Annotated in this window: 108 protein-coding genes and 1 other RNA gene (2 of these 109 only partly in view); 61 read left to right on the top strand and 48 right to left on the bottom strand. The window is 64.5% G+C overall.

Translation table 11 applies throughout. The annotated features are described in order from the left end of the window. The 3 genes in view from phoU to phoR are tightly spaced (each overlapping or abutting the next) and all read left to right on the top strand, a layout consistent with a single transcriptional unit that may run on beyond the window. Nucleotides 1–50, top strand: partial view of a phosphate signaling complex protein PhoU gene (gene phoU / locus ACYVHH_RS10870; protein ID WP_460565160.1) — the 3' end only. The gene continues 652 nt to the left of window position 1, outside the view; only the last 50 of its 702 coding nucleotides appear in the window; the start codon falls outside the window, past its left edge; it ends in the stop codon at nt 48–50. After that, the gene (gene phoB / locus ACYVHH_RS10865) at nt 47–778 is read left to right on the top strand and encodes a phosphate regulon transcriptional regulator PhoB (protein WP_460565159.1); all 732 of its coding nucleotides are present in this window, start codon (nt 47–49) and stop codon (nt 776–778) included. Before phoU ends, phoB begins: the two co-directional genes overlap by 4 nt. Continuing rightward, a complete protein-coding gene (phoR, locus tag ACYVHH_RS10860; protein WP_460565158.1) occupies nt 775–2088 on the top strand; it encodes a phosphate regulon sensor histidine kinase PhoR in 1314 nt (437 codons plus the stop codon). Before phoB ends, phoR begins: the two co-directional genes overlap by 4 nt. Nucleotides 2089–2117: 29 nt before the next feature. Here phoR and ACYVHH_RS10855 read toward each other — a convergent pair whose 3' ends face one another. The 4 genes from ACYVHH_RS10855 to trxA form a co-directional block, all read right to left on the bottom strand. Beyond that, the gene (locus ACYVHH_RS10855; protein ID WP_460565157.1) at nt 2118–3821 is read right to left on the bottom strand and encodes a hypothetical protein; all 1704 of its coding nucleotides are present in this window, start codon (nt 3819–3821) and stop codon (nt 2118–2120) included. Nucleotides 3822–3933: 112 nt separating this feature from the next. Further along, a complete protein-coding gene (locus tag ACYVHH_RS10850; RefSeq protein ID WP_460565156.1) occupies nt 3934–4188 on the bottom strand; it encodes a type B 50S ribosomal protein L31 in 255 nt (84 codons plus the stop codon). A 92-nt stretch (nt 4189–4280) separates the two neighbouring features. Continuing rightward, entirely contained in the window at nt 4281–5543 is a 1263-nt protein-coding gene (rho, locus tag ACYVHH_RS10845) for a transcription termination factor Rho (protein ID WP_460565155.1), read from the bottom strand. A 167-nt stretch (nt 5544–5710) separates the two neighbouring features. Then, nucleotides 5711–6043, bottom strand: a complete 333-nt coding sequence (gene trxA, locus ACYVHH_RS10840) for a thioredoxin TrxA (RefSeq protein ID WP_460565154.1) — start codon at nt 6041–6043, stop codon at nt 5711–5713. A 684-nt stretch (nt 6044–6727) separates the two neighbouring features. On the opposite strand from trxA, the gene ACYVHH_RS10835 reads away from it, so the two are divergent. From ACYVHH_RS10835 to ACYVHH_RS10820, 4 genes are all read left to right on the top strand, one after another. After that, the gene (locus tag ACYVHH_RS10835) at nt 6728–7246 is read left to right on the top strand and encodes a hypothetical protein (protein ID WP_460565153.1); all 519 of its coding nucleotides are present in this window, start codon (nt 6728–6730) and stop codon (nt 7244–7246) included. Between the two features lie 45 nt (nt 7247–7291). Next, a complete protein-coding gene (locus tag ACYVHH_RS10830) occupies nt 7292–8272 on the top strand; it encodes a competence protein CoiA family protein (RefSeq protein WP_460565152.1) in 981 nt (326 codons plus the stop codon). A 492-nt stretch (nt 8273–8764) separates the two neighbouring features. Continuing rightward, the gene (locus tag ACYVHH_RS10825; RefSeq protein WP_460565151.1) at nt 8765–9400 is read left to right on the top strand and encodes a recombinase family protein; all 636 of its coding nucleotides are present in this window, start codon (nt 8765–8767) and stop codon (nt 9398–9400) included. Nucleotides 9401–10158: 758 nt separating this feature from the next. Next, nucleotides 10159–10677, top strand: coding sequence for a hypothetical protein (locus ACYVHH_RS10820; protein WP_460565150.1), 519 nt, complete (start codon nt 10159–10161; stop codon nt 10675–10677). A gap of 189 nt (nt 10678–10866) precedes the next feature. Here ACYVHH_RS10820 and ACYVHH_RS10815 read toward each other — a convergent pair whose 3' ends face one another. The 3 genes from ACYVHH_RS10815 to ffs form a co-directional block, all read right to left on the bottom strand. Next, on the bottom strand, nt 10867–11253 hold the full coding sequence (locus ACYVHH_RS10815) for a BRO-N domain-containing protein (protein ID WP_460565149.1): 387 nt from the start codon (nt 11251–11253) through the stop codon (nt 10867–10869). 334 nt (nt 11254–11587) lie between these two features. Then, a complete protein-coding gene (locus ACYVHH_RS10810) occupies nt 11588–13312 on the bottom strand; it encodes a DUF6538 domain-containing protein (RefSeq protein ID WP_460565148.1) in 1725 nt (574 codons plus the stop codon). A 99-nt stretch (nt 13313–13411) separates the two neighbouring features. Further along, an RNA gene (ffs, locus tag ACYVHH_RS10805) (signal recognition particle sRNA small type) lies at nt 13412–13508 on the bottom strand. Between the two features lie 93 nt (nt 13509–13601). On the opposite strand from ffs, the gene dnaX reads away from it, so the two are divergent. From dnaX to ACYVHH_RS10785, 4 genes are all read left to right on the top strand, one after another. Next, complete coding sequence (dnaX, locus tag ACYVHH_RS10800) at nt 13602–15362, top strand: DNA polymerase III subunit gamma/tau (RefSeq protein ID WP_460565147.1); 1761 nt, start codon at nt 13602–13604, stop codon at nt 15360–15362. A 30-nt stretch (nt 15363–15392) separates the two neighbouring features. Next, nucleotides 15393–15725, top strand: a complete 333-nt coding sequence (locus tag ACYVHH_RS10795; RefSeq protein WP_460565146.1) for a YbaB/EbfC family nucleoid-associated protein — start codon at nt 15393–15395, stop codon at nt 15723–15725. A 13-nt stretch (nt 15726–15738) separates the two neighbouring features. After that, on the top strand, nt 15739–16332 hold the full coding sequence (gene recR, locus ACYVHH_RS10790) for a recombination mediator RecR (RefSeq protein WP_460565145.1): 594 nt from the start codon (nt 15739–15741) through the stop codon (nt 16330–16332). A gap of 192 nt (nt 16333–16524) precedes the next feature. After that, on the top strand, nt 16525–17502 hold the full coding sequence (locus ACYVHH_RS10785; RefSeq protein ID WP_460565144.1) for an ABC transporter substrate-binding protein: 978 nt from the start codon (nt 16525–16527) through the stop codon (nt 17500–17502). Nucleotides 17503–17523: 21 nt separating this feature from the next. On the opposite strand, the gene ACYVHH_RS10780 is transcribed toward ACYVHH_RS10785, so the two are convergent. Continuing rightward, nucleotides 17524–19077, bottom strand: coding sequence for a transglycosylase SLT domain-containing protein (locus tag ACYVHH_RS10780; RefSeq protein WP_460565143.1), 1554 nt, complete (start codon nt 19075–19077; stop codon nt 17524–17526). Nucleotides 19078–19195: 118 nt separating this feature from the next. Further along, on the bottom strand, nt 19196–19969 hold the full coding sequence (gene gloB / locus ACYVHH_RS10775) for a hydroxyacylglutathione hydrolase (protein WP_460565142.1): 774 nt from the start codon (nt 19967–19969) through the stop codon (nt 19196–19198). Nucleotides 19970–20043: 74 nt separating this feature from the next. Between gloB and xerD the strand changes: the two genes are divergently transcribed. Beyond that, nucleotides 20044–20952, top strand: a complete 909-nt coding sequence (xerD, locus tag ACYVHH_RS10770) for a site-specific tyrosine recombinase XerD (RefSeq protein ID WP_460565141.1) — start codon at nt 20044–20046, stop codon at nt 20950–20952. Between the two features lie 10 nt (nt 20953–20962). On the opposite strand, the gene ACYVHH_RS10765 is transcribed toward xerD, so the two are convergent. Further along, nucleotides 20963–21793, bottom strand: a complete 831-nt coding sequence (locus ACYVHH_RS10765; protein WP_460565140.1) for a ferritin-like domain-containing protein — start codon at nt 21791–21793, stop codon at nt 20963–20965. A gap of 15 nt (nt 21794–21808) precedes the next feature. On the opposite strand from ACYVHH_RS10765, the gene ACYVHH_RS10760 reads away from it, so the two are divergent. Together ACYVHH_RS10760 and hslO are read left to right on the top strand one after the other, a co-directional pair. Further along, nucleotides 21809–22354: a gamma carbonic anhydrase family protein gene (locus tag ACYVHH_RS10760; protein ID WP_460565139.1), complete on the top strand. Its 546-nt coding sequence runs from the start codon at nt 21809–21811 to the stop codon at nt 22352–22354. Beyond that, nucleotides 22347–23327 carry an Hsp33 family molecular chaperone HslO gene (gene hslO / locus ACYVHH_RS10755; RefSeq protein ID WP_460565138.1) on the top strand — a complete coding sequence of 327 codons (981 nt, stop codon included), beginning with the start codon at nt 22347–22349 and terminating at the stop codon, nt 23325–23327. Before ACYVHH_RS10760 ends, hslO begins: the two co-directional genes overlap by 8 nt. Before the next feature lie 50 nt (nt 23328–23377). Here hslO and ACYVHH_RS10750 read toward each other — a convergent pair whose 3' ends face one another. The 6 genes from ACYVHH_RS10750 to ACYVHH_RS10725 form a co-directional block, all read right to left on the bottom strand. After that, on the bottom strand, nt 23378–23656 hold the full coding sequence (locus ACYVHH_RS10750) for a hypothetical protein (RefSeq protein WP_460565137.1): 279 nt from the start codon (nt 23654–23656) through the stop codon (nt 23378–23380). A 155-nt stretch (nt 23657–23811) separates the two neighbouring features. Beyond that, nucleotides 23812–24096 (bottom strand): cell division protein FtsB, encoded by a 285-nt coding sequence (ftsB, locus tag ACYVHH_RS10745; RefSeq protein WP_460565279.1) that lies wholly within the window; start codon nt 24094–24096, stop codon nt 23812–23814. 23 nt (nt 24097–24119) lie between these two features. Continuing rightward, nucleotides 24120–25403, bottom strand: coding sequence for a phosphopyruvate hydratase (gene eno, locus ACYVHH_RS10740; protein WP_460565136.1), 1284 nt, complete (start codon nt 25401–25403; stop codon nt 24120–24122). Between the two features lie 37 nt (nt 25404–25440). After that, nucleotides 25441–25749: a DUF1330 domain-containing protein gene (locus ACYVHH_RS10735; protein WP_460565135.1), complete on the bottom strand. Its 309-nt coding sequence runs from the start codon at nt 25747–25749 to the stop codon at nt 25441–25443. Between the two features lie 16 nt (nt 25750–25765). Beyond that, nucleotides 25766–26626 (bottom strand): 3-deoxy-8-phosphooctulonate synthase, encoded by an 861-nt coding sequence (gene kdsA, locus ACYVHH_RS10730; protein WP_460565134.1) that lies wholly within the window; start codon nt 26624–26626, stop codon nt 25766–25768. A 4-nt stretch (nt 26627–26630) separates the two neighbouring features. After that, on the bottom strand, nt 26631–28283 hold the full coding sequence (locus tag ACYVHH_RS10725; protein WP_460565133.1) for a CTP synthase: 1653 nt from the start codon (nt 28281–28283) through the stop codon (nt 26631–26633). Nucleotides 28284–28442: 159 nt separating this feature from the next. Between ACYVHH_RS10725 and ACYVHH_RS10720 the strand changes: the two genes are divergently transcribed. The 3 genes from ACYVHH_RS10720 to ACYVHH_RS10710 all read left to right on the top strand — a co-directional run bounded on the left by ACYVHH_RS10720 (nt 28443) and on the right by ACYVHH_RS10710 (nt 32620). Further along, nucleotides 28443–30212, top strand: coding sequence for a monovalent cation:proton antiporter-2 (CPA2) family protein (locus ACYVHH_RS10720; RefSeq protein WP_460565132.1), 1770 nt, complete (start codon nt 28443–28445; stop codon nt 30210–30212). Nucleotides 30213–30252: 40 nt separating this feature from the next. Beyond that, nucleotides 30253–31467 carry a bifunctional phosphopantothenoylcysteine decarboxylase/phosphopantothenate--cysteine ligase CoaBC gene (gene coaBC / locus ACYVHH_RS10715; protein WP_460565131.1) on the top strand — a complete coding sequence of 405 codons (1215 nt, stop codon included), beginning with the start codon at nt 30253–30255 and terminating at the stop codon, nt 31465–31467. 121 nt (nt 31468–31588) lie between these two features. After that, nucleotides 31589–32620, top strand: coding sequence for an MBL fold metallo-hydrolase (locus ACYVHH_RS10710; protein ID WP_460565130.1), 1032 nt, complete (start codon nt 31589–31591; stop codon nt 32618–32620). Between the two features lie 4 nt (nt 32621–32624). Here the strand turns inward: ACYVHH_RS10710 and ACYVHH_RS10705 are convergent, their stop codons facing one another. From ACYVHH_RS10705 to ACYVHH_RS10650, 12 genes are all read right to left on the bottom strand, one after another. Then, the gene (locus ACYVHH_RS10705; protein ID WP_460565129.1) at nt 32625–33164 is read right to left on the bottom strand and encodes a MarR family winged helix-turn-helix transcriptional regulator; all 540 of its coding nucleotides are present in this window, start codon (nt 33162–33164) and stop codon (nt 32625–32627) included. 87 nt (nt 33165–33251) lie between these two features. Next, complete coding sequence (locus ACYVHH_RS10700) at nt 33252–34946, bottom strand: acyl-CoA dehydrogenase family protein (RefSeq protein WP_460565128.1); 1695 nt, start codon at nt 34944–34946, stop codon at nt 33252–33254. An 11-nt stretch (nt 34947–34957) separates the two neighbouring features. After that, complete coding sequence (locus ACYVHH_RS10695; RefSeq protein ID WP_460565127.1) at nt 34958–35692, bottom strand: ABC transporter ATP-binding protein; 735 nt, start codon at nt 35690–35692, stop codon at nt 34958–34960. Nucleotides 35693–35705: 13 nt separating this feature from the next. Next, entirely contained in the window at nt 35706–37478 is a 1773-nt protein-coding gene (locus ACYVHH_RS10690) for a branched-chain amino acid ABC transporter ATP-binding protein/permease (RefSeq protein ID WP_460565126.1), read from the bottom strand. An 83-nt stretch (nt 37479–37561) separates the two neighbouring features. Next, complete coding sequence (locus ACYVHH_RS10685; protein WP_460565125.1) at nt 37562–38602, bottom strand: branched-chain amino acid ABC transporter permease; 1041 nt, start codon at nt 38600–38602, stop codon at nt 37562–37564. A 102-nt stretch (nt 38603–38704) separates the two neighbouring features. After that, entirely contained in the window at nt 38705–39841 is a 1137-nt protein-coding gene (locus tag ACYVHH_RS10680; protein WP_460565124.1) for an ABC transporter substrate-binding protein, read from the bottom strand. Nucleotides 39842–39891: 50 nt separating this feature from the next. Continuing rightward, nucleotides 39892–40575, bottom strand: a complete 684-nt coding sequence (locus ACYVHH_RS10675) for a flavin reductase family protein (RefSeq protein WP_460565123.1) — start codon at nt 40573–40575, stop codon at nt 39892–39894. A 30-nt stretch (nt 40576–40605) separates the two neighbouring features. After that, nucleotides 40606–41025: an acyl-CoA thioesterase gene (locus ACYVHH_RS10670; RefSeq protein WP_460565122.1), complete on the bottom strand. Its 420-nt coding sequence runs from the start codon at nt 41023–41025 to the stop codon at nt 40606–40608. Between the two features lie 12 nt (nt 41026–41037). Further along, nucleotides 41038–41823, bottom strand: coding sequence for an SDR family NAD(P)-dependent oxidoreductase (locus tag ACYVHH_RS10665; protein ID WP_460565121.1), 786 nt, complete (start codon nt 41821–41823; stop codon nt 41038–41040). 12 nt (nt 41824–41835) lie between these two features. Then, nucleotides 41836–43080, bottom strand: a complete 1245-nt coding sequence (locus tag ACYVHH_RS10660; RefSeq protein ID WP_460565120.1) for a thiolase family protein — start codon at nt 43078–43080, stop codon at nt 41836–41838. A 15-nt stretch (nt 43081–43095) separates the two neighbouring features. Beyond that, nucleotides 43096–44967, bottom strand: coding sequence for a feruloyl-CoA synthase (locus ACYVHH_RS10655; protein WP_460565119.1), 1872 nt, complete (start codon nt 44965–44967; stop codon nt 43096–43098). Nucleotides 44968–45001: 34 nt separating this feature from the next. Continuing rightward, nucleotides 45002–45796, bottom strand: a complete 795-nt coding sequence (locus tag ACYVHH_RS10650; RefSeq protein WP_460565118.1) for a crotonase/enoyl-CoA hydratase family protein — start codon at nt 45794–45796, stop codon at nt 45002–45004. A gap of 217 nt (nt 45797–46013) precedes the next feature. On the opposite strand from ACYVHH_RS10650, the gene ACYVHH_RS10645 reads away from it, so the two are divergent. Genes ACYVHH_RS10645 through ACYVHH_RS10635 form a run of 3 tightly spaced genes read left to right on the top strand, consistent with a single transcriptional unit; the run spans nt 46014 to nt 48608 of the window. After that, on the top strand, nt 46014–46637 hold the full coding sequence (locus ACYVHH_RS10645; protein ID WP_460565117.1) for a TetR/AcrR family transcriptional regulator: 624 nt from the start codon (nt 46014–46016) through the stop codon (nt 46635–46637). Nucleotides 46638–46676: 39 nt separating this feature from the next. Next, nucleotides 46677–47546 (top strand): amidohydrolase family protein, encoded by an 870-nt coding sequence (locus ACYVHH_RS10640; RefSeq protein ID WP_460565116.1) that lies wholly within the window; start codon nt 46677–46679, stop codon nt 47544–47546. Nucleotides 47547–47594: 48 nt separating this feature from the next. Further along, nucleotides 47595–48608, top strand: a complete 1014-nt coding sequence (locus ACYVHH_RS10635) for a GGDEF domain-containing protein (protein WP_460565115.1) — start codon at nt 47595–47597, stop codon at nt 48606–48608. On the opposite strand, the gene ACYVHH_RS10630 is transcribed toward ACYVHH_RS10635, so the two are convergent. From ACYVHH_RS10630 to ACYVHH_RS10605, 6 genes are all read right to left on the bottom strand, one after another. Then, the gene (locus ACYVHH_RS10630; RefSeq protein ID WP_460565114.1) at nt 48586–49176 is read right to left on the bottom strand and encodes a hemerythrin domain-containing protein; all 591 of its coding nucleotides are present in this window, start codon (nt 49174–49176) and stop codon (nt 48586–48588) included. The two genes, ACYVHH_RS10635 and ACYVHH_RS10630, sit on opposite strands and share 23 nt — an antisense overlap. Next, on the bottom strand, nt 49173–49523 hold the full coding sequence (locus ACYVHH_RS10625) for a thioredoxin family protein (protein ID WP_460565113.1): 351 nt from the start codon (nt 49521–49523) through the stop codon (nt 49173–49175). The genes ACYVHH_RS10630 and ACYVHH_RS10625 overlap by 4 nt, the downstream gene beginning before the upstream one ends. Then, entirely contained in the window at nt 49513–50826 is a 1314-nt protein-coding gene (locus ACYVHH_RS10620; protein ID WP_460565112.1) for a c-type cytochrome, read from the bottom strand. Before ACYVHH_RS10620 ends, ACYVHH_RS10625 begins: the two co-directional genes overlap by 11 nt. Before the next feature lie 53 nt (nt 50827–50879). After that, a complete protein-coding gene (locus ACYVHH_RS10615) occupies nt 50880–51584 on the bottom strand; it encodes a c-type cytochrome (protein WP_460565111.1) in 705 nt (234 codons plus the stop codon). Between the two features lie 70 nt (nt 51585–51654). Further along, a complete protein-coding gene (locus ACYVHH_RS10610; RefSeq protein ID WP_460565110.1) occupies nt 51655–52443 on the bottom strand; it encodes an enoyl-CoA hydratase/isomerase family protein in 789 nt (262 codons plus the stop codon). Nucleotides 52444–52454: 11 nt separating this feature from the next. After that, complete coding sequence (locus ACYVHH_RS10605; RefSeq protein ID WP_460565109.1) at nt 52455–54650, bottom strand: cyclic nucleotide-binding domain-containing protein; 2196 nt, start codon at nt 54648–54650, stop codon at nt 52455–52457. Between the two features lie 369 nt (nt 54651–55019). Between ACYVHH_RS10605 and ACYVHH_RS10600 the strand changes: the two genes are divergently transcribed. Both ACYVHH_RS10600 and ACYVHH_RS10595 read left to right on the top strand, forming a co-directional pair. After that, on the top strand, nt 55020–57119 hold the full coding sequence (locus ACYVHH_RS10600) for a putative bifunctional diguanylate cyclase/phosphodiesterase (protein WP_460565108.1): 2100 nt from the start codon (nt 55020–55022) through the stop codon (nt 57117–57119). Nucleotides 57120–57148: 29 nt separating this feature from the next. Then, a complete protein-coding gene (locus ACYVHH_RS10595; RefSeq protein WP_460565107.1) occupies nt 57149–58435 on the top strand; it encodes an ABC transporter substrate-binding protein in 1287 nt (428 codons plus the stop codon). 50 nt (nt 58436–58485) lie between these two features. Here ACYVHH_RS10595 and ACYVHH_RS10590 read toward each other — a convergent pair whose 3' ends face one another. Further along, nucleotides 58486–59292, bottom strand: a complete 807-nt coding sequence (locus ACYVHH_RS10590; protein ID WP_460565106.1) for an IclR family transcriptional regulator — start codon at nt 59290–59292, stop codon at nt 58486–58488. Nucleotides 59293–59449: 157 nt separating this feature from the next. Between ACYVHH_RS10590 and ACYVHH_RS10585 the strand changes: the two genes are divergently transcribed. The 11 genes from ACYVHH_RS10585 (at nt 59450) to ACYVHH_RS10535 (ending at nt 70462) form a co-directional block, all read left to right on the top strand. Continuing rightward, nucleotides 59450–60406: an MBL fold metallo-hydrolase gene (locus tag ACYVHH_RS10585; protein ID WP_460565105.1), complete on the top strand. Its 957-nt coding sequence runs from the start codon at nt 59450–59452 to the stop codon at nt 60404–60406. 18 nt (nt 60407–60424) lie between these two features. After that, complete coding sequence (locus ACYVHH_RS10580; protein ID WP_460565104.1) at nt 60425–60967, top strand: VOC family protein; 543 nt, start codon at nt 60425–60427, stop codon at nt 60965–60967. A 33-nt stretch (nt 60968–61000) separates the two neighbouring features. Beyond that, entirely contained in the window at nt 61001–62605 is a 1605-nt protein-coding gene (locus ACYVHH_RS10575) for an FAD-dependent oxidoreductase (protein ID WP_460565103.1), read from the top strand. An 18-nt stretch (nt 62606–62623) separates the two neighbouring features. Beyond that, nucleotides 62624–62830, top strand: a complete 207-nt coding sequence (locus tag ACYVHH_RS10570; protein ID WP_460565102.1) for a DUF2783 domain-containing protein — start codon at nt 62624–62626, stop codon at nt 62828–62830. 11 nt (nt 62831–62841) lie between these two features. Further along, nucleotides 62842–64158 carry a fumarylacetoacetase gene (gene fahA, locus ACYVHH_RS10565; RefSeq protein WP_460565101.1) on the top strand — a complete coding sequence of 439 codons (1317 nt, stop codon included), beginning with the start codon at nt 62842–62844 and terminating at the stop codon, nt 64156–64158. 310 nt (nt 64159–64468) lie between these two features. Then, nucleotides 64469–65506: a TRAP transporter substrate-binding protein gene (locus ACYVHH_RS10560; RefSeq protein ID WP_460565100.1), complete on the top strand. Its 1038-nt coding sequence runs from the start codon at nt 64469–64471 to the stop codon at nt 65504–65506. A 15-nt stretch (nt 65507–65521) separates the two neighbouring features. Further along, on the top strand, nt 65522–66091 hold the full coding sequence (locus tag ACYVHH_RS10555) for a TRAP transporter small permease (protein WP_460565099.1): 570 nt from the start codon (nt 65522–65524) through the stop codon (nt 66089–66091). 1 nt (nt 66092) lies between these two features. Then, nucleotides 66093–67409, top strand: coding sequence for a TRAP transporter large permease (locus ACYVHH_RS10550; protein WP_460565098.1), 1317 nt, complete (start codon nt 66093–66095; stop codon nt 67407–67409). A gap of 137 nt (nt 67410–67546) precedes the next feature. Next, entirely contained in the window at nt 67547–68542 is a 996-nt protein-coding gene (locus tag ACYVHH_RS10545; protein WP_460565097.1) for a Bug family tripartite tricarboxylate transporter substrate binding protein, read from the top strand. Between the two features lie 21 nt (nt 68543–68563). Continuing rightward, entirely contained in the window at nt 68564–69484 is a 921-nt protein-coding gene (locus ACYVHH_RS10540) for an NAD(P)-dependent oxidoreductase (RefSeq protein WP_460565096.1), read from the top strand. A gap of 3 nt (nt 69485–69487) precedes the next feature. Beyond that, nucleotides 69488–70462 (top strand): AEC family transporter, encoded by a 975-nt coding sequence (locus tag ACYVHH_RS10535; protein ID WP_460565095.1) that lies wholly within the window; start codon nt 69488–69490, stop codon nt 70460–70462. Here ACYVHH_RS10535 and ACYVHH_RS10530 read toward each other — a convergent pair. Continuing rightward, the gene (locus ACYVHH_RS10530; RefSeq protein WP_460565094.1) at nt 70438–71391 is read right to left on the bottom strand and encodes a LysR substrate-binding domain-containing protein; all 954 of its coding nucleotides are present in this window, start codon (nt 71389–71391) and stop codon (nt 70438–70440) included. The genes ACYVHH_RS10535 and ACYVHH_RS10530 overlap by 25 nt on opposite strands. Before the next feature lie 132 nt (nt 71392–71523). Here ACYVHH_RS10530 and ACYVHH_RS10525 point away from each other — a divergent pair, with 132 nt between their 5' ends. From ACYVHH_RS10525 to ACYVHH_RS10485, 9 genes are all read left to right on the top strand, one after another. After that, nucleotides 71524–72213 (top strand): substrate-binding domain-containing protein, encoded by a 690-nt coding sequence (locus ACYVHH_RS10525; RefSeq protein ID WP_460565093.1) that lies wholly within the window; start codon nt 71524–71526, stop codon nt 72211–72213. A 31-nt stretch (nt 72214–72244) separates the two neighbouring features. Next, nucleotides 72245–73285 (top strand): amidohydrolase family protein, encoded by a 1041-nt coding sequence (locus tag ACYVHH_RS10520; RefSeq protein ID WP_460565092.1) that lies wholly within the window; start codon nt 72245–72247, stop codon nt 73283–73285. A gap of 128 nt (nt 73286–73413) precedes the next feature. After that, nucleotides 73414–74097 (top strand): 4-carboxy-4-hydroxy-2-oxoadipate aldolase/oxaloacetate decarboxylase, encoded by a 684-nt coding sequence (gene ligK / locus ACYVHH_RS10515; protein ID WP_460565091.1) that lies wholly within the window; start codon nt 73414–73416, stop codon nt 74095–74097. Between the two features lie 13 nt (nt 74098–74110). Further along, on the top strand, nt 74111–75043 hold the full coding sequence (locus ACYVHH_RS10510) for an amidohydrolase family protein (protein WP_460565090.1): 933 nt from the start codon (nt 74111–74113) through the stop codon (nt 75041–75043). A 3-nt stretch (nt 75044–75046) separates the two neighbouring features. Further along, nucleotides 75047–75490 (top strand): protocatechuate 4,5-dioxygenase subunit alpha, encoded by a 444-nt coding sequence (ligA, locus tag ACYVHH_RS10505; RefSeq protein WP_460565089.1) that lies wholly within the window; start codon nt 75047–75049, stop codon nt 75488–75490. A 4-nt stretch (nt 75491–75494) separates the two neighbouring features. Then, complete coding sequence (locus ACYVHH_RS10500) at nt 75495–76349, top strand: class III extradiol dioxygenase subunit beta (protein ID WP_460565087.1); 855 nt, start codon at nt 75495–75497, stop codon at nt 76347–76349. Between the two features lie 10 nt (nt 76350–76359). Continuing rightward, nucleotides 76360–77310, top strand: coding sequence for a Gfo/Idh/MocA family oxidoreductase (locus tag ACYVHH_RS10495; protein ID WP_460565086.1), 951 nt, complete (start codon nt 76360–76362; stop codon nt 77308–77310). 85 nt (nt 77311–77395) lie between these two features. Further along, complete coding sequence (locus tag ACYVHH_RS10490) at nt 77396–78400, top strand: aldo/keto reductase (protein ID WP_460565085.1); 1005 nt, start codon at nt 77396–77398, stop codon at nt 78398–78400. Between the two features lie 34 nt (nt 78401–78434). After that, entirely contained in the window at nt 78435–79049 is a 615-nt protein-coding gene (locus ACYVHH_RS10485) for a LysE family translocator (RefSeq protein WP_460565084.1), read from the top strand. 2 nt (nt 79050–79051) lie between these two features. Here the strand turns inward: ACYVHH_RS10485 and ACYVHH_RS10480 are convergent, their stop codons facing one another. Together ACYVHH_RS10480 and ACYVHH_RS10475 are read right to left on the bottom strand one after the other, a co-directional pair. Beyond that, entirely contained in the window at nt 79052–79417 is a 366-nt protein-coding gene (locus ACYVHH_RS10480; protein ID WP_460565083.1) for a group I truncated hemoglobin, read from the bottom strand. 36 nt (nt 79418–79453) lie between these two features. Continuing rightward, complete coding sequence (locus ACYVHH_RS10475; RefSeq protein WP_460565082.1) at nt 79454–79660, bottom strand: hypothetical protein; 207 nt, start codon at nt 79658–79660, stop codon at nt 79454–79456. 134 nt (nt 79661–79794) lie between these two features. Here ACYVHH_RS10475 and ACYVHH_RS10470 point away from each other — a divergent pair, with 134 nt between their 5' ends. Next, the gene (locus ACYVHH_RS10470; RefSeq protein WP_460565081.1) at nt 79795–82962 is read left to right on the top strand and encodes an AAA family ATPase; all 3168 of its coding nucleotides are present in this window, start codon (nt 79795–79797) and stop codon (nt 82960–82962) included. Here the strand turns inward: ACYVHH_RS10470 and ACYVHH_RS10465 are convergent. Genes ACYVHH_RS10465 through ACYVHH_RS10455 form a run of 3 tightly spaced genes read right to left on the bottom strand, consistent with a single transcriptional unit; the run spans nt 82952 to nt 85745 of the window. Then, nucleotides 82952–84205 (bottom strand): NAD(P)/FAD-dependent oxidoreductase, encoded by a 1254-nt coding sequence (locus ACYVHH_RS10465; protein ID WP_460565080.1) that lies wholly within the window; start codon nt 84203–84205, stop codon nt 82952–82954. The genes ACYVHH_RS10470 and ACYVHH_RS10465 overlap by 11 nt on opposite strands. A gap of 7 nt (nt 84206–84212) precedes the next feature. After that, on the bottom strand, nt 84213–84536 hold the full coding sequence (locus ACYVHH_RS10460) for a 2Fe-2S iron-sulfur cluster-binding protein (RefSeq protein WP_460565079.1): 324 nt from the start codon (nt 84534–84536) through the stop codon (nt 84213–84215). 27 nt (nt 84537–84563) lie between these two features. Next, nucleotides 84564–85745 (bottom strand): cytochrome P450, encoded by a 1182-nt coding sequence (locus ACYVHH_RS10455; protein ID WP_460565078.1) that lies wholly within the window; start codon nt 85743–85745, stop codon nt 84564–84566. A gap of 111 nt (nt 85746–85856) precedes the next feature. Between ACYVHH_RS10455 and ACYVHH_RS10450 the strand changes: the two genes are divergently transcribed. After that, entirely contained in the window at nt 85857–86780 is a 924-nt protein-coding gene (locus ACYVHH_RS10450) for a helix-turn-helix domain-containing protein (protein WP_460565077.1), read from the top strand. Here ACYVHH_RS10450 and ACYVHH_RS10445 read toward each other — a convergent pair. After that, the gene (locus tag ACYVHH_RS10445; RefSeq protein ID WP_460565076.1) at nt 86737–87675 is read right to left on the bottom strand and encodes a LysR family transcriptional regulator; all 939 of its coding nucleotides are present in this window, start codon (nt 87673–87675) and stop codon (nt 86737–86739) included. The two genes, ACYVHH_RS10450 and ACYVHH_RS10445, sit on opposite strands and share 44 nt — an antisense overlap. 87 nt (nt 87676–87762) lie before the next feature. Between ACYVHH_RS10445 and ACYVHH_RS10440 the strand changes: the two genes are divergently transcribed. The 3 genes from ACYVHH_RS10440 (at nt 87763) to ACYVHH_RS10430 (ending at nt 91223) form a co-directional block, all read left to right on the top strand. After that, nucleotides 87763–88140 (top strand): protocatechuate 4,5-dioxygenase subunit alpha, encoded by a 378-nt coding sequence (locus ACYVHH_RS10440; RefSeq protein WP_460565075.1) that lies wholly within the window; start codon nt 87763–87765, stop codon nt 88138–88140. A 17-nt stretch (nt 88141–88157) separates the two neighbouring features. Beyond that, the gene (locus ACYVHH_RS10435; RefSeq protein WP_460565074.1) at nt 88158–89009 is read left to right on the top strand and encodes a class III extradiol dioxygenase family protein; all 852 of its coding nucleotides are present in this window, start codon (nt 88158–88160) and stop codon (nt 89007–89009) included. Nucleotides 89010–89147: 138 nt separating this feature from the next. Further along, nucleotides 89148–91223: a putative bifunctional diguanylate cyclase/phosphodiesterase gene (locus tag ACYVHH_RS10430; protein ID WP_460565073.1), complete on the top strand. Its 2076-nt coding sequence runs from the start codon at nt 89148–89150 to the stop codon at nt 91221–91223. 62 nt (nt 91224–91285) lie between these two features. Here ACYVHH_RS10430 and rpoD read toward each other — a convergent pair whose 3' ends face one another. The 5 genes from rpoD to ACYVHH_RS10405 all read right to left on the bottom strand — a co-directional run bounded on the left by rpoD (nt 91286) and on the right by ACYVHH_RS10405 (nt 99298). Beyond that, nucleotides 91286–93508: an RNA polymerase sigma factor RpoD gene (gene rpoD, locus ACYVHH_RS10425; RefSeq protein ID WP_460565072.1), complete on the bottom strand. Its 2223-nt coding sequence runs from the start codon at nt 93506–93508 to the stop codon at nt 91286–91288. A gap of 284 nt (nt 93509–93792) precedes the next feature. After that, nucleotides 93793–95748: a DNA primase gene (gene dnaG / locus ACYVHH_RS10420; protein ID WP_460565071.1), complete on the bottom strand. Its 1956-nt coding sequence runs from the start codon at nt 95746–95748 to the stop codon at nt 93793–93795. Between the two features lie 18 nt (nt 95749–95766). Then, nucleotides 95767–97293: a GGDEF domain-containing protein gene (locus tag ACYVHH_RS10415; protein ID WP_460565070.1), complete on the bottom strand. Its 1527-nt coding sequence runs from the start codon at nt 97291–97293 to the stop codon at nt 95767–95769. 80 nt (nt 97294–97373) lie between these two features. Further along, nucleotides 97374–98132 carry a 3-hydroxyacyl-CoA dehydrogenase gene (locus ACYVHH_RS10410; RefSeq protein ID WP_460565069.1) on the bottom strand — a complete coding sequence of 253 codons (759 nt, stop codon included), beginning with the start codon at nt 98130–98132 and terminating at the stop codon, nt 97374–97376. A gap of 113 nt (nt 98133–98245) precedes the next feature. Further along, nucleotides 98246–99298, bottom strand: a complete 1053-nt coding sequence (locus tag ACYVHH_RS10405) for an extracellular solute-binding protein (RefSeq protein WP_460565278.1) — start codon at nt 99296–99298, stop codon at nt 98246–98248. A gap of 98 nt (nt 99299–99396) precedes the next feature. On the opposite strand from ACYVHH_RS10405, the gene ACYVHH_RS10400 reads away from it, so the two are divergent. Beyond that, nucleotides 99397–100350, top strand: coding sequence for a patatin-like phospholipase family protein (locus tag ACYVHH_RS10400; RefSeq protein WP_460565068.1), 954 nt, complete (start codon nt 99397–99399; stop codon nt 100348–100350). 106 nt (nt 100351–100456) lie between these two features. Here ACYVHH_RS10400 and ACYVHH_RS10395 read toward each other — a convergent pair whose 3' ends face one another. Next, entirely contained in the window at nt 100457–100999 is a 543-nt protein-coding gene (locus ACYVHH_RS10395) for a phasin family protein (protein ID WP_460565067.1), read from the bottom strand. A 182-nt stretch (nt 101000–101181) separates the two neighbouring features. Between ACYVHH_RS10395 and ACYVHH_RS10390 the strand changes: the two genes are divergently transcribed. The 13 genes from ACYVHH_RS10390 to ACYVHH_RS10330 all read left to right on the top strand — a co-directional run. Next, on the top strand, nt 101182–102153 hold the full coding sequence (locus ACYVHH_RS10390) for a histone deacetylase family protein (protein WP_460565066.1): 972 nt from the start codon (nt 101182–101184) through the stop codon (nt 102151–102153). Continuing rightward, entirely contained in the window at nt 102150–102587 is a 438-nt protein-coding gene (locus ACYVHH_RS10385) for an acyl-CoA thioesterase (protein WP_460565065.1), read from the top strand. The genes ACYVHH_RS10390 and ACYVHH_RS10385 overlap by 4 nt, the downstream gene beginning before the upstream one ends. A gap of 77 nt (nt 102588–102664) precedes the next feature. After that, complete coding sequence (locus tag ACYVHH_RS10380; RefSeq protein ID WP_460565064.1) at nt 102665–103399, top strand: nitroreductase; 735 nt, start codon at nt 102665–102667, stop codon at nt 103397–103399. Nucleotides 103400–103423: 24 nt separating this feature from the next. Further along, entirely contained in the window at nt 103424–103771 is a 348-nt protein-coding gene (locus ACYVHH_RS10375; RefSeq protein WP_460565063.1) for an FKBP-type peptidyl-prolyl cis-trans isomerase, read from the top strand. A 3-nt stretch (nt 103772–103774) separates the two neighbouring features. Next, nucleotides 103775–104770, top strand: a complete 996-nt coding sequence (locus tag ACYVHH_RS10370) for a 2-hydroxyacid dehydrogenase (protein WP_460565062.1) — start codon at nt 103775–103777, stop codon at nt 104768–104770. Between the two features lie 7 nt (nt 104771–104777). Next, nucleotides 104778–106157 carry a DNA recombination protein RmuC gene (locus tag ACYVHH_RS10365; protein ID WP_460565061.1) on the top strand — a complete coding sequence of 460 codons (1380 nt, stop codon included), beginning with the start codon at nt 104778–104780 and terminating at the stop codon, nt 106155–106157. Between the two features lie 46 nt (nt 106158–106203). Then, nucleotides 106204–108519 (top strand): hydrogen gas-evolving membrane-bound hydrogenase subunit E, encoded by a 2316-nt coding sequence (gene mbhE / locus ACYVHH_RS10360; protein WP_460565060.1) that lies wholly within the window; start codon nt 106204–106206, stop codon nt 108517–108519. Then, a complete protein-coding gene (locus ACYVHH_RS10355) occupies nt 108516–109001 on the top strand; it encodes an MnhB domain-containing protein (RefSeq protein ID WP_460565059.1) in 486 nt (161 codons plus the stop codon). The genes mbhE and ACYVHH_RS10355 overlap by 4 nt, the downstream gene beginning before the upstream one ends. Next, nucleotides 108998–109438, top strand: a complete 441-nt coding sequence (locus ACYVHH_RS10350; protein ID WP_460565058.1) for a sodium:proton antiporter — start codon at nt 108998–109000, stop codon at nt 109436–109438. Before ACYVHH_RS10355 ends, ACYVHH_RS10350 begins: the two co-directional genes overlap by 4 nt. Continuing rightward, the gene (locus tag ACYVHH_RS10345) at nt 109435–110889 is read left to right on the top strand and encodes a proton-conducting transporter transmembrane domain-containing protein (RefSeq protein WP_460565057.1); all 1455 of its coding nucleotides are present in this window, start codon (nt 109435–109437) and stop codon (nt 110887–110889) included. Before ACYVHH_RS10350 ends, ACYVHH_RS10345 begins: the two co-directional genes overlap by 4 nt. A gap of 10 nt (nt 110890–110899) precedes the next feature. After that, complete coding sequence (locus tag ACYVHH_RS10340; RefSeq protein ID WP_460565056.1) at nt 110900–111250, top strand: Na+/H+ antiporter subunit E; 351 nt, start codon at nt 110900–110902, stop codon at nt 111248–111250. Beyond that, nucleotides 111247–111513, top strand: coding sequence for a monovalent cation/H+ antiporter complex subunit F (locus ACYVHH_RS10335; RefSeq protein ID WP_460565055.1), 267 nt, complete (start codon nt 111247–111249; stop codon nt 111511–111513). Before ACYVHH_RS10340 ends, ACYVHH_RS10335 begins: the two co-directional genes overlap by 4 nt. Further along, on the top strand, nt 111510–111648 hold the 5' end (the start) of the coding sequence (locus tag ACYVHH_RS10330; protein WP_460565054.1) for a cation:proton antiporter. The gene runs 194 nt beyond the window's last position; 139 of the gene's 333 nt are visible here — the first part of the coding sequence; it begins with the start codon at nt 111510–111512; its stop codon lies beyond the right edge, outside the window. Before ACYVHH_RS10335 ends, ACYVHH_RS10330 begins: the two co-directional genes overlap by 4 nt.

The following is a 111648-nucleotide window of genomic DNA, read 5'->3' as shown; positions in this document are numbered from 1 at the left end:
CCGACATACGCCATGCCACTGCCCAACAAAGGGAGTCTGCCGTCAGATGAGAAAACTGCCTCGCGTCCTTGTGGTGGAGGACGAACCCGCCATCGCGGAACTGATTGCCGTCAACCTGCGCCACAACGGGTTTGCCCCCACCGTGGTGTTCGATGGCGCGTCGGCCCAGCGCGAGGTCGATGCCGTTCTCCCCGACGTCATCCTTCTGGACTGGATGCTGCCCGGCGAGAGCGGCGTGGCTCTGGCCAAACGCTGGCGCCAGCACGAGCGCATCAAGACGGTGCCCATCATCATGCTTACCGCGCGCACCGAGGAAAGCGACAAGGTGCAGGGGCTTGACGCGGGCGCCGACGACTACGTCACCAAGCCGTTCTCCACCCAGGAGTTGCTGGCCCGCATACGAGCTGTGCTGCGCCGCCGCGCCCCCGAGATCGTCAACGATTCCGTGCAGGTCGGCGAACTCATGCTGGACGCGGCCACCTACCGTGTCATGCATGCGGGTAACGAGCTGAAGGTCGGGCCCACCGAGTTCAAGCTGCTGCACTACCTGATGAAGCATCCCGAGCGCGTGCATACCCGCGGCTCCCTGCTGGACCGTATCTGGGGGGACCACGTGTTCATCGAGGAGCGCACGGTGGATGTGCACGTGAAGCGTTTGCGTGAGTCTCTGGGTGCCGCTGGCGCTATGATCGAGACCGTTCGCGGCGCTGGCTACCGCCTGACGGCCCAGCCCGCAGCCAACCGGCCCAAGACAGACCCTCACACCACCACTGCATGATTCGCCGCCCGCTGGAGTTGTTTGCGTTCACGCTGGTGGGCGGCGTGGTGGCAGCGAATGTCAGCGACGCGCAGTGGCCTGTGCTTGGCGGAGCGCTCGCCGGGGCCATGGTGTGGATGGTGCTGGAGAACGTGCGCACCGCCAGGGTGCTCTACTGGCTGCGGCTGGGGGAGTCCAACCGGGCGCCTAACGTCTCTGCCGTGTGGGCGGAAGTCGTTGAGCGCGCCCGCAAGGGCTTCAAGGCGCTGAACCGCAAGGCCCGCAAGAGCGAGGCAAGGCTCCAGGAGTTCCTGGCGGCGATACAGGCGTCCCCCAACGGCGTGGTGTTGCTCGACAAGAACGCGGCCATCGAGTGGTGCAACTTCACCGCTGGCCAGCACCTGGGCTTCGACTCCAAGCGTGACCTGCAACAGCAGATACGCAACCTGGTACGCGACCCTGAATTCATCCGCTACCTGAACGAGCGGGACTTCAGCAAACCCATCGAAATCGACGGACGTGACGCGCATCCCGGCCATCCGCAGCGCATTTCCATTCACATACACGTATATGGCAAGGGGCGCAAGCTCATGCTCACGCGCGACGTGACCGCACTGGAGCTGGCCGAGGCAATGCGCCGGGATTTCGTCGCCAACGTTTCGCACGAAATCCGCACACCCCTGACCGTGGTCAGCGGTTTCATCGAGACGCTGCAGCACCTGGAGCTGCCCGAGGAAGAGCGGCAGCGTTACCTCAGCCTGATGAACCAGCAGGCCCAGCGCATGCAGACGCTGGTGAGCGATCTGCTGACGCTTTCACGCCTGGAGGGCAGCCCGGTGCCTGGTTCGAGCGAATGGGTGAAGTCCACCGAGCTGCTCGACCAGGTGATCAGCGAAGCGAAGGCGCTGTCCGACGTGCTGACCGGCGGTCAGCACGATATCGAGGCGGAGCCTTGCCCGGTGTTCGAAATCGCTGGGGCGCGTACCGAGCTTCTCAGCGCGATGTCCAACCTGCTGAGCAACGCCGTGCGGTACACACCCGCTGGTGGGCGCATACGCGCAGGCTGGCGTTTGCTGGACGACGGATCCGCCGAATATTTCGTGGCGGATACGGGGCCGGGGATAGAGCCGGAGCACCTGCCGCGCCTGACCGAGCGTTTCTACCGGGTGGACCGCAGCCGCTCCCGGGAAACCGGGGGAACGGGCCTCGGGCTGGCGATCGTCAAGCACGTCGCGCAGCGGCATGGCGGTCAGATGCTGGTGCAAAGCACGGTGGGTGAAGGTTCCACCTTTTCGATCACGCTGCCGCCCAGCCGGGTTCTGGCCGATTGAGCAGCGCCCCGGGGGCATCCAGCCCAGCTCTACCTGAGGAAGAGCAGCAGGTGGTCGCGGTTCTCGCGCAGTCTGGGTACCTGGGTCAACAGCCGCCATTCGGCAAGGTCCAGAGTCTGGTCCAGGGTGGCATAGGCGCGAGGCTCCACCACCAGGGCCCGGCAGCTGCTGGCCACGCCCGGCCGTGCCTTCTGCAATGACAGTTGCCCGTGGTATCGCAACCCGGCGATCTGGGCATGGCTCAGTCCGTGGACCAGCACGCAGCTGTCTGCGGGCACCAGGGAGGCAATCCTGCGCGAGATCGGTTCCTGCCCCATGCCGTGGTTGAGCAGCGGTAGCCACAGGGTCATCAACAGCAGCCAGCACAGCGTGCTGCCTGCCGCGGACAGAACCAGACTTTTCCAGAGTGCAGGCTTGTGGCGGCCAATGCGCCAGACGAGCAGGCCAATCCACGCCAGCGTGGCCACGAAGGCAGGCAGCCATAGCGCCATGGAGAACGACGGCTCGAAGTTGGGTGCCAGTTTGGCCACGTTGGCGGCGGGTTTGGCGGGGGTGCCGGTCTGCATGGCGACCCAGATCACCCAGATGATGATGGCGCAACCCGTGAAAAAGAGCAGGGCGAACCAGTCGATGAGGGCTGTCACGCTGCGCCTGAGGGTGGGCAGCGCGAGTGCGGCAAGGCATGCCAAGCCCGGCAGGGCCATGAGCAGCGCGCGGTCGCTGGCGCCCATCAGCCAGGACGAAACCGCCCCGACCAGAACGAACCACAGCGGCAGCAGCACGTGGGGTGAGCCCAGCCGGCGGCGCCAGCCCCACACCGTCCAAAGCGCAAGCAAACCCGCAGGCCAGGTGAACCACAGGAGCAGGCGCCCGTAGCTGCGCCAAGGGTCGTAACTCAGCCAGGCGTCCAGCGTTGTCCAGTTGTCCAGGCGGCGGGGCAGGTCAAGTTCCCAGGCGAGCAGGGCGGCCACCAGGGTGCCCGTGGCACAGAATGCCCACACCCACCAGCGTTGCTGCTGCCCGGTCTGGGCGAGCTGACCGCTGGCGGCAGTCCAGACCAGCCAACCCCCTCCCAGGGCCAGGCCCAGCCAAGGTGCACCGCTCAGTGCCAGCCCCACCGTGCCCAGCCACCACACGAGCGCGCTGAAAACGTGCCAGCGAGCGTGTTCGCTGGCCAGGCGCGCGCAGGCGTACAGCAGCAGTGCGGTGAAAGCCAGCTGGGCGGTGTCGGGCGTGGATTCGTGCGATAGCCAGGCCAGCCCGAGGCTGGCGATCAATGCCAGAAGCGATCCGTCGGCCAGCGCGCGGGCGTAGTCCACCGGCCGCGCCTCACCGCCGAATGCAAAGCTCACCGGCTGCGCGGCAGGGAGCCGTGCCAGGTGGTACATGGCGTACCAGGTGCTGCTCAGCGCCAGGGCCAGCAGCAGGCCAAAAGGTATGCGGACAGCCACATCGGCTGGAATGAAGGGTAGGGCCTTGATGGCCAGCGCCCCCAGCCAGTACGGCAGCCAGGCGGTCACCTCGGCTGGCTGGCCCAATTGCTGCGGCTGCAGCCAGGGGCCGCCCTGCGCCATGTCCAGCATCACGCCAAAGGCTGAAAGGTCGGCGTTGCGCCAGGGCTGGCGGCCGAGCAGGCCGGGCAGCACATACGCCACGGCGAGCAATACCAGCACCAGCCTGGGCAGGCGGCGCGCGGCCAACTGGGTAACGATGGCGGGGGTGGGCAGATTCACGTGCTGGAACTATAGCGGTCTGTCAGCAAGGCTGAGCAGAACGGCGGACGATGGACAAAAAAAAGCAGCCGGCGAGGCTGCTTTTTGTCTGGCGCTATTGGCCGGCGGGCGATTACTTGGCGCCGCGAGCGTAGCGGTTGCGGAACTTCTCCACGCGGCCGCCCATGTTGTCCACGCTCTTTTGCGTGCCAGTGTAGAAGGGGTGGGACTCGCTGGAGGTATCCAGCTTGAACAGCGGCAGCTCACGGCCGTCGTCCAGCTTGATGGTTTCCTTGGTGTTGGCGCAGGAGCGCGTCACGAACTGGAAGCCGTTGGACAGGTCCACGAAGCACACTTCGCGGTAGTTGGGGTGAATGCCTTCTTTCATCGCTGTTTCCTTCTTTGGCACGGTAGCCGCGTCAGCCCATCTGGCGCACTTTCCGCAAAACGCAGCATTATAGCCGGGTAACTTGTGCCGAATCAACCGCCGCGGCGCATCAGGTCGAAGAACTCATGGTTGTTCTTCGTCTGCTTCATGCTCTTGAGCACCATTTCCATGGCCTCGATCTCGTCCATGTTGTACATGAACTGGCGCAGGATGCGGGTCTTCTGCAGGATTTCGGGGGCCAGCAGCAGTTCCTCGCGGCGGGTGCCGCTGCGGTTGAGCTGGATGGCGGGGAACACGCGCTTTTCGTACAGGCGGCGGTCCAGGTGCAATTCGCTGTTGCCGGTGCCTTTGAATTCTTCAAAGATCACTTCGTCCATGCGGCTGCCGGTGTCGATGAGAGCGGTGGCAATGATGGTGAGCGAGCCGCCTTCTTCCACATTGCGTGCGGCGCCGAAGAAGCGCTTGGGGCGCTGCAGCGCGTTGGCATCGACACCACCGGTCAGCACCTTGCCGGAGCTGGGCAGCACGTTGTTGTAGGCGCGCGCCAGGCGGGTGATGGAGTCCAGCAGGATCACCACGTCCTTCTTCAGTTCGACCAGGCGCTTGGCGCGTTCGATCACCATCTCGGCCACGTGCACGTGGCGGGCGGCGGGTTCGTCGAAGGTGGACGCAATCACGTCGCCCTTGACGGTGCGCTGCATCTCGGTCACTTCCTCGGGACGCTCGTCCACCAGCAGCACCATCAGCTCCACCTCGGGGTGGTTGGCAGAGATGGCGTGGCAAATGTTCTGCATCATCACCGTCTTGCCGCTCTTGGGCGGGGCGACGATCAGGGCGCGCTGACCCTTGCCGATCGGGGCGATGATGTCGATGACGCGGCCGGTGATGTTCTCTTCGCTCTTGATGTCGCGCTCAAGCTTCATCTGCTCCTTGGGGAACAGCGGCGTGAGGTTCTCGAACATGATCTTGTGCTTGTTCTGCTCCGGGGGCAGGCCGTTGATCTTGTCGAGCTTGTTGAGTGCGAAGTAGCGCTCGCCATCCTTGGGGATGCGCACCTCGCCCTCGATCATGTCGCCGGTGTGCAGGTTGAAGCGGCGGATCTGGCTGGGCGAGATGTAGATGTCGTCCGTGCTGGCGGTGAAGCTGGTGTCCATCGCACGCAGGAAGCCGAAGCCGTCCGGCAGCACTTCCAGCACGCCGTCGGCGAACACCTGTTCACCGGCCTTGGCCCGCTTCTTGATGATGGCAAACATCAGTTCCTGTTTGCGCATGCGGCCGGTGTTTTCGATCTCGAGGGCTTCGGCTTGCTTGAGCACTTCAGACACGTGAAGTGCCTTGAGTTCGTTCAGGTGCATGGAATCGCTCCGGTGAGGAGTCTGGTGGTGTCGGAGGGGGGAGGGGAGGTGCCGCGGCTGTGCTGGCGCGGACACATCAGTGAATGCCTGGGTGCCTGAAAGCACCCTGTTTCTGCATTATGACAGGAAATCCGCCCGAGCCTTGCACCCGGGCGGGATGGACGGCGTCAGGCCAGTTGCTGGTCGATGAAGGCGGTGAGCTGGGCCTTGCTCAGCGCGCCCACCTTGGTGGCGGCCAGCTGGCCGTCCTTGAACAGCATGAGCGTGGGGATGCCGCGGATGCCGTACTGGGCGGGTACGTTGCGGTTTTCGTCCACGTTCATCTTGGCGACCTGCAGCTTGCCGTTGTAGCTGGTGGCCACTTCGTCCAGGATGGGAGCGATCATGCGGCAGGGGCCACACCACTCGGCCCAGAAGTCCACCAGCACCGGCGCACTGGCTTTCACCACGTCGGTTTCGAAGGTTGCGTCGGTCACGTGTTTGATCAGCTCGTTGGCCATGGATGCGCCTCGGTGTTGTCGCAGCAGATGTAAAAAATAAGGTGACGAGCCTTGACCTTGGCGGTCAGCCCGTTGGTTCTTTAAAAATCAACGGGTTATAGCGGCTTATCGTTCGGTTGTGACACACGAAAGTGACACACTTACGGGCATTATAGGGCTGCAGTAGAACCCCTGCTGTGGGAGCATGTTTGCTGCAAAAGATTGGACGGGCATTGAATCAGGTACAACCGGAACTACCCGTTCCGTTCCCCGTGTGGTGGCGGTCAATTGATTCGAGTACCTCGACGCATTCTCAGGATAGGGGCGCGCGTATGGCGAACAGATGGGGTATCCCTAAGGCTGTCGAAGTGGCTGTGATGGCTCGTGACTTGGCCTGCGTCTCCTGCGGCGCCAGCTTTGGCACGGAGAGGCGTACTCGGAGGTCTTGGGAACACATCATCAATGACGTGCGGCTGAGTGGAGTGGACAACATCGCACTGTGTTGTGTGGGGTGCAATGCATCCAAAGGGGCAAAGCTGCTACGTGATTGGCTGGCGTCCCCGAATGCTCAACGTAGGGGAGTTGGCACACATACCCTTTCACCGGTGGTGCAGGCGGCCTTGTCGCAAGAGGTCCCGATGTTTACTGCAAAAATCTGAACGGGTATCCGATCAGCACTGCAGGCTATTCTCCCCCGTGGGGGGCATGTCTGAACACCTTCTGCAGATGTCAAAATGTTGTGAAGTGGAGACAGCGAAGGAGAGGTGGATGGACGAATGCGGTCGTACGCTTTGCGGTGGGGGTGGTCTTGGGGGCTTATTTGTCCTTTACCTCTTGTATCAGTTGTTTAGCCTTGCATGGGATGAGCGGGGCAGAAAGAAGAACCCGCCTGTTCCTCCCCAGCAAGACCCGGAAGAATCCCTAAAGAGGGCTATTGAAGAAGCGGAGAAGCAGAGGTGGAACGAACAAGTATATGAAGCTACCAAGTTGATTTACGGAGAACCGAACTACGCAAGAGTCTTCAACCGATACCCCGATGAGAGGAAGAGGCTGCACATTGAGGAGGTGGCTGGGTACATTCCTGAACTGCTGGCGGTTGACAAGTTCATTGAGAAACTGAAACAGATGCCAATGGATGAGCGGTCCGACCATCAAGCCGAAGCAGAGCGGCAAGTGCAGCGCAAGGTGGAGTTGTTGCAAAAGGTTTACCGCAAGCTTGACTAGCAGTGTCCAGATACCATGTTCAAGACGGTGTAACAGGGAGGCTAAATGGAACTGCGGACGCCATATGGCATTGGTCTTGATGGAAGTCTGGTTCATGCCAGCATGGCAGAGCGAGGGCTCCCTTACTACTGTCCTTCATGTAACACGCCTCTGACCCTTAAGGCTGGGGAGGTGCTCGTACGACACTTTGCCCACCAGGCTGATACGAGTTGTACGGGAGAGACGATTGCTCACCATACGGCCAAGCTATTGTTAGCCAAGGTCATTAGGGAACAAATCGACAATCCCAAGGCTGCGAAGAGCATCCTACTTCTAGGTAGTTGTGATTGCTGCCATCAACCGCACCACACATTACTGAAGCCTGGGACATTCAGTGGCGTTTCGGTGGAAGAGCCAGTGGGCAGCTTCGTGTGCGACGTACTTACATATAGGAGGGGGGAACCGTCTCTTGCCATCGAGGTGGTCGTTACGCACAAGGTTACGCCTGAAAAGGCCAATGAGCTATCTGTCCCCTGGATAGAGCTTGATGCGGAAGCAATCATCAACGACCCGTATCGATGGGCACCAATTTCGGAGCGGCTGAGGCCGTTGCTGTGTGTCTCATGCAAGCCCAAGCTGAAGCGGTTGGCAGATGTGGCAGCAAAACACGGACAGCCGCTGGAGCAATACGCTGGCTACAAGGACCCAAAGAGAGCAACTTACCTTGCTGCGATTCGTGAGTGTTGGAAGTGCAAGGAGCAGTTCATTTCGTACTGGTGGTCGGGCGTGCCGTTTTGTCAGACCGATCCTCCGTCACCCAAGCCTCCAACCATACAGTTGAGGTGGTCAAAAGCGTTCGGGGGTAAATACTGGGCCAACTGCTGTCCAGCTTGTGGGCAGCTTGATGGTGACAACTTTCTATTTTTGAACTTCGGCGGGGTGCGCTCTCCGTTCGCAGGCCTGCCACTTGCCCCTAGTGAACCTGTTGCCCGGCACCAGCAAGAAGCTGTGGGGGGATTTATCCGGCATATGTTCAGGAATATCTAGCTTCCTAAACGACAGCGCGTTGCCATCAGACTTGCCAGCGGGCTGGATTCCACCTTGCGGGGCTAAGGCGTGGTTAGCTGGAAAGCCTGCCAAGCTTGCATCTACAGCCCCATCAACAGCAATGCCAGACCGGTCAAGGCAACATGGGCTGGACGTCAACGCACAGACGACACGTCGTTCGATGCAACTTGTTTGCGCGGATAGGCTTTTACGGAGAGCATCAATTTGGTCAACTGCTTTGCGTTGAGCTTCGTCCTGTTTGTCAGCAATTTCGTTGAGTTGTTCGGCCAATCGCACGGCAAATTGGCGAAGGTCTGGTCATGTCTATGAGTGCAGTCGTGGTGATTTGCACCCTGGGGCTATCACGGCAACTAGTTCGATTTGAGCATACCCAAATGGATTGCCGCAAAACTGGTTCGATAAGTGATTGTTGACAACTCATGTCGAACCATTAATAATGGAACCAATCAAACGAAACCAGAGGTTCCTGCCATGTCCTTTATCCGAGCCTACCTCCGCGCCAGCACCGATGACCAAGACGCCACCAGAGCCAGGGCAGACCTGGAGAGGTTCGCCAGCGAGCATGGTCTAAGGGTGGCCGCGTGGTACGTGGAGAACGAGTCAGGAGCTACCCTTAAGCGCCCTGAACTGTTCCGGCTCATCGCTGACGCCCACCCCGGAGATACCCTCCTGGTCGAACAGGTGGACCGTCTCTCGCGCCTCAACACGGAGGACTGGGAGGCCCTCAAGGGTGCGCTGGCGCAGAAGCGTATTCGGGTGGTCTCCCTGGACCTGCCCACCTCCTGGATGGCTGCAACCCAGTCCAAGGACGAAACCACACAGGCCCTCCTGGATGCGGTCAACCGGATGCTCCTGGACATGCTGGCTGCTGTGGCCCGCAAGGACTACACAGACAGGCGTAGGCGTCAGGCCCAGGGCATAGCCAAGGCCAAGGGGGAAGGGCGCTACAAGGGCCGTCCTGTGAACGAGGAGCGGCATGCCTTGATCCTGGAACTCCTGGACAAGGGGCTGTCCTGGTCTCAGGTCTGCAAGACCACGGGGGCTTCCCGGTCAACGGTGCTAAGGGTGGTCAAGGCAAGGGACGCGGGAGCCAAAGTGGGGACCTGATGTGGCCCACCTGAGGAACAGTCCAGGAAGCGGGATGATTGAGAATTTTTCTCAATGACGGAGTATGCCAGAGCCTTAGAAAATCCGCATTTTCTCGGGTTGTCTGAGGGCCACGCAGGCGGGCACTATGGCGGACCTTCAACCATAGGAGTACCTATCCCCATGCACGCTTCGATTGCCCCTGTCCTGACCCTTTTGGATGCCCTTGTGAGCCGCGCCGCACCAGCGCTTGGGTTTGGTGGCTGTGCCGTCTTATACCGCCACAAAGCCCCCGTCCTGAGCTTCAAAGCATGGGCTGATGAGGTGTCCTACAACCTGTACCTAGGGCGGGTTGAGGTGATTCTGGACAAGAAGTCCCCAGTGGCTGAGAACGCTATGAATGGGGAAAGGAGGGGCGCTCCTCGTTGATGGGGTGGTGAGGGTCTGACCTTGCCTAAACCCTGACCTTTGAGAAGAACAGGTATGCGCCTAAACCGCCACCTTTGAGAAGAAGCAAGTAACGCCTACTCTCGACCGAGACAAACCCCTGAGGCCAGATGTTCCTGACGGAGCGTCTGGTTTTCTGCTTTCTGGTCCCCTGCATTCAAGGCCTCCCCATGACTACCGCCATCCCATGACCGTCCCAGATTCCCCCAAGGTGTACCGACAACTGGCCCTCCCGGTGCCAGTGTTTGACTACCTCAAGAACTATCAACGCTCCCACAAGGCACGCCATGGAGAGCATCTGACCATTGCACAGGTCGTGACGGCCATCGTGCGTGACCATCAACAAAATGAAGAAAGTGAAGCACATGAACTACGTAAACGCCCATCCCTCCTGCGTAATGCCTGCTGAAGGAAACAGCTCCGAAGTTAAGCAGTTGAAGCCGAACTTGCGTATGCCCCGCATGTTTCTTCATTGGGCAGAACATGAAGCCCGTGTAGGCTGGTTGACCCCAGTCGAGAGGGGAGTCTTTGACATGGCTCGCTCTGCTTTGTGGCAGGTCGAGGGTTGCAGGATGCCAATGGAGGCGCTGGTGAGGCGTTTGAGGGCATCGCCGGGAACGGACGTTGCCGCTGCATTGGAGACCCTTTTGACGCCCAGCTCTGGCCTCCTTGCCCTAGACGAAGATGGTAATGTGCTCGATCCTGTTCAGGTTGCCGAGTTCGCAAACAGTGTTCAGAAAGCTGAGACCAACAGAGCGAACGGGAAGCTCGGTGGCAGACCTCGTAAGCTGGAGCCCCAAGCAGTGACGACAGTGCCCACACCGCAGTCGCTGGATGACAAGGATTTCTGACAAGCCAGTGAGAAACCGAGGGGTTTCTTGGTCGTTAAGGCATCAAGACCAAGACCAAGACCAAGACCAAGACCAAGACCAAGATACTCCTTGTTGGTTGCAGTCCCCCGTGTCTCATGGATAAATTGACGTACTAGGGTCACTGCTTTGAGCAACCTCAAGGGCAAGGCCATCAATTGATGGTCTGAATCAATCGGTGCCCTCGGTGTTGAGGAACTTGTCGTACCCCTGAGCAGCCGGGAGCAGGCGTTCCCGCTCTTCCTCCAGGCGCTTGAGCTTGGTCTGCACGGCGACCAAGGCACGGGCAATCAGCTCGTCCTCGGCCATCTCACCTGTCTTGGCCTTCTCCTCGCCCATCACGTAGGCCCCGTCCTTGCGTATGGCCGGGAGGACCACCGAGGTGACCCACTTGCGGAACCGCTGTGCCTCGGGCTTGCTACTCCGCATGATGAGTGCATACAGACCAGACTCTGAGACAGCCGTTGCTCCTCGGGCGAACCCTCTAATTTGGAGGGTTGTCTTCTCGGTGCTGTCCAGGTAGCGCGTGGCATTGAACGCATCGCGGAAGCCCAGCACATCGCACAGGTCCTTGGCGATGAACCAGGGTTCCCCGTCGATGGTGACGGTGCGGAGGGTGGTATCAGGGGTGAAGTTGAAGGTGGTCCTGGGCGGCCTTCTGCGGTTTTTCTTCGATGGCGTTAATGATGGGGCTATGGTGCTACAGATGGCCGTTGGAGGTGGAGTTCGTGCGGTCTAAGGGTAAGGTGCCACGGGGCGTGAAAGGGTCGCCTAGTGCCTCCTAGAGCTTCTGCGTGGCTTTCTGACCTGGAGTTCTGTGTGTGCGTCTGCGTGCACCTGTTTTTTTTAGCCGTCCTCTGTTGAACCTTATCCAGAGTGCCCTGTGAATCCCTCAGGGTTTCGCGTGCGGTGACACCACGGGGAGTGACAGGAACGGATACTTGATAGCCTCAACTGCTGGTCGCAGCTCTTCCAATAACACCTCATCGTAGACCTCATCGCCCACACTGCCCTTGGTCTCATGGCCAGTAATCAAGTCCTGAATCTTGCTGCTCACGCCAGCTCGGCGCATGATGGGACGGACGGTATGTCGGAAGTAGTGGAAAGATGGCGCACCCGTGCCGACCATCTCCAGCCCCTTACGGAACTCCAGGAACCACCTGCCGAATTTATCGCTTGCCTTGCCCTTGCGTATGGGTAGTGCTGGCCAGAGTGAGGCATGACCGGCATTCTGCATGGCCTCCGCATAACCCAGGAAGCCAAGCCTAATCAACTCACTGTGAATGGGGATGGTGCGATGTCCTGCCTCCGTCTTGATGCTTAGGCCTTCCCCGTCATCGGTCAGGACCAAGGCGGGGATTTCTCCCACCGTAGTGACGTCCACAGTCCGCAGCTGACACAACTCACCCAGGCGGGCACCTGTGTAGGCTCCAAGAAGCGGAATCCAGTAGGCGGCATCCCGTCCGCCCTGTTTTGAATCGGGCAGGCAGTACTTTGTGTGCAGGGGGGTGCCGAACAGCTTGCCCATTTCTTCGGTGGTGATGGCACGACGCTTGTTTGTGGTCTTTGCCTTGATGTCCAAGCCTTCCCATGTGTGTCGCTCCGTCCACTGTAGCGTCCGATGGGCGTACTTCAGCAGTGACTTGATGGCTGTGAGCCGGTCTCGTGCTGTCTTGGGTGTCCCAGAGTTGTCACGGAGCCAAGCTCGGTACGCATCGCCCATCTCACGGGTAATGTCAGCAAGGAGAATGCCGGGGTGCCGTTCCTCGAATTGGCGCAGGGCACGGTCCATGGCCTGTATGGAATCTTTCCTCTTCGGGGATTCACCCGACTTCTCCCAGCGCTCGAAAACGTCCCGCAAGGTCCTGGAGGTGGCGGTCTGTAGGGCGGTCGCCATGATGCCCTTTGCGGACGTCTTGGGGGCTTCTATGGCCTCTCCGGCGTCCCTGCGGGTGATGTCCAGGTGTGCCTCACGGTATGCAGCCAAGCAGACCTTCAGGGCTTCACGGACGCCTGGGGTGCTCTCGGTAAAGGACAGCCCCAACTTTCGTGCCTCAGTTTGAACCATAGGCAGGATGGCAGAGAGCTGCCTACGAGCCATGAGCTGGGCACTGTGGTCCGAGACCTCCTTGTTCATCTGTGCCAGCTCTGCAGCTTGCCGGTCAGAGAGGCCGTCCAGACCCGACTGCGGCGAGTGTGGTTGTCGGGCCGGAGGTTGGGCTTTGCTGATGGTCAGGCGACTGAGTGCTGTGGCCTTGATGCTGTGAGCCACATCCAGGACTACCTCAAGAGCTGAAGGGTGGTCGCGGAGTGCATCGTCCATACCGAGGACAGAAGCCCTGATGCGTTCAGCCAATTGAATAGCCAGTTCATGGGTGACCTTGTCCAGCATTTGAGGGCGCAGTTCCCTGCGCTTTTGCTCAAACTGCGCCAGCCAGTCAGCACGGGCCAAAGTGGCCTTGTAGGTGGCTTCGGTGCGGGAGCTGGTCCCCAGGCTAGTGCGGACGCTGCTTTTGCCGTAGTGGTCCCGGAGGTCGTGTGGGACCATGACACGGAGTTGATAAACGCCGTTACGCTGATGCAGGCCAGTGACTTGGGCCATGTCTTCTTTGCTCATTTTCACCTGAGAAAGTGACACAGTCGGGTGACACACCGAACGGTAGTAACCCCTTGATTTTGCTGAAGTCCTTGATTCTCAAGGACATCTGAAAATAAAGGTGACGAGCCTTGACCCCGGCACTGGCTCCACAGTTAGGGCTGCTTGGTTCCCCACCTGACCCGGTTGGCCGCTTCACCATGCGGGAAGGCCCGTCAGCGTGGATTGTATGCGACTGGGGAATACCCTGCCGGCCACGCAGTCTGCGGGAGGTGCCGGGTCATGCGCTGGCCACCGATAGAATCCACCCATGTCCTACGTTGTCCTGGCCCGCAAGTACCGCCCCAAGAATTTCGCTGAAATGGTGGGGCAGGAGCACGTCGTGCAGGCCCTGGGCAATGCGCTCACCACACAGCGGTTGCACCATGCCTACCTGTTCACGGGCACCCGGGGGGTGGGCAAGACCACGGTTTCGCGCATCCTGGCCAAGTCGCTCAACTGCACCGGCCCGGACGGGCAGGGCGGCATCACCGCCACGCCTTGCGGTGTGTGCCAGGCGTGCACCGATATCGATTCTGGCCGCTTTGTCGATTACACCGAGCTTGACGCTGCTTCCAACCGGGGCGTCGACGAAGTGCAAGCCCTGTTGGAGCAGGCGGTTTACAAGCCGGTGCAGGGGCGTTTCAAGGTCTTCATGATCGATGAAGTGCACATGCTGACCAACACGGCCTTCAACGCCATGTTGAAGACGCTGGAGGAGCCGCCCGAGTACCTGAAGTTCGTGCTGGCCACCACCGACCCGCAGAAGGTGCCCGTGACGGTGCTGAGCCGTTGCCTGCAGTTCAACCTGCGCCCGATGGCTCCCGAGACGGTGCTGGAGCACCTGACGCGTGTGCTGGCCGCCGAGAACGTGCCCGCGGACCCGTTGGCGCTGCGGTTGCTGGCTCGCTCTGCCCGCGGCTCCATGCGCGACGCGCTCAGCCTGACCGACCAGGCCATTGCCTTTGGCGGCGGCCAGTTGCAGGAAGCCGCCGTTCGCCAGATGCTGGGTGCCGTGGACCGCAGCCATGTTTGGACGCTGATCGAGGCGCTGGCCCTGGGTGATGGCAAGACCGTGGTGGAAACGGTGGACGCCTTGCGTGTGAACGGTTTCAGCGCTGCTTCCACGCTGGAAGAAATGACTGGGGCGCTGCAACGCATGGCAGTGGCCCAGGCCGTGCCGGGTGTGGCCGCCGACGTCAACGACCCCGAGGCATTGGAAGTGGCCCGCCTGGCCGCAGTGTTGCCGCCCGACGAAACCCAGCTGCTCTACAGCCTTTGTCTGCACGGGCGCGGCGAACTGGGGCTGGCCCCCGACGAATACGCGGCACTGACCATGGTGCTGCTGCGCTTGCTGGCATTCAAACCGGCAGGGGCGGAAAAAAAAACTCTGAAAACGCCGGTTGAGGTGCCTGCAGCGGCGAAGATGGCCGCACCCGCACCCGCACCCGCACCCGCACCCGCACCCGCACCCGCACCCGCACCCGCACCCGCACCCGCACCCGCACCCGCACCTGTGGCGGTGCCTGTTCCAGAGCCTGTCATTGCGGCCGAGGAGCCAGACCATTTAGCGCAAGATGTTGCCGTCGAGGCAGCCCCTGCGCCGTCTGCCCCGGCTCAGCCAACGATGCAGCCAAACCCGCGGGATGCTGGCCTGGCAGACTTCTGGTACGACACCGTGATGGCGCTGGTCAAGGCGGAAGCCATCGGCGCACTGGTGCGTGAATTGGCGCTGCAGTCTTGCCTGGTGTCGTCCGATGGCGGTCAATGGCGGCTTTGCGTGCCCAACACGTCCCTGGCGCAGTCGGGGTCGCGTGACAGACTGCAGGCCGCCTTGCAGGCGGCAGGGCATGATGTTCGCCTGACCCTGGAGACAGGCCCCGTGGACGATTCCCCCGCCAAGAGACTGGCGGCGGCGGCGGCGGAGCGCCAGCGCCGTGCCGAGGAAACCATGCTCCAGGACCCTTTCGTTCAGGCGATGATGCGCGACTTTGGCGGCAAAATCGTGCCCGGCAGCATCCAACCGCTCTGACTTTCCCCCATTCATTCACAAGGAATACCCATGTTCAACAAAGGACAACTCGCCGGCCTGATGAAGCAGGCACAAGCCATGCAGGACAACCTGAAGAAGGCGCAGGACGAACTCGGCAACATCGAGGTCACTGGCGAATCGGGCGCTGGCCTGGTCAAGGTCGTGATGACCTGCAAGCACGATGTCAAGCGCGTCACCATCGACCCCAGCCTCCTGGCCGACGACAAGGACATGCTGGAAGATCTGGTGGCCGCTGCGTTCAACGCGGCAGTGCGCAAGGCCGAAGAGACTTCGCAGGAGAAGATGGCCAAGATCACTGCAGGTATGCCGGGCTTGCCCGGCGGCATGAAGTTCCCGTTCTGACAGGCGCTGCGCGATGGCCGGTTCCCAACTGGACGCCCTGGTGCGTGCCTTGCAGCGGCTGCCGGGTGTCGGGGTGAAGTCGGCGTCGCGCATGGCGTTTCACCTGCTGCAGCATGACCGCGATGGTGCGTTGCAGCTCGCGCGGGCGCTGCAGGAGGCTGCCGCCCAGGTACGGCACTGCGCGTTGTGCCACACGTTCACGGAAGACGACGTCTGCACCACCTGCCAGGACCCCCAGCGCGACACCGGCCAGCTTTGTGTGGTGGAGACACCGGCCGATCAGGCAGCCATGGAGCGTACCGGGGCCTACCGGGGGCGTTACTTCGTTCTCATGGGCAAGCTCAGCCCTCTGGATGGCGTGGGCCCGCGAGACATCGGTCTGCAGAAGCTGTTCGACCGGATCGCGGCGCCGCCGCCCAACGAGGTGCGCGAAGTGATCCTGGCCACCAACTTCACAGCCGAAGGCGAGGCCACGGCACACGTCATTGCGCAGGCGCTCAAGGGGCACATCCAGGTCACGCGGCTGGCACGCGGCGTGCCCATCGGCAGCGAGCTGGAATACGTGGACCTGGGCACCATCGCCCACGCGCTGGCCGACCGGCGCTAAGTGGCCGATTCCTCAGGGTTCTCCCCATGGGTGTTTTCCCGCTCGGGGTCGGTCCTGATGTGAGGAATGCGGCGCGAACGTAATCTCGATATCCGTGATGAATGGGGGTTCTCGCGGCCCCGGTACGGGTCGAGGTTGCAAATGGTCAAGCGTAGGGTAGTCTTGGGCTGGGGATTGGCAGCATCCTGTGGGATGCCGGCCGTCCTGGCTGCACCTGCGGGGCCGCTGCAGCGCGTCAACGTGGTGGTGCAAAACCCCAGGCAGATCAAGCAGTTGCCGCTGATACTCGCGTTGCGGCTGGGCTATTTCCGTGCCGAGGGGCTGGATGTCCAGCTGACCGAGCTTCCTCGTCACGCGTGGATGCTCAACACGCTGGTGCAGTACCCGGCTGACGTGTTTGCCGGAACCTTCGAGAGGACGGTTTTGCAACACGCCAACCGCCGTCCGCACCAGGCGTTTGTGCTGATGTCACGCGGGCCGCAGGTGGTGCTGGGGGTGTCGCCCACGGCCGTGCCCGGCCATGCCACGGTTCGCGACCTGGCCGGATGCAGCATTGGGGTGTTTGCCTCGGGGTCACTGGGCCACCGCGTGGCCCGGTTGGTTTTGCTCCGGGCCGGTCTACGCCTCACCGATGTCAACTTCGTCGAGGTGCCGGACGCGGAGCGGGCGCTCGAAGCCTTCCATACCGGTGAAATCGACGCAGTCAGCTACACCGACCCCCTGATCACCCGCCTGGAGCAGGACGGTGTCATCCGTGTGATCAGCGACACGCGGGGCTTGCGCGGCAGCGACCACGTGTTCGGTGGGCCTGTGCTGTGCACCTGCCTGAGCGCGCCCACCGAGTTCATCGAACGCCATCCGGCCATCTGCCAGGGGCTGGCCAATGGTGTGGTACGTGCGCTGAAATGGCTGCACACGGCAACGCCTTCGGACCTGATCACCCATGTGCCGGAAAGCCACATGTGGGGTGATAGGGCGGTTTTCCTGGCGGCGTTCAGCAAATGCCGTGAGACCCTGGCCACTGACGGCGTGATTCCGCCCGAAGGGCCAATGAACGTGATGCGTGCACTGGACCGGCTGCAGCTGGACCTGCCTTTGGCGGGCGTGCAGCCCGCACAGACCTTCACGAACCGCTTCTCGCAGCGGGCCAAGACCGTGTTCAAGGTCTAGGCCACGCTCCAGGTGGCGCGCTCAGCGTGTTGCCGGGCTTTTGGTCTTGGCTTGAAGCGTGGTCTGACCAGCGGGTTTCTTGATGACTTTCGCCTTGGCACTCTTTTTGCCGCCCCCGCTCTTGGCCGCCACTCTGGCAGGCGACTGGATCACGAGGGTCTGCCCGGCGCTTACGGCGGCGTTTGCGCCCAACCCGTTCCATTTGCGCAGGTTTGCCACGCTGACCTTGTGCTGGCGGGCAATGCTTGCCAGCGTGTCACCCTTGCGGACCTGAACCGTTTTGCTTGCGCGGCCCTGTGATTCGGGGGTGAGCAGGATCTGGCCGGTGTCGGCAATGTGCTCGGGCACGTCGGTGCTGTACCGCTCGCTGCGGGGCACGAGCACCGTGGCACCCGCGCGCAGGGCCATGCGCGGGGGAATGCGGTTCATGTCCCGCATCTGTTTTTCTGTCAGGCCATGCTCCTTGGCGGCTTCAGCCACTGTCATGTTGCGGGGCACGCGCCACACTGTCCAACTGGCCAAGGGGCCCTTGTGGGCTTTCAGCCGTTCCTCGAACAGGCGCGTGTTGTCCCAGGGCAGCAGCACGGTGGGAGTGCCGGCTGCCAGGATCACAGGCTTGTTGTGCGAGGGGTTGAGCTGCCGGAAGTCTTTCTCGGTCACCGCAGCCAGTTCGGCGATGAGCGAGACATCCATGTCGCGCTCGATGGTGGCCGTATCGAAGAAGGGGTGGTTCCCGATGAACGGCAGGCGCGCTCCCAGCCGTTCCGGCTGGGAGACGATGTTTTTGACCGCCTGGAACTTCGGCACGTAGTAGCGGGTTTCTTCCGGCATGCGCAGGTGGGTGTAGCCGGTGGGCAATCCGGCTTGCTCGTTGCGCTTGATGGCCCGGGCCACGTTGCCTTCACCCCAGTTGTAGGCGGCCAGCGCCAGGTGCCAGTCGCCGAACATGCGGTGAAGCCGTTCCAGATAGTCAAGCGCGGCGCGGGTGGATGCCAGCACGTCGCGGCGGTCGTCGCGAAAGGCGTTCTGCTTCAGGTCGAAGTGCAGGCCCGTGGCGGGCATGAACTGCCACATGCCAGCGGCCTTGGCACTGGAGACGGCCTGTGGGTTGAAGGCGCTTTCGATGAAAGGGAGCAGCGCCAGCTCAAGGGGAAGGTTGCGCCGTTCCAGCTCTTCGACGATGTGGAACAGGTACTTGCTGCCCCGTTCGGTCATGCGCTGAAGGTAGTCAGGGCGGCTGGCGTACCATTGTTCGCGATCCCGAACCAGATCGGTGTCGAGGTTGGGCATGGCAAAACCGCGGCGCATGCGCTCCCACAGGTCTTTCGGGGCCTCAAGCGTTGCCACGCTCTGGGGCGGCGGTTCTGCCTTGCTGACGGTGAGCGCTTGCAAAGGCCCGCTGGGCACCAGCGAGGGGCTGCGACGCTTCGGGGGAGCTTGCAGGGCGTAGGCGGACGCACCGTCGCCGCCGGACGCCGAAGCGCCCTGGGACGGGTCGGATGAGAGAGGAACGGTGCTGCAGGCACTCAGGGTCAGTGTTGCCCACAGAGGCAACCAGATTCGGGATCGTGTCATCGCACCGGTCATTTGCTTAAAGATGTGCAGACCGGATTATCTGCCACCGGTTCCCGTCCGAGGTTGCCTGTTACGTATCGGGGCCTGTTACACACGGCAGGCCTTGGGGTGGCACGGTTCACCGGAAACGGTTCTTCCATTCCCGCAGCGCCGCGAATATGGCCACGTCGCCCACGGCTTCGGGTGACTGCGCCTTGGCCGAGGCCGCCACTTCAGGTTGTCGGCTGCGCAGGAAGGGGTTGATGCGCAGCTCCTGCCCAAGGTTGCCGGGCAGGGTGGGCAGACCCTGTGAACGCAGTTGTTCGCAGTGGCTGTTGTAGTTCGCCAGATCCACATTGCCCGGCTCCACCGCCAGCGCAAAGCGCAGGTTGCTCAATGTGTATTCGTGGGTGCAACAGACACGGGTGCTGGCGGGCAACGCTGCAAGCTTGTCAAGGGAAGCGAGCATTTGCGCCGGTGTGCCCTCGAACAGGCGGCCGCATCCCCCGGAAAACAGCGTGTCACCGCAGAAGAGCAGCGGGCCGCCGCCGGCATCAGGTGCGAAATATGCAATATGGCCAGCGGTGTGACCGGGCACTTCAAGGATCTGGAATGTCAGGCCAAGCAGTTCCACCTGGTCGCTTTCCCCAAGACGTTCCACGGGTTCAGGCAGCGCTTCGAACGCGGGGCCGAACACCCGGGCACCCGTGGTGGTGCGCAAATCGTCAACGCCGCCGGTGTGGTCGGCATGGTGGTGGGTGAGCAGGATGCCGCGCAGCGTCAGGCCGTGCTCGCGCAGGTGGGTTTGCACCGGCGCCGCGTCACCGGGGTCAACGACCCAGGCGTCACGGCCGTTGTGCAGCAGCCAGATGTAGTTGTCGGCAAAGGCAGGAATGGGGAACAGTGTGAGCATGGTGAGCATCCGTTGTCATTCCGGATTCTGCCTGCGAACGGTGCCGGACCATAATCCCCGCAGGAGAGCATGGGATGCCCTTGGAACGATTCATAGATGCGCTGTGGCTGGAGGATGGCCTGGCAGGCAACACCCTGGAGGCCTACCGGCGTGACCTGTCGCAGTTTGCCGCGTGGCTGGCCGACACGGGCCCGCAAGGTGCCCGGGCCGGACAGCAGGCCTTGCCGCTGACAGGTGCCTGCGAGGCAGACTTGCAGGCCTACATGGCCGTCAAACTGCATGAGGGAGGCAAGGCCACCAGTGCCAACCGCCGATTGACGGTGCTGCGGCGCTTTTACCGCTGGGCGCTGCGGGAAGGGCTGGTGCAGACTGACCCGACGTTGAAGCTGCTGGCGGCCAAGCAGCTGGCCCGTGTGCCCAAGACGCTGACCGAGGCGCAGGTGGAGGCACTGCTGAGGGCGCCCGACACCGGCCAGCCCCTGGGCCTGCGCGACCGTGCCATGCTGGAACTGATGTACGCCAGCGGGCTGCGCGTGAGCGAACTGGTGGGCTTGCGCACCTTTGAATTGAGCCTTGCCGACCAGGTGCTGCGCGTCACGGGCAAGGGCAACAAGGAGCGGCTGGTGCCCTTCGGCGACGAGGCGTTGCGCTGGCTGCGGAGTTACCTGGCCGAAGCGCGGCCGGGCATTCTGGCCGGGCAGATGAGCGAGGACCTGTTTGTGACCGCGCGTGGCGCCGGAATGACGCGCGTGATGTTCTGGGTACTGGTGAAGAAGTACGCACAGCAGGCCGGAATCACCACGCACCTGTCGCCGCACACGCTGCGCCATGCCTTTGCCACCCATCTGCTCAACCACGGTGCTGACTTGCGTGCCGTGCAGCTGTTGCTGGGGCACGCCGACATCTCAACCACCACCATCTACACCCACGTGGCCCGGGAGCGGCTCAAGCAGCTGCATGCCAGACACCACCCGCGCGGGTGAGGCTGGCCGCTCACACCACCTGCTGCAGGTAGTCCAGTTCGGCCTGGCTGAAGCCCGCCTGCTGCCGAGCGGCTGTGTTGAACGGGGGCTTCAGGCGTGGCGCGCTGTAATGCCGCGCCAGCACACGGTAGTGGCTCACAGGGTCCAGCCCCTGGCGTTCGCACAGCCAGCGGTACCAGTGGTTGCCGATGGCCACGTGGCCTACCTCGTCGCGCAGGATGATGTCCAGGATGGCCACGGTCTCCAGTGCCTGCGGGGTGCCCACCTTACGCAGTTTGGCCTGGATCAGTGGCGTGGCGTCCAGGCCCCGTGCCTCCAGTGTGCGTGGAACAAGCGCCATGCGCGCGGTGATGTCGCCAGCGGTTTTTTCGCACATGGCCCACAGGCCGTCGTGGGCTTCGAAATCGCCGTAATCCCAGCGCTGGCCAGGGGTGACGTGGGGCAGGGCGCGCAGGTGCCCGCGCAGCAGGCCGAAGTGGTAGGCCTCTTCGGCTGCCACGCGCAGCCAGTCCAGGTAGAACTCATGCGGCATGCCCGCGAAGCGCGACACGGCGTCCAACGCCAGATTGATGGCGTTGAATTCGATGTGGCAGATGGCATGGATGAGCGCAGCCCCGCCTTCCGGGGTGAATGGGGAGCGCTGCGGCACGTTGCCGGGGTGAATGAGGCGGGGCGCAGCGGGGCGGCCCGGCAGCGGAACATCTGCCAGGAGGTGGGCGTTGGTGTCCAGCGGGATGCGTCTGGCCTGGTGCCAGAGCTGGGTCGCCAGGCGGCATTTTTCGTCGATATCGGCGCAGCACAGGGCATCCAGGGCCTGCGCGCGCAGTTCTGGAGCGTGCATCCTACAATTCTACGGATGAGCACATACCAACTTGACGATCTGGTGCCGCAGGTGCACCCGAGCGCCTTTGTGGCCGACAGCGCCCAGGTGATTGGCCGCGTGACCCTGGGCGAGGACAGCAGCGTGTGGTTCGGTACCGTCATCCGTGGTGACACCGACAACATCACCGTGGGCAAGGGCAGCAACATCCAGGATGCCAGCGTGTTGCACGCTGACGCCGGGTTCCCCTTGACCATCGGGGAAAACGTCACCGTGGGTCACCAGGTGATGCTGCACGGTTGCACCATAGGTGATGAGTCGCTCATCGGTATCGGGGCGGTCGTGCTCAATGGCGCGAGAATTGGCAAGCATTGCCTGGTGGGCGCGGGTTCGCTGGTCACCGAGGGCAAGGAGTTTCCCGATGGCTCCATGATCTTGGGCAGCCCCGCCAAGGTGGTGCGTCAACTCACACCCGAACAGATCGAAGGTCTGCGCCGCAGCGCGCGCCACTATGTAGAGAATGCCCGCCGGTACCAGGCTGGCCTGAAACCATTGAACGGAAAGGCTCAGGCCAGTGTCTGAACTGCACAAGTTTTTGTTCGAGGGCATGCCGGTTCGCGGCATGCTGGTGAGGTTGACCGACGGCTGGCAGGAAATCCTGCACCGCCACGCGCAATCGGGGGCCTACCCGCAGGCGGTGTGCGAGCTTCTGGGCGAGATGTCTGCCGCTGCGGTGCTGATGCAGGGGAACATCAAGTTCAACGGTTCCCTGGTGTTGCAGATTTTCGGCGACGGGCCGGTGAAGCTGGCGGTGGCCGAGGTGCAGCCGGACTTCGGCTTCCGGGCCACGGCCAAGGTCACGGGCGAGGTGGCGCAGGGTGTGCCGCTGAGCCACATGGTGAACGTCAACGGGCAGGGGCGGTGCGCCATCACCCTGGACCCGAAGGACCGCATGCCGGGCCAGCAGCCTTACCAGGGTGTGGTGCCCCTCAGCGGTGCCCGCCATGAAAAGCTGGAGCGCATGAGCGACGTGCTGGAGCACTACATGCTGCAGAGCGAACAGCTCGACACCAAGCTGGTGCTGGCGGCCAACGAACACATGGCTGCCGGGCTGCTCATCCAGAGGATTCCGGCCACGGGCGAAGCCAACCTGTCTGGCACGGCCGCCACCCGGGCCGAAGAAGACCAGTTGGGTCACAACGAGGACTTCAACCGCATTGCCATGCTGGCGGCCAGCCTCAAGCGTGAAGAGCTGCTGGAGCTGGATGCCGACACCATCCTGCACCGCCTGTTCTGGCAGGAAAAGCTGATGCGCTTCGTGCCCGGTGAGGGCGCGCCCGCGCCGCGCTTTTCCTGCACCTGCTCGCGCGAGCGGGTGGCAGGCATGTTGCAGGGGCTGGGCGTGGAAGAGGTGGAGTCCGTGCTGGCCGAGCGGGGCGAGTTGGAGGTTGGCTGCGATTTCTGCGGCATGAAGTACCGCTTCGATGCCGTGGATGCCGCCCGGTTGTTCCTCTCGCGGCAGCAGCAGCCGCCTGGTTCGAACCAGATGCAGTGACGGCCGTCCTGCCGGAGCCGGCCCTGTGTGGGCCCGGCTCGGGTTGATGTTCAGGTGCGTTGCTTCAGCAGGTCCTGGAACAGCCGGTGCTCGCAGTCCGGGTCGCTGCATTTCTCGCATGCCCAGGGTGCCATGGTGCGCCTGGGCGGTGCGGGGAGCAGCCCCAGTGCCTGAGCGGCGTGGGTGACCAAACTTTCTTCAGTACCGTAAATGACCTGATGTGGCACCTGGGACTTCCAGAGTACTGCTCGCCACGCATCGTCCGCCTGGGCGTCAGCGGGGGCGGGCGTGTCATGCGCGAGCAGCAATATCCGCGTGTCCGTTGGCAAGTCTTGCGCCTGACCTGACCTGAAGGCTCCGAAGTCGCCTGGTGAGGTGAAAACCTTGCATTGAAGGCCGGGTTGAAGATCTGTGAGAGCCTGGGCAACAGCATGGGGCTGGGTGCCCGGGGCGCCCACCAGGCAAACCAACCCATTGGAAACCGTCATGGCTTGGGCTTGGCCACCTGAACGAATATCTCGTTGGGTTTGACCATGCCCAGTTCGTGCCGGGCCATTTCCTCGACCATGTCCAGGCCTTCGCGCAGGTCACGCACCTCACTGGCCAGCTGCTCGTTGCGCTGGCGCGCCTCGGCGTTGGCCTTTTCCTGCTCGGCCAGATCCTGGCGCAGGGCGTTCACCTGGGGAACGCTGCCGCGTCCCCACCAGAGCTGGACGTGAAGGCTGCCCAGCAGCACCAGCAATAAGGCCGCGACGAAGCGGGCGCCCATGGTCATGCGGCCTTGCTGGTGTTTCAGCGGAGGTTGTAGAACGCGTCGCGGCCGGGGTAGCTGGCCACGTCACCCAGGTCCTCTTCAATGCGCAGGAGCTGGTTGTACTTGGCCATGCGGTCGGAACGGCTCATGGAGCCGGTCTTGATTTGCAGGGCATTCAGGCCCACGGCGATGTCGGCGATGGTGGAGTCTTCGGTTTCGCCAGAGCGGTGGCTGATGACGGCGGTGTAGCCTGCGCGCTTGGCCATCTCGATGGCGGCGAAGGTCTCGGTCAGGGTGCCGATCTGGTTGATCTTGATGAGGATGGAGTTGGCAATGCCCTTGCTGATGCCTTCCTTCAGGATCTTGGTGTTGGTGACGAACAGGTCGTCGCCCACCAGCTGAACCTTGTTGCCCAGGCGCTCGGTCAGGTGTTTCCAGCCCGCCCAGTCACCTTCGTGCATGCCGTCTTCGATGGAGATGATGGGGTACTTGTCGCACCAGGTGGCCAGGATGTTGGTCCACTCTTCGGCGGACAGCACCAGGCCTTCGCCTTCCAGGTGGTACTTGCCGTCCTTGTAGAACTCGCTGGCGGCGCAGTCCAAGCCCAGGGCGATCTGTTCACCGGCGGTGTAGCCAGCCTTGTCGATGGCTTCCAGAATCAGCTGAATGGCGGCCTCGTGGTTGGCCACGGAGGGGGCGAAGCCGCCCTCGTCGCCCACGGCGGTGCTCATGCCCTTGTCGTGGATGATCTTCTTGAGCGCGTGGAACACTTCGGCACCCCAGCGCAGGGCTTCGCGGAAGCTGGGCGCGCCTACCGGCAGGATCATGAATTCCTGCAGGTCGAGGTTGTTGTTGGCGTGCGCGCCGCCGTTGATGACGTTCATCATCGGCACGGGCATCTGCATGCTGGTGCTGCCGCCGAAGTAGCGGTACAGCGGCAGGCCGGCTTCCTCGGCGGCGGCACGGGCCACGGCCATGGAGACGGCCAGCATGGCGTTGGCGCCCAGGCGGCTCTTGTTCTCGGTGCCGTCCAGGTCGATCAGGGTCTTGTCCAGGAAGGCTTGCTCGGAGGCGTCCAGGCCAAGCACGGCTTCGCTGATTTCGGTGTTGATGTGTTCAACGGCCTTGAGCACGCCTTTGCCCAGGTAGCGGCTCTTGTCGCCGTCGCGCAGTTCGATGGCCTCGCGGCTGCCGGTGGAGGCGCCGGACGGCACGGCGGCACGGCCCATCACGCCGCTTTCCAGCAGAACGTCGCACTCGACGGTGGGGTTGCCTCGGCTGTCCAGCACTTCGCGGCCGACGATATCAACGATTGCGCTCATGGTTTCCTTTCGGTATGGGTTTGTAGTTGTGTCTGGGTCAGAAAACGGGCTCGGCCACGCCCTCGACCAGGATCATGTTGAAGAACTGGGTGGCGCCGTCCCGCTGGGCTCGCGCCTGGCGGTACATTTCGCCGTCGTAGAAGGCCTTGGCCTGCTCGAAGCTGGGGAAGCGCAGCATGGCGATGCGTGCCGGGCTCCAGTTGCCTTCCATCACCTCGAAACGCCCGCCGCGCACCAGGTATTCACCGCCAGCAGCCTTGACCGCAGCGGGTGCCTGCGCCATGTACTGCTTGTACTGCTCCGGGTTGGAGATCTGCATGTCGACGATGATGTAAGCGCTGGTCATGGGGGGCTTTCCGGTGTCAGAACTCGTTGAAGCGGTTTTCCAGGAAACCGTTGCGCTTGGTCACGCCGTCCAGCGCGACCAGGGTTTCCAGCAGGGACTTCATGTGCTTGAGGGGAACGGCGTTGGGGCCGTCGGACCAGGCTTCGGGCGGGCGGGGGTGGGTTTCCATGAACAGGCCCGCCACGCCTGCGGCCACGCCGGCACGGGCCAGCACGGGCACCATCTCGCGCGCGCCACCGCTGCTGGCACCCAGGCCGCCGGGTTTTTGCACGGAGTGCGTCACGTCGAACACCACCGGTGCGCCGGACTTGCGCATCTCGGCCAGGCTGGTCATGTCGGCCACCAGGTTGTTGTAGCCGAAGCTGACGCCGCGCTCGCAGGCCAGAAAGCGGTCTTCCGACAGACCGGCCTCACGCGCGGCGGCGCGGGCCTTGTCGATGACGTTCTTCATGTCCCAGGGTGCGAGGAACTGCCCCTTCTTGATGTTGACCGGCTTGCCCGACTGCGCCACCGCGCGGATGAAGTCGGTCTGGCGGCACAGGAAGGCGGGAGTCTGCAGCACGTCCACCACACTGGCCACCTCGGCCACCTGCGACTCGTCGTGCACGTCGGTCAAGATCGGGACTTGCAGCTGCTTGCGGACTTCATCCAGGATCTTCAGGCCCGCGTCCAGCCCGACGCCGCGCTGGCTGGAGCCCGACGAGCGGTTGGCCTTGTCGAAGGAGCCCTTGTAGATCAGTGGAATGCCCAGGCCCGAGCAGATTTCCTTGAGCTGGCCGGCCACTTCAAGCGACATCTCCAGCCCCTCGATGGAGCAGGTGCCTGCGATCAGGAAAAACGGCCGGTCCAGGCCTACGTCGAATCCGCAGAGTTGCATGGCTTCAGCCTTTGCGTGCGTGCTGGTCCAGACCCGCCTTCACGAAGGCGTTGAACAGCGGGTGGCCGTCCCAGGGCGTGGACTTGAACTCGGGGTGGAACTGCACACCCATGTACCAGGGGTGCACGTTCTGCGGCAGTTCGACGATCTCGGTCAGCTGTTCGCGCTGGGTGAGCGCGGAGATGACGAGGCCCGCCTTGCGCAGTGCGTCCAGGTACTGTGTGTTGGCTTCGTAGCGGTGGCGGTGGCGCTCGGTGACCACCGGGCCGTAGATGCTGTAGGCCAGGGTGCCTGCAGCCACGTCGGAGCTTTGTGCGCCCAGGCGCATGGTGCCGCCCAGGTCGGAGTTGGCGTCGCGCTTCTGGATGGAGCCGTCGGCATCCTGCCATTCGTCGATGAGGGCGATGACTGGGTGCGGCGTGGCGGGGTCGAATTCGGTGGAGTTGGCGTTGGCCAGGCCTGCCACGTGGCGTGCGAACTCAATGGTGGCAACCTGCATGCCCAGGCAGATGCCTAGGTAGGGTACCTTGTTCTCGCGGGCGTAGCGGGCAGCGGCAATCTTGCCTTCGGTGCCGCGCTTGCCGAAGCCGCCGGGCACCAGGATGGCGTCGAAGCGGCCCAGTTCCCTGGCAACGTTGTCGGGCGTGAGCGTCTCGGAGTCGATGTAGGTGATCTCGGCCTTGACGTGGTTTTTCATGCCCGCGTGGCGCAGCGCTTCGTTGAGCGACTTGTAGCTGTCGGACAGGTCCACGTACTTGCCCACCATGGCGATCTGCACCTTGCCCTGCGGGTGCTCCACCTCGTAGACCAGGTCGTCCCAGCGCTTGAGGTTGGCGGGCGGGGTGTTCAGGCGCAGCTTGTCGCAGATCAGGCCGTCGAGCCCCTGCTCGTGCAGCACGCGCGGCACCTTGTAGATGGTGTCCACGTCGGGCATGGAGATGACACCCCACTGCGCCACGTTGGTGAATAGGCTGATCTTTTCGCGCTCGTCGTCGGGGATGACGCGGTCGGCGCGGCACAGCAGCGCGTCGGGCTGGATACCGATCTCGCGCATCTTCTGCACGGTGTGCTGCGTGGGTTTGGTCTTGAGCTCGCCAGCGGCGGCGATCCAGGGCACGTAGGTGAGGTGCACGAAGGCCGCATTGTTGGGGCCCATGCGCAGGCTGAGCTGACGCACCGCCTCCAGGAAGGGCAGGGACTCGATGTCGCCCACGGTGCCGCCGATCTCGACGATGGCGACATCGACCGCGTCTGGCGTGCCGATGCCCGCGCCGCGCTTGACGAATTCCTGGATCTCATTGGTGACATGGGGAATGACCTGCACGGTCTTGCCCAGGTAGTCGCCACGGCGTTCCTTCTCCAGCACGGACTTGTAGATCTGGCCCGTGGTGAAGTTGTTGGCCTTCTTCATCCGGGTGTTGATGAAGCGCTCGTAGTGGCCCAGGTCGAGGTCGGTCTCCGCGCCGTCGTCGGTGACGAACACTTCCCCGTGCTGGAAGGGGCTCATGGTGCCCGGATCCACGTTGAGGTAGGGGTCGAGCTTGATGAGGGTGACTTTGAGGCCGCGCGATTCGAGCAGCGCAGCCAGCGAGGCGGAGGCGATGCCCTTGCCCAGTGAGGACACCACGCCGCCGGTAACGAACACAAATTTGGTCATGTCGCAGACGAACCTTTGCAGGTCCGCAGGAGAGGAAATGCCGATTATAAAAGCCGTGACCTGATGCCGGGTTACGAAGTGATTTCGACCCTGGTTAGCCGGGGATGGATGGTTGTCGGCCCCGCACTACACTGGGCGTTTTGATCAGCCGAGGTTCCCATGGGCTCTACCGCGTTTCTTGCTCATGCAGCGGTTTACCTGGCCGCAGCAGTGCTGGCCGTGCCCCTGTCCAAGCGGCTGGGGCTGGGTTCGGTGCTGGGCTACCTGATTGCGGGCATCCTGATCGGGCCGCATGTGCTCCGGCTGATCACGGACCCGGAGCAGGTGCTGCACTTCGCCGAATTCGGGGTGGTGCTGCTGCTGTTCCTGGTGGGGCTGGAGCTGGAGCCCGAGAAGGTGTGGAGCCTGCGCAAGCCCTTGTTCGGGCTGGGCGGGCTGCAGGTGACGGGTACCTTGGCCCTGGTCGTGCTGGTGTTGACTCTGGCGGGGCTGCCTTGGCAGACGGCCGCCGTGGCCGGGGCGGGCATCGCCATGTCTTCGACGGCCATCGGGCTGGCGTCCCTGGAGGAGAAGAAGCTTCTGAGCTCTCCAGGCGGACAGGCCTCCTTCGCGGTGCTGCTGTTCCAGGACCTGTCGGTCATTCCGCTGTTCCTTCTGCTGGCGCTGATCGCGCCTGCGGCGTCCAGCAACGGTTTCGATGTCTGGGCCGTGCCCAAGGCGCTAGCAGTGATCGCGGCCATCGTTCTGGTGAGCCGGACGGTGCTCAACCCGGTGATGCGGATCGTGGCCCGCACGGGCATGCGTGAAATCTTCTTCGCCTTTTCGCTGCTGCTGGTCATCGGCGTGGCCATGGCGGTGCAGTCGGTGGGGCTGTCGATGGCGCTGGGAACGTTCCTGGCGGGCGTGCTGCTGGCCGGTTCGGAATACCGCTACGAGCTGCGCCTGGACATCGAGCCGGTGAAAGGGCTGCTGCTGGGGCTGTTCTTCATTGCCGTGGGCATGTCGGTGGACGTGTCGCTGCTGGCACGAGAGCCCGGGACCATCATTGGCCTGGCACTGCTGGTGGTGGCATTCAAGGCGGCCGTCCTGTTCGGCCTGGGCAGAGCCTTTGCCTTGAAGAACCGCGAGGCCCTGCTGCTGGCCTTGGCCTTGTCGCAGGTGGGGGAGTTTGCGTTCGTGATCTTTGGCGCGGCGTTGGGCCAGAACCTGCTGACGCGCCAGACTTATGACCTGCTCAACGCGGTTGTGGCGGTGTCCATGCTTTGCACGCCCCTGCTGCTGTTCCTGCACCAGCGCTTCGTCAAGATGGACTGCGGTGAGCGGCCCCGTGAAACCATCGAAGAGTCGAACGGGGTGATCATCGCCGGGTTTGGCCGCTTCGGACAGGTGGTGGGGCGGGTGCTGGTGGCGCACGGTGTTCCGGCAACGCTCATCGACAACGACCCGGACCAGGTGGAACTGATGCGGGAGTTCGGATGGAAGTGCTACTACGGCGACGCTGCCAGGCTGGACCTGCTGGAAGAGGCTGGCATTGCACAGGCCAGGCTGCTGGTGATCGCGGTGAACGATCCGCAGGCGGCGCTGACCATGGCAGACGTGGTGCAACAGCGCTGGCCGCACGTGCCGGTGGTGGTGAGGGCGCGCAGCCGCACCGATGCCTTCGAGCTGCGGGAGCGTGGCTTGCAACCCATCAGGGAGACGTTCCACTCGTCGCTGGAGGCGGCCCGCCAGTCGCTGCTGGCTTTGGGCGAGACACCCGACAGGGCAGCGACCATTGTGAGGCATTTCGAGACCCATGACATGGCGCTGCTGGACGCGGCGCTGAAGGTCCGGGGGGACCGGGCGGCGCTGCTCGGCATCACCCAGCGCGGCCGCGATGACCTGAAGGCGCTGCTGGCGGTCGAGCGGGGTGAGCCAGGGCCGCCGTGACCGGCCAGGGCGCGCGTGCGCCAGTGGTACATTCCCGCCCATGGAAGACCTTGCCGGAAAACACATCGTCCTGGGCCTCTCTGGGGGCATTGCCTGCTACAAGTCGGCCGAGTTGTGCCGTTTGCTGGTGAAGGCCGGGGCGAGCGTACAGGTGGTGATGACAGAGGCTGCCACGCAGTTCATCACCCCGGTGACGATGCAGGCCCTGAGCAACCGGCCCGTGCTGTTGAGCCAGTGGGACGCCAGCGAGCCCAACAACATGCCGCACATCCGCCTGGGGCGAGAGCCGGACGCGATACTGATTGCCCCGGCCAGCGCCGACCTGATGGCCCAGCTGGCCCAGGGCCGCGCCGCCGACCTGCTGACCCTGACCTGCCTGGCTCGCCCGCTCGACCGCACGCCCCTGCTGCTGGCCCCGGCCATGAACCGCGAGATGTGGGCGCACCCTGCCACCCAGCGCAATGCGGCGCAGTTGCGCGCGGACGGCGCCGTGGTGCTGGCGGTGGGCCAGGGCGACCAGGCCTGCGGCGAGGTGGGCGACGGCCGCATGCTGGAGCCCCAGGAGCTGCTGGACGAACTGATTGCGCATTTCCAGCCCAAGGTGCTGGCCGGGCAGCACGTGCTGGTGACGGCAGGGCCCACCTTTGAGGCGATCGACCCGGTGCGCGGCATTACCAACCACAGCAGCGGCAAGATGGGGTTTGCCGTGGCGCGCGCCGCCCGCGAGGCCGGGGCCGACGTGACGCTGGTGGCCGGCCCCGTGCACCTGCCCACGCCGCGTGGTGTGCGCCGCGTTGATGTGCAGTCGGCTTTGCAGATGCAGGCTGCGGTGCTGGCCGAAGTGGACCGTGCGACGGTGTTCGTGGCCGCCGCTGCCGTGGCGGACTGGCGGCCTGCCAGCGCCGCCGGCCAGAAGATCAAGAAGGACGGCAGCGGCTTGCCGCCTGCTTTGGCGTTTGTGGAAAACCCCGACATTCTGGCGGGCGTGGCCGCCAGCTCGCGTGCACGCGAAGGTGCCCTGTACTGCGTGGGTTTTGCCGCCGAGAGCCACGACCTGCTGGCTCACGCACAGGCCAAGCGCGAACGTAAGGGCGTGCCGCTGCTGGTGGGCAACATCGGCCCGGCCACCTTCGGGCGTGACGACAACGCCTTGCTGCTGGTGGATGCTGAAGGCACGCGGGAACTGCCGCATGGTCCCAAGCTGGTCCTGGCACGCCAGCTCGTGACCGAGATTGCCCGCCGCCTGCGCCTCTGACCGGCGCTTTGCCACGGATTTTTGACATCTGGCGGCATGGGGTCGACAATAAACATCCATAATTGCTTATTGAATGATTTGTTGGCCATAGCCTGACAGACCGGTAAAGGAGACACCACCCATGTTCAACGCACAGCAAGGCGCGACACGCCGTCATTGGCTCAGGCTGGCAGGGGGGCTGGGGCTGGCCGGGGCGGGCTTGATGACCGTGCCCGAGGTGCGTTTGTTCGCTCAGCAGGTGCAGGACTTCATCGAAGGGCCGCCGGTGCCGGATGTGGCGCCGCAGCAGCTGTCGCAGCACGTCTGGATGGTTTATGCCAAGGACGGATTTCCCACGGCGGACAACCAGGGCCTGATGGCCAACGTGCTCTTTGTGGTGACCAGCGCGGGGGTGGTGGTGCTGGACTCCGGCGCCTCGCTGCAGATCGGCCAGATGGCGATCCGCATGATCCGCAAGGTGACCCAGCAGCCGGTGGTGGCGGTGTTCAACAGCCACTACCATGGCGACCACTGGCTGGGCAACCACGCCTTTGTGAAGACCTACGGTCCCAACCTGCCCATCTACGCGCTGCCCCACACCATTGAGCAGATCAAGGGCGTGGAGGGCAACCTGTGGCGCAGCCTGATGGAACGCTGGACCAACCAGGCGACCATGGGTACGCAGGTGGTGCCGCCCAACCAGGCGACGGTGCATGGCAAGACCTACCAGTTTGGCGACGTGACGCTGAAAATGCATCACTACGGCACGGCGCACACCCCGTCGGACCTTTGCGTGGAGGTGGTGCAGGACCGCCTGACCTATGTGGGTGACATTGCCATGGAGAACCGCATCGCCAACATAGATGACGGTTCTTACCGTGGCACGTTCAAGTATTACGAGGCCATCCAGGCCGCAGCGGGCGACCAGCTGTGGGTGCCTGGGCACGGCAATGGCAGCAAGGAACTGCTCAAGACCTACGGCGAGTTCATGGCCGGGATTTACGAGCCCTGCCTGAAGGCCGTGGAGGCCGGGCAGGGCGTGGAGGCCGCCAAGGCAGCCGTGCTGAAGGACCCGCGCGTGGCCAGCCGCGCGGCTGGCATGGCAGGCTTCGAGAGCAACATCGGCAAATACGTGAGCCTGGCTTACCTGGAAGCCGAGAAAGAGGCGTTCTGACCCGTCAGCCCTTGGGGCGGTAGACCTTGCGCAGCAGCCGCAGCAGGGTGGTGCGCTCGCTGTCCGAGAGGTGGGTGATGGCCTCGGTCTCGAGGGAGGCGACGGTGGCCTGAGCGTCGGCTTGCAGTAGCTTGCCCGCTTCGGTCAGGTGCAGGCCCTGCGCCCGCCGGTCCGTGGGGTGTTCGCGTTTTTCCACCCAGCCTTGTTTTTCCATGCCCTTGATCATGCCGACCAGGTTGGGCGGCAGGATGTCGAGCGCGGCGCACAGCTGGCGCGAGGTGATGCCCGGGTTGTGCGCGATGAGCGTGAGCACCGAGAAGTCCACCACCCGCAGCCCGAACGGGGCCATGCGGTCGAGGAAGACAGCAATCACCGACAGCGCCGCACGGCGTGCGTTGTAGCCGACCAGGCTTTCCAGGAAGGATGTGTCCACCTTGTCCACCGCAGTGTCGCTCGGCCGCGCAGGGGCGGGCGACGACGCCGCCTTCTTGCGAGCGGCGGTGGGGCGGCGGAACTGGGTGGTGGCGGTGGTCTGGTCGGCCATCGGTGGCGGGGCGCTTCGGTTGGGTTCAGGGGGTGACATGATACCGGGGGCAGGCCTGCACCGCGCTGACGTTGCCCCGCCGACCCGTCATGCCAAGGCCTGTTCGACCATGCCCTGGCGCATGGCGCGTTCGGGCCAGACCCAGCGGGCAAAGGCGCGTGCGCCCTTCGCCTGATCGTGAGGCAAGGCGCAACGCTCCAGCCGCGCCCAGGCCCAGGCCATCAGCGTGAAGGTGACGACTCGGAGGAAGTCGCCTGCGACGGGGTAGAGCTTGCTCGCCGCATCGGGCCCGGCGGTGCGGATGTTCTCCAGCAGGGCACGCAGTGCTGCCAAGGCTTCGCGAGCGCGGTCGTCGGCCGCGCTGGCTGGCGCCAGATCGGCTTCGATGCGGTCGAGCAGAGTGCACATGCCAGCGCCCTGGTCGGCCAGCACCTTGCGCATGAGCAGGTCGATGGCCTGGATTTCGTTGGTGCCTTCGTAGATCATGGCCACGCGCGAATCGCGCACGATCTGTTCGATGCCCCATTCGCGAACGAAGCCGTGGCCGCCGAAGACCTGCAGGCAGTCGCTGGCACCGTGGAAGGCCTGGTCCGTCCAGCTGGCTTTGAGCACAGGGGTGGCCAGGGCACACCACTGCTGGGCCTGCTGGCGGCGTGCGGCGTCGGGGTGGTGCTTGGCCACGTCCAGCTCAATGGCGGTGGCGTAGGCCAGCACGCGCCCGGCGTCCACCCAGGCGCGTTGCGTGTCCAGCAGCCGCTGCACGGCTGGGTGCTGGATGATGGGGTCGGCGGGCTGAGACGGATCGCGTGAGCCCGGCGCACGCATCTGGCGGCGGTCATGCGCGTAGGCGTTGGCCTTCTGCCAGGCGGCGTCGAGCAGGCCCACGCCCTGCAACGCCACGTGCACGCGGGCGGCGTTCATCATCAGGAACATGGCGTTGAGGCCCTTGCCATGCTCACCCACCAGCCAGCCGGTGGCTTCGTCGAATCGCATCACGCAGGTGGGGCTGCCGTGCAGGCCCATCTTTTCTTCAATGCGTTCGCACTCAACCGCGCTGCGGCTGCCGTCTTCGTAGAACTTGGGCACCAGGAACAGCGACAGGCCCTTGGGGCCGGGCGGGCTGTCGGGCAGGCGGGCCAGCACCAGGTGCACGATGTTGTCGGTGAGGTCGTGCTCGCCACCCGAGATGAAGATCTTGGTGCCGCTCAGGCGGTAGCTGCCGTCGGCCTGGGGCACGGCCTTGGTACGCACCAGGCCCAGGTCGCTGCCTGCATGGGGTTCGGTCAGGCACATGGTGGACAGCCATTCGCCCGTGGCCACCTTCTCCAGGTAGCGGGCCTTGAGCTCGTCGCTGGCGTGGTGCTTGATGCATTCGTAGGCGCCGTGCAGCAGACCGGGGGCCATGGTCCAGCCGTGGTTGGCGGCGCTCAACCACTCGTACAGCACCATTTCCAGCACCGTGGGCAGGCCCTGGCCGCCGTCTTCCGGCGCGGCCGACAGGGCGGGCCAGCCCGCCTGCCAGAAGGCCTGGTAAGCGTCGCGAAAGCCCGGGGGCATGGTCACGCTGCCAGCCTTCCATTGCGCGCCGATTTCGTCGCCGTCGCGATTGAGCGGGGCCACCACTTCGCCCGCGAACTTGCCGGCCTCTTCCAGCACCTGGCGCATCAGGTCGGGGTCGGCGTTTTCGGCCAAGGCGGGCAGTTGAGCCAGTTGCTCATGGGCCTGCAGCACGTCAAAGAGGATGAAGCCGGCGTCACCGGCGCTGGGAAGGTAGGCGTTCATGGGGGCAGGAGTCAGTCTTGTTTTCTGGCGGTACCGAGGTAGGTCTCGATCACGCGTGGGTCGTTGGCCAGTTCGCTGGCCGGGCCCTGTGCGCCGAGTTCGCCCATTTCCAGGACGTAGCCGTGGTCGGCCACCTGCAGCGCCGCGCGGGCGTTCTGCTCCACCAGCACAATGGTCACGCCGGTCTGGCGCAGTGTGTGGATGATGGAGAAGATTTCCTTGACGATCAGCGGGGCCAGGCCCAGGCTGGGTTCGTCGAGCATGAGGAGGTCGGGGCGCGCCATGAGCGCGCGGCCCACCGCCAGCATCTGCCGTTCACCGCCAGAGAGGGTGCCCGCCAGCTGGACGCGGCGCTCCTTCAGGCGCGGGAAAAGGTTGTACACGTCGTCCAGCCGGGCGCGCCACTGGGCGTTGCCCATGCGCATCTGCCGGAAGCCGCCGAGCAGCAGGTTGTCTTCCACCGGCATGGTGCCGAAGAGTTCACGCTTTTCGGGCACCAAGGCAATGCCCGCCATCACACGCTCTTCCAGCGTGAGCGTGCCAATGTCCTGGCCGCCGAATTCGATGGTGCCCTTGCCGGGCAATATGCCCATGAGCGTGTTGAGCAAGGTGGATTTGCCCGCGCCGTTGGGGCCGATCACGGTGATGACGCTGCCTTTGGCGGCGCTCAGGTCGATACCGTGCAGCACCTCGGCCTTGCCGTAACCGGCACGCAGGTTGCGGACCTGGAGCAGGGGAGTGGTCATGTCTTTAGCCTTGTCAATGTTCGGTGCCCAGGTAGGCGGCGCGCACTTTCGGGTCTTGCTGAACGTGTTCGGGGGTGCCCTGTGTGAGCAGGGTGCCGAACTCCATCACCACCAGGTGGTCGCAGATCTGCATGACGAGGTCCATGTCGTGTTCCACGAGCAGGATGCTCATGCCTTCGCCCTTGAGCTGGCGCAGCACGGCGGCCAGGGCCTGCTTTTCCTTGTGGCGCAGGCCGGCGGCGGGTTCGTCCAGCAGCAGCAGGGCCGGGTCGGCGCACAGCGCGCGGGCAATTTCCATCAGGCGCTGCGGGCCCATGGCCAGGTTGCCAGCCTGCTCGTGCAGGTAGTCGCCCATGCCAATGCGCTCCAGCTGGCGTTGCGCTTCCTTGAACAGGCGGCGTTCCTCGTCGCTGTTGGTGCGGAGCATGGCAGACGCCACGCCCTTGCTGCCACGGGTGTGGGCACCCAGGGCCACGTTTTCCAGCACGGTCATATCGGGGATCATCTTGACGTGCTGGAAGGTGCGCGCCATGCCTTTGCGGGAAATTTCGCGCGAGGCCAGGCCGCTGATGCGTTCGCCCCGGTAGGTCACCTCACCACTGGTGAGTGACAACACGCCCGTGACCAGGTTGAAGGTGGTGGACTTGCCCGCACCGTTGGGGCCGATCAGGCCGACGATCTGTCCGGCGTGGATCTGGAAGCTGATGTCGTTGACGGCAACCAGGCCACCGAACTGCTTGCGGATCTTGTTCACGTCCAGTACCAGTTCGCCGTGTGCGGGCTTGCTGCGCTCAGGCAGGGTGGCGGCGTTGGCCCAGTCCACGGCGCGGGGGCGGCGCGGCAGTTTCTTTTCAACCATGGACCACAGGCCGTCGGGCAGGTACTTGAGCACCAGCACCAGCATCACGCCGAAGACGATGACCTCGTAACTGCCGCTGGTGCCGATGAGCTTGGGCAGCAGCACCTGCAGCTGGTCGTCCATGAGCTTGATGAGGCCCGCGCCCATGAAGGCACCCCACACGTGGCCCACGCCGCCCACCACGGCCATGAAGAGGTATTCGATGCCCATCTTCAGGCCGAAGGCCGAGGGGTTGACCGTGCGCTGGAAGTGCGCCAGCAGCCAGCCCGCCACCGACGCAAACAGCGCTGCCAGCACGAAGATGGTGACCTTGTAGCGGAAGGTGCTGATGCCCATGGCCTCGGCCATTTGCGAGCCGCCCTTGAGCGAGCGGATGGCGCGGCCAGCGCGGGAGTCGAGCAGGTGCAGCAGGGCAGCCGCAAAGGCGATCAGCAATGCCCAGGTGAGCACGAAGAAGGCGCGGCCCTGGCCGATGTCGAAGCCGCCGATGCTCAGGCTCTGGATACCCAACAGACCGTCGTACTTGCCCAGAGCATCGAGGTTGCCCATGAGGTAGTACAGCGACAAGCCCCAGGCGATGGTGGCCAGCGGCAGGTAGTGGCCCGACATGCGCAGCGTGATGACGCCCACGATCAGCGCACTGAGCGCCGTGAAGCCCAGGCCGATGAACAGCGTGACCCAGGGGGAGAGGCCGAGGTTGAGCGTCATCCAGGCAGAGGTGTAGGCGCCAATGCCGACGAAGGCCGCCTGCCCGAAAGAGGTGAGCCCGCCCACACCGGTGAGCAGCACCAGGCCCAGCGCCGTCATGGCGTACATGCCGATGTAGTTGAGCTGGGTGATCCAGAAGTCGGGCAGGGGCAGCACCGCGATGAGCGGCACGGCGGCAGCCAGGGCCAGCAGGCCCATGTTCTTGGGGCTGAGTTGCATGTCAGTCTCCGCCGAGCCGTCTCAAGGAGACTGAAGCCCCCTCGGGGGGCAGCGAACAAAGTGAGCGTGGGGGCAGTTTCATTTCAGTGGTCCTCGTCGGAGTGGCCGCTGCTCAGCGAGCGCACCAGCAGCACGGGCAGAATCAGGGTGAACACGATCACTTCCTTGAAGGCACTGGCCCAGAAGGAGCCGAAGGATTCGATCGCGCCGACGAACAGGGCCGCCACCAGGGCGCCGGGGTAGCTGGACAGGCCTGCGGCCACTGCGGCCACGAAGCCCTTGAGGCCGATGAGGAAGCCCGAGTCGTAGAACACGGTGGTGGTGGGGCCGATGAGCAGGCCCGACAGCGCACCGATGAAGGCCGCCATAGTGAAGGTGAGCTGCCCCGAGGCGTGGGTGGAGATGCCCATGAGCCGCGCGCCGGTGCGGTTCACGGCAGTGGCGCGCAAGGCCTTGCCGCGAAGGGACTTTTCAAAGTACAGCCACAACAGCACGATGAGTGCCACGGTTGCCAGGCCGATGATGATGGTCTGCCCCGACAGCATGACGGGCCCGACGTTCAGGCGTAGATCCCAGAAAGCTGGGTTGCGGAAGCCTTCGGCGCCGAAGAACAGCAGGCCCAGGCCGGTCATGGCGAAGTGCACGCCCACCGACACAATGAGCAGCACCAGCGGCGTGGCGCTTTCCAGCGACTGGTAGGCCACGCGGTACACCAGCGGGCCGTAGACGGTGACGATGACAACGCTGAGCGCCGCCTGCACCAGCAGCGGGAACTGCTGCGGCGCGGCCCAGATGGCCACCAGGCTGACCACGACTGGCATGGCCAGGGTCTTGAGCGCGGCTTTGACGGCGATGGTGGCGCTGCGGTGGTGCCGCCAGCGCGTGGTCAGTTCCATGACGGCGGCCACGCTGGCCAGCAGGAGCAGCAGCCACACTGTGCCTGGCACCTTGCCAGCCTGGAACAGGGCAAGTGTGAGCGCGCCATAGGCAACGAACTCACCTTGCGGAATGAAGATGATGCGCGTGACGGTGAAGACGAGCACCGTCGCGAGGCCCAGCAGGGCGTACACGGCACCGTTGGTCAGGCCGTCCAGCAAGAGAATGCTGGCGATCGTGGAGTCCATGGGGTGGCCTTGGGTCTTTTCAGGACAAAAGAAAGCCGCGCCGTTCACACCTGGCCGCCAGGGCACAGGCGAGCCCGGCGCGGCCGGGCTGGATGCGGTGGATTACTGTTCGACCTTGAACTTGCCGTCCACGACCTTGAGCATCACGCCCGTTTCCATGGTGTAGCCCCAGTGGTCGGTGGGCTTCCAGTTCATCACGCCGTGCGAGAACACCGTGCGGCCCATGGTTTCCATGCTGTCGCGCAGCGCGGCGCGGAACTCGGGCGTGCCGGGCTTGGCCTTCTTCAGTGCCATGGGCACCACTTTTTCCAGCACCACTTGCGCGTCGTAGGCGTGGCCTGCGAACTGGTTGCGCGAGTTGGGGCCGTAGGCCTTCTCGTATTTCTGCACGAAGTCCACGGCCACCGGCTTGGAGGGGTGCTTGTCTGGGAGCTGCTCGGCGATCACGGCCGGGCCGGACACCACGAAGGCGCCTTCCACGGCCTTGCCACCCACGCGCATCAGGTCCTGGGTGGCGGCGGCGTGCGTCTGGTAGATCTTGCCTTTGTAACCACGGTCCACCATGGCCATGTGGGGCATGGCGGCGCCGCTGCCCGAAGCCACGATCAGCACCGCGTCGGGGTTGGCCGAGCTGAGCTTGAGGGCCTGCGGGGTGACGCTGGTGTCGGTGCGGGCAAAGCGCTCGGTGGCCACCAGCTTGATGCCAGCGTTGTCCAGCAGCGGCTGGATTTCCCTGAGCCACTGCTCGCCGTAGGCGTCGGTGTAACCCAGGAAGCCCAGCGTCTTCACGCCCTGCTTGACCATGTGTTCCACCACGGCAAAGCCCATCACGGTGTTGGATTGCGGCAGGCGGAACAGCCACTTGTCTTTGCCGGGGGGCACGCCCACGGGCGAGCCAGCCAGCTGCACGGTGCCCGCCTCAGAGGCGATGTCGGTCATGGCGGCGGCCACGGCGGTGATGCACGAACCGATGATCAGGTCCACCTTGTCTTCGGTGACGAAGCGGCGCGCGTTGGCGGCACCCTTGCCGGGGTCGGTGGCGTCGTCAAGGATGATGAGCTGGACCTTTTCGCCGCCGATGGTCTGCGGGAACAGCTTGAACTGGTTCTGCATGGGAATGCCCAGGCCGGAGCCGGGGCCGGTGAGCGCCAGGCTCACGCCGATCTTGATGTCTGCCTGTGCGGCTGTGGCGGTGAGGGCCGTCAGGGCAACGGCCAGCAGGGTTTTCTTCAGTTTCATGGTGTCTCCTTGGTGGGTGGTGAAGAAAAAATGGAATGGGGTGGGCGTTGTCACGCCTCTGGGTATGTCTTGCTGGCCTTGTCGGGCGAGCCTTCCAGCCCGGCCAGAAGGGCCTGGCTGTTGCCGGGAATCACCATCTGGAACTTGTTGTCCACGTAGGTGTAGTCGTAGTAGCCCATGCGCGCCAGGGGCCTGATCTTGAGGACGTCCACGAGCCCGTCGGGGCCGATGACTTCGTCGTCGATGTGGATGGCCACCACGCGGCCGAACACCACGTCGGCAGTGCCCATGGTGTGCGAGCCCGGGAAGCGCAGCGTGTTGAGGTAGACGCACTCGAACTGGATGGGCGAGCCCTTGACGCGCATGGGCCTGACCAGGCGGCTGGGCAGTTTTTCAAGGCCGGCGCGTTCAAACTCGTCGATGCCCGGAGGCACTTCCTCGGCCGAGATGTTGACCGCCTCGCGCAGGTCGTAGGTCGCCATGTTCCACACGAATTCGCCCGTCTGTTCGGCGTTCTGCACCGAGTCCTTGCGCTGACCACGGGTGGTCTGGTTGGCGCTGAACATGACGATGGGCGGGTCGAAGGTGACGTTCTGGAACTGGCTGTAGGGCGCCAGGTTGTGGCAACCCTGCGCGTCAACGGTCGAAATCCAGCCGATGGGCCGAGGTACGACGCACGATTTGAAGGGGTCGTGCGGCAGGCCGTGAGGCGTGACACCGGGCTCGTAATACATCCGTCGTCTCCTGTGTGGGCGGTTCGCAGCTCAGGTGCACAAGGCCTTGATGTCCTCGGGCACGGGAATGGCCTTGATGCGGTCTGGGTTCTCGGGCGGATGCACGACGAAGGCGCGCGTCTCGGTGCCTTCGCACAGCACTTCATCACCACGCTTGACGACGTGCTTGTGGATGAATACCTTGTCGCGCCATTCGATGACGCTGGTGTGCACCTGCAACCGTTCGCCGTAGGTGGCCGGGCGCATGAACTTGGTGTGGATCTCCAGCAGGGGCGTGCCGACGATGCCGCGCGTCTTGACCAGCTCACGCCAGGGCGGCACGCCGCACTTGACGAAGAAGTTCAGCGACGAGGCGTCCATCCACTTCGAGAAATTGGGGAAGAAAACGATGCCGGCCGGGTCACAGTCGCCGAACATCACTTCCACTTCGTACACAACGGTCTTGCTCATGTGCTCGTTCTTTCAGCGGGGGGCCATGCGCAGTGCGCCGTCCAGGCGAATCACTTCGCCGTTGAGGTGACCGTTGCTGACGATGTGGCAGGCCAGTTCGGCGAACTCTTCGGGTTTGCCCAGGCGCTTGGGGAAGGGGATGCTGGCCGCCAGCGATTCCTGCACTGCCTCGGGCAGTTCCTTCATCAACGGGGTGGCGAACAGGCCCGGGGCCACGGTGCAAACACGGATGCCGTGCTGCGCCAGGTCGCGCGCCATGGGCAGGGTCATGCCCACCACGCCACCCTTGGAGGCGCTGTAGGCCTGCTGGCCCACCTGGCCGTCGAACGCCGCCACCGAGGCGGTGAACACCATGGCGCCACGTTCGCCGTCGGCCATGGGCTCGGCCTTGGCACAGGCTGCTGCAAACAGGCGTGCCACGTTGTAGGTGCCGATAAGGTTGACATTCACCACACGCGCGAAGTCTTCCAGCGGGGCGGGGCTGCCGTCCTTGCCAATGACTCGCTTGGCGCTGCCGATGCCCGCGATCTGCATGAGGATGCGCGCCGTGCCATGTGTGGCCGCGGCGGTGCTGATGGCAGCCTGCACGCTGTCGCCGTTGGTCACGTCGCATTGCAGGGCGATGGCCGTGCCTGCGCCGTGGGCGGTGTTGATGTCGCCAGCCACGCGCTCGGCGTTGGCCAGGTTGATGTCGAGCACGGCGACCTTGGCGCCCTGGCGAGCCAGTTCACGTGCCGTGGCTTCGCCCAGGCCGGAGCCGCCGCCAGTGACCAGTGCTGCCTGTCCTTGGATGTTCATGGTGTTCTGTGTTTAAAGAGGGTTCTCGATCAGCAGTGCAATGCCTTGGCCGCCGCCCACGCACGCGCTGGAGATGCCCCAGCGTTGCTGGCTGCGGCGCAGTTCGCGCGCCAGGGTGATGGTCAGGCGCACGCCGGTGCAGGCCAGCGGGTGGCCCAGGGCAATGGCGCCGCCGTTGACGTTCAGACGGGCCAGGTCCATGCCCAGTTCGCGCGCCACGGCCAGGGTCTGTGCGCCCTGGGCCTCGTTCACCTCGAAGCGGGCAATGTCGTCCAGCTTCAGGCCGGTGCGTTCCAGCAGCAGGCGGATGGCAGGTGCCGGGCCGATGCCCATGATCTCGGGCGGCACGCCCACGGCAGCGGCAGCCACCACACGGCCCAGCGGCTTTTTCCCGTGCGCCTTGGCATAGGCGCCAGACGCCACCACGGCTGCTGCGGCGGCGTCCACCAGCGCGGAACTGTTGCCGCCGGTCTGCACACCGCCTTCAAACACCGGCTTGAGCTTGGCCAGCACCTCCACCGGCGACAGGCGCGGGTGCGTGTCGGTGCTCACCTCGGTCAGCTTGCCCTGCAGCTTGATGCCGCGCGGCTTGTAGCCTTCCAGTTCAAACTTCTCGCTCACCACGGGCACGATCTCGCCCGCCAGAAAGCCGCTTTCCTGCGCGGCCACGGCCTTGGCGAAGGAGGCGCTGGCGAATTCGTCCACTGCCTCGCGGGTGATGCCGTATTTCTTTGCCAGGTTCTCGGCGGTCTGGATCATGTTGATGCCAGCTGCCGGGTCCTTCAGCGCTTCCCACATGTAGTCCTTGAAGCCCACGGGCGCGCCCAGCTTGAAGCCGGTGCGGTGGTCGAAGGCAGCGATGGGGTTGCGCGTCATGCTCTCGGTGCCCACCACCAGCGCGGCGTCGCAGGCACCGCCCTGGATGTGTTCACCCGCCTGGCGGAACAGCTCGAAGCCCGTGCCGCAGATGCGCTGCGCCATGATGGCGGGTACTTCCACCGGCACCCCGGCGTACAGGCCAATATGGCGCGGCAGGAAGAACTGGTCGAAGTCGCCAGGGGCCATGTTGCCTGTGACCACCGAGCCGATGTGGTCGCCGGGCACACCCGCGCGTTCGAGCACCGCGCGTGCGGCCTTGATGCCCAGGTCGGTGGGAGAAATATGCCCGAGCGCGCCGCAGTAGTCCACGAGGGGCGTGCGCACCCCGTCGAGCATCCACACGTCGTCGAACGCGCTGAAGAAACCTTTGTTGGCCATGGGGGTGCTCCGCTTTCAGTGCGCCTGGGGCTTGAGGATGTGGTGCAGGCGGTCCTCGTGCAGGGCGGCCACGGTGTCGGCACGGTGCGTGAGCACGGCGCGCTGGTTGATGGAGCCCTTGTCGGTGATCTCGCCACGGTCGATGGTGGGTGCGTCAGCCAGCAGGCACAGGCGGGCGATGCGGTTGGCGCTGCCGGTGGCGGTCTTGGCCAGTTCGTTCACCACGGTCTGGAAGTGGGCCAGCACCGGGGCGCTCTCCAGCACGTCGTGCAGCGACGCGTCGGCAGGCAGGCCCGCCAGTTCGCGCACCTTGGGCGTGGGGAACACCATGGCTCCGACTTCTTTCAGGTTCAGGCCGGTCAGCACCACGTCCTGGATGTACGGGGCACCCGCCGCGATGATCTTGGCGCGCAGCGGGCCCACGCTCACGAAGGTGCCGGTGGCGAGCTTGAAGTCTTCCGCGATGCGGCCGTCGAACTTCAGGCCCAGGTGAATGTCGGTCTCGTCGATCCACTTGACCGCGTCACCCGTCTTGAAGAAGCCTTCTTCGTCAAAGGCGTCGGCGGTGTCCTGCGGGGCACGCCAGTAGCCGGGGGTGATGTTGGGGCCCTTGTAGCGAACCTCGGTCTTGCCGTCCATGTCCACCAGCTTGAGCTCCAGGCCGGGGGTGGGCAGGCCCAGGTCGCCCGCCTTCACGTAGGGGTTGGTCACGAAGATGCCGAATGGGCCCGATTCGGTCATGCCCAGGCCCGTGCCCATGACGATGCGCTGGCCGATCTCGCGCTCCTCGCTCTCGTACAGGCTGTCCCACACGGGCTGGGCCAGTGCGGCACCGGCATAGAAGAACATCTTCACGCGCGACAGCAGCGTCTTGCGCAGCAGGTCGTCGGTCTTCATGGCGTTGGCAATGGCCTCGAAGCCCGTGGGCACGTTGAAGTACACGGTGGGCGCAATCTCGCGCAGGTTGCGCAGGGTTTCGTGCATCAGCGCGGGCGTTGGCTTGCCGTCGTCGATGTACAGCGTGCCGCCGTGGTAGACCACCATGCCGAAGTTGTGGTTGCCGCCGAAGGTGTGGTTCCAGGGCAGCCAGTCCACCAGCACCAGGGGTTGTTCGGCCAGCACAGGCATGGACTGCACCATCTGCTGCTGGTTGGCGCACCACATGCGCTGGGTGTTGATGACGGCCTTGGGCAGCTTGGTGGAGCCGCTGGTGAAGAGGAACTTGGTGATGGTGTCCGGCCCGGTGGCGGCAATGGCCGCGTCCACGGCGGGCGTCTCGGGCGTGGCGATCAGGTCTGCAAAGCTGGTGCTGTCCAGACCGTCCAGTGTGCCTTCGGCCAGCACGATTTCCACGCCTTCACCGGCCACGGCGCGCAAGGCCTTGCCGTAGCGCGCCGCGTCGCTGGCGAACAGCATGCCGGGCGTGGTGGTGCGCACCACGTGCTTGAGCTTGTCGTAGTCGGTGCTGATGAGCGAGTACGCGGGCGAGGTGGGCACGTAAGGCACGCCAGCGACCATGCAGCCCAGGGCGAGCAGGGCGTGCTCCAGGCTGTTTTCCGACAGGATGGCCACCGGGCGGTCGGCGTTGAGGCCACGGTTGATGAGACCCTGGGCGATGCGGCGGGCGGTGGCCCACGCCTCGGCGTAGGTGATGTGGCGCCAGTCGCCCAGCGCGGGCTTGCCGTCGGCGTCTACGGTGGGCTGGCGGCGCGCCATCCAGGTGCGGTCGGGGGCGGTTTCGGCCCAGTGGCGCAGGCGGTCGGTCAGGCGGTCAGGGTAGGGTTGCAGCTCCTGGTCGGCGCGCAGGTAGTGCGTGCCGGTGGGGCCGTCACGCAGAACGGCGGTGGTCACGCCGAAGGTCATCGGGCGGAAGGTGGGGGTGCTCATTGTGTCTCCTGGGGTGTTCTGCGTTGGCCTGGCATCAACCCTTTTGCACCTTGGCGGCCTTGCCTTGCAGGAAGGCACGCACGCGTTCTTTCGCTTCCGGAGCGGCCTGGGCAATGGATGCCATCAGCGCTTCGGTGAAGAAGCCGTGGTCGGCCGGCTGTTCGGCAATGCGCGGCAGCGCGTGCATGAGCGCGTAGTTGGTGAGTGGGGCGTTGGTGGCAATGCGCTGGGCCAGCTCCAGCGCCTTTTCCAGCGCGGTGCCCGTGGGTACCAGGTACTGCGCCAGGCCGATGCGCTCGCCGTCCACGGCGTTGTAGACGCGGCCGGTCAGCATCATGTCGGTCATGCGGGCTGCGCCAATCAGCTTGGGGATGCGCACCGCACCGCCACCGCCCACGAAGATGCCGCGCGTGCCTTCCGGCAGCGCAAAGAACGTGGTTTCGTCTGCCACGCGGATGTGGCAGGCGCTGGCCAGTTCCAGCCCGCCGCCCACCACGGCGCCGTGCATGGCGGCAATCACCGGCACGGGGCCTTGCTGCACCTGATCCAGTGCGTTGTGCCACATGCGGGAGTGGTGCACGCCTTCGCCTGCGTCACGTTCCTGCAGTTCAGACAGGTCCAGCCCTGCGCAGAAGTGGTCGCCTTCGCCGTGGATGACGGCAGCGCGCGCCTCGGTCGGCAGGTTCTGGAAAACGTCGCGGATGGCCAGGATGAGGCCGTCGCTCAGCGCGTTGCGCTTGGCCGGGCGGCGCAGGCGGATGACCGCAACCGCACCCTGCATTTCGAGGTGGATGGCTTCGGTGGCGGGAGGGGTGGGGCGGGTCGTCATGGCGGGTGATCTTTCCAAGATGTTGATGTCCTGATACAGTTATAAATAATAACTAAATTGACGTGCCTTGTCTCTCTCTGCGATTAGGGGTTTACCCTGGATTGCATGGTCCTGATCGTTACCATACAAAACTGTATGGAAGCATTTTGGAGCTTTTCCTCGAACGCAACATCCGGGTAAACCCAGCCCCTGCCTTCCGTCGCTATGATCCTTTCGCATGTCCACCGGCAGCACCCATCCACCCGCACCGGCCGAGAAGGCCGGGGCCGCCTCGCGCAACACCTTGTCACCCCAGGACTGGCTGCGTGTGGCCGCCGACGTGCTGGTGGAAAAGAGTGTGGAAGGGGTGCGTGTGGACGTGCTGGCGCGCACGCTGAAGGTCACGCGCGGCAGCTTCTACTGGCACTTTGCCGACCGGGAAGACTTGCTGCAGCGCTTGTTGCAAGGCTGGAAACAGACCCAGACCGAGCACGTGATTGCCGTGCACGGGCGGCATGGGGTGCAAGCGCAGGCACGCATCCACGAACTGGCGGGCCTGCCGTTCCATGGCGCCAGCGCCCAGCGGGGCGGCGCCGTGGAACTGGCCATCAGGGCATGGGCGCGCCGTGACGACACCGCCCGCGCCGTGGTGGACGAGGTGGACGCCATGCGTCTGCGCTACATCGAAACCAGCTTCGCCGAGCTGGGTTTCGAGCAGCAGCAGTGCCGCAACCGCGCCTTTGTGCTGTACAGCTACATGCAGGCCGAATCCCTTTTCCGCGCGCAGGGCAGCGACGAAGACAAGGCCGCGCGGCGTGCCTTCGTCGAGCGGCTGCTCACCCACCAACCCTTGCCTTTCTGACGGCTGGCTGCCTTGCCAGTCCCAACACCGGAGACCCACATGAAACACGAAGACCTCATTGCCATCGACATCCACACCCATGCCGAGGTGAGCTGCTGGAACCCCTTTGACAACTACGGCGAGGAATACGACCGCGCTGCCGACAAGTACTTTGGCAGCGACCGCCGCCCCACCATCGCCGAAACGGTGGCCTACTACCGCGAGCGCAAGATCGGGCTGGTGATGTTCACCGTGGACAGCGAATCCAAGCTGGGCCGCAGGCGCATTCCCAACGAAGAAATTGCCCAGGCCGCGCGCGAGAACAGCGACATGATGATGGCCTTCGCCAGCATCGATCCGCACAAGGGCAAGATGGGTGCGCGCGAGGCCGAACGCCTGATCAAGGAAGAGGGCATCAAGGGCTTCAAGTTCCACCCCACGGTGCAGGGCTACCACCCCTACGACAAGATGGCCTGGCCCATCTACGAGGTCATCAACCACCACAAGATGCCCGCCATCTTCCACACCGGGCACAGCGGCATTGGCAGCGGCATGCGCTGTGGCGGCGGCCTGCGGCTGGAGTATTCCAACCCCATGCACCTGGACGACGTGGCCATCGATTTCCCCGACATGCAGATCGTGATGGCGCACCCCAGCTTCCCCTGGCAGGACGAGGCGCTTTCCGTGGCCACGCACAAGCCCAACGTGTGGATCGACCTGAGCGGCTGGAGCCCCAAGTACTTCCCCAAGCAGCTCGTGCAGTACGCCAACACCCTGCTGAAAGACCGCGTGTTGTTCGGTAGCGACTACCCGCTCATCACGCCCGAGCGCTGGATGAGGGATTTCGAGGTGGCGGGCTTCAAGCCTGAGGTGATGCCGGGCATACTTAAGGGCAACGCGGTTCGTTTGCTGGGGCTGGACAAGACCTGACCCTGTGCAACCGGGCGCCCCTCCCGCGCGATCAACACCTTGCACGCCATGTCCCAACAGGCTCTGGATACCCCTGCGAACCCGCCGCCGCTGCTGCCATTCGGTAGTGCCGACGAGGCCCTTGAAACCGTGCTGGCCTGCCTGCGCAGTTTCATTCCGTTCCGCCTGTGGATGGTCACGCGCCTGGACGATGACGACTGGACGGTGGTCAGGAGCCTGGACGAGGGTTATGGCGCCCGGCCGGGAAAAATCTTCAGCTGGAGCGGCACCTACTGCTCGCGCATGGCGCGCGGAGAGGCGCCGATGTTCGCCGAGCATGCGCAGGAGGTGGAGATGTACCGACAGGCGCCCATCAACGGCGAGGTGCCATTGCCCATTGGCGCCTACATCGGCCTGCCGCTCTACAAGGAGCGTGGCGAGCTGGCCGGGACTTTGTGCGCGCTTGACCCTCTGCCTCAACCCCCGCTAGGCGAGCAGCAGCGTTTGCTGGTGAGCACGCTGGCACGCTCCCTGAGCACGTTGCTGGCGGTGCACGCCCGTGCGGAAGAAGCCAGCCGCCGGGCCGAACGCCACCGCTACGAGGCCGAGACCGACCCCCTGACGGGCTTGTGCAACCGCCGGGGTTGGGAGCTGGCCTTGCGCGACCAGGAGTCTGCCACGAGGCGCATGGTGCAGAACGCGCTGGTGCTGGTGATCGATCTGGACGATCTGAAGACTGTCAACGACACGCGCGGCCACGAAGCGGGCGACGAGCTGCTCCAGCGGGCGGCGCGGGTCATCCACCAGCAGTTCCGCGATCTGGACGTGGTGGCACGCATTGGCGGTGACGAGTTTGCCGTGCTGGTGCCGGGGGCTTCTTCCCGGGAGAGTTTGAAGCTCCAGGACCGCCTTCGCGGCGCGCTGGCCGAAGCCCGGGTGGCAGCCTCGGTGGGCGCTGCGCTACGCCTGTCGCACGACTCGATGAACCAGACGATAGCCGCCGCCGACGCCGCGATGTACAAGGAGAAGGCGGCCCGCAAGCGCAGCGGGCCGTTCGCCGTCAACCCTGCGTCAAAGGCTTGACGCCGCGCCGCTCCATCATGTCTTGGCTCATGGCCTGCAGGGCTTCGGTGGCGATGTTGGCGCTGGCGTCCGGGTAGACGATGCCGTCTTCGTCGCGCAGGTGCCGTTCGTAGAGGTTGGCAAAGCTGTCCAGCAGCGCATCTGCGTCCTGCCCCCAGGGCTGCCAGGGCTGCCAGGGCTGTGCGGTGTCGGCCACGGCCTGCAGCAGGGTGCGTACCTTCGGCCACAGGGTTTCCATCTCTCGGTGGTCACGCATCAGCTGTTCGGTCGCCTCCTTCACGCGGGTGTTGCCGCTGGCCAGTGTCAAGGGGAACACGTGCAGCTCCTCGTCCTGGTGGTGCAGCGGGGCGGCCTGGTCGAAGTAGCGCATCACGTCACGCGCGGCGGTGCTGGCGTCGGTGTCCCGCCCGTGCGTGTGCAAATGCGCGCGCAGGCGTTGCAACAGGCCAAGCATTCGCTCCACGCGTTCGTGGCAGGCGGCCAGCATCTCGAACGGGGCTTCAAAGCCGCTGGCCGGGGCGCGATGGCCCGGCAGGGGGATGGGGGCGGTGTGGCGGGAGGTGTTCATGGGCGGGTGGCTTGTGCCTTGATGGCCTGGAAGGCCTGCCAGACGGCTGGGTCGTGCGCCCGTGCGGCGACTTTTCCGCTGGCGAAGGGCCGCACGAAATGCGCCAGAGCGTCGGCCTTGTTGGGGCCGGGGGCGAAGAGCCGTACGCCTTCGTCGGCGGCGATCAGGTAGGTGGGGAAGGTGTCCACGTCCAGGTCACCCAGCAGGTGTTCGTCGTCCTCGATGTCCACCCAGTGCCAGCGCACGCCGGGGTGGGTGTCGCGCAACTGGGCGAACTCGGGTGCGAGGTCGCGGCAGATGTGGCACCACTGCGCGCACAGGCAGACGACCCAGAGTTCAGCGTCCATGGTCGCTCCTGAGGCGGTGGATGTCCAGTTCGGTCACGGGCGAGGATTGGTGGCCCCAGCTGGACCGCAGGTGCGTGAGCAGCGCGGCCAGGGCGGTGTCGTCCAGCTCCAGCAGGAAGGGGGGCATGCCGAAGGGGCGGGGCAGGTCCGGGGTGGCCAGGCCGAAGCCGCCGTCCATGACGATCTGCGCCAGGTTCGCGGGCGAGTCCATGGTCACCGTGCGGTTGCCCGCCAGCGCGGGATAGCCCATCTGCCCGTTGGCAAGCTGGAAGCCCTGGCCCTGTTCGCCATGGCAGCTGGCGCAGTGCTTGTCGTAGAGCCGGGCGCCCAGGGTGGCATTGTTTGCGGCGGCAGGGCGGCTGGTCTGAGGGCGTGCAAGGGTGGGCAGGCCTGCCAGGTAGGCGGCCACGGCCCGCAGGTCTTCGGCTTGCCAGTGCCGCATGCTCAGCGCCACCACTTCGGCCATGGGACCAGATGCCACGTGGCTGCCGCTGCGGCCTTGGCCCAGCAGGCGCACCACATCTTCCAGTGCCCAGCCCTGAACGCCGGCTTCACCGGTGTCGTGCAGCGAAGGGGCGTACCACCCGGAAGGCAGTGTGCCGCCAGTGAGGGCCAGTGCGTCGCGCGCGCCGCCCCAGCCGTCTCGCGGGGCGTGGCAGGCGCTGCAATGGCCCAGGCCCTGCACCAGGTAGCGCCCGCGGGCGATCTCGTCCGTATGACCGGGGGCGCTGGCCTGTTCAGCGGCGGGCTTGAAGTAGAGCGCCCGCCACACCTTCAGGGCGGCTTGCGTGTTGTACGGCCAACGCAGCTCACTGGGGCGGCTGGGGGTGTCATCAGGCGGCAGGGTCTGCAGGAAGGCGAACAGCGCGTCGCTGTCTTCCCGGCTCACATGGGTGGTGTTGGTGTACGGGAACGCTGGGCTGAGCCAGCGGCCGCCGGGTGCCTGACCGAAGTGCAGGGCGCGCCAGAAATCGCTGGCTGACCATCCACCCAGGCCCTGTGCGCTGGGGGTTAGGTTGGGGCCATAGACGGTGCCGAACGGGGTGGGCACAGCCGTACCCCCTGCGTAGGGCGGTTGGCCGGGCAGGCTGTGGCAACCCTGGCAGTTGCCCAGCGTGGCCAGGTAGCGGCCGCGCTCGATCAGTGCCGCGTCGGCGGGCGTCTGGCTTGCGGCTTGTGCAGACACGGCAATGGGTTTTGCGGGCCAGAAAACCCAGGCTGTCAGCGCGGCCAGGGCCAGGGGAAACAGCCACCACAGCCAGCGCAGGCGGCCGGTGTTGGCGGGGGAATTGGTGGCAGGCATGTGTCGAGGGATCTTGTGCAGGGTGTGCGGGTGAAGGCGCGCTCAATGTGCACTCAGTGCGCGCTGCCACACTGCATGGGGGCGGGCGTGGCGGTGGGTGGCAGTTGGGCCAGCACGGGCGCGGGCTGTGACGACAGCCAGGCACTCAGCGTGGCAATGTCCTCGGGGGCGAGGCGCCGGGCGATGTCACCCATGCAGTCCGGGGCGTGGGCGCGGCGCAGGCCGTTGCGCCAGGCACCCAGCTGGGCGTTGAGGTAGTCGCGCGGGAGCCCGAGCAGGCCCGGGGTGGCGGGCAGGGTGCCCATCAGGGCGGTGCCATGGCAGGCCACGCAGGCCGGTACCTGGCGCTGGGCGTCCCCGTGCAGCACCAGTTGGCGGGCGCGTTCTGCCTGGGCGGGGGCGAGCGTGGCAGGCACGGGCGCCGGGTAGGGCACCTTCTGCGCGGCAAAGTGCTCGGCCATGTCGCGCAGGTAGGCGTCTTCCTGGTGCAGCAACAGTGTCGTCATGGGCCGGTACTGGCGGCGGCCCTGCTGGAAGTTGAGCAGCTGGTGGTAAAGGTAGGCGGCAGGTTTGCCCGCCAGCCGGGGGTAGTAGCCATCGGGGCCGGCGCGGCCCTGGTCGCCATGGCAGAAGGTGCAGGCGGCCAGGCGCTGGGCCAGCGTGTCTTGCGGCACCTGGCGGGTGGCCTGTGCGTGCACTCCCTGTGCAAGGCCGAGCAGGCCCAGGGCCAGCGCGGCGATAACCGTCGAACGTTTCATAGCCTGCGAATTTAACCCGTATCGGGCAGCGCGCCCACGCGCTGCCGAAATCGCCGTGGCTGGTGGAAGGTCAGCGGCCGTGGAACACCGGGGGGCGGCGCTCGGCAAAGGCCCGGCGCCCTTCGGCAAAGTCCTGGCTTCGCAGGGTCATGGCTTGCCGCTGGTACAGCTGCTCGGCGTCGTACAGGCCGTTGGTAATGTCGCTGAGCGAGCGTTTGGTGGCCTGCGCTGCCAGCGGTGCCAGCCGCGACACGTCGGCCACCAGGGCCGCCACCGTGGGCAGGAAGTGCTCGGTGTCCGCCACCTCCATCAGCACGCCCAGGTCCAGCAGTTCTTCCACGGGCATGGGGCGCGCCGTCAGGAAGGCGCGGCGCGCCGCGTTGATGCCGAAGTTGGCCACGTAGCGGCGCAGCCCGCTGGGGTAGTAATGCAGGCCCAGCGCGGCGGCAGGCATGCGGAATTCGCTGCCGCTCAGGCCCACGCGCAGGTCGCAGGCCAGTGCCATGTCGGTGGCGCCGCCATAGACGCTGCCATTGAGTGCGCCTATCAGCACCGGGCGCAGGGCGGCCAGGGCTTCCACGGTCTGCTCGAACAGCTGAGTGTCCTGGCCTTCGCCCTCGAAACCACCCACGTCGTAACCGGCGCAAAACACCGGGCGCGGCTGCCCAGCCGTGTTGGCGGTGAGCACCACCACGCGCACAGAAGGGTCTGCATCAATGCGCTCGCAGTGGGCGATGATCTCGCGCAGGTCTTCCGGTTGCAGGCGGTTGCGTTTTTCGGGGCGGTTGATCCACAGGGTGGCCACGCTGTCCTTGATGGAGAGAACTGGGGGGGTGGCCTGGTCGGGAAGTGTCGTCATGAAAAGTTGTGTCAGGAGCGTCGGGGGCCGGTCTTGGCGGGCCCCGGCATGCCATTGTGATTGCGCGCCGCCGCTTGCACGCTGACCTTGCGCAGGCGCGAGGCCAGGTCCAGCGACATGTTGGTGAGCAGCCGTTGCACGATACGGGGGTGATTGTGCGCCAGGCGGTCGAATGCCTCGCGCTTGAGCACGGCGGCGCGCATGGGGGTCTCGGCCACCACGGTGGCGGAGCGGCTGGCGCCGTCCAGGAAGCCGACTTCACCCACCAGCGTGCCGCTGCGCACCCCAGCCAGCCGCACCGGCTGCTGGCCGTCCACCGGCATGATCACACTGCCCGTGCCTTGCAGGATGAGCAGGATGCAGTCGCTCGGGTCACCTTTGCGCACCAGGGGCTCGCCCGGCCCGAAGTCGGCGTACTCCATATGCTGCAGTACGACTGCTTGTTCCGGTTGTGACAGCTGCCGCAGCAGGCTGGCGGCCTCCAGGGCCGACTCCTCGTCCTTCGGCAGTTCTTCGCCGTAGGTGTGGATCAAGTGGTTTTCGGCCCACTCCAGGGCTCGGTCCAGGTCAGGCGCCCATTGCGCGGCGCCCAGGTGCTGGGCCAGTATCTCGTGCACGGTCTCGTCCTGCAGCTGGGTGCCCGCGTGAACCACCTTGACGCCGTTGGAGCGCGCATGGGTTTCCAGCCGCTGCACCATCTGCGCCAGGCTGGTGTCTATGCTGCGCACACCCGACCAGTCCAGAATGGCCACCTCGCTGCCCGCCAGTTGCGCGCGCACGCTGGCGTTGAGTTGCTCCGCCGAAACGAAGAACTGGTTGCTGTCCAGCTCGAAGACGCGGATGCCGTCGGCGTGCCGGGCCAGCAGTTCCAGCTCGCCGCGCGAGCGTGCGCAGTTGGAGCTGAGCTGCCTGCCGGTGAGCACGCGTTGCACGGGCTTGCGCGTGTTGCGGTGGGCGTGCAGCAGCAAGCCCAGCACCAGCCCCACGAAGAGCGCCGCCACCATGTTGATGAGCAGCGAAGCCGCCATCACGCACAGAATCACCACCAGGTCCTCCATGGCATGTGCCGACACCTTGCGGTGCCGCAGCCACTGGAGCAGGTTGCGGGCCGAAGGGCGGTCCCACATGAGCCAGGCGTCAAACAGGAAGGTGCCCACCAGTGCCGACAGGGGCACCCACGCCAGGGCCTGGCTGGCATAGAGCAGGGCGGTGGCCCCTGCCATGGTGAGCAGCAAGGAGGCATTCAGCCGCGAACTGCGCGTGGCCGCCTGTGCCACATTGGGTGAGCCGGACATGGGCGGGGCGCCTGCCAGGCCGGACAGCGTCATCGCGCAGGATTGCAGCACCTTGTCCTTGGCGCGCAGCCGCTGGCGGTCGTCCTTCTGCGCGAGCATCTGGCCCGTCACCACCGTGTTCAAAAAGAGCAGCACCCCCAGGATGAGGCCGTTCTGCAGCAGCAGCAACAGCAGGCTGCCGGACTGCACGCCGGGCGCCCACAGGTTCGCCATCTGGGCCTGGGCAATGGGCAGCGTCCAGGTGGCGCCCTGCATCAACTTGGGGATGGGGGTTTCTGGCGTGCCCAGCATGGCTGCCAGCAAGGCGCCCGCCACCAGCGCACCGGCAGTTGCTGGCCAGCGCGGCCTGAAGCGCCGCAGGGTCACCGCAGACAGGAACACCCCCACCGCAATGAGCACGGCAGGCCAGTAGGTAAACCCGCTGGACTGTTCATGGATGGCCTTGGATTGGCTGATCAGCAGGGCCACGGAGATGCTGTTGCTGAATCCGAGGTAGACCGGGGCGGGAATGAAGCGGGCGAACCTTTCGGCGCGTGCCAGCCACAGCAGGCCCACCACCACGCCAGCCAACGTCGCCATCGATATTGCCAAGGCCAGCCGTACCTCAGGTGTGGCGGGCAGTCCCAGGGAAGGGGCGTGCGCAGCCACCTGCTGCACCATCGCTGCCAGCGTAGCGGCTTCGAAAAAACGCGCGGCGAACACCACGGGCCGCCGCGATCCGGCGGTCAGCGCGTGCATCAGCACGATGGCCAGGCAGCCCGCCAGCACACCCAGTCCCAGGAACTGCGGCCCTATGCTCCCGTAGACGATGACGGTAGCCCCCAAGGTCGTGGGGATGGATACCGCCGCGCCGTCAATGCCGGCGCTGATGGACGAAACCCCGCCTCTCCTGTTTTCCTCCGGCATGGCCATGTGCCCTCTTGTTGCTTGGATGTGATGTTTGCATTTTTCATCATATCCGTCGCAACTCCAAGGGCTGTACTTTCCTGGGCGCCGACTGACACACAGATCGCTTACACCGTTGGTGGAGAACTGCAGGACACCGGCGCAAGGGCGCTTCAGGCCGCATTGGCACAAATAGATTCGCTAAGCGTCAGCCGCAAGCCAAAGTGGCAAGCTGGTATGTAAGGAAGTTCTTACACCAAATCATCATATCCTGATAGCGAGCACAAACCGCATCTGGCATAGTCTGTCACCCTCGGGGTGATCAACGCCATAAATACCGATTCGGATAGTGATGCATATTGCTTGGCGAAATTAATACTGACGTCTTCGTGAAAAATGAATATCGGCCATTCCAGCAAAGTTGATCAGGTTGCGCTTGATCAACAAATAAAATCGGTCTCCCGATTTTATTTGGGAACGCTGGCTGCGGTGATGATGATCGCACTGTCGATCTACGCCATCATGCAGGTGGTTCTTGACCGCCATTCAGCACAGCAAAGCATCAGTTTTCTCGTCAGCAGTCAATTTATAAAATTTCAACAGCTGACAAACACCGCGCGTGCCTTGATGCGCGCATCTGCAGATGCGGCAGTCCCGGTCAATGTGCTGGATCGCTTGATCGATGACATGAATCAGAAGATATCTGAAGTCAGGGATATCAGCGCGCAGCTGCAACTACATCATGAGCGTCTGGGTGATGATACTGCACCAAGCGAGCACGATCTACTTTTGCGAAGCTTTCTTGAGCGGGCCGAAATGCTTGGCAAGATCGATAACAATAGCCGCCGCCGTCGTTACTCCTACTGGGGGGCGATTGATTTTGCTGCGGCATCAGATGGTTTCATTATGCGTGGTTTTCAGGAGAAAATCCAGCAATCCTTCACGAAGAGCGAGGCCAGCATTGCTACAGCTAAACAGATCAGCGCCTTGCTGATCTTGTCGCTTGTGGTTGCATTGCTTGCGGTGGGTGTTTTTATTCTTAATCCGCTGCTCAAGAAATTGCGCGTGGAATACGAGAAAAAGAAGGTATTCGAGCAGCGATTGTCGGATCTTGCCCACACAGATGGTCTGACCGGCCTGCCGAATCGCATGTCGTTCATCAAGTTGCTCGATCAGTTGGTTGCCTCCCGTGCAGTCGATGGAGAGGGGGCAAGCGTCAGTTCATTTGTCATTCTTCTGATCGATCTGGATTATTTCAAGGAGGTCAATGACACATTTGGCCACCCAACTGGAAATGGTTTGTTGATCGAAGTGGCGAAGAGAATTGCATCTGCAGTGGATGCCGATGCCATGGCGGCCCGATTGAGTGGCGATGAATTCGCTGTTCTTGCACCAAATCTTTCAACAGAAGAGGAGGCGGAAGAGCTTGCAGAGAGGATACGCAAGAATCTGTTTCAGCCGTATCTCATAGATGGGCATGCGCTCAATATATCAGGCAGCATTGGTGGCGCCATCTTTCCAGAGCATGGAAACAATGCAGCGGACATCATTCGTTGTGCCGATCTTGCGCTGTATGCCGCCAAGACGAAACGAAACCACCTGACCATATTTACCGGATCGATGATGGCTCATCGCCTTGCTGAAAGCAAGCTCCGTGCAGCCATTTTCAATGCGGTAGAGAATGACGAGTTTCTTGTTTACTACCAACCCAAGGTCGATGCCGTAAATGGCCGGCATGTGGGCTTCGAGGCGCTGGTGCGTTGGCATCATCCAGATTTGGGTATTCTCGCCCCGGGACGCTTTCTCCATCTTCTTGATACAGCTTCGTCGATAACGGCGATGACCGAGGTCGTCATCAACAAGGTCGCTCATGATATTCGGGCCTGGCGAGATGCTGGTCTGTCGTATGGCAGTGTTGCGATCAACATGCCCGAGGCAGTGTTGATTTCCGAGGCTGCCTACGACATGTTGTCCGATGCGGTAGAGCGTTTTTTGATTGATTGGAGTGATCTGGCCATAGAAATTACTGAAGACGTCTTTGTGAACAAATACCGAGAGCAGATTCTGGCAACTGTTGTCAAGCTGGCTCAGCGAGGTGTGTCAATCGCTCTGGACGACTTTGGTACAGGCTTCGCATCACTGACAAACCTCCGGGATTTTCAGTTCGACGATGTCAAGATCGATCGCAGCTTCGTGTCGAATATCGGGATCGATTCGAAGTCGGAGCAGATCATCAAGGCAGTGGTGAGTTTGGTTGGTAATCTTGGAAAAAATTGTGTTGCTGAAGGTGTGGAAACCCAAGAGCAAATTCTGTTCTTGCGGCAAGTTGGCTGTGTCATTGTGCAAGGCTATTTCTTTGCAAAGCCAGAGCCGTTTGATATGGCCACTCGCAGGCTGGAGTCAGGGGGTTTTCCGTGCGATGCATCTACACCCGGAAACATCGAGGCCCTGACTCAAAACGCTAAACCCTTATTTGAGTCATTGATAGGCTCCTGAACAGCAGATTACGATAATTGGAGTTGACCATGAAAACACGCAGGCAATACGTCTTCTTGCAGTGTGCCACACTCGCATTCGCTGCTTCATTTCTTCCGAACGCGCATGCCGAGTCTTCACCAAACTCCGCTTCCAATAAAAGGGCGTTTCAGCCGACGGTGGAAGTGGTTCATTTCTGGATTTCGCAGAGCGAGAATAAAGCGCTCAACGTCTATCGCCAGGCGTGGAAGGGGCTAGGGGGCAAATGGAATGATCTGCCGGTCAAGGATAAAGATGCGGAGTTGAAGCTGGTTACAGACAGAATTGCCAATGGCTACCCCTCCACGGTGATGCAGTGGAATGCCAACGAGGGCAGCAAGGAACTTCCCGCCATGGGGGTTGTGCAAGATATTGAGGAGGTTGCTGCAGCCGATCATTGGCGAGACTTTCTACCCCAAAATGTGGTTGATCAGATCAGCTACAAGGGGCGCATCTATTTTGCGCCTACCAATATTCACGCCGAAAACTGGCTATGGACCAACAAGAAGATATTTGACAAACTTAAGTTGCCTGTGCCAACCAGTTGGGACAGCCTTCTTGACAGTGCCGCCAAGATCAAAGCCGCCGGTTACACCGCCGTCGCACTCGGATCAGGCATTTGGGAGATTTCTCTCATCTTCAATGACATTCTCTATTCCGTTTATGGCCACGCTGCTTATACACACCTGATGAGTGGCGGTGACCCAAAGGCAGCCATGAGGCCCGAGATGTTGAAGGCGCTCGGAATATTGCGGCAGATCAGCGCTTTTGCCGAGCCCGTCCGAAGCGGTAAAACTTGGGCGGATGCAACACTGTCTGTCGGCCGGGGCAACGCTGGCATGCAGTTCATGGGAGACTGGGCAAAGGGCGAGATGACCGAGGCAGGGCTGACCGCAGACAAGGATTTCCGTTGCACCTTGGCGCCGGGGACTGAATCTGTCTATCTCGTGGTGGTAGATGCCTTCGCCTTTCCGGTCACGAACAACGATCAGGATCGCCGGTCCCAGCTTCTCTTTGCGCGTCAGGTCATGAACACGGACAACCAGCTCGCCTTCAATCGCATCAAGGGTTCAATCCCTGTGCGGACCGACATTCAGCGCAAGCATCTCGATTCCTGCGGGAAAATTGGCCTTGATTTGATGTCTCGCAAGGGTGGTCAGGTTTCCGCTCAATCGATGACGATGCCCTCGCAGATGTCCCGGGGGTGGATTGATGTTGTCGCCGATTTCTTCAATGATCCCAAAATGACGCCTGCGAGTGCCCAACGTCAGTTGGCAGAAGTTTTGTCGCAAAAGTGACAGGGCGCGTATAACTGAGTCCACAGGCGGCCAGGGCGGCCGCTCCTTTCTTATGGTGTAGGGGCTCCCAGCCTTTGCGACAGGCTGGCCGCCACCTCGCGCAAGGCCTTGGCCTGTGTGCCCGCCGGGCGCAGGTCCAGCATCTTGCTCGGGCCAATGGCGGCGATGGCCAGCACCAGCCGCCCAAAGCCGTCAAACACCGGCACCGCCATGGCGCTGATGCCGGGCAGCAGTTCATCACGCACCTGGGTGATGCCCGATTGGCGGATTTCCTCCAGCTCGGCGGCGAACCCCGGCTGATCCAGCTCGCCAGCCAGACCCTCGCGCTCCAGCGCGGCAGCCACTTCGGGCCGCGCGTGGTACGCCGCAAAAATCTTGCCGGTGCCGGTGTGCCGCAGCGACGCCGGAACGCCGTGCCGCATCGCCACGTACACCGGTGTGGGGCCTTCCTCCACACGGATGATGACGGGGCCATGCCCGCCCCATACGGCGGCAGACACCGTGCAGCCCACGCGCTGCGCCAGCCCCGGCAGCTCGGCAATGGCCAGGCGCACCGGGTCCACCTGCTGCAGGCTGATCAGACCCAGCTGCATGGCCAGCGGGCCCAGCCCGTAATGGCCGCTCACCGGGTCCTGTTCGATCAGCCCCAGCTTGCCAAAGCTCACCAGGTAGGGGTGGGCCTTGGCTGGGGTCATGTCGGCTTCGCGGGCCAGGTCCTTCAGGGCCATGCGCCGGCCAGTGTGGGCCAGAGCCTTCAGCAACTGGCCGCCCACCTCCACGCTCTGAATGCCGCGAGACGTGCGTTCCTCTTGTTCCTCCACCGCCTCGCCTGGCGGGTTGTGCTTGGTCGTGTTCATCTTTAGATTGTCACTCTGTGCCAGCGGGCTGCGGCACACGGTTAGGGTTTTCACCTAAACGAATGTGTTTGTCAATATCGAACTTTGTCGTTAACATCGCGGCATTGATTTATGGCAAATGCATTTGCTATAGACGAATTTTCAGGAGTTTCACCGCATGAGCACCAAGACGTTTGCCTCCGCCGCCGATCTGGAAGAAAAGAAGGTCACCTTCGAACAGATCTCTGAACACGCCTGGGCCTACACGGCCGAAGGCGACCCGAACACCGGCATCATCATTGGCGACGACGCCGTGCTGGTGGCCGACACCCAGGCCACGCCCGCCATGGCCGCCGACGTGATCCGCCGCATCCGCGAAGTCACCGACAAGCCCATCAAGTACGTGGTGCTCACCCACTACCACGCCGTGCGCGTGCTGGGTGCCAGCGCCTACCAGCCGCAGCAGATCCTGGCCAGCCAGGACACCTACGACCTCATCGTCGAGCGCGGCGAGCAGGACAAGGCCAGCGAGATCGGCCGCTTCCCGCGCCTGTTCCGCAACCTGGAAACCGTGCCCGAAGGTCTGACCTGGCCGACCATGACCTTCACCGGCAAGATGACCCTGTGGCTGGGCAAGCTGGAAGTGCAGCTGCTGCAACTGGGCCGTGGCCACACCAAGGGCGACACCGTGGTGTGGCTGCCGGGCGAGAAGACCCTGCTGTCGGGCGACCTGGTCGAATTCGACGCCACCCCCTACGCGGGTGACGCCTACTTCCAGGACTGGCCCAACACGCTGGACAACATCGCCAAGCTCAACCCGCTGGCCCTGGTGCCCGGCCGTGGCCCGGCGCTGCGCGGCGAAGCGCAGGTGCAAAAGGGGCTGGAAGTCACGCGTTCCTTCATCAGCGACGTGTGGGCCAGCGTCAAGGCCGGTGCCGACGCCGGACGCGACCTGCGCAAGGTCTACGAAGAGACCTTTGCCAAGCTGCAGCCCAAGTACGGCGAGTGGGTGATCTTCAACCACTGCATGCCGTTCGACGTGACCCGCGCCTACGACGAGGCCACGCAGTTCCCCGATCCCCGCATCTGGACCGCCGAGCGCGACCGCCAGATGTGGCAGGCCCTTGAAGGTTGATCAACAGGAGACAAGACCATGAAACTCGACCGCATTCACCACGTTGCCTACCGCTGCAAGGACGCCAAAGAAACCGTGGAGTGGTACGTCAAGCACCTGAACATGGACTTCGTGCTGGCCATTGCCGAAGACCAGGTGCCCTCCACCAAGGCGCCGGACCCGTACATGCACGTGTTCCTGGACGCAGGGCAGGGCAACGTGCTGGCCTTCTTCGAACTGCCCAACTCCCCCGAGATGGGCCGCGACTCCAACACCCCCAACTGGGTGCAGCACATTGCCTTCAAGGTCGACAGCATGGCCACGCTGGAAGCCACCAAAGCCAAGCTGCAGGCTGACGGCATTGACGTGGTGGGCCCGACCGATCACACCATCTTCAAGAGCATCTACTTCTTCGACCCCAACGGCCACCGCCTGGAACTGGCGGCTGACGTGGGCACGCCCGAGATGTACAAGAAGCTCGACGAAGTGAAGTGGGACATGCTCAACGAGTGGGCGCAGACCAAGCGCGCACCCAAGCACGCCGCCTGGATGCACGAGCACGAGTTCAAGGCACTGGACTGATTCAAGAATAAGCGGACGTCGTTGGGACACACCATGCTCAAGACCTATACCTACCCCGAATACGCCTACCGTCAGAGCGAAGAGCAGCGCAGCGGCGCGCTCAAGCGCCATCCGGTGGTCATCATTGGCGCTGGCCCCATCGGCCTGACCCAGGCACTCGACCTGGCCTACCGTGGCGTGCCTACGGTCATTCTTGACGACAACAATACCGTCAGCGTGGGTTCGCGCGCGGTGTGCTACGCCAAGCGCCCGCTCGAGATCTGGGACCGCCTGGGCCTGGGCGAGGAGTTCGCCGACAAGGGCGTGCAGTGGAAAGTGGGCAAGGTGTTCTTCCGCGACGACCTGACCTACACCTTCGACCTGCTGCCCGAGGCCGACCACAAGATGCCGGCCATGATCAACTACCAGCAGTACCACCTGGAAGAGCGCATGGTGAAGGCCTGCGACGAATCCCCGCTGGTGGACCTGCGCTGGAAGCACAAGGTGCTGGCCATCGAGCAGGCCGACGATTTCGCCACCCTCACCGTCGAGACGCCGGACGGCATCTTCAAGATGGAGGCGCAGTGGATCATTGCCGCCGACGGCGCCAACAGCGATACGCGCCGCATGATCGGTGCCGACTTCACTGGCCAGTTCTTCCAGGACCGCTTCCTGATCGCCGACGTGGTGATGAAGGCAGGCTTCCCGACCGAACGCTGGTTCTGGTTCGACCCGCCTTTCCACCGCAACCAGAGCGTGCTGCTGCACAAAGAGGCCGACGACGTCTGGCGCATCGACTTCCAGCTCGGCTGGGACGCCGACCCCGTGGAAGAAAAGAAGCCCGAGAACGTGATCCCGCGCATCCAGGCCATGCTGGGCAAGGACGTGGAGTTCGAGCTGGAATGGGTGTCGGTGTACCAGTTCGCCTGCCGCCGCATTGACCAGTTCCGCCACGGCCGCGTCATCTTCACTGGTGATGCAGCGCACCAGGTGTCGCCCTTCGGCGCGCGCGGTGCCAATACCGGCGTGCAGGACTGCGACAACCTGAGCTGGAAGCTCAGGGCCGTGCTCGATGGCGCCGCGCCGCTGGCCCTGCTCGACACCTACCACGAAGAGCGCGCCTACGCGGCCGACGACAACATCGGCCACTCCACCCGCGCCACCGACTTCATCACGCCCAAGAGCCGCGCTTCGCTGCGCCTGCGCAATGCCGTGCTGGAATTGGCCCGTACCGAGCCCTTCGCCCGCCCGCTGGTCAACAGCGGCCGCCTGTCCACGCCCACGCCGTACCTGCGGTCGTCGCTCAACACGCCCGACAGTGCCGTGTTCGCGGGCAAGATGCTGCCTGGCACCAACTGTGCCGATGCCCCCATCGAGCGCGACGGCAAGAGCGCCTGGTTGCTGGAGCAACTTGGCAAGGGCTTTGTGCTGCTGAGCTTCGGCCCCGCGCAACCCGTCACGGTCGGCGGCATAACCGCCCAGGTGCTGGAAGTGGGCAAGGACATCATCGACGCCAAGGGCGTGCTCAAGGCCCGTTACGATGGCCAGCCAGGCACGGTTTACCTGATCCGTCCCGACCAGCACGTGGCCGCCCGCTGGCGCCAGTTCGACGCAGGGCAGGTGCAAGCCGCCATGCGCCGCGCCCTCAAGCTGCAGTAAACAAGAGTGAGACAGACCATGGCACTCAACCGTGAACCCAACATCCCCGATCAGGACGTCTTCTACGCCGACCTCATCAACGCCCAGCGCGACCTGAGCGACGAACAGGCCGACATGATGCTGGCCAAGCTGGTGCTGATCCTGTGCAACCATATCGGCGACCGCGACGTGCTGAACGAGGCCATCGCCCTGGCGCGCGACAACACGCTGGCTGCGGCTGCCTGACATTGCAGAAGATGACGATGCTCAACGAAACCCACGACCCCGCTCTGCGCAGCTGGGTGGCTTCGGCCAACCAGCCGGGGTGCGATTTCCCCATCCAGAACCTGCCATTCGCGGTGTTCCGCCGCAAGGGCGCTGGCGAAGCCTGGCGCTGCGGCGTGGCCATTGGCGACCAGATTCTGGACCTGGCCGCCGTGGCTCGAGCCGGTGTGCTGCAGGGCCTGGCCGCCGAAACGGCCCAGGCTGGTGCGCAGGACAAGCTCAACGCGCTGATGGCCCTGGGGCCGCAGGCCTGGTCCGCTTTGCGGCAGGCGCTGTCTGCCGCGCTGCGCGAGGGCAGCGCCGCTCAGGCCGCACTCAAGCCTTGCCTGGTGCCGCAGGCCGTTGCCGAGTACGACGTGCCAGCCCGCATTGGCGACTACACCGACTTTTACACCTCGGTCCACCACGCCACCAACATCGGCAAGCAGTTCCGCCCGGACAATCCGCTGCTGCCCAACTACAAGTGGGTGCCCATTGGCTACCACGGCCGCGCCAGCAGCATTGGCGTGTCGGGCCAGGCCTTCGCGCGGCCCAAAGGCCAGGTCAAGGCGCCCGACGCCGAAGTCCCCGTGCTGGCCGCCAGCAAGCGCATGGACATCGAACTGGAGCTGGGCGTCTTCATCGGCACGGGTAACGAGCTGGGTGACCCCGTGAGCATCACCGAGGCCGAAAGCCATGTGTTTGGCATCTGCCTGCTCAACGACTGGTCTGCGCGCGACATCCAGGGCTGGGAATACCAGCCGCTGGGCCCGTTCCTGTCCAAGAACTTTGCGTCCACCATTTCCCCCTGGGTGGTCACGCTGGAGGCGCTGGCGCCATACCGCGTGCCCTTTACCCGGCCCGAAGGCGACCCGCAGCCCCTGCCGTACCTGGATTCCCCGGCCAACCGCAGCGGCGGCGCCTTCGACATCCAGCTGCAGGTGGGCCTGCAGACCGGCCGCATGCGCGAAGCGGGGCAGGGCGACGTGCAGATCAGCCGCACCAGCTACCGCCACGCTTACTGGACGGTGGCACAGATGGTCACGCATCACACCGTCAACGGCTGCAACCTGCAGCCGGGCGACCTGCTGGGCACCGGCACACTTTCCGGTCCCACGCTGGACCAGGCGGGCGCGTTGATCGAGCTTACGCTCGGTGGCAAGCAGCCCGTGCAGCTGCCCGATGGCGACACCCGCACTTTCCTGCAGGACGGTGATTCGGTGGTGTTGCGCGGCTGGTGCGAGAAGGCTGGCGCGGCGCGCATCGGCTTCGGCGAGTGCTGGGGTACCGTGCTTCCTGCCCGGCCCTGAGAAAACGCGGCGCCGCCAGCGCCAGTGCTGGCGGCGTTTGTGTGTGATCCATATCAGATCGGCATAACAGATAGGCTTTACCGCGTGAGCTATGTCGCAAAGCATGCGCTACAGTTCGCCAGCCTTTCCTCTGAGAGACGGTTGCGTGGGCGACCCCAGGGTTAACCCTGAGTCTCTCGGATATTGTTATCCGATATAGTTATATTGAATAACTACTTCGTGCCGATGGCCAGGTCTCCACAAAAAAACGGACCGGGCCGGGGGACGGTGCGAAGAGGCAGTGATTTTTTGTCATCAAGGAGACTTCCCCATGAAAAAGCTCAAGTTCCGCGCCATCGGCCTGGTGTGCGCAACACTCTTTGCAGGCAGCGCCATGGCGCAGCAGGTCACCCTGCGTCTGCACCAGTTCCTCCCGCCGCAGGCCACCATCCCCGCCAAGGCGATCATTCCCTGGGCTCAGAAGGTTGAAAAAGAGTCCGGTGGCAAGATCAAGGTCCAGCTGTTCCACGCCATGCAGATGGGCGGCTCGCCCGCGCAACTGTTCGACCAGGCCAAGGACGGCGTGGCCGACATCACCTGGACCGTGCTGGGCTACACCCCGGGCCGCTTCGTCAAGACGGAAGTGTTCGAGATTCCGTTCATTGCCCCTTCCGGCCCGAACGCTGGTGAGATCACCTCCAAGGCCGCCTGGGAATACGTGGAGAAGTTTGCCGCCGACGAGTTCAAGGACGTCAAGCTGATCGCCGTGCACACCCACGGCCCCGGCCTGTTCCACACCAAGCAGCCCGTCACCGGCCTGGAAACGCTGCGCGGCATGAAGATCCGCGGTGGCACCCGCATCGTCAACAACATGCTGGTCAAGCTGGGCGCCACCCCGGTGGGCATGCCCGTGCCGGCCGTGACCGAGGCGCTGTCCAAGGGCGTCATTGACGGCACCACCATTCCGTGGGAAGTGGGTCCGTCGCTGAAGGTGACCGAACTGGTCAAGAATCACACCAGCTTTGCCGGTGACAAGGGCCTGTACAACATGGCCTTCGCCTTCAGCATGAACAAGGCCACCTACGACAAGCTGCCGCCCGACCTGAAGAAGGTGATCGACAACAACTCCGGCCTGGAAGCCGCTGCCATGTTCGGCCGTGCCATGGACGAGGGCGACAAGGCTGGCCGTGACATCGCGGCCAAGGCTGGCAACAATCTGGTCACTCTGGACGCGGCCGAGACGCAGCGCTGGCTGCGCACGGCGAGTTCCGTGGAGAGCGACTGGGTGGCTGACATGGCCAAGAAGGGCATCGATGGCAAGAAGCTTGCCTCCGAAGCTCGCGCTTTGATCGCCAAGCACAGCAAATAAGTTGCACAATAATGCATGCGCATGGCCATGGTGGCCATGCGCGTTGTTTTTGAGGACGACAACATGATGGCCTGGGTATTCAGGAGCGCCAAGTGGTCCGCCGTGATTGGCGGCATTGTCTTGTGCGCGATCACGCTCATGAGTGTGGCCAGCATCACGGGCCGTGCGCTGATAGGCGTCGGTCTGGGGCCGGTGCCAGGGGACTTCGAGATGGTGGAGGTGGGCACGGCCGTGGCGGTGTTCTTCTTCCTGCCGTGGTGCTACCTCAAGGGTGGTCACGCCACGGTGGACCTGTTCTACATGCATCTGCCCAAGGCCGTGCAGTGGCTGGTGGTGACCCTCAGCGACGTGATCATGCTCGTGCTGTGGCTGGCGCTGACCTGGATGCTGTGGCAAGGCATGCTGGAAAAGCGCGAGTACTTCGAAACCACCTTCATCCTGCAGATGCCAGTGTGGTGGGCCTACGCGCTGTGTCTGGTGGGTGCCGTCATCGGCTGCCTGGCCTACATCAGCAAGACCCTCATCCAGTTCGGGCTGGCCTCGTATCCGCAGGGCTGGACCATCGATTCTTCCGGAGGACATTGACATGTCGGGTATTGAACTGGCCGCATGGTCTTTCCCGGTTCTGCTGGCGCTCATCTTCATCCGCGTGCCCATCGGCCTGGCCATGGCCGTGTGTGGTCTGGTGGGGGCGTACTTCATCTATGGCACGCCTACGCCCATCCTCAACCAGCTCAAGCAGGTCACCTACAGCACCTTCTCCAACTACAACCTGTCGGTGATCCCGCTGTTCCTGCTGATGGGGCAGTTTGCCGCGCTCGGCGGGCTGTCGCAGGCGCTGTTCAAGGCGGCCGAGGCCTGGATCGGCCACCGCAAGGGCGGCGTGGCCATGGCCGCCGTGGGCGCCTGCGCCGGTTTCGGCGCGATCTGCGGCTCCTCGCTGGCCACCGCCGCCACCATGGGTCAGGTGGCACTGCCTGAACTCAAGCGCGCAGGTTACTCCGGGGCGCTGTCCACGGCCTGCCTGGCCGCTGGCGGCACGCTGGGCATCCTGATCCCGCCCTCGGTGGTGCTGGTCATCTACGCCATCCTGACCGAGCAGAACATCGCCAAACTCTTCCTGGCGGCGTTCATTCCCGGCATCCTGGCGGCGGTGGGCTACATCATCGTGATCTCCATCTACGTGCGCCTCAAGCCCGGCAGTGCCGGCAAGATGGACCCGATCCCGATGAAGGACCGCTGGGTGGCCACCGCCAAGGTCTGGCCCGTGCTGGTGATCTTCCTGGCCGTGGTTGGCGGTATCTACACCGGCATCTTCACGCCCACCGAAGGTGCGGCCGTGGGTGCCTTTGGCACCGGTGTCGCGGCCTGGGCCGCAGGCGGCCTGACCTCGCGCACGCTGCGCAACGCCATCTACGGCACGGCCGTGGCCACGGGCATGATCTTCATGATCGTGCTGGGCGCGGGCCTGTACAACACCTTCCTGGCGCTGTCGCAACTGCCGCAGGAAATGGCGCAGTGGGTCATCGGCCTGGGCATGAGCCCCTGGTTCGTGCTGACCACGGTGCTGGTGGTGTACCTGCTGCTGGGCTGCGTGATGGATTCGCTGTCGATGATCCTGCTGACCATCCCGATCTTCTTCCCGATGATCATGGGCCTGGACTTCGGGCTGAACCCGGAAGAAACGGCGATCTGGTTCGGCATCCTGGTGCTCATCGTCGTGGAGGTCGGGCTGATCACACCGCCGGTGGGCATGAACCTGTTCGTGATCAACAACATGGCCAAGGACACGCCCATCGTGCAGACCTACCGTGGCGTCACGCCCTTCGTCATCAGCGACCTGGTGCGCACGGCCATCCTGGCGGCGTTCCCGGCCATCACGCTGTTTGCCCTGCGGCTGTGATGCTTGAGGTGGCCGGCCATAGCAGAGTGTGATAACTGCTAGCCTGCCACTCGCGTTGTCCGAGCGACAAAGACTGCGTACATTGCAGTTTTTGTCGCTTTTTTTATTGCCTCACACAACCAGCAGGAGACACCACCATGCAAAGTTCAACCAAAGTGCGGCGCTCGCGCCTGTGGTTCACCGCAGGCTTGGCTGCGGCGGTTCTCGGGCTGGCGCCGCTTCACGTGGCTGCCCAGGCCTTTCCAGGCAAGCCGGTGCGCATCGTCGTGCCCTTCGGCCCCGGTGGTGTGGGCGACCTGACGGCCCGTGCCGTGGCCGCCAAGCTGGGGGACATCTGGGGGCAGGGCGTGGTGATCGACAACCGGCCGGGTGCCGGTGGCGTGGTGGCGGCGGAAAGCGTCGTCAAGGCAGAGCCGGACGGTCACACACTTTTCCTCATGTCCAACGGCACGGCGGTTACGCAGGCCTTGTTCCAGCGGTTGCCGTTCGACACGGTGCGGGACTTCGCGCCCGTGTCGACGCTGGGGTATTTCGACATCGCAGTGGTCGTGCCCGCGTCCTCGCCTTTCAAAACCTTTGGTGAACTGCTCGCGCACGCCAAGGCCCATCCTGGCAAGGTGAACGTGGGCAGCATCAATGTGGGCAGCACCCAGAACCTGGCGGCTGAACTCTTCAAGAGCACCGCGGGCATAGACGCGCAGGTGGTGCCCTACAACGGCACGCCCGCCTTGCTGGCGGCCATGCGGGGCGGGCAGCTGGACGTGGCGGTGGAAATCCTGGGTCCGGTGCTGCCGCAGGTGCAGGCCAAGACCATGCGCGTGCTGGCGGTGACCGGCGACAAGCGCTCCATCGTTCTGCCCGACGTGCCCACCGCCAAGGAAAGCGGCGTGCCGGCGTTCGTCGCCTCGTCCTGGAATGCGCTGGCAGCGCCTGCGCGCACGCCGCGCGAGGTGGTTGCCAAGATCAACCGCGACATTGCCACGGCGCTGGCGTCTCCCGAGGTCAGGCAGAAACTCCAGGAGCTCAACGTCGAGGCCCGGGGCAGCACCCCGGAGCAGTTGTCCGAACTGCTGGCCAGCGACATCAGGCGCTGGTCCGACGTCATCCAGAAGGCGGGCATCCCCCGTCAATGAACCACCATCAAAGGCACAGGCATGCAGCCGTTTCGCATCGGTTTTGTCGGGTACGGTGAAGTCGGCAAGATCTTCACCCACGCGTTTGCCGCCCAGGGGCTGCCCTGGGTGGGCGCGTGGGACCTGAATTTCGCCAGTCCCGGCGGGCAGCAAGCGCAGCGCGAACATGCCGCGCAGGCCGGTGTGCACGCGTGCGGGTCCGCGCAGGAAATGGCGGCCGAGGCGACGCTGGTCGTGTCGGCGGTGACGGCGTCGAACACGCTGGCCGTGGCCCGGGACGTGGCAGCGGCCATCAAGCCTGGTACCTATTTTCTGGACCTGAACTCGGCATCGCCGGGCACCAAGCAACAGGCAGCCGCCCTGATCGATGCCGCTGGCGGTCACTACGTCGAGGCCGGGGTGATGACTTCGGTGCCGCCCTACGGCATCCGCGTGCCCATGCTGCTGGGCGGTGCCCATGCCGCAGAACTGGCGCCACGCCTCACCGGCCTGGGCCTGGACGTGCAGGTTGTGTCGCCCGAGGTGGGCGTGGCTTCGGCCACCAAGATGTGCCGCAGCATCATGATCAAAGGGCTGGAGGCGCTGGTGCTGGAGAGCTACACCACCGCGCGCCACTACGGTGTGGAAGACGCCATGATCGCCACGCTGCAGGAGACCTTCCCCGGCATCGACTGGACGCGCCAGGGCGCCTATTTTTTCAGCCGGGTGGCGCAGCACGGCAAACGCCGTGCCGAAGAAATGCGTGAGGTGGCCAACACCGTGCGCGAGGCAGGCTTCGAGCCTTTCATGGCCAGCGCCATTGCCGGTAAGCACGACTGGATGGCGGCGCAGGCCCGCGCTGGCCACCTGCCCGGCGTCACCGCCACCTCACCCTGGCAAGACTATGCCGATGGCCTGCTGGCCGCACGAGACAAAGCGCCCGAGAGCGACAACCGGAACTGATTCATGCTCGACATCCTGGCCATCACCGGGCCGATCTACATCACCATTGCGCTCGGTTTCCTGAGCGTGCGCCAGAACCTCTTCACCCGTGCCGACATGCGCGTGTTCGGCAAGTTCGTGCTCAACTTCGCGCTGCCCGCCTTGCTGTTCGGCGCGCTGGCCCAGCGCAAGCTGTCGGAGGTGCTCAACCCGTCCTACCTGATCGCTTATGCGTTGGGGTCCATAACCGTCATCCTGCTGGTGCTGCTGTGGGCGCGCAAGGGGCTGGGCAAAACCCGTAGCGCCAGCGCCTACTTCGCTATGGGCATGACGTGTTCCAACAGCGGCTACGTGGGCTACCCGGTGCTGATGCTGACGCTGGGCCCCGTGGCCGGGGTGGTGCTGGCGTTGAACATGCTGATTGAAAACCTGCTGAAGCTGCCCTTCCTGATGGCCTACGCCGAGACAGACCCGGGGCCGGAGGGTGAGCACCAGTCCGTGGCGCAGGTGCTTTGGCAGACGCTGCTGCGGCTGCTGAAGAATCCGATGATCATTGGCATTCTGGCAGGCACGCTGGTGGCGGCCATGGGCTGGAAGCTGCCCCAGGTACTGGAGCGCACGGTGAGCCTGTTCTCGCTGGCCAGCGGACCACTGGCGCTGTTCGTCATCGGCGGCTCGCTGGTGGGGCTGGAGGTTCGCGGCATGCGGTCCGACGTGGCCCGCATTGCCCTGGGCAAGCTAGTGCTGCACCCGGTAGCGGTGCTGTTGGCGGTGCTGGCCTTGCCTTACCTAGGCCTGGCGGGGCTGGACGCCACCTTCCGCACGGCCGCCGTGCTGTCGGCCGCCATGCCCATGGTCGGCATCTATGCCATCCTGGCGCAGCGCCATGGCCACGACGCGGTCAGCGCGGCGGCGCTGCTCACCACCACGGCAGCGTCGTTCTTCAGCCTCAGCATCCTGCTGTGGGTGCTGCGTCAGCTGCCTGGCTGGCTTGGCTGATCCTTCGGGCCTGGTACAGCCGGTTCCGGAAACAGGTCGGCACAGACCTGTTGGATGAGTTTGGTGGTGGCCTGCAGCGTGAGCGTGGCGGGGCGCTGTGAGCTGCTGGCCAGCCACAGGCGGCTGCGCAGTGCCGGTGAGCCGATGCTGCGCACCGTGTAGGCCGACGGCCGGATCGAGCTGGCCACAGCATTGCGCGAGAGGATGGCGCAGCCCATGCCTTCGGCCACCAGGTCCAGAATGGCGGACACGCCGTCAATCTCCAGCACCACCACGGGGCGGCAGCCAATGTTGGCCATTTCTGACTCCACCTGCATGCGGATGGCGTTGGGGCGGCTGGGAATCACCAGCGGCAGATAGGCCACCTGCGCCAGGTCTATGGGGGGCGGTGGCGGGTCCTCCTGCAGACCAGGGGTGCGCGACTGCACCAGCACCAGCTCTTCGTCGAACAGGGGTTGCAGGTCAATCTCGGGTACGGGTTGCGCGTTGTGCAGCACCGCCAAGTCCAGGCGGCCGTTGAGCAGACCTTCCTGCATGCCGCTGGAAAGCCCTTCGGTAATGGACAGCTGCGCCTCGGGCAACTGGCGGCGGAAGGCGCGTGTGAGCGGCACGGTGAGCACGCGGGCCAGCGTGGGGGGCAGGCCAATGGCCACCCGCCCGGCCAACGCGCCGCGCACCCGGCCCAGGTCCTCGCGCGCGCGCTCCACTTGGTGCAATATGCCGCGCCCATGGTCCAGCAGCAGTTTGCCCGCTTCGGTGGGCACGGCGCCGCGCCCATTGCGCACCAGCAGGTTCTGGCGCAGTTCCACTTCCAGCAGCCGCACCTGGCGGCTCAGCGCAGGCTGGGCAATGTTGAGCGCATGGGCCGCCCGGGTGAAGCTGCCCAGTTCCGCCACCCGCACGAAGTATTCCAGCTGTTTCAAGTCCATATGGCGATTCTAGATAGGAAAGCTCTGGCTATGCTTGTTTGAGATAGCAGATAGACGTTGATCGCCCTTGGCACTGGGGGTGTCCTCGTCCAGAATGCGCTGCTGTAGATCACCATCGGCACCACTGCAGACATGAGCAAAGAGATTCGGGGCATTTCCTCCATGGCCACCCGCCTGGTGCTGGCCGAACTGGCAGACGCTTACCAGCAGCGCACCGGTGTGCGCGTGGCCATCGAGTCGGTGGGCGGCGTGGACGCCGCCAAGCGCGTGCAGGCGGGCGAGGCTTTCGACGTGGTCATCCTGGCGTCCGACGCCATCGACAAGCTCGTGGCGTCCGGCCACGTGGCGGCGGGCAGCCGGGTGGACCTGGTGCATTCCGGCGTGGCCATTGCTGTACGCGAAGGCGCGCCACACCCCGACGTGTCCACCGAAGACGCACTGCGCCAGGCGGTGCTGGCTGCGCGTACCGTCAGTTACTCCACCGGCCCCAGCGGCGTGGCCCTGGCCAAGCTGTTCGAGCGCTGGGGGATTGCCGACCAGATCCGTGACCGCATCGTCACCCCGCCGCCGGGCATTCCCGTTGGGTCACTCGTGGCCAAGGGCGAGGTGGAGCTGGGCTTCCAGCAGCTCAGCGAACTCATCAACCTGCCCGGCATCACCGTGCTCGGCCCCATGCCCCAGGCAGTCCAGATCGTCACCACCTTCTCGGGCGGCGTGTGCGCCAGTTCCGCCCAAGCCGACGCCGTGCGCGCCATGCTGGCTTTCATGGCGTCGCCCGACGCTGCCGAACCCAAGCGCCGCCAGGGCATGGACCCGGCATGAGCCCTTTTCTAGATTCAATGAGGAGAACCGCATGACCAAACCACTCATCATCGACGTACACGGCCACTACACCACGGCGCCCGCTGCCCTGGGCGCCTGGCGCGACCTGCAGATCGCTTCGCTCAAAGACCCGAGCAAGACGCCCGACCCCAAGAGCCTGAAGATAAGCGACGACGAACTGCGCGAGTCCATCGAGACCAACCAGCTCAAGCTGATGAAGGAACGTGGCAGCGACCTGACCGTGTTCAGCCCGCGCGCCAGCTTCATGGCCCACCACATTGGTGACTTCAACACCTCGTCCACGTGGGCCGCCATCTGCAACGAGCTGTGCTACCGCGTCAGCCAGCTGTTCCCAGACAATTTCATCGGCGCCGCCATGCTGCCGCAGAGCCCCGGTGTGGACCCGGCCACCTGCATTCCCGAGCTGGAAAAGTGCATCAAGGAATACGGCTTCGTCGGCATCAACCTCAACCCCGATCCGTCTGGCGGCCACTGGACCAGCCCCCCGCTGACCGACCGTCACTGGTACCCCATCTACGAAAAGATGGTGGAGTACGACATCCCCGCGATGATCCACGTCTCCACCAGCTGCAACGCCTGCTTCCACACCACTGGCGCGCACTACCTCAACGCCGACACCACGGCCTTCATGCAACTCATCCAGGGCGACCTGTTCAAGGACTTCCCGACGCTGAAGTTCCTGATCCCCCACGGCGGCGGCGCGGTGCCTTACCACTGGGGCCGCTTCCGTGGCCTGGCGCAGGAGATGAAGAAGCCCCTGCTGCAAGACCACCTGCTCAACAACGTGTTCTTCGACACCTGCGTGTACCACCAGCCCGGCATCGACCTGCTGACCAAGGTGATCCCGGTGGACAACATCCTGTTTGCCAGCGAGATGATCGGCGCCGTGCGCGGTATCGACCCCGAGACCGGCCACTACTACGACGACACCAAGCGCTACGTGGCGGCCACGCCCAACCTCACCGAGGAAGAGCGCTTCAAGGTGTTTGAAGGCAACGCGCGCCGGGTGTTCCCGCGCATGGACGCGGCCCTCAAAGCAAAGAACAGGTAACACCCCCGCCGCGCTCCGCGCGACCCCCTCAAGGGGGCGACACCAGCGGCCCGGCAAAGCCGGTTCCGCGGTGTCCCTGGAAACAAACCCTTCGCACAACCCCATGTGCATTGAATGAGGAGATGAAGATGTACGAACTTGGCGTTGTTTACCGCAACATCACCCGCGCCGACCGCGAGGTGACCGACAAGCTGGCTGCCCTGGGCTCTGCCACCGTGCACGAGGCCATGGGCCGCGTGGGTCTGATGAAGCCCTACATGCGCCCCATCCAGCAGGACGTGAACGTGTCCGGCACGGCCGTGACCGTGCTGCTGCAACCCGGCGACAACTGGATGATGCACGTGGCCGCCGAACAGGTGCAGCCTGGTGACATCGTGGTGGCCACCGTCACGGCAGACTGCAGCGACGGCTACTTCGGCGACCTGCTGGCCACCAGCTTCATGGCACGCGGTGCGCGCGGCCTCATCATCGAAGCCGGTGTGCGCGACACCAAGACGCTGCGCGAGATGAAGTTCCCCGTGTGGAGCCGCTACGTCTCGTCCAAGGGCACCATCAAGGCCACCCCGGGCTCGGTCAACATCCCCATCGTCTGCGCGGGCGCCTACGTTACCCCGGGTGACGTGATCGTGGCTGACGACGACGGCGTGGTCTGCGTGCCCAAGGCCCTGGCCGCCAAGACGCTGGCCGAGGCACAGAAGCGCGAAGCCAACGAAGGCGCCAAGCGCGATCAGCTGGCCGCAGGCGTGCTGGGCCTGGATATGTACAAGATGCGCGAGCCGCTGGCCGCCGCAGGCCTGAAGTACATCGACTGAGTGCGAGGACATCATGAGCAAACCCACCACGGGTGATTTCACCAAGACCGCTGGCTGGCTCGACTGGTACACCGGCCCCAGCAAGCCCAAATTCCAGCTGCCCGCAGGCGCGGTGGACGCCCACTGCCACGTCTTCGGCCCCGGCGCCGAATTCCCCTACGCGCCCGAGCGCAAGTACACCCCGTGCGACGCCACCAAGGCCGAGCTGTTCGCGCTGCGCGACCATCTGGGTTTTGCTCGCAACGTCATCGTGCAGGCCACCTGCCACGGCGCCGACAACCGCGCCATGGTGGATGCCTGCCTGGCCAGCGGCGGCAAGGCGCGTGGCGTGGCCACCGTCAAGCGCAGCGTCACCGACGAAGAACTGCAGCAACTGCATGCCGCTGGCGTGCGCGGCGTGCGCTTCAACTTCGTCAAGCGTCTGGTGGACTTCACCCCCAAAGACGAGCTGATGGAGATCGCGGGTCGCATCAGCAAGCTGGGCTGGCACGTCGTCATCTATTTCGAGGCGGTGGACCTGCCCGAGCTGTGGGACTTCTTCACCAGCCTGCCTACCACCGTGGTGGTGGACCACATGGGCCGCCCCGACGTGAGCAAGCCCGTGGACGGCCCGGAGTTCGAGCTGTTCCTGAAGTTCATGCGCGAGCACAAGAACGTGTGGAGCAAGGTGAGCTGCCCCGAGCGCCTGAGCGTGACCGGTCCCAAGGCCCTGGACGGCGAACAGGCCGCCTACCGCGACGTGGTTCCGTTTGCGCGCCGTGTGGTCGAGGAGTTCCCCGACCGCGTGCTGTGGGGCACCGACTGGCCGCACCCCAACCTCAAGGACCACATGCCCGACGACGGCCTGCTGGTGGACTTCATCCCGCACATTGCCCCCACGCCCGAGCTGCAGAAGAAGCTGTTGGTGGACAACCCGATGCGCCTCTATTGGCCTGAGGAGATTTGAATCATGGCACTCGACAAACCCTACCTTGACGTACCCGGCACCACCATTTTTGATGCCGAACAGTCCCGCAAAGGCTACTGGCTCAACCAGTTCTGCATGAGCCTGATGAAGGCCGAGAACCGTGAGAGGTTCAAGGCCAACGAGCGTGCCTACCTCGACGAATGGGCCATGACGGAAGACCAGAAGCTGGCCGTGCTGGCCCGCGACCTGAACCGCTGCATTGCCCTGGGCGGCAACATCTACTTCCTGGCCAAGATCGGTGCCACCGACGGCAAGAGCTTCCAGCAGATGGCGGGCTCCATGACCGGCATGACCGAAGAGGAATACCGCAACATGATGATCAACGGCGGCCGCTCTGCCGAGGGCAACCGCTACCTTGGCGAAAACGGCGACGCACAGCCGCAGAACCAGCCGCAAGGCGCCGCTGGCAAGAACAAAGGAGCCTGACACCATGGCACGCATCACCGCATCCGTCTTTACCTCGCACGTGCCTGCCATTGGCGCGGCCATCGACCTGGGCAAGACGCAGGAAGCCTATTGGCAGCCGCTGTTCAAGGGCTACGAGTTCTCCAAGCAGTGGATGAAGGACAACACCCCTGACGTGGTGTTCCTGGTTTACAACGACCACGCCACCGCCTTCAGCCTGGACCTGATTCCCACCTTCGCCATTGGCACGGCGGCGTCGTACCAGCCCGCCGACGAAGGCTGGGGCCCGCGCCCCGTACCCGTGGTGGAAGGCCACCCCGAACTGGCTTCCCACATCGCGCAGAGCGTGATCCAGCAGGACTTCGACCTCACCATCGTCAACAAGATGGACGTGGACCATGGCCTGACCGTGCCGCTGTCGCTGATGTGCGGCCAGCCTGAGAAGTGGCCCTTCAAGGTGATTCCCTTTGCCGTGAACGTGGTGCAATACCCCGTGCCGTCGGGCCGCCGCTGCTTCCAGCTGGGCCAGGCCATCCGCAAGGCAGTGGAAAGCTTTGACGGCGACCTGAACGTGCAGATCTGGGGCACTGGCGGCATGAGCCACCAGCTCCAGGGCCCGCGCGCCGGTCTCATCAACAAGGAATGGGACAACGCCTTCCTCGACAAGCTCATCGCCGACCCGGCCGCCGCCGCCGCCATTCCGCACATCGACTACGTGCGCGAGGCAGGCAGCGAAGGCATTGAACTGGTGATGTGGCTGATTGCCCGTGGCGCCATGGCCGATGTGGCTGGCGGCCCCGCGCCCAAGGTTGCGCACCGCTTCTTCCACGTGCCCGCGTCCAACACCGCCGTGGGCCACCTGATCCTAGAGAACGCATAAAGGAAAGACCATGACCATCAAAGTCGCACTCGCAGGCGCTGGCGCCTTCGGCATCAAGCACCTCGACGGCATCAAGAACATCCCCGACGTGGAAGTTGTGTCGCTGATCAGCCGCGACCTGGCCAAGACCCAGGAAGTTGCCGACAAGTACGGCATCAAGCATGTGACCACCGACCTGGCTGACAGCCTGGCCATCAAGGAAGTGGACGCGGTGATTCTGTGCACGCCCACGCAGATGCACGCATCGCAGACCAAGGCCTGTCTGGAAGCAGGCAAGCACGTGCAGGTGGAAATCCCGCTGTGCGACGTGCTGGCTGAAGGTGACGAAGTGGTGGCCCTGCAGAAGCAGACCGGCCTGGTGGCCATGTGCGGCCACACCCGCCGCTTCAACCCCAGCCACCAGTGGGTGCACAAGAAGATCACGGCGGGCGAGTTCAACATCCAGCAGATGGATGTGCAGACCTACTTCTTCCGCCGCACCAACATGAACGCGCTGGGCCAGCCCCGCAGCTGGACCGACCACCTGCTGTGGCACCACGCCGCGCACACCGTGGACCTGTTTGCCTATCAGGCGGGCAGCCCCATCGTGAAGGCCAACGCCATCCAGGGCCCCATCCACCCCACGCTGGGCATTGCCATGGACATGTCGATCCAGCTCAAGGCGGCCAACGGGGCGATCTGTACGCTCAGCCTGTCCTTCAACAACGACGGCCCGCTGGGCACGTTCTTCCGCTACATCGGCGACACGGGTACGTACATTGCCCGTTACGACGACCTGTTCAACGGCAAGGACGAGAAGATCGATGTGTCCAAGGTGGACGTGTCCATGAACGGCATTGAACTGCAGGACCGCGAGTTCTTCGCCGCCATCCGCGAAGGCCGCGAGCCCAACAGCAGCCTGGCCCAGGTGCTGCCGTGCTACCAGGTGCTGCACCAGCTGGAGCAGCAGCTCAACGCCTGATGGTTGCCGGGCGCAGCGCCTGAACCATCCACCCGACGGCTCCATCCTCACGGCTGGGGCCGTTTGCCATTCAAGGAGTTATTCGATGCAACAACGCCAATTGGGCCCCTTCAGCGTCAGCGCCATCGGCCTGGGCTGCATGAACATCTGCCACGCCTACGGCGCACCGGTTTCCGAGCAACAGGCCGAGCGTCTGCTGCTGGCCGCGCTGGACGCGGGTGTGACGCACTTTGACACGGCCGCGCTCTACGGCTTTGGCGCGAGCGAGACGCTGGTGGGCAAGGTGCTCAGCCCCCACCGTTCCAGGTTCACCCTGGCCAGCAAGTGCGGCATGACCGGCGTGGACGTGAATGGCGACGGCAAGCTCGTGCGCGTCATCGACGGGCGACCGGCCACCCTGAAAGCCACGTGCGAGGCCGCCTTGCAGCGCCTGCGCACCGACGTGATCGACCTGTACTACCTGCACCGCTGGGACAAGCAGGTGCCCATTGAAGACAGCGTGGGTGCGCTCGCCGATCTGGTGCGCGAGGGCAAGATCCGCTCTATCGGCTTGAGCGAGGTGTCTGCCGCCACGCTGCGCCGCGCCCACGCCGTGCACCCCATTGCCGCGTTGCAGACCGAGTATTCGCCGTGGACGCGCAACCCCGAGATCGCGGTGCTGGATGCCTGCCGAGAGCTGGGTGTGGCCTTTGTTGCTTTCAGCCCGGTGGGGCGGGGCTTCCTTACCAGCACGCCGCCTGACGTTAGCGCGCTGGACCCGAAGGACATTCGCCGCGCCATGCCGCGCTTTGCGCCAGCCAACTACGCGCGCAACCTGGAGCTGCTGCCTGCCTACAACGCGCTGGCTCAGCAGGCGGGTTGCACGCCCGCGCAACTGGCTATTGCCTGGCTGCTGCACAAGGCACCGCACATCCTGCCCATCCCGGGCACCACCAGTGTGGAACACCTGCACGAAGACCTGGCCGCCGCCGATGTGAAGCTGTCGCCAGAGTTGATGCGGCAGATTGACGACGTGATGCACGATAGACTGGTGGCTGGCAACCGTTACAACGATCAGGCGAACCGCGAGGTGGACACCGAGACCGCCTGAGTCGCTGACGGGCCGCCCTTACCAAGGTACACACATGGCACTCGACACCTGGCTCATCTACCTGGCCGCCGCCATCGGCCTGTCGCTGTCACCCGGCCCCAACGGGCTGCTGGCGCTCACGCACGGCGTGCTGCATGGGCGCGTGCGCACGCTCTACACCATCATGGGCGGGGCGCTGGGGTTCGTGGTCATCATCGCGCTGTCCATGTTCGGCATCGGGGCCCTGCTGCAGACCTCGGTGGTGTGGCTCACGGTGATGAAGTGGGTGGGCGGCGCCTACCTGGTGTGGCTGGGTATTCAGGTGTGGCGCGCGCCGCCCGTGGGTGTGGACCTGCCGCAGGACGGCAAGGCGCGCACCGGCGGCTCCCTGTTCCGCCAGGGGGCCTTGTCGGCGTTGACCAACCCCAAGGCGCTGCTGTTCTTCGCCGCGTTTCTGCCGCAGTTCATCGACCCCGCACGCAGCCTGTTTGTCCAGTTCCTCGTCATGGCGGGCACCTTCGCCGCCACCGAAGTCATCACCGAATGGCTGATCGCCAGCCTGGCGCACCGTGTGCGGCCTTGGCTGGAGCGGGTGGGGCGCCGCTTCAACAAGGTGTGTGGCGGCGTGTTCATGCTGATTGGCGCGGCCTTGCCGCTGCGGATGAACTGAGGTCAGATGCGTACGACCTCGCCCTTGAGCGACCAGAGAATCGCCAGCACTTCGCTGCTGGTCGACGGATCGACGTCGCAGGTGTTCAGCGCAGCCATCACGTCATCCACCACGGTGACGAATTCCTGCTCGCTGATGTTCATGCCCCGGTGCGTGTCCACCATGTTCTTGCCAGTGTAGGTCTGCGGGCCGCCAGCCCCGGCGCAGAAGAATTCCACCACGTGCTTTTCCACGCGGTCCAGGTCCGGGATGTTCTCGTAGCGGGTCTGCACCAGCGGGTTGGCCAGGTGGTTCTTGATGATCTCGCGCGTGATGCGTGCGATGCCTTCTTGGCCGCCAAGGCGGTCGTACAGGTTGGGGGTGCTCATGGTTCGTGACTCCTGGGAAAGTGTGACAACACGGCTTCAATGTCTGAGCAGCGGCGTCCACGACGCGTACTCCAGTTCACCCGCCGCGGGGGTGGACTCGCACAGTTCCTGGCGCAGCTGTTCCAGGCCCTGAGCCAGCGCGCGCTCAAGCTCCGGTAACTGCGCCAGGGTTGGCGCTGACGACAGGCTCAGTACGGCCTGCCCGTCATGGGGCAGTGAAAGAATCAGCAACTGGGTGCTCATGGCGTGCTCCTTTCTTGAGGACAGACCGGCATTTGCAGGCCTGTTGACGCCAGCATTGCAGCCGCGCGTTCCTGGAGTGTTCCTGGGATGGACGGTACTTGCTGGCGGGGCTGGCGAGGCACATACTGCGCCGCATGGACGCCGCAGTGCTTTCCCGGGAAGCCGCCGAACCGCCCCCCCGGCTCGACGTGCGCCTGCTTGGCGGTTTCGCGGTGGCGGTCGATGGTGTTGGCCTGCCAAGTGATCGCTGGACGGCCATCCGCGCCACGCATCTGGTGCAGCTGCTGTGTCTGCAGCCGAGGTACCGGGCATCGCGCGACCTGGTCATCGACGCCCTTTGGCCGCAGTTGGACCCCGAAGCCGGTGCGGCCAACTTGCGCAAAGCCCTGTACAACGTGCGCCAGACCCTGGGCCGGCACGATGCCGTTGCGCAGCAAGGCAACGAGCTGGCGCTGTGGCCATGCGGCGACGTACAGGTGGACGCCGACGCCTTTGAGCAAGCGGCACTGGCGGCCTTGCAGTTGCGCGACGCCGCTGCCTGCGCAGACGCTGCCGACCTCTACGCTGGTGACCTGCTGCCCGGGTCGCGCTACGACGCATGGACAGAGCCCGCCAGGGAGCGCCTGCGGGCGCGTTGCAGGGATTTGCTGCGTGCGGGTGCCCAGTGGGAGCGGCTGGCGCGGTTCGACCCCACCGACGAAGAAGCGCACCGCGTGCTGATGCGCCAGGCGCTTGAAGCAGGCAACCGTGCCGCGGCCCTGCACTGGTACGCCCGCCTGCGCGAAGCTCTCCAGCAAGAACTGGGCATTGCGCCCGATGCCCAGACCCAGGCGCTTTACGACCGCTGCGTTGCCGGTTTGCCAGCCACAGGCCCGGTCTTCGTGGGACGCGCTCTGGAACTGGCGCAGATTGCCAGGTGGCTGCAGTTGCCAGCCCTGGAGCGGCCTGGGGGCATTGCGCTGTGTGGCCCGGCAGGCATAGGCAAGAGCGCGCTGTGCCGCGAGGCCGCACAACAGGCACGCAGCCACGGCTGGTCAGCCGTGCGCGTGGACGCGTCGCCCGTCGGGCAGACCTACGGGCTGGTGTCGGCACTCGCACAGCGCCTGATACTGGATGACCGCCAGCGGCTGGACCGTGTCGGCGCCGCCGCCCGTGCGGTGCTGGCACAGCTCACCCCCCTGGCCGGGCCTGCCCAGCCGCTGCCCGGGCCGCTGGGGCGTCACCAGGTGGTCGGAGCCATCCGGCGTTTGCTGATGGCGGCAGCCGACAGCGCACCCCTGCTGCTGCTCGCAGACGACGTTCACCTGGCTGAAGACGCCGATGTGGACGTGCTGATGCAGCTTGCCGTGGCGGGGCCGCCGGTCTGTCTGCTGATGACCTTGCGCCCGCCGCCAGAGGGCCCGGCGCTGGCGTGTGGCATCAGTCGGCTGCAACGCGCTGGTGCTCTGCAACTGCTGGATGTTCAACCGCTGGGTGACGACGAGTCGCGCCGCCTGGTGGAGCGCTCGGCGCTCTCACCGTTGGCGGACGATGTGCTCGTGCACATCGTGTCGGCAGCGCAGGGCAACCCGTTTGCCGCCATAGAGTTGGCGCGCTGTGCGGCGGCCAGCGCTGGCGGGGCCATGCCCGCCAGCACGGCAGAGGCGATTGCTCAGCGGCTGTGTGACGTTGACGCGGCAGCGCAGGCGTTTCTTGGCTGGCTGGCGGTTTGCGGAGACAGCGCGGAGCCCGCCACCCTCGAGCCTTTGGCCGCTCTGGCGCAATCACCTGCCTTTGCCGCCATTGATGCCGCGCTGGCGGCGGGCGTGCTGGTCGTGGCAGAGGGGCGTTACCGCTTTCGACACGAACTGGTCCGGCAGGCCCTCATCGGGCAGATCCCTCCGCATCAGCGCCTGAAGATGCACCGGGCGCTGGCGGCGTTGTTGAGCGATCTGGGCGCCGCGCCGGGCACCGTCGCGCGGCATTGGCTGGCAGGCGGTCAACCCCGTGAGGCCGTGCCCTGGCTGCTGGCGGGTGCGCGCGAGGCCATGCGCCTGGCTGCCTTCGCGGACGCCCTGCATCTGCTTGCGCCGCTGCTGGAACGCGAGCCGCAACACCCCGAAGCCCTGCGCCTGCGTGCCGAGGCGTTGGACGCGCAGGGCGACCCTGCGGCCTTGTTTGCCTATCGGCTGGCAGCGTCCGTGGCCAACGCGCCCGACAGCCACGACCTGCGGGCCAAGGCCGCGCTGGCCCAGGTCAAGCTGGGCGACCCGAAGGGGGCATTGCTGGCGCTGGAGGGGGTGAAGCCCGTATCGGTAGAAGGGCGCTTGTGCGAAGCCTTGGCGTGGAGCGGTGCAGCCGCCCTGGGCGTGGCCGACCCCGCCGTGGGCACCGCCAAATCAGCCGTGGCGCGCAGGCTGGCCTTGGAAACCGGGGACACCACTTCGCTGGTGATTGCCTCGTGGGCGCAAGCCGCCGCTGCCCATGCGCGCGGCGAACTGCACCGCAGCGTCTGGGCCGACCTGCACGAGACCAGCCATGTGCCCCACCTGGCCTTGCGGGTGTTCGACGGGCACCTCTGCATCACTCAGCGTTTTCTGTATGGCGCGCGGCCTTACGCGGAGGTGATTGCCTTCGCCGACGCCATTGCCACCGAAGCGCAGCGGCTGGGCGCCGCGCGCGGGCAGGCCTTTGGCACCACCTTGCGTGGCGAGGCTGAACTGTTGTCCGGGGACCTCGCCTCGGCAAAAGAGCATCTGCGTGAAGGGGCGCGTCTGCACCGCGCCATCAGCGGGCCCGTGGGCGAGGCCCTGTCGTTGCAGCGCCTGGCAGAACTGGCGCTGCACGAGGGCAGGCGTGAAGAAGCGCGGGCTCTTATCGACGATGCGCTCGACATTGCCCGCCAGACCGACATCGGCTTCCACCTGCTGGACCGCATCTACGGTACGAGGATCAACCTACATGCCGACGACCCCGCCGCAGCCTTGCACGTGATGGAGGACGCCAGCGAGTCCGTGCGCGGCCCGCTGGAAACGTGCCCCGGCTGCCGCATCACCTTCGCCGTGCCCGCTGCCATAGCAGCTGCCCGGGCGGGCGAAGTGGAACTGGCGCAGAAGCACGAGGCACAGTGCGCCTATCTGGCCGATGTGGTCATGCGCCTGCCGGCCTGGCATGCCGCCCACGAAGAGGTGCTGGGGCACATCGAAGCCGCCCGAAAGGCGGGCAGCCCTGCGGCCTTGCGCCGCTTCCAGGCGGCCGCGCAAGGCTTCCGGCAGGCGGGCCAACCGCTGGATGCGGCCCGCTGTGAGCGGCTCAGCGGGTGAGCAGGCTTCCCAGGTCAAACGCGCTGTCGGCGGCCTGCTCCGCAGTGGGTGATACCCCGGCGTCCAGCAGCTTGCGCGCCTGCAGGTGGTCCTTGGCGGCGTTTACGCTGTCCACGGCCAGCAGTTTGTCGCCCCGGAAGTGGTAGACGCTGAAGCTGCCGCTGGCCAGGTCGCCGCGCACCGCCCACCGGTCCGCACCGACGGAGAGGCCCGCCATCTGCAGCTTCTTGTCGTACTGGTCGCTCCAGAACCACGGGGTGGCGGTGAAGGGGCGCTCCTGTCCCAGCACGGCGGCCGCCACGCTTTTGCCCTGCTCGGTGGCGTTCTGTACCGACTCCAGCCGCAGCAGCGTGCCGTCAGTCAGGCGGCGGGCGGTGCAGTCGCCAGCGGCAAAGATGTGCGCGTCGCCGGTGCGGCCGCAGGCGTCCACCACAATGCCGCGTTCGCAAGCCAGCCCGGCGGCCTGCGCCAACCCGTCGTTGGCCTGCACGCCTATGCCCACCACCACCAGCCCGGCAGGCACCAATGTGCCATCGGCAAGCCGCACACCCGCTACCTCGCCGCTGGCCGCCGTTTCAATGGCGGCAATGCGCGCGTCCAGCACCAGTTGCACGCCATGGCTGCGGTGCAGTTCGGCGTACCAGTCCGACAGCATGGGCGCCAGCACGCGGCCCAGCAGGCGCGGTGCGGCTTCCAGCACGGTCACGGCCAGACCCTTCTTGCGGGCGGTCGCGGCTACCTCCAAGCCAATGAAGCCGCCGCCGATCACCACCACCGGCTGCTGCGCTGCCAGGCAGGCGGCCATGCGCTCGGCAATGGCCGAGGCATCGTCCTTGCCGCGCAGGGCCAGCACGCCGGGGGCATCACCCCCAGCCAGGGGCAACGTGCGCGGGGTGGCACCGGTGGCCAGTACCAAAGCGCCGTAGGGCAGGGTGCTGCCATCGGCCAGGCGCAAGTGGCGTGCGGCACGGTCAATGGCGGTCACGCACACGCCGGTGCGCAGGTCTATGCCTTTGCGGGCCAGCATCTCGGGGGCACGCATCACCAGCTGTGCGGCGTCCATCTCGCCCGCCAGCCAGGCTTTGGACAAAGGCGGGCGGTGGTAGGGGCCGTGCGGTTCATCACCCAGCAGGGTGATGGGGCCGGTGTAGCCGCCGCTGCGCAGGGCCTCGGCGGTTTGCACGCCAGCCTGGCCTGCGCCCACGATCACCACGCTCTCTGGGGTGGGGGTGTCCGCGCTCATGGCCCTGTCACTCCTGCGTTTCGGGCAGTTGCAGCATCAGCCCTTCCAGCAGCGGCGACGCCTTGATCTGGCAGGCCAGGCGGCTGTTGGGGCGGCGCTCTGCCGCCACGTTGGCCAGCATGTCCAGCTCGTTTTCCGAAGGCGGGGGCAGGTCGCCCAGGCGGGCTTCGTCCACGTAACAGTGACAGGTGGCACAGGCGCAAGAGCCGCCGCACTCGCCCAGAATGCCCTCAATGCCGTTGGCGATGGCGCCCTGCATGAGGTTCCAGCCATCGGGCAGGGACACGGTGGTGGCTTGGCCAGAGGCCTCTACGTAGGTGATGTTCGTCATGGGCGTTTCCTCGTCTCGGGTAGCGTTTCAGCCTGCGGCCAGTTGCAGCACCAGCGGGCTGCGGAAGGTGGACGAAGGCATCCAGGGCAGTTGGTCGGCCACGCGGCGGTACTCGGGCACCACCTTGTGGAATTCCTCGAAGGCGATCTTCACTGCCAGGCGGGCAATGGCCGTTCCCAGGCAGGCGTGCACCCCGCCGCCAAAGCCCAGGTGGCCGCGCGGCTTGCGGGTGATGTCGTACACGTCCGGGTTGGGGAACTGGCGCTCGTCGCGGTTGCCCGAGCCATAGGCCAGGCACACAAAATCGCCTTCCTTCATCGTCTGGCCGTGCAGCGTCACGTCCTTCATCAGACGGCGGCGGAAGCGCTGGGCCGAAGTGTTGTAGCGCAGGCTTTCCTCGATCGCGTCGGGCAACAGCTCGGGGTTGGCCACCACCGCACGGCGTGCCTCGTCAAAGGTTGCCAAGTTGTAGGCGAACATCATCATGAAGCCGCCCAGCGACTCCACTCCCGCCATGATCAGCGTGGTCGTGGTCAGCAGCACTTCGCGCTCGTCCAGGCGGTCGCCGTCGATCTCGGCTTGGGCAAAGTGGCTGATCAGGTCGTTGCGGGGGTCGGCGCGGCGCATGGCGATGACCTTGCTCGCGTAGTCCTGCATCCAGTTGTAGGCGGCAATGTGCTCGGGGCCCTTGGTGCGGGTGCGCGAATCGCTCTGCACCATCAGCACGGCGTTGTCGCGCACGGTCTGCTCGTCCACGATGGCCTCGTCGCCCATGGGCAGGCCCAGCGCGGCCATCAGCACCTTCACCGTGAACTGGGAGGACACGTCTTTGAAGTCGAACTGTTTCACGCCCTGCAATTGCCCGAACACCTGCTGCGCCACGGCGCGGATGGGTTCTTCCAAGGCCAGCAGGTTGCGCTTCATGAAGGCGTGCTGGATCAGGCCGCGCAGGCGGTCGTGGCGCGGTGGGTCGGAGCTGCCCAGGGTGGCTCCGGCGCGGCCGGGCAATTCTGTCATCAGGTTGCCGCTGGCGCTGGAATAGGTCTGCCAGTCCTGCCCGGCGGTCACGATGTCGGCGTAGCGCGACAGCACCCACATCTGCGCTTCGGAACTCCAGAAGCAGGGGAACTCGTCGCGCAGGCGCTTGTAGTAGGGGAAGGGGTCCGCGTCAACGGCGGGGGAATAGGGGTCGAAGCTGAAAGGCGTCATGCGTTGTCTCCGTGAGTGGTTCGCGACGACGAACTGTAGGCTCGCCAGCGCACAAAGACACTGCAATAATCGTGGTCAAAGCTTGTACTTTTCGATCAAGTTGATTTCGGCATGCCAATCCCAGCCTCTGCACCCACACATCGCCTAGGCTCGGCCATTCCCAGCTTTGCCCTCTATGGCGAAGCCGCCACGCTGGGGCAGGAAATGCTGCATATCGAAGAGGTGCAGTCCCGCAGCCGCCTCTACCACTGGGAGATCCAGCCGCACGTTCACCACGGCCTGTACCAGGTGCTCTGGCTCTACCGCGGCCAGGCCCAGGTGGCGCTGGACGAATGGCATGCCGAGGTGACAGGGCCCGCCGCCATCGTGGTGCCGCCGGGGGTGGTGCACGGTTTTCGCTTTGCACCCGATACCGATGGTCTGGTGTTGACGCTGAGCGCCCGTTTTCTGGTCGAAGGCGAGTTCCAGTCGGTGGGCGAAGCCTTCCGCGTGTTGTTTGCTGCGCCAGGCATCTTGCACTTTACGCCGCAGGACGGTGTGACGCAGCGGCTCGACGCGCTGTTCCGCGAGCTGACGCAGGAGTTCCTCTGGCCCGGCTCGGGGGACTCGCCGGTGGTGCTATGGCTGGCGCGTGCCGTGGTGTGGCGGCTGTCGCAGGCCAGCGCCCAGGGGCGCCAGGCCGGGCAGGGCGAACGGGCACATCGCCATCAGGCGCTGTTCACGCGCTTCCTGCTGCTGGTGGAGCAGCACTTTCTGGAACACTGGCCGCTGGAGCGTTACGCCTCGCGCCTGGGCCTGTCCACCCAGCGTCTCAATCGGCTGGTGCGTGCCGAAAGCGGCCGCAGCGCGCTGGAACTGGTGCACGAACGCCTGACCCGCGAGGCCTGCCGCCGCCTCGTCTACATCGCAGCGCCTGCGGCCAGTCTGGCGGGTGAGCTGGGCTTCGACGACCCGGCCTACTTCTCGCGTTTCTTCAAGCGCCGCACCGGCCTCAGCCCACAGCAGTACCGGCAGGCGCACCGAGCGCAGGGCTGACAGCCTGCGGCACCAGCGCCTCCAGTTCACCGCGCAGCCAGCGGTGGGCCGGGTCGTGCTGGTGCCGCATGTGCCAGATCAGGTACATGGGCATGGCGGGGCAGGGCACAGGCACCGGCGCGCAGGCCAGCCCGCGCAGCAGGTGCAGGCGCAGCAGGCCAGGCGCGGTGGCCAGCAGGTCGCTGCCCTGCAAAAAAGACGGCAGCCCTGCAAAGCCCGGCACCATCACCCGAAAGCGCCGCTGCACGCCCTTTGCGGCCAGCCACTGGTCCAGGTCCAGCGAGCGGCGCGGCTCATACACCACGGTGGCGTGGTCGGCGGCCAGGTATTCGCTGGCGTCCCTGGGGGGCTGGCGCACGGCGGGGTCGTAAAACACCCGGTATTCATCCTCGAACAGGCGCTTTTGCACAATGTCCGCGCCATCCGGCGGGCGCGGGCTGATCACCAACTGGCAGTGCTCGTGGCGCAGCATCTCCAGGCTGGGCACGTCCGATGGAATCACCCGCAGGCTCAAGCCGGGCGCCGCCTGGCGCAGGCGGGCCATGAGCGAGGGCAGCAGCACATCGCGCTGGAAGTCGTTGGCGGCGATGGTGAAATTGGTTTCCCAGCGCGCAGGGTCAAACGCACCCGACATGGCGAAACGCTCCAGCGCTGCCAGTAACTCGCGCGCTTGCGGTGCCAGCGCCTCGGCACGTGCCGTGGCCACAATCCCCCGGCCCGATTTCACGAACAGCGGGTCGCCCACGATCTCACGCAACTTGTCCAGCAGGTGGCTCACCGCCGACTGCGTCACCCCCAGTCGCTGCGCCGCACCCGTCACCGAACCCGCCTCCACCACCGTTACCAGCAGGCGCAGCAGGTTGGCATCCAAATCTGACCAATCGAATTTACTCATGAGTCATATGATGATTCATCTGTTTATCTTGGTCAAACGTTTCGGAATACTTCGCGGCCAACACACACCAACCGCAAGGAGCCAAACGTGACCACCGCGCCCCTCACCATTCCGGGCACCACGCCGTTCGACGGCGACATGGCCAAGAAGGGCTACGCCCTGAACAAGATGTGCTTCTCTTTCAACGACAAGGCCAACCGCGAGGCCTTCGTGGCCGACCCCGAGGCCTACATGAAAAAGTACCAACTGACCGAGGAGCAGGCTGCTGCCATCCGCTCCAAGCAGGTGCTGGCGCTGCTGGACGCAGGCGGCAACGCCTACTATCTGGCCAAGTTCGCAGGCATCTTCGGGCTGAACATGCAAGACATTGGCGCCCAGCAGACAGGCACCACCAAGGAAGCCTTCATGGCCAAGCTGGTGGCCGCCAACCAGCAACCCGACTGGCAAGCTGCCGCACAAAAGTAAACAGCAGGAGCACACACATGGCACAACTCATCGGTGGCCTGGCCACGTCCCATATCCCCGCCATTGGCGGCGCCATCGCCAAGGGTCTGCAGAACGATCCCTACTGGAAGCCCTTCTTCGACGGCTTCCCACCCATCCACGATTGGTTGGGCAAGGTCAAGCCCGACGTGCTCGTGGTCTTCTACAACGACCACGGCCTCAACTTCTTCCTCGACAAGATGCCCACTTTTGCCGTGGGCGCTGCGGCCGAGTACAACAACGCCGACGAAGGCTGGGGCATTCCCACGATGCCGCCGGTGGCAGGCTGCCCCGAGTTGTCCTGGCACATCATCAACCAGCTCATTGCCAAGGAATTCGACATCGTCACCTGCCAGGAAATGCTGGTGGACCATGCTTGCACGCTGCCGCTCAAGCTCTTCTGGCCGAACGACGCCGTGGCTCCTGTGCAGATTGTCCCCATTGACATCAACACCGTGCAGTTCCCGCTGCCCACCGCCAAGCGTGTGTACAAGCTGGGCAAGGCCGTGGGCGAAGCCATCCAGTCCTGGGACAGCGACAAGCGTGTGGCGGTGATGGCCACGGGCGGCCTGAGCCACCAGCTCGAGGGCGAACGCGCTGGTTTCATCAACAAAGCGTTCGACCAGCAGTTCCTGGAAAGCATGGTGTCCAACCCCGAATGGGCCACCCAGTTCAGCGACCTGGAACTGGTGGAAAAGGCAGGCACCCAGGGCGTCGAGCTTCTGATGTGGCTGGCCATGCGTGGCGCGCTCACCACAGCTGGCGCGGGCGTGCGCAAGGTGCACAGCAATTACCACATTCCCATCTCCAACACCGCCACGGGCGTGCTGGCGCTGGAAACGCTGGCCTGAAGCACCTGTTGTCGTGGGGTGCTTACCCGCCGTAAGGCGGTGTAGGTATACCCACTGTCGCGCTCGGTTATTCTAAAAAATACTTTCTATAGATTAAATATGGCGTGTAATTGTGAAATTCTCATGATTACATAGCAAATGATACGAAAAAGTATCAATTTAAAAGATTGTGCGGCTCTGATTGAATCCAATCCTGATGGCGTGATCGTGCTTGACATGAAGGGTCGCCCGTGGATTTGGAACCAGCGCTATCTGGCAATATGGGGTTTGACCGATGAGCAGATATCGCGCTTCACTCTGGATGAGTTGACTGACACAGTGCTGGCACAGATTGACGAACCCGAGCTATCCAAAGATCGCTTCTTTGTCCGGGTGCTGGATGCCCATCTGGGCGAAAAAGTCCATTTCCGCACACGCGGTGGGCGTTGGCTCCGTCGTCGTGCGCACGACTTCATCGTCGATGACGTCAAGCAAGGCGTCGTCGTCCACTGGAACGATGTCACCGAAACCTACGAACTGCGCCGCGAGGCTGCCTACGAGCACGACCTTCTGCTGGCGTTGATCGACAACATTCCTGATCAGGTCTATTTCAAGGACCATCAGTCCCGCTTCATTCGCATCAACCCGAGCCTGGCGCGTCGCTACGGCCTGAACAACCCCGAAGAAGCCATAGGCAAGAGCGACGCCGACTTTTATTCGGCAGAGCACGCGGCACAGACCGCTGCCGAAGAGCGGCGGATCATGGAAACCGCTCAGGGGGTTTACAGCCAGCTGCATCACGAGAAGTGGGGTGATGGGCGTGAAAGCTGGAATCTGTCGACCAAGCTCCCGCTGCGCGGTCCCCAGGGTGACATCATCGGGACGTTTGGCATCTCTCACGACATCACCGAACATAAACAGCGCGAATCGATCATCTGGCAGCAAGCCAATTTTGACTCCCTGACCGGCTTGCCCAACAGGCGGCATATGAGGGTGCGCTGGGACCAGGCGAAAGTCCATGCCGAACGGTCAAAGAGCATGCTCGCACTCATGCTGCTTGATCTGGATCACTTCAAAGAGGTGAACGATACCTTGGGTCACGCGTATGGCGACGAGCTGGTCAAGGAGGTCGGGCGGCGCCTGCAGCACGCCCTTCGCGGCTCCGACGTGGTGGCTCGCCTTGGAGGTGACGAGTTTGCCATCGTGCTCAGCAACCTCTACCAGCCCATTCTTGCGGCAGAGGTCGCGCAGAAGATCCTCTCCACCGTGGCCGAGCCCTTTGTGCTGAACGAAGAAACGGTGTTTGTTACTGCGAGCATTGGCATTGCCCTGTTTCCTGGTGACGGGCTTCAGTTGGACGACCTGTTCAAATACGCCGACCAGGCCATGTACCACGCCAAGCGGCTAGGGCGCAACCGCTTCAGCTTCTACACGGCAAACCTGGAGGCCGAGGCGCAACGCAAGATGCGTCTGGGTGCCGACCTGCGCCAGGCCCTCTACACGGAACAGCTCTACCTCGTTTACCAGCCGGTGGTCGATTTGCGCGATGGACGTACCGTCAAAGCCGAAGTGCTTCTGCGCTGGAATCACCCCGTGCTGGGGCACATTTCGCCCGCCGAATTCATTCCGATTGCCGAGTCTTCGGGCTGGATCAACGAATTGGGTGATTGGGTGCTGGTCGAAGCCACGCGCCAACTGGCGCGCTGGAGGAGTGGCACGCTTCCAGACTTTGGCCTGGCAATCAACAAGTCCCCCATGCAGGTGGCGCGGCCCGCTGATCGCGCGCTGCGCCTCGCAGAGCATCTGAAGGCCCTTGGTCTACCCGGGGAGGCGATCACCATCGAAATCACCGAAGGCGTGCTGCTGCAGCCCACAGACCGAGTGCGAGAGCGCTTGAAAGAGTTCCGCCAAGCTGGCTTGAGAATCGCCATCGACGATTTCGGAACCGGCTATTCCGCCATGTCCTATCTGTTGCAGTTCGATATTCAACTGTTGAAGATCGACAAAGTTTTCGTCCAGGGCGTGGTTAGCGATGAACGCAGTCTGGCCCTGTGCAAGGCCGTTGTCGGCATGGCCCAGGCACTTGGCATGGAGGTCGTGGCAGAAGGCGTGGAGACGCCGCAGCAAAGGGAACTGCTCACGCAGATTGGCTGCAACTATGGCCAGGGTTACTGCTTGGGAAAACCCATGACGGCCGAGTTGTTCGAACAATGGATGAACGAACGTCAAGGCTAGTGTGCAGTTAAAAAAAACGGGAGCCCAAGACTCCCGTTCTTGTTGGCGCGCCAGTCAGCTGGTCACAGCGAGTCGATGAAGCTGCGCAGCTTGTCCGAACGGCTCGGGTGCTTGAGCTTGCGCACCGCCTTGCTTTCGATCTGGCGGATGCGCTCACGCGTCACGTCGAACTGCTTGCCCACTTCTTCCAGCGTGTGGTCGGTGGACATCTCGATGCCGAAGCGCATGCGCAGCACCTTGGCTTCGCGCGGCGTCAGGGTGTCAAGAATTTCCTTGACCACCTCGCGCAGGCCAGCCTGCATGGCCGCATCCATCGGGGCAGTGTTGGCACTGTCCTCGATGAAATCGCCCAGGTGCGAATCGTCGTCGTCGCCGATCGGCGTTTCCATGGAGATGGGCTCCTTGGCGATCTTCATGATCTTGCGGATCTTGTCCTCGGGCATGTCCATCTTCTCAGCCAGGATGGAGGCGTCCGGCTCGAAACCGAATTCCTGCAGGTGCTGGCGCGAGATGCGGTTCATCTTGTTGATCGTCTCGATCATATGAACCGGGATGCGAATGGTGCGCGCCTGGTCGGCGATCGAGCGGGTGATGGCCTGGCGGATCCACCACGTCGCGTAGGTCGAGAATTTGTAGCCGCGACGGTATTCGAACTTGTCCACCGCCTTCATCAGGCCAATGTTGCCCTCTTGGATCAGGTCCAGGAACTGCAGGCCGCGGTTGGTGTACTTCTTGGCGATGGAGATCACCAGGCGCAGGTTGGCCTCGATCATCTCCTTCTTGGCGTCGCGCGACATGCGCTCGCCCGCGTTCATGCGCTTGTGGATGTCTTTCAGGTGTTCCAGCGGCACCACCACGCTGGCCTGCAGGTCGATGAGGTGCTGCTGCAGTTCCTGGATGGGCGGAATGTTGCGGCCCATCACGGCGCTCCAGGGCTTGCCGGCGGAAGCTTGCTTTTCCACCCACTGCAGGTTGAGCAGGTTGGGCGGGAAGTCGGCCACGAACTTTTCTTGCGGCATACCGCACTTGTCCACGATGATGCGGCGCAGTTCGCGTTCCTTCTTGCGCACGCCGTCCACCTGCTGGCGCACGGTGTCGCACAGCTTCTCAATGGCCTTGGCCGTGAAGCGGATGGTCATCAGCTTGTCGGTCAGCGCCTGCTGTGTCTTGAGGTAGTTGGCCGTGCCGTAACCCTCGCGGTCGTAGATCTTGTGCAGCTTCTCGAAGAGGTCCCGCATGGCGTCGAAGCGGCTCAGAGCCTCGCGCTTGAGTTCTTCCATCTTGCGCGTCAGCGCCTTGGAGCCGCCCTTGCCGTCGTCATCGTCGGCTTCGTCGTAATCGTCGAAGTCTTCCTCGGCCACATAGTCATCGGCCTCGTCTGCGTCGGCAAAGCCGTCCACGATGGTGGAGATCACCACCTTGCCCTCGCGGATTTCCTCGGCCATGGTGAGGATCTCGTTGATGGTGGCGGGCGATTCGGAGATCGCGGCCATCATCTCGTTGAGGCCGCCTTCGATGCGCTTGGCGATCTCGATCTCGCCCTCGCGGGTCAGCAGTTCCACCGTGCCCATCTCGCGCATGTACATGCGCACGGGGTCGGTGGTGCGGCCGAATTCGCTGTCCACGGTGGACAGGGCGGCTTCGGCTTCCTCTTCCGCTTCCTCTTCGGTCGCGGCGGTGGGCCCGGTGCTGGATAGCAGCAGCGTCTCGGCGTCGGGCGTCTGTTCGTACACGGCCACGCCCATGTCGTTGAGCAGCGAAACCACCACTTCCAGGGTCTCGGCTTCTACCAGTTTGTCGGGCAGGTGGTCGTTGATCTCGCCGTGCGTCAGGTAGCCGCGCGTCTTGCCCAGCTTGATCAGCGTCTTCAGCCGTTCCCGGCGCAGCTTGGCTTCCTCTTCGGTCAGCACCGTGTCGTCCAGACCGAATTCCTTCATCAAGGCCCGTTCCTTGGCCTTGCTGATCTTCATGCGCAGCGGCTTGACCTTTTCAACGGGCTCCGCAACGGCTTCCTCGACCGCAGGTTCTTCCTCGCCCAGGTCTTCATCAATGTCGCTCAGGTCGGCATCGTCGAAGTCGGCTTCGCTCTTGGCCGCAGATGCCGCAGCCTTGGGCTTGCGGCCACGCTTGGCGGCTGGCTTGGCAGCCTTGGCGGGCTTGTCTTCGGCGCTGGCCTTGGCGGCCCGGGTGGTTTTTTTCTTCGGGGTGGCTGCAGCCTCCAGTTCCTGCTCGGGCAGGTCCTGTTCGGCGGCTTTGGACTTGGCGGACGTTTTCTTGGTGCTCACGGACGGCGCTTTCTGCCCAGGTGGTCTGGCACCTCGGCGGTTAAACGGGATTCACAACGGTGTCACGACGCTGAACCCGCCCACTAGGAACGGGTGACCCACCCCTGCACCCAGGGTGAGTGCGCAAGCTGTGAGGGCGAACATTTGGTGTGCAGTCCTTGCGGGGTGGCGGCTGTGGCCATGGCCTGGGGGCGTTCCCCATATACCCGTTCTTGGGTGTTGGCCGGTCCGGAGGTGCTGCTGTCGCGCTTGCGTGGCAAAGCTTTGGATTATACCAGTGCCGCTCAGTTCCCGGCTTCCAGGGCCTTGCGCTGCTCGTGCACTTCCTTGTAGAGCCGCATGGCGTCCGGGTCGCTCGCGGCCTGCGCGATCAGTTCGGTCTCGCGGTGTTTCAGGTTTTCTATGTGCATGCGCCGCAGCAATTCGCGCAACTCGCGGCGCAGTTCGTCCTCGGTGGGTGGCGCGCTTTCCGGTGACGCTTCCTCTTCGCTCGAGCGTTCCAGGGCAATGCCGCTGGCGTTGAGATCCACGGCCAGCGCCTCGAACGGCTGGCCGCGCAGCGCTTCACGCAGTGCTGCCCACGGTTGTGGGCCGTGTTCGTGCCACTGCGTTTCGAGCCAGGCAAAGAGTGGGCCGTGCGGTGGCGGTTCGTGGCCCAGCAGGTGGTGGTCGTCGGCGCTCAGCCAGTCCCAGGCGTGGGCGTTCGTCAGCACGATGCGCGCCACCCTGTCTGCCCGGCCCAGCAGGCCGCGTGCCGTGGGCCTGCGCCAGGATGGGGCAGGGCGGGGCGTCCAGCGCTTCTGGCGTGCCGCCGGCTCGCCGGAGTGACCGGGTTCGGCATAGGGATAGGGGGATGGAGCAGCATCGTGCGCCGCCGCAGCCGGTTTGGCGCCCCGGGTCGGCTTGCCGGGGTGTGCCTGCCACAGCTGGGCCAGTTCGCGCGCGTCCAGTCCCACGCCATCGGCCAGCTCGCCCAGCAACTGCCGCTTCAAGGCGCCATCCGGCATTGCTGTCCACAAGGGCTGGGCCTGGCTGGCCATGCGGGCCCGGCCCTCGGCGGTGTCCAGGTCACAATCGGTGGCCGCCACCTCCAGCAGAAACCGGCTCAGCGGCATGGCTTCTTTGACGCACTGGGCAAATGCCTCGGTGCCATGGGCGCGGATGTAGCTGTCCGGGTCGTGCTCGGGTGGCAGGAACAGGAACTTGATGGAGCGCGTGTCGGTGGCCCAGGGCAGGGCGGCTTCAAGTGCCTTGCGCGCGGCACGGCGCCCCGCGGCGTCACCGTCGAAGCTGAAAACCACCGCCTCACTGAAACGGAACAGCTTGCGCACGTGGTCAGCGGTGCAGGCGGTGCCCAGGGTCGCCACGGCGTTGCCGAAGCCCAGTTGCGCCAGCGCCACCACGTCCATGTAGCCTTCTGTCACCAGCACGTAGCCTTCCTGCCGGATGGCCGTGCGTGCCTCGAACAGCCCGTAGAGCTCGTGGCCCTTGCTGAATACCGGTGTCTCCGGGGAATTCAGGTACTTGGGCTCGCCCTTGTCGAGCACGCGGCCCCCAAAGCCGATGCATTCGCCCTTGACGTTGCGTATGGGGAACATCACCCGGTCGCGGAAGCGGTCGTAGCGCTTGCCCTCGCGCGCATCCTGCGCGCTGCTTTCCTCGGGCTGGTTGTCGGAGGCGATCACCAGCCCCGCCTCCACCAGCAGCGGGCTCTGGTAGTCGGGGAATACTGTGGAAAGGAAGCGCCAGCCCTCCGGGGCGTAGCCCAGTCCGAAGGTCTTGGCGATCTGGCCCGACAGCCCGCGTCCCTTGAAGTATTCGATGGCGCGCGGCGCCTGGCGCAACTGCTGGCGGTAGGCCTCGGCAGCCTTCTCCAGCACGTCGGTCAGCGTCGTCTGCTTCTGCCGCTGCGCTGCCGCGCGTGCGCGGTCCTGCGGCGAGATGTCTTCCTCGGGCACCTGCAGGCCCACCTGCTGGGCCAGGTCCTTGACGGCCTCCACAAAGCCCACACCGGTGTGCTCCATCAGAAACCCAACGGCGTTGCCATGTTTGCCGCAGCCGAAGCAGTGGAAGAACTGCTTGGTGGGGCTCACGCTGAACGACGGCGATTTTTCCCCGTGGAAGGGGCACAGCCCCATGAAATTGGCCCCGCCTTTCTTGAGCTGCACATAGCGCCCCACCACCTCCACGATGTCAACACGGGAGAGCAGTTCCTGGATGAAGCTCTGGGGGATGGCCACGGCAGGCAGGCTCGCCGGTCAGGCTCTGAAAACGCGGTTCTTGCCACTGCGCTTGGCTAGGTACATGGCCTGGTCGGCCCGGCGCAGCGCGGGGCCGCTGCCTTCGTCGGGGTTCAGCTGTGTGACCCCCGCGCTGAAGGTGATGAGCAGCCCCTTCGTGTCCTGCAGGAAAAGTTGTGTGGTCAGGGCTCTTTGCAGCCGTTCGATGACTTCTTCGGCGTCGCCGATTTCGGTGTCCGGCAGCACGATCACGAATTCCTCGCCACCGTAGCGGGCCACGGAATCCGCAGGCCGCAGGGCCGAGCGGGCCACGTCTGCCAGGTGCTTGAGCGCGGCGTCACCCACGGCGTGGCCGTGTTCGTCGTTGATCTTCTTGAAATCGTCGATGTCCAGCAGGGCGAGGCACACATTGCCCCCCAGCCGCTGGGCACGCGACAGCTCACGTTCCACGACCTCTTCCAGGCCCTTGCGGTTGAGCACGCCGGTCAGCATGTCGTGGCAGGCGACGGCGCTCATGCGGTCCAGTTCGGCCTGCAGCCGCAGCACCTCGGCCTCGGCCTGCGTGGTGCGCTCGCGCAGCAGCTGCAGCTCTTCGCCCACCCGCTGGCTTTCCAGGGCCATGGTGCGCGTGGCCTGGATGGCGTCGTGCAGCGCCGGTGCCATTTCGTCCAGGCTGGTGGCGTTCTGCAGCTGGTTGGCGCATTGCTCCAGCTGCTCCTGGTAGTGGCCGCTGCTGGCGGTCACTTCGCCCAGCCGCTCGATGAAGGTACTCAGGGCGTGCTTCATCAGCGCCTGGGCCTGCAGGCCGCGCTCCTTGGCCTCGGCCTGCTTGTGGATCACGTCGCGCAGCTGGCGCTGCAGGTCTTCCAGGCGGCGGGCTGTCAGCGGGGGCTCGGCCGCCTGGATCAGCGCGTTCATCTGGTTCTGCAGCCAGGGGTTTTCGGGGCTCAGGTCGCCGATGTTCTCGAAAACCATGCGAAGCAGGCCCAGCAGGCCGGAGCGGATCGTTCCCTGTTCTTCCGATACGAAAGACAGCCGGAAGGCAAAGTCCGCCATCATCTTTCGCAGCGTGGGCTGGTGCTGGCTGCTCAGGCGCAGGTAGCGCACGAGTTCTTCGGCCTGCTCGACGATGCGGGCATCGTCGTTGCCCACCGCAGGCAAGGCGTTGTCCACGATGCGTGCCATCTGCTCGCGCAGTTCGGCTGGCAGCGCGGTCTCTTCAACCACAGCCACCGGCGACGTGACGGTCGGGATGGCGTCACTGGAATGGCTGACGTGGTTGACGATGGCCTTTTGCAGGTCCTCCCAGCTGTGCATGCGCACCGCCCGGTCGACCTGGGTCTTCAGGCGGACCTGGCCCGGCGTACGCTCGGGCAGGGCGTGGGCAAGCTGCCGCAGGTTCTCCAGGGGGAACGGGCGCAGCGGCTTGGTGCCAGCCACCTCATGGTAGGCGTTCTGGAAGTTGTCCGGTGTGGGGGGGAGCCGGCGCGAAGCAAGCAGCTTCACCGCGTCTCGCGCGATTTCCTGAGGAATGTGTCCGGCCATGACGAAAAACAGGCATCCTGTGGTGGGATGCCTGTTTATACAGGATAAAGAGGGTGGCGCCCGGCGCGCTCAGGCATGGATCAACGCGGCGCGAGCCGGATGGCACCGTCCAGGCGGATCACCTCGCCATTGAGCATGTCGTTTTCCACGATGTGCTTGACCAGCTTGGCGTAGTCCTGCGGTGTGCCCAGGCGCGAGGGGAAGGGCACACTGGCCGCCAGCGCGTCCTGTACCTCTTGCGGCATGCCGAAAAGCATGGGCGTGCCAAAGATGCCCGGGGCGATGGTCATGTTGCGGATGCCGTTGCGTGCCAGGTCGCGGGCGATGGGCAAGGTCATGCCAACCACGCCGCCCTTGGACGCCGCGTAGGCGGCCTGGCCGATCTGGCCGTCGTAAGCCGCCACTGATGCCGTGGAAATCAGCACGCCGCGCTCGCCGGTGGGCTCCGGTTCGTTCTTGCACATGGCGTCGGCAGCCAGGCGGATCATGTTGAAGGTGCCCACCAGGTTGACCATGATGGTCTTGCTGTAGGTGGCCAGCGCGTGGGGCCCGTTCTTGCCCACGGTCTTCTCGGCAGGGGCGATGCCCGCGCAGTTGACCAGGCCCATGAACTTGCCCAGGGAGGTGGCCTTGGCGATCACGGCCTGCCCATCGGCTTCGCTGCTCACGTCGCATTTGACGAAAGCGCCACCGATTTCCTTGGCCACGGCCTCGCCCTTTTCGGCCTGCATGTCGGCGATCACCACCTTGGCGCCGTTCGCCGCCAGCATGCGTGCGGTGCCTTCACCCAGGCCGGAAGCCCCGCCGGTGACCACGAATACCTTGCCAGCAATCTCCATCTGTCCACTCCTGTGAATTGTTTACGTTTACGTAAACGTCAATTATGGCGCAAAAAAAGCCCGCTCAGGGAGCGGGCTGTCAACCATGCCGGGGGGTGGTCCGGCAGTCGGGGTCACTTGTAGCCGACGCGGTCCAGCATCTGCTGCACCTTGGTCATGTTCTTGGCCACCACGCCGAGGGGAATGTTCTCGGCCTTGAAGTCGCCGCCGCCGATGGCCTTGAGCGCCGGGTTTTCCACCTTCACGCCTTTGGCTGCGGGGAATTCGTTGTTGCCGTTGGCAAAGTATTCCTGCGCAAACGGGCTGGACAGAAACTCCATGAACTGAACGGCGTTGTCCACGTTCTTGGCGTGCTTGGCCACCGCAGCACCGGCGATGTTGACGTGGGTGCCGGTGGTGCCCTGGTTCGGGAACACCACGCGCACGCGTTCCATCACGGCACGGTCTTCGGGTTTGTCGGACTTGACCAACCGGGCGATGTAGTAGGTGTTGCTCAGGGCCACGCCGCACTCGCCAGAGGCCACAGCCTTGATCTGGTCGGTGTCGCCGCCCTTGGGTGCGCGGGCCATGTTGTCCACCACGCCCTTGAGCCAGGCTTCACCCTTCTGGTCGCCCAGGCGGTCCACCACGGTGGCGAACAGAGACAGGTTGTAGGGGTGGGAGCCCGAACGGGTGCACACCATCCCCTTGAGTTTGGGGTCTGCCAGCTGCTCGTAGGTGGCCACGTCGGCGGCCTTCACACGCAGCGGGTCGTACACGATTACACGGGCGCGGGTGGAAAAACCGGTCCATGTCACGCCGTCGGGCGTGGCGGGCGCACGCAGGTTGGCGGGAATGGCCGCATCCAGTTTGGCGGATTTGATCGGGCGGAACAGCCCCTGGCTGTCGGCGGCGGCCATGCGCGCTGCGTCCACCAGCATGACCACGTCGGCCGGGGAGGCTGCACCCTCGGCGCGCAAACGGGCCACAATACCAGCATCGTCCGCATCCACGCGATTGATCTTGATGCCCGTCGTCTTGGTGAAAGTGTCGTACATCACCTCGTCGGTCTGGTAGTGCCGTGCCGAATAGAGGTTCAGAACCTTGTCCTGTGCCTGGACGGAAAAGGCCGCACCGCAGGCAGCGGCCACGGCGAGCAAACGGGTCAGGGAAGTCTTGAAGTTCATCATGAGTGTGTGGATGAGGGTCTATCGTGCTTCGGCGCCCAACGTGATGCCGACGCCGCGTATAGTAACACAAACGCAAATCATTCTTATTGAAGAAAATGGCTGACAGATTTCATCTGCCCCCTTCCGCCACCCGCCGCGGCTTGCTGGCGTTGGCCGCGCTGGGCGCTGCGGGCCTGGCGGGCTGCGGTGCCATGGGGCCGCTTCCATCTACACCGGCGCCGGTGCCAGAGCCTCCCAGGTTGCGCCCGCCCCGCGTGGGCCTCGCACTGGGCGGCGGGGCCGCACGCGGTTTTGCGCACGTTGGTGTGATCCAGGTGTTGGAGCAGAGCGGGATCAAGCCGGACCTGGTGGTTGGCACGTCTGCCGGTAGCCTGGTGGCGGCGCTGTACGCCAGCGGTAAAAATGCCACCGAGCTGGAGCAGGCCGCCCTGCAGATGGAGGAGGCCGCCATCGCGGACTGGACGCTGCCTTTGTTCAACCGGGGGTTGCTGCGTGGCGAGGCCCTTGCGCGTTACGTGAACCGGCAGGTGCAAGGCAGGCAGTTGCACGATATGCCCATGCCGCTGGGCATCGTCGCCACCGAACTGGGTACGGGCAAGGGTGTTCTCTTCCAGCGTGGCGACACGGGGGCTGCGGTGCGTGCCTCCAGCGCCGTGCCGGGCGTGTTCATGCCGGTGCAGATTTCGGGCAAAGACTATGTGGACGGCGGTCTGGTGGCGCCCGTGCCCGTTGAACAGGCCCGTCAGATGGGTGCGGAACTGGTGATTGCCGTGGACATTTCCAGTGCACCGGAGGGCCAGGCCACGACCGATGCCTTCCGCATTGTTCTGCAGACCTTCGCCATCATGGGGCAGAGCATCAACCGCTACGTGCTGTCGGGTGCGGACGTGCTGGTCCGCCCCGCGTTGCAGGGGGTGGGCAGCGCCGATTTCGCGTCGCGCCAGCGCTCCATGGCGGCTGGCCGGGAAGCCATGCAGGCCATGATGCCCAGGCTGCGCGAGCAGCTCCAGGCCTTGCGCCGCCCGGAGCTGGCCGCGCGCAGCCTTTGAGGCGGAAGGCGGACACAAAAAAAGGCCTCACCGGGAGGCGAGGCCTTGAAGGGGTCCCTGAATCCGATTTCGAAGAGACCCGAGGAGACAACCGAAAAAGAGATTCTCAGCGTTTCTTGGCGGCAGGCTTGGCCGCCTGGGTGGCGCTGGCGGCCACCGCATGGAAGTTGCTCTCGGCGATTTCGTTGGCCTGCTGCACGGCCTTCTGCACCGATTCCATGGCAGTGGTGGCAGCCGCCACGGCATTCTTCATCACGGCCACGGCGGCTTCGGAGCCAGCGGGCGCGTTCTTGGCAACGTTGTCAACGACAGCCATGAATTTCTGCTGGGCGTCGCTGGCCTGGCCTTCGGCGACCTTGGCAAACTCAGCGCCAGTGCCGGAAGCGATTTCGTAGAGCTGGCGGCTGTAGGCGGCGGTCTTTTCGGCCAGAGGCTGCATCAGCGAAGCTTGCAGGGCGATCAGTTCCTGGGCGTCCTTGACGCTCATCAGCGCCTGGGCGTTGCTGGCCGATTCGGTCAGTGCTGCCTTTGTGGCCTGGACGTTGAGATCCACCAGGCGCTCAACACCTTCGAAGGCCTTCTGGGTCAGACCGAACAGGGTTTCCATGTTGGCTTTCTGGGCGGCAAGCAGTTGTTCAGCGGTCAGCATCGTCATACTCCAAATGCAAGGGATCGAAGGGATGTTGAGGGCTGCATGTCGATGCAAGTCTTTGTTCTTGCTCATTTGCTGCGCTGCAACATGACTTCAATTATAGGCATCGCTCACCGAATTGCAAGGGGTTTGTTGCGATGCAGCAAAAAAGTTTGTAACACTCCGTGCAGAATGCTCGCGTGCAAAGCTTCTACGCAGACCATTTTGTGCTTCCCCTGCCGCAGGGGCACCGTTTTCCCATGGCCAAGTACTCGCTGCTGCGGGAACGGCTGGCCGAAACCTTGCCGCAGATCCGCATGGGCCAGGCGCAGGCCGCCACCGATGGCGAACTGGCGCTGGTGCACACCCCCCGTTACATCGACGCGGTGGCCAGTGGCGGTCTGAGTCCCGCCGAGCAGCGCGAGATCGGCTTTCCCTGGACGCCCGCCATGGCGGAGCGGGCACGCCGCTCCGTCGGGGCCACAGTGCAGGCTTGCCGGGCTGCTTTGGCTGGCGAAGGCGTGGCCGCCAACCTGGCCGGCGGCACGCACCATGCCTACGCCCACAAGGGCAGCGGCTTCTGCGTGTTCAACGACACGGCCGTGGCAGCCAGGCTGATGCAGGCCGAGTGGGCCAGGCAGGGAAGCGTGAACCGCTTGCGGCCGCTGCGGGTGGCCGTCATAGACCTTGACGTCCATCAGGGCAATGGCACGGCCAGCATCTTCAAGGACGACGACACGGTGTTCACCCTGTCCTTGCACGGCGCGCGCAACTTTCCGTTCCGCAAGGAGCCTAGCGACTGCGATGTCGAGCTGCCTGATGGCTGCGGTGACGACCAGTACCTGGAAGCGCTGGAGCATGGCCTGGGCGAGCTGGAGCGGCGCTTCGATCCCGGGTTGATCATCTACCTGGCGGGGGCCGACCCGCACGAGGGTGACCGGCTGGGGCGCCTCAAGCTCACGGACGACGGCATGGAGGCGCGCGACCGGCGCGTGTTCGACTGGGCGTGGCAGCGCCGCGTGCCCTTGGCCATGTCCATGGCGGGGGGCTACGGGCACGACATCTCCACCACCGTCCGCGTGCAGGTCAACACCTTTCGCGTGGCGGTGTCGCATTGGCAGCGCTGGCAGGGCTCGCAGGCGCCGGGCGGCTGGCACAATCGGGCGGCATGAGCAGCGACCGTCCTCAACCCCAGCCGCGCAGCGCCTACCGCGTGTTCCGCACCATAGGCACGCGCTGGATGGACAACGACATCTACGGCCACGTCAACAACGTGGTGTATTACAGCTGGTTTGACACGGCCGTCAACGGTTACCTGATAGAGCAGGGCGCGCTCGACATCCATGCGGGCGGCGTGATCGGGCTGGTGATCGAGACGCAATGCAACTACTTTGCACCGCTGGCCTTCCCGGACACCGTTCACGCCGGCCTGCGCGTGGCGCACCTGGGGCGTTCCAGCGTGCGGTACGAAGTCGGGCTGTTCAGCAGCAGTGGTGAACAGACGGCGGCAAGCGGGCACTTTGTGCACGTTTACGTGGACCGTCAGACCCGGCGTCCCGTGCCTTTGCCCGACGGGCTGAAGAACGTGCTGGAGACCCTGCGTTGATGACCGTTTCTGCACCAGCGCAGCAACAGCTACATAATTGACGTTTACGTAAACGTCAAACCAGCATGGAGACCGACATGAGCCAGAACCCGCCGTCCTTCAGCCGCCCGCCCGTGGCCGATCCCGCCAGCGTAGACGCCGCCATCGAGGGGCGCCTGTCGGTGCGGGCCTTTCTGCCCAAGCCAGTGCCGCGCGACATGATCGAGCACCTGTTGCGCGTGGCCAGCCGGGCGCCGTCGGGCACGAACACCCAGCCCTGGAAGGTCTACGTGCTGCAAGGCGCCTCGCGCGACGCGCTGGTGCAAAAGGTCTGCGCCGCGCACGACGCCATCCGCGCCAACCCCGCGCTGGCTGAGCAGTACCAGGAAGCCTACGACTACTACCCGCGCCAGTGGGTCAGCCCCTACATCGACCGCCGCCGCGAAAACGGCTGGGGCCTGTACGGTCTGCTGGGCATCACCAAGGGCGACAAGGACAAGATGCACGCGCAACACCAGCGCAACTTCAAGTTCTTTGACGCGCCCGTGGGCCTGATGTTCACCGTGGACAAGATCATGGGTGGCGGCTCGCTGGTGGACACGGGCATGTTCATGCAGAACCTGATGGTCGCCGCACGTGCGCACGGACTCGACACCTGCCCGCAGGCAGCCTGGAACAATTACGCCAGCATCATCCTGCCCCACGTGGGGGCAGGCGACAATGAAATGCTGGTCTGCGGCATGGCCCTGGGCTATGCCGACCCCACTGACAAAGTCAACACCTTCGTCACCCCGCGCGAGCCGGTGCAGGCATTCACCACCTGGCTCGAATAAAACAAATCACCGAAAGGAACCCTCATGAACACCACCCCCAGCGGCCTGCAGTTTGAAGACACCGTGGTGGGCAGCGGCGACGTTGCCCGCGTGGGCCAACGCGTCAGCGTGCACTACACCGGCTGGCTCTACAACAACGGCGAGCAAGGCAGCAAGTTCGACTCCAGCAAGGACCGTGGCCAGCCTTTCGTGTTCCCGCTGGGCGCAGGGCATGTCATCAAGGGCTGGGACGAAGGCGTGCAGGGCATGGCCGTGGGCGGCACCCGCCGCCTGGTTATTCCGCCTGAACTGGGCTACGGTGCGCGTGGCGCGGGTGGCGTGATTCCGCCCAACGCCACCTTGCTGTTTGAAGTTGAACTGCTGGCCGTCTGAGCCATGAGCAACCGCCCCCGCGTCCTGGTGGCACGAGCCATCTTCCCCGAAGTGCTGGAGCGTCTGCGCAGCCACTTCGACATCAGCTACAACGAAAACGACGACGAATGGTCGCCCGAGGAGCTGCGCCAGCGCCTGCAGGGGCACGTGGGGGCGCTCACCACCGGCAGTCAGCGAATTGATGCTGCCCTGCTGCAGGCGTGCCCGCAGTTGCGCATCGTGGCCAACATGGCCGTGGGCTACAACAATTTCGACGTGGCCGCCATGACCGCCGCGGGCGTGGTGGGCACCAACACGCCAGACGTGCTGACCGAGACCACAGCCGACTTCGGGTTTGCGCTGCTGCTGGCGGCCGCGCGCCGCATGGCCGAAAGCGAACACTTCCTGCGGGCAGGCCAATGGAACCGCTGGGCCTACGATATGTTCGCAGGCCAGGACGTGCACGGCAGCACGCTCGGCATTCTGGGTATGGGGCGCATTGGCCAGGGCATTGCCCGGCGCGGTGCGCACGGCTTCGGCATGCGGGTCATCTACCACAACCGCTCGCGGTTGGATGCCGCCACCGAGGCCGAGTGCAAGGCCGCCTACGTCAGCAAGGAAGAGCTGCTGCGCCAGGCCGACCACCTTGTGCTCGTGCTGCCCTACACGCCGCAGAACCACCACGCCATCGGCGCGGCAGAACTGGCGCTGATGAAGCCCACGGCCACGCTGGTCAACATCGCGCGCGGCGGCATTGTGGATGATGCTGCGCTGGCGCAGGCCCTGCGCGACAAGCGCATTGCCGCCGCAGGGCTGGACGTGTTCGAGGGCGAGCCCAAGGTGCACCCGGATCTGCTGACCGTGCCCAACGTGGTGCTGACGCCCCACATCGCCAGCGCCACGCGTGCCACGCGCCTGGCCATGGCCAATCTGGCGGCTGACAACCTGGTCGCCTTTCTGACCCAGGGCCAGCCTTTGACGCCCGTGAATACACCGGAGCAGCTGCGCGCGGCCACATAATCGGGGAATGACCGAATTCCCCAACCTGTGGCTGGCCTTGCTGGCCGTTGTTCAACTGGTTTTCATCGCCTGGCTGGCTTGGCGTGTCCAAGCCGGTTCCGCCGAACCGGCCGAGGCCACAGAGGCCCGGCAGCGGATGCTTGGCCTGCTCCAGTCTCAGGCCGAGCGCATCGACCGTCTGGAAAGCGAACTGCGCCGCGAGGTCAGCGAGTCTGCCCGGGGCCAGCGCCAGGAAGTCACACAGACCCTGGCCACCTTCCAGGACACCCTGCTCAAGCAAGGGGCCGAGACCACCCGCACCCAGAACGCGCAGATCGACGCCTTCGCGCAGCAGCTGGTGCAGCTGCGCGGCACGCTGGGCGACACGCTCACCCAGCAGCTGCAGGCGCTGAGCGAAGCCAACGCACGCCGCCTGGGCGAGGTGCGCGCCACACTGGAAGCCCAGCTCAACCAGCTTCAGCAGAGCAATGCCACCAAGCTGGATGAGATGCGCGCCACCGTGGACGAAAAACTCCACAAGACGCTGGAAACCCGGCTGGCCGAAAGCTTCCAGCACGTGGCACAGCGCCTGGAGCAAGTGCACAAGGGCCTGGGCGAGATGCAGACCCTGGCCGCAGGCGTGGGTGATCTCAAGCACCTGCTGACCAACGTGAAAACGCGCGGCATGTTCGGTGAGGCGCAGCTGGCGGCGTTGCTGGAGCAGGTCTTCACGCCCGAGCAATACGCTGCCCAGGTCGCCACCCGCCCCGGCAGCCGCAATGTGGTGGATTTCGCCATCCGCCTGCCCGGCAAGGGTGATGACGGCACCCCCGTCTGGTTGCCCATCGACGCCAAGTTCCCCAACGAAGACTACGAGCGCCTGCTCGAGGCGCAGCGCGTGGCCGACCCATTGGCGGCAGAGGCCGCCGCGAAGGCGCTGGAAGCCCGTGTCCGCCTGGAAGCAAAGTCCATAGCCGAGAAGTACCTGGAGCCCCCGCACACCACCGACTTTGCCCTGTTGTTCCTGCCCACCGAAGGGCTTTATGCCGAGGTGCTGCGCCGCCCGGGTCTGGTGGAAGCGCTGCAGCGCGAGCACCGTGTCACGCTGGCAGGCCCCACCACCTTGCTGGCCATGCTCAATGCGCTGCAGATGGGGTTTCGCACGCTGGCGCTGGAAAAACGCTCCAGCGAAGTCTGGCAGGTGCTGGGTGCCGTCAAGACCGAGTTCGGCAAGTTCGGCGATGTGCTGGCCAAGGTCAAGACCCAGACCCAGACCGTGCTCAACACACTGGAAAACGCCGAGGTGCGCAGCCGCGCCATGGGCCGCGTCTTGAAGAAAGTCGACTCCTTGCCGACGGAGCAGTCGGGAACTATCCTGGCGCTGCAAGATCGTTACGAAGATACCTAGCGCCTGAGCTTCCGGGCCTATAAAAAGAAAGAGACGATCGCTAACGATGGCCCACACTACTGCTTCCGACCCGGATCACGCCGCCATGAGCCAGCTGGCGCGTGCCGCTTTTGTGCTTCTGCCGCTTTCCGCCCTGGGCCTGGTTCTCTGGCTCGTCGGCTCGTTTGAACTGCCCGTGGTCTGGCACAACGCATGGGTGCCCTCCCTGGGGGTCGACCTGTCGTTCCGCATCGATGGCCTGTCGGTGCTGATGCTGTTGATGATCACTGGCGTCGGGACGGCGGTTTTTGTCTACGCTGGGGGCTATCTGGCAGGCCACTCGCAGCAAAACAGGTTGTATGTCCTGTTGTCGCTGTTCATGCTGGCGATGATCGGATGTGTCACCGCGGACAACCTGATCCTGCTGTTCCTGTTCTGGGAGATGACGAGCCTGGTCTCCTTCCTGCTGGTGGGCTTCAACCACGAGGACCCGGGCAGCCGCAAGTCGGCGCAGCAGGCCTTGCTGGTGACCGGCTCCGGGGGATTGGCCTTGCTGGCGGGTTTCATCCTGCTCGGGCAGGTCATGGGCACCATGTCGGTCAGCGACATCGTCATCCAGCTGCCTGCGGCAGAGCCGTCTGCCGCCCTCACCACCGCCCTGGTGCTGATTCTGGTGGGTGCCTTTACCAAGAGCGCGCAGTTTCCCTTCCACTTCTGGCTGCCGAATGCGATGTCCGCGCCAACGCCGGTGTCCGCGTACCTGCACTCGGCCACCATGGTGAAGCTGGGGGTCTACCTGCTCGCCAGACTGGACCCCGGTTTCGGTGAATGGGCGCTCTGGGAGTGGTGTCTGAAGGGAGCGGGGTCGATCACCGCGGCATGGGGCATGGTGCTGGCGCTGCGCGAGCGCGACCTCAAACGCATCCTGGCATGGTCCACCGTGGCCACGCTCGGAACGCTGGTCACGCTGGTCGGCCTGCGTGGCGAAGGGGCTACCGTGGCGGTGGGGGCGCTTTTGCTGGCGCACGCGCTGTACAAGGCGCCGCTGTTCTTCGTTGCAGGCAACATCGATCACGGTACGGGCACGCGCATGATCGACCGCCTGGGCAACCTGCGGCATGCCATGCCGTGGACCGCCGCGGCGGCGTTGCTGGCCGGTGCCTCGATGGCGGGCATGCCGATGTCGTTCGGCTACATCGCCAAGGACGTCATCCTGGCGGCCAAGGGGGGTGAAGACGTGTTCTTGTTCGCGCGTGCCGCCAACACCGTGTTCGGTGCCATTGCCGTGGCTGTGGCCGCCGTGGCGGCGATACGCGTGTTCTGGCGACACCCGGGCAGCAACGAAACTCCGGACGCTCATGAAGGTGGTCTCGCGCTGGTGTTGCCGCCGCTGGTGCTGGCCGGGGTGGGCATGCTGCTGGGGGTGTTCCCGTTCGTGGTCCAGGATCTCATCGCCGACGCGTCCCTGGCCATGACGCCTGGAACCGAGGCTGTGGTGGTGGGGCTGGCGCTGGAGGTGGGGCCCGCGCTCACGTCGGTTGCCGTGACGCTGGCTGTCGGGTTCACCGTCTTCTTCTTCTGGGACCCATTGCACCGCCTGTTTGAGCGCCTGGCGACAAGGGTGGGGCCGGTTGGCATGGCTTCGCATTACGAGCGTGCGCTGCGCGGCATTCCCTGGCTGGCAGCCAGAACAACCCGCAAGCTGCAGAACGGCCGCCTGCCTGGGTATGGCGTGATATTGCTGGGAACGGTGACGTTGTCGCTGGGTCTTGCGCTGGTGCTGGGCTGGCGTCACTGGCCGTGGCCAGCCTGGGTGACGCCGTCGCTGGGCTTTGCCGGTGCCTGTGCACTGGTTGCCGCCGGGGCGGTTTTGTCGCTGTTCCAGCGGGACCGGCTGGTGCTGTTGTTGTCGGCAGGGCTGGTCGGCTACGGCAGTGCCGTCTTCTTCCTCTATGCCGGGGCGCCCGACGTGGCTTTCACTCAGTTCGTGGTCGAGTCGGTGTTCGTGGTCGTCGTTGCCTCGGTGCTGCTCAAGCTCCGGCTTCAGGGGTACGGGCAGGGGCTGCAGGAGCGCCGCTGGCGCCCCTTGCAGGCTTGGGTTGCCCTGGGCTTTGGCGCGGTGGTCGCGGCAGGGCTGCTGATCGTGGTGGCCGTACCCTTCGATGACACCCTGTCGGCTTTCTTTGCCCAGCAAAGTGTGCCTCAGGCTTTTGGGCGCAACGTGGTCAACGTCATCCTGGTGGACTTCCGTGCGCTCGACACGCTGGGTGAGATCACCGTCGTGATGTTGTCGCTGTTGGCCGCGCTGCCTCTGCTGCAGGCCGTCCGGGGCCGGGGCAAGCCTTCACAGAAAAAGACCGCAGACGGGGAGGCGATGGAATGAACAAGAACTCCGTGATCCTGGAGGTCGTGGCACGCCCGCTGTACTGGGTCATCCTTCTGGCCTCTCTGTGGGTGCTCTTCAGGGGGCACAACGAACCTGGCGGAGGCTTCATCGGCGGCCTGGTGGCCGTCAGTGCCTCGGTGCTCTGGGCCATCGCGCGTGGCAGCGACGAGGCGGCGCGCCGCCTTCCCTTGGGCTCGCCTGTGCGCCTGGCGGCCATGGGGGTTGGGGTGGCGGCGTTGTCCGGGTTGCCCGCATGGTGGCAGGGGCAAAGTTATCTGACGCATTGGTGGGGCGCGCTCCCGCTGGGTCTGACGGACGTGACGCTGTCCACGGTGCTGATGTTCGATGTGGGTGTGTACCTTTGCGTGTGGGGCGCGCTTTCCGGCTATGCGCTTGCGCTGCTGGCGTCTGGCGATGCGAATGAGCAAGGTGACGGGGGCGTTCACGCAGTGGGGACGCAGAGGGAGGAAGAAGCATGATCTGGGTGCTTGCGTTGACCGTATGGGTCACCGTGTCTGCGGGGGTCTATCTCGCGTTGTCGAAGGACGTTTTCCGCTGCGTGCTCGGGCTTGCCGTTCTGGGGAGCGCGGCCAATCTGGTGCTTTTTGCCACGGGGCGGCTCGGCTCTGTTGCCCCAGCGGTCGTGCCGCTGGGCGAGCAGATATTGACGGACGCGGCCAACCCCTTGCCCCAGGCGCTGGTCCTCACGGCCATCGTCATCGGTTTTGCGCTGGTCTGTTTTTCGCTGGCACTGGTGCTGCGCCTGATACAGCGTGCCGGTACCGACGACGCGCTGGCGTTGCGCCAGGCGGAGCCTGTGCCCACCGACTCGGTCAAGCCGCCTTTCGACCTTGAAGGGAACGGGCCCGACTGGCCCGAATCCCCGGGCCGCCTGGATGCGGGAGGCGCGCGATGAGTGCTCTCGCCGTCACACCGGTCCTGGTACCGCTGGTCACCGTGGTGTTCACTGCGCTGACGCAGAAGAAGCCGCTGACGCAGCAGACGCTCAGTTATGCCGGGATCGTGGTTTTCCTGTTCTGCGCGGCAGCCCTGGTTGCGCAGGCGGACCAGGGTAACACCGCCATGGCAGTCTTTGGCGGCTGGGGCGCTCCGTACGGGATCGAATTCCAGGTCGACCGAACCGGCGCAGCGCTGGTGTTGATCACGGCCCTGATGGGGGCTGCCTCGCTGCTGTTTCTGGCCAGCGACGCCGATACCCAGCCCCGGCACCCTTTGCTCCTGCCATTGGTGCATGGCGTGCTTGCGGGCGTGGGTGGGGCGTTTGCCACGGCGGACCTTTTCAACCTCTACGTGTGGTTCGAGGTGATGCTGATCTGCGCGGTGGGCCTGTTTGCCATCGGCGGGCGGCTGGACCAGCTCGACGCCACGTTCAAGTACTTCGTGCTCAACCTTTTCGGCACGCTGCTGCTGCTCATGGCCGTGGGCATGGTCTACGCCGTCACCGGGCATCTCAATTACGGCGCCATTGCCATGGCCATGCCGGGCGTCACCCCCTGGGTGGCCTCCCTGGTCCTGGCAGCCTTGTTGCTGGCGTTCCTGATCAAGGCCGGTGCCTTCCCGCTGTTCGCCTGGCTGCCCGCGTCGTACCACACGTTGCCTGCGCCGGTGCTGGCCCTGTTTGCAGGGCTGCTGACCAAGGTTGGGGTGTACGCCGTGCTGCGTTCGATGGGCGACGTGTTCGCTTCGGCACCACAGGTGCTGTTCGACGTGCTGGGTTGGGTGGCGGCCGCCACCATGCTCTTTGGCGTGCTGGGGGCAGCCTACCACTGGGACATGCGGCGCATTCTCGCCTTCCACATCGTCAGCCAGATTGGCTACATCCTGCTGGGGATTGCCCTGGCGAGCGAGGCGGGCAACGCGGCAACGCTCTTCTACACGCTGCATCACATCGTCGTGAAGGCCAACCTGTTTCTCATAGCCGCCATCGTCTGGCGCCTCACGGGAAGCTACGACCTGCGCCACATCGGCGGGCTGTACCGCCTGCGGCCATGGCTGGGGGTGCTGTTCCTGATCCCGGCGCTCTCGCTGGTGGGCATTCCGCCGCTGTCGGGGTTCTGGGCCAAGCTGCTGGTGCTTCAGGAAGCCCTGGCGCAGGGTAGGGTGGCGTGGACGGTGGTGGCGCTGCTGGTCAGCGTGCTCACTCTGTACTCCATGGTCAAGATATGGATGGAGGCGTTCTGGAAGGCGCATCCCGACCCCGCATGGCGCCTGCCCGTGAAGACTAGGCTGTGGCCAGCGTGGCTGGCCACCGTGGGCCTGGCGGCGGTCACGCTCGCCATCGGGTTGAATCCCCAGGTGCTGATCGACTACAGCCTGTCCGCCGCGCATGCCTTGGGAGGTAGATGAAATGAAGAGAATGCCTGGAAAAGTGCTTGCCGCGGTGCTCCTTGCGCTGCGGTTTCTGAAGGCGGTCATGGTGTCCGGCCTGCAGACGGTGGTGGTCATCGTGCGCGCCAGCACCGGCGAGCGCCGCCCTCCGCCCGCTGCCTTCCTGCGCGTGCGGTTCGCGCCCATGAGCGCACAGGGCGCGGCCCTTCTGGGTTGCATGGTGACGCTCACCCCCGGCACCACAACGCTGGACATCGACATGGACAGGAAAGAACTTTTGCTGCACGTGCTGGACGCGTCCGACACGGACGCCCTGGTAGAGGGCATACGGCGCGATTTCGAGCCCGGGCTGGTGGCACTCTTCGGAGAACACGCATGATCCAGGCTGCAACCATCCTGCTGGTGCTTGGCTCCGTGCTGGCCACGGCCCTGGCAACTGTTCGACTGGTGCGCGGGCCCCGGCACGCGGACCGCATTGTTGCGCTCGACATATTCCTGGCGGCGGCCATCGCGCTGTGCATCGCCGCGTCGTTGAACACCGGCCGGACCGTCTTCCTCGACGTGGCCATCGGACTGGCCGTGGTGGGTTTCGTGGCTACTGTCGGGTGGGCCCGGCTGGTTGACCAGGGGGGGCGGTCATGAGCGTGCTGGCAGCCTTGTTACTGGTGGCCGGGACGCTGCTCCTGGTCCTGGCCGCCTGGGGCGTGATTGTTTTGCCCGACGCGCTTGCCCGGCAGCACGCCGCCACCAAGGCCGGAACCCTGGCGCTCGCACTGG

Source organism: Hydrogenophaga aquatica, assembly GCF_054780915.1.
The sequence above is the reverse complement of the archived record's forward strand: the minus strand, read 5'-3'. Positions and strand labels throughout refer to the sequence as shown.

Bases quoted from the DNA above. Each gene is read 5' to 3' on its own strand.
- phoB (WP_460565159.1), top strand. From the start codon at position 47: ATGAGAAAACTGCCTCGCGTCCTTGTGGTGGAGGACGAACCCGCCATC.
- phoR (WP_460565158.1), top strand. From the start codon at position 775: ATGATTCGCCGCCCGCTGGAGTTGTTTGCGTTCACGCTGGTGGGCGGC.
- ACYVHH_RS10850 (WP_460565156.1), bottom strand. From the start codon at position 4,188: ATGAAAGAAGGCATTCACCCCAACTACCGCGAAGTGTGCTTCGTGGAC.
- rho (WP_460565155.1), bottom strand. From the start codon at position 5,543: ATGCACCTGAACGAACTCAAGGCACTTCACGTGTCTGAAGTGCTCAAG.
- trxA (WP_460565154.1), bottom strand. From the start codon at position 6,043: ATGGCCAACGAGCTGATCAAACACGTGACCGACGCAACCTTCGAAACC.
- ACYVHH_RS10835 (WP_460565153.1), top strand. From the start codon at position 6,728: ATGTCTGAACACCTTCTGCAGATGTCAAAATGTTGTGAAGTGGAGACA.
- ACYVHH_RS10830 (WP_460565152.1), top strand. From the start codon at position 7,292: ATGGAACTGCGGACGCCATATGGCATTGGTCTTGATGGAAGTCTGGTT.
- ACYVHH_RS10825 (WP_460565151.1), top strand. From the start codon at position 8,765: ATGTCCTTTATCCGAGCCTACCTCCGCGCCAGCACCGATGACCAAGAC.
- ACYVHH_RS10810 (WP_460565148.1), bottom strand. From the start codon at position 13,312: ATGAGCAAAGAAGACATGGCCCAAGTCACTGGCCTGCATCAGCGTAAC.
- dnaX (WP_460565147.1), top strand. From the start codon at position 13,602: ATGTCCTACGTTGTCCTGGCCCGCAAGTACCGCCCCAAGAATTTCGCT.
- ACYVHH_RS10795 (WP_460565146.1), top strand. From the start codon at position 15,393: ATGTTCAACAAAGGACAACTCGCCGGCCTGATGAAGCAGGCACAAGCC.
- recR (WP_460565145.1), top strand. From the start codon at position 15,739: ATGGCCGGTTCCCAACTGGACGCCCTGGTGCGTGCCTTGCAGCGGCTG.
- ACYVHH_RS10785 (WP_460565144.1), top strand. From the start codon at position 16,525: ATGCCGGCCGTCCTGGCTGCACCTGCGGGGCCGCTGCAGCGCGTCAAC.
- ACYVHH_RS10780 (WP_460565143.1), bottom strand. From the start codon at position 19,077: ATGACACGATCCCGAATCTGGTTGCCTCTGTGGGCAACACTGACCCTG.
- gloB (WP_460565142.1), bottom strand. From the start codon at position 19,969: ATGCTCACACTGTTCCCCATTCCTGCCTTTGCCGACAACTACATCTGG.
- xerD (WP_460565141.1), top strand. From the start codon at position 20,044: ATGCCCTTGGAACGATTCATAGATGCGCTGTGGCTGGAGGATGGCCTG.
- ACYVHH_RS10765 (WP_460565140.1), bottom strand. From the start codon at position 21,793: ATGCACGCTCCAGAACTGCGCGCGCAGGCCCTGGATGCCCTGTGCTGC.
- ACYVHH_RS10760 (WP_460565139.1), top strand. From the start codon at position 21,809: ATGAGCACATACCAACTTGACGATCTGGTGCCGCAGGTGCACCCGAGC.
- ftsB (WP_460565279.1), bottom strand. From the start codon at position 24,096: ATGGGCGCCCGCTTCGTCGCGGCCTTATTGCTGGTGCTGCTGGGCAGC.
- eno (WP_460565136.1), bottom strand. From the start codon at position 25,403: ATGAGCGCAATCGTTGATATCGTCGGCCGCGAAGTGCTGGACAGCCGA.
- ACYVHH_RS10735 (WP_460565135.1), bottom strand. From the start codon at position 25,749: ATGACCAGCGCTTACATCATCGTCGACATGCAGATCTCCAACCCGGAG.
- kdsA (WP_460565134.1), bottom strand. From the start codon at position 26,626: ATGCAACTCTGCGGATTCGACGTAGGCCTGGACCGGCCGTTTTTCCTG.
- ACYVHH_RS10725 (WP_460565133.1), bottom strand. From the start codon at position 28,283: ATGACCAAATTTGTGTTCGTTACCGGCGGCGTGGTGTCCTCACTGGGC.
- ACYVHH_RS10720 (WP_460565132.1), top strand. From the start codon at position 28,443: ATGGGCTCTACCGCGTTTCTTGCTCATGCAGCGGTTTACCTGGCCGCA.
- coaBC (WP_460565131.1), top strand. From the start codon at position 30,253: ATGGAAGACCTTGCCGGAAAACACATCGTCCTGGGCCTCTCTGGGGGC.
- ACYVHH_RS10710 (WP_460565130.1), top strand. From the start codon at position 31,589: ATGTTCAACGCACAGCAAGGCGCGACACGCCGTCATTGGCTCAGGCTG.
- ACYVHH_RS10705 (WP_460565129.1), bottom strand. From the start codon at position 33,164: ATGGCCGACCAGACCACCGCCACCACCCAGTTCCGCCGCCCCACCGCC.
- ACYVHH_RS10700 (WP_460565128.1), bottom strand. From the start codon at position 34,946: ATGAACGCCTACCTTCCCAGCGCCGGTGACGCCGGCTTCATCCTCTTT.
- ACYVHH_RS10695 (WP_460565127.1), bottom strand. From the start codon at position 35,692: ATGACCACTCCCCTGCTCCAGGTCCGCAACCTGCGTGCCGGTTACGGC.
- ACYVHH_RS10690 (WP_460565126.1), bottom strand. From the start codon at position 37,478: ATGCAACTCAGCCCCAAGAACATGGGCCTGCTGGCCCTGGCTGCCGCC.
- ACYVHH_RS10685 (WP_460565125.1), bottom strand. From the start codon at position 38,602: ATGGACTCCACGATCGCCAGCATTCTCTTGCTGGACGGCCTGACCAAC.
- ACYVHH_RS10680 (WP_460565124.1), bottom strand. From the start codon at position 39,841: ATGAAACTGAAGAAAACCCTGCTGGCCGTTGCCCTGACGGCCCTCACC.
- ACYVHH_RS10675 (WP_460565123.1), bottom strand. From the start codon at position 40,575: ATGTATTACGAGCCCGGTGTCACGCCTCACGGCCTGCCGCACGACCCC.
- ACYVHH_RS10670 (WP_460565122.1), bottom strand. From the start codon at position 41,025: ATGAGCAAGACCGTTGTGTACGAAGTGGAAGTGATGTTCGGCGACTGT.
- ACYVHH_RS10665 (WP_460565121.1), bottom strand. From the start codon at position 41,823: ATGAACATCCAAGGACAGGCAGCACTGGTCACTGGCGGCGGCTCCGGC.
- ACYVHH_RS10660 (WP_460565120.1), bottom strand. From the start codon at position 43,080: ATGGCCAACAAAGGTTTCTTCAGCGCGTTCGACGACGTGTGGATGCTC.
- ACYVHH_RS10655 (WP_460565119.1), bottom strand. From the start codon at position 44,967: ATGAGCACCCCCACCTTCCGCCCGATGACCTTCGGCGTGACCACCGCC.
- ACYVHH_RS10650 (WP_460565118.1), bottom strand. From the start codon at position 45,796: ATGACGACCCGCCCCACCCCTCCCGCCACCGAAGCCATCCACCTCGAA.
- ACYVHH_RS10645 (WP_460565117.1), top strand. From the start codon at position 46,014: ATGTCCACCGGCAGCACCCATCCACCCGCACCGGCCGAGAAGGCCGGG.
- ACYVHH_RS10640 (WP_460565116.1), top strand. From the start codon at position 46,677: ATGAAACACGAAGACCTCATTGCCATCGACATCCACACCCATGCCGAG.
- ACYVHH_RS10635 (WP_460565115.1), top strand. From the start codon at position 47,595: ATGTCCCAACAGGCTCTGGATACCCCTGCGAACCCGCCGCCGCTGCTG.
- ACYVHH_RS10630 (WP_460565114.1), bottom strand. From the start codon at position 49,176: ATGAACACCTCCCGCCACACCGCCCCCATCCCCCTGCCGGGCCATCGC.
- ACYVHH_RS10625 (WP_460565113.1), bottom strand. From the start codon at position 49,523: ATGGACGCTGAACTCTGGGTCGTCTGCCTGTGCGCGCAGTGGTGCCAC.
- ACYVHH_RS10620 (WP_460565112.1), bottom strand. From the start codon at position 50,826: ATGCCTGCCACCAATTCCCCCGCCAACACCGGCCGCCTGCGCTGGCTG.
- ACYVHH_RS10615 (WP_460565111.1), bottom strand. From the start codon at position 51,584: ATGAAACGTTCGACGGTTATCGCCGCGCTGGCCCTGGGCCTGCTCGGC.
- ACYVHH_RS10610 (WP_460565110.1), bottom strand. From the start codon at position 52,443: ATGACGACACTTCCCGACCAGGCCACCCCCCCAGTTCTCTCCATCAAG.
- ACYVHH_RS10605 (WP_460565109.1), bottom strand. From the start codon at position 54,650: ATGGCCATGCCGGAGGAAAACAGGAGAGGCGGGGTTTCGTCCATCAGC.
- ACYVHH_RS10600 (WP_460565108.1), top strand. From the start codon at position 55,020: ATGAATATCGGCCATTCCAGCAAAGTTGATCAGGTTGCGCTTGATCAA.
- ACYVHH_RS10595 (WP_460565107.1), top strand. From the start codon at position 57,149: ATGAAAACACGCAGGCAATACGTCTTCTTGCAGTGTGCCACACTCGCA.
- ACYVHH_RS10590 (WP_460565106.1), bottom strand. From the start codon at position 59,292: ATGAACACGACCAAGCACAACCCGCCAGGCGAGGCGGTGGAGGAACAA.
- ACYVHH_RS10585 (WP_460565105.1), top strand. From the start codon at position 59,450: ATGAGCACCAAGACGTTTGCCTCCGCCGCCGATCTGGAAGAAAAGAAG.
- ACYVHH_RS10580 (WP_460565104.1), top strand. From the start codon at position 60,425: ATGAAACTCGACCGCATTCACCACGTTGCCTACCGCTGCAAGGACGCC.
- ACYVHH_RS10575 (WP_460565103.1), top strand. From the start codon at position 61,001: ATGCTCAAGACCTATACCTACCCCGAATACGCCTACCGTCAGAGCGAA.
- ACYVHH_RS10570 (WP_460565102.1), top strand. From the start codon at position 62,624: ATGGCACTCAACCGTGAACCCAACATCCCCGATCAGGACGTCTTCTAC.
- fahA (WP_460565101.1), top strand. From the start codon at position 62,842: ATGACGATGCTCAACGAAACCCACGACCCCGCTCTGCGCAGCTGGGTG.
- ACYVHH_RS10560 (WP_460565100.1), top strand. From the start codon at position 64,469: ATGAAAAAGCTCAAGTTCCGCGCCATCGGCCTGGTGTGCGCAACACTC.
- ACYVHH_RS10555 (WP_460565099.1), top strand. From the start codon at position 65,522: ATGCGCATGGCCATGGTGGCCATGCGCGTTGTTTTTGAGGACGACAAC.
- ACYVHH_RS10550 (WP_460565098.1), top strand. From the start codon at position 66,093: ATGTCGGGTATTGAACTGGCCGCATGGTCTTTCCCGGTTCTGCTGGCG.
- ACYVHH_RS10545 (WP_460565097.1), top strand. From the start codon at position 67,547: ATGCAAAGTTCAACCAAAGTGCGGCGCTCGCGCCTGTGGTTCACCGCA.
- ACYVHH_RS10540 (WP_460565096.1), top strand. From the start codon at position 68,564: ATGCAGCCGTTTCGCATCGGTTTTGTCGGGTACGGTGAAGTCGGCAAG.
- ACYVHH_RS10535 (WP_460565095.1), top strand. From the start codon at position 69,488: ATGCTCGACATCCTGGCCATCACCGGGCCGATCTACATCACCATTGCG.
- ACYVHH_RS10530 (WP_460565094.1), bottom strand. From the start codon at position 71,391: ATGGACTTGAAACAGCTGGAATACTTCGTGCGGGTGGCGGAACTGGGC.
- ACYVHH_RS10525 (WP_460565093.1), top strand. From the start codon at position 71,524: ATGAGCAAAGAGATTCGGGGCATTTCCTCCATGGCCACCCGCCTGGTG.
- ACYVHH_RS10520 (WP_460565092.1), top strand. From the start codon at position 72,245: ATGACCAAACCACTCATCATCGACGTACACGGCCACTACACCACGGCG.
- ligK (WP_460565091.1), top strand. From the start codon at position 73,414: ATGTACGAACTTGGCGTTGTTTACCGCAACATCACCCGCGCCGACCGC.
- ACYVHH_RS10510 (WP_460565090.1), top strand. From the start codon at position 74,111: ATGAGCAAACCCACCACGGGTGATTTCACCAAGACCGCTGGCTGGCTC.
- ligA (WP_460565089.1), top strand. From the start codon at position 75,047: ATGGCACTCGACAAACCCTACCTTGACGTACCCGGCACCACCATTTTT.
- ACYVHH_RS10500 (WP_460565087.1), top strand. From the start codon at position 75,495: ATGGCACGCATCACCGCATCCGTCTTTACCTCGCACGTGCCTGCCATT.
- ACYVHH_RS10495 (WP_460565086.1), top strand. From the start codon at position 76,360: ATGACCATCAAAGTCGCACTCGCAGGCGCTGGCGCCTTCGGCATCAAG.
- ACYVHH_RS10490 (WP_460565085.1), top strand. From the start codon at position 77,396: ATGCAACAACGCCAATTGGGCCCCTTCAGCGTCAGCGCCATCGGCCTG.
- ACYVHH_RS10485 (WP_460565084.1), top strand. From the start codon at position 78,435: ATGGCACTCGACACCTGGCTCATCTACCTGGCCGCCGCCATCGGCCTG.
- ACYVHH_RS10480 (WP_460565083.1), bottom strand. From the start codon at position 79,417: ATGAGCACCCCCAACCTGTACGACCGCCTTGGCGGCCAAGAAGGCATC.
- ACYVHH_RS10475 (WP_460565082.1), bottom strand. From the start codon at position 79,660: ATGAGCACCCAGTTGCTGATTCTTTCACTGCCCCATGACGGGCAGGCC.
- ACYVHH_RS10470 (WP_460565081.1), top strand. From the start codon at position 79,795: ATGGACGCCGCAGTGCTTTCCCGGGAAGCCGCCGAACCGCCCCCCCGG.
- ACYVHH_RS10465 (WP_460565080.1), bottom strand. From the start codon at position 84,205: ATGAGCGCGGACACCCCCACCCCAGAGAGCGTGGTGATCGTGGGCGCA.
- ACYVHH_RS10460 (WP_460565079.1), bottom strand. From the start codon at position 84,536: ATGACGAACATCACCTACGTAGAGGCCTCTGGCCAAGCCACCACCGTG.
- ACYVHH_RS10455 (WP_460565078.1), bottom strand. From the start codon at position 85,745: ATGACGCCTTTCAGCTTCGACCCCTATTCCCCCGCCGTTGACGCGGAC.
- ACYVHH_RS10450 (WP_460565077.1), top strand. From the start codon at position 85,857: ATGCCAATCCCAGCCTCTGCACCCACACATCGCCTAGGCTCGGCCATT.
- ACYVHH_RS10445 (WP_460565076.1), bottom strand. From the start codon at position 87,675: ATGAGTAAATTCGATTGGTCAGATTTGGATGCCAACCTGCTGCGCCTG.
- ACYVHH_RS10435 (WP_460565074.1), top strand. From the start codon at position 88,158: ATGGCACAACTCATCGGTGGCCTGGCCACGTCCCATATCCCCGCCATT.
- ACYVHH_RS10430 (WP_460565073.1), top strand. From the start codon at position 89,148: ATGATACGAAAAAGTATCAATTTAAAAGATTGTGCGGCTCTGATTGAA.
- ACYVHH_RS10415 (WP_460565070.1), bottom strand. From the start codon at position 97,293: ATGGCCGGACACATTCCTCAGGAAATCGCGCGAGACGCGGTGAAGCTG.
- ACYVHH_RS10410 (WP_460565069.1), bottom strand. From the start codon at position 98,132: ATGGAGATTGCTGGCAAGGTATTCGTGGTCACCGGCGGGGCTTCCGGC.
- ACYVHH_RS10405 (WP_460565278.1), bottom strand. From the start codon at position 99,298: ATGAACTTCAAGACTTCCCTGACCCGTTTGCTCGCCGTGGCCGCTGCC.
- ACYVHH_RS10400 (WP_460565068.1), top strand. From the start codon at position 99,397: ATGGCTGACAGATTTCATCTGCCCCCTTCCGCCACCCGCCGCGGCTTG.
- ACYVHH_RS10395 (WP_460565067.1), bottom strand. From the start codon at position 100,999: ATGCTGACCGCTGAACAACTGCTTGCCGCCCAGAAAGCCAACATGGAA.
- ACYVHH_RS10385 (WP_460565065.1), top strand. From the start codon at position 102,150: ATGAGCAGCGACCGTCCTCAACCCCAGCCGCGCAGCGCCTACCGCGTG.
- ACYVHH_RS10380 (WP_460565064.1), top strand. From the start codon at position 102,665: ATGAGCCAGAACCCGCCGTCCTTCAGCCGCCCGCCCGTGGCCGATCCC.
- ACYVHH_RS10375 (WP_460565063.1), top strand. From the start codon at position 103,424: ATGAACACCACCCCCAGCGGCCTGCAGTTTGAAGACACCGTGGTGGGC.
- ACYVHH_RS10370 (WP_460565062.1), top strand. From the start codon at position 103,775: ATGAGCAACCGCCCCCGCGTCCTGGTGGCACGAGCCATCTTCCCCGAA.
- ACYVHH_RS10365 (WP_460565061.1), top strand. From the start codon at position 104,778: ATGACCGAATTCCCCAACCTGTGGCTGGCCTTGCTGGCCGTTGTTCAA.
- mbhE (WP_460565060.1), top strand. From the start codon at position 106,204: ATGGCCCACACTACTGCTTCCGACCCGGATCACGCCGCCATGAGCCAG.
- ACYVHH_RS10355 (WP_460565059.1), top strand. From the start codon at position 108,516: ATGAACAAGAACTCCGTGATCCTGGAGGTCGTGGCACGCCCGCTGTAC.
- ACYVHH_RS10350 (WP_460565058.1), top strand. From the start codon at position 108,998: ATGATCTGGGTGCTTGCGTTGACCGTATGGGTCACCGTGTCTGCGGGG.
- ACYVHH_RS10345 (WP_460565057.1), top strand. From the start codon at position 109,435: ATGAGTGCTCTCGCCGTCACACCGGTCCTGGTACCGCTGGTCACCGTG.
- ACYVHH_RS10340 (WP_460565056.1), top strand. From the start codon at position 110,900: ATGCCTGGAAAAGTGCTTGCCGCGGTGCTCCTTGCGCTGCGGTTTCTG.
- ACYVHH_RS10335 (WP_460565055.1), top strand. From the start codon at position 111,247: ATGATCCAGGCTGCAACCATCCTGCTGGTGCTTGGCTCCGTGCTGGCC.